Source organism: Bradyrhizobium sp. USDA 4454, assembly GCF_054822705.1.
The window spans coordinates 6,859,269-6,969,867 of sequence record NZ_JBTRCN010000001.1 but is presented as its reverse complement, the minus strand read 5'-3'; the positions used below and the strand labels follow the sequence as shown (position 1 = coordinate 6,969,867).

The following is a 110,599-nucleotide window of genomic DNA, read 5'->3' as shown; positions in this document are numbered from 1 at the left end:
GCGGCGATGCCGGCGCCGACCCCGTAATGCCGATATCCGTAGCCGTATCCGTAGGCGGCGCGCCGGGTGTGACGACGTGCCACGCCCGCGGCGCTCATCGGCGTCAACGGCCGGCCGACACGTGCCTGGGCGCTCTCGATCGACGCCGAGATGCCACTCTGCGCGGACCAGGTGACGGAGAACAGTGCCGCGCAGGCGAACGTCGAAAGTGCAATTGCAGTATTCCGGACAATTCGTTGCGTCATGCTCAACCTCCTGCGTTGGGTACTCCAGTGACTCCACCCCAATCAGTGATCCGGCAACAAGGCGCACGCGATCAGCGCGAATGAAAGAAATCCGCCGCCGATCGCCACGGCCTCAAATATGGGCTCCCGCCGCAATTCCGAGAGCAGTCGGCGCGAAGCGCTCTTCACCGGGAGTTCAATCGCGCGCTTGCACAGCAAGCGCCATGTCTCAAGCTCTGCGCATCGAACGAACGCAGCCAGCGCAGTGCGAATCTGAAGCTTCGTGCTGGTCGAAAGTACAAGAGCATGCGTGGGGGCAACCGGAATAATCCCGGAAGTCCATGCAACCGGCACCCAACGCTGGCTCCCAGCATACGCATGACGAATTACCCTCAGCGACAATATGCGCCCGCACCGGCAAAGCTGCCAGCAGATTTACACGCGTCGCATGTGGCACAGACTGCATACTGTAGAGACAGAGTTTTTCGCTGATTTGGTCTTTGTCGCGATACCGTTGATTTATGTCAAAGGTCGTGCGGTTCTCGAATGAGACGCTGTTGCCGACCACGCGCAGATCAATGCGGTCTTGCGGCCGATAGCCGCTTGACGCTGTGCTGAGCCAAGCTTCAGCGCAGATACGTGCCCTTGGGCAAAGAAACTCGACGATGTGCACAATGGCGGATGGAGCGATCCATGCCGGTGGCGCGATATGTCCTGTGTGTCGGCGGAGTGTTGCTCGCGCTGCTCTTGCTTCTGGATGCCACCCTGCCGAATTCTCCGCTGGCGCAGCGGGCCGAAGCGATCCGTCCAACCATTCGTATCCATTCGATGGAAAAGCTGCCCGATCTCGTCGTGTACGATACCAGCCAGCCGACGATCGTTCCTGAACAGGTCGCGGAGATTCCCGTTCCGGCCTCAGACGAAGCCGCCGGGCCTTCTCCGATTGTTCGCGAGCGGGAAGCGTTCGCCCAGATGCAGCCCGCCGAAATCGAGCGGCCAAAATCGTCGGTCCGCAAAACAAGAGAAGCGAAGTCGCCTCGGAAGTATGCCCATGCAAGGAGGCACGTACCGTCACCTTACGCGCATTTTGCCGAGCGACGTCCGCGATACGGATGGTTCGACAACTACATCTGGTGATCAACGTGCATATGGTTGCACGGAAAACCGCGAGCCTTGACGCAAGTCAAAGGCCAAGCCTTTCCGTCCCTCTGGAGTGGAGCTGTGGTGCCTCAAACGATTGGATGGAGGAACACAATGATCCGCTTGTTTGCTGTTTTTGTCCTCGCTTTATGTGTCGGAGCATCTGCGCAAGCCATGACACCCGCGCCGCTCGTTCAGACGGAAACCACCGTAATAAGGGTCGCCGTCGGCTGCGGTCCGGGCCGAACGCGAATCAACGGTGTATGCGTTGCGAGAACGACCATTCGTCACACCCGCCGGGCCGCTCGCAGGTGCGTGCGCTGGCAGGGCGGCGCTTGCGCCTTGTATGAATGAACGGACCTGAACTGGCGTCCAGGTCGTAACTGGACGCCAGGGCAGTAGCGCAACCAGTCGCATGAATGCTTTCGATCATCCATGACAATCAGCGGCCGACAGCCCGCCGGATCTGCCGTGTCCTATTGAGCTTCGAGTAGCAGGGCGGCCAACACCAGCATCGGCCAAAGGGCGTTTGCAGCCAGGGTGATGAGGAGCAGCACGTCACCGCCAAGCGCTTCGGCCCATCGACGCTTGAGCTTGCGGGGCAATATGCGCGATTGAGGTGCAAGCTGCTGTCGGCCAGCTGTTTCGACTTTTGCAGCGTTGATGGGAGGGGGCGCGGCTCGATGTCGCAGCAGGCTCTGTTCGTCATAGAGGACGTCAATTGGCGGGTTCGGTTTTAAGCACCCGGGTGCCATGAACGATCCCTTCCATCGAGCGCCCATCTACGTCGGAAGCCTTGAAAACGCTAGGGCGGTTTGTGCCACGGGACCCAAAGAGGGATCCAAGTCTCTGCCGCCCGCAGCCTGAAACAGCGCAAGACAGTTCGGTCGCTTGAAATATGAGCCTTACGAGCCTTGATCTCGCAGTTCGAGCGTAACGAGCCTCGCCAGCAGCGTGGCTGGGTAGAGCTGGCCGATCACGCTCTCGATATTGCACAGGCTACGCGCTATCGGATGCACGGGGATGATATCCCCGTAACCGGTCGATGTGAGCGTGACGAAACTCAGGTAATAGACCGAGCTGGCCAGCGCCGAGTCATCCTCGAAATTCATTCCCTTGAATGAGTCCGGTAACCACAAGCCGAGGAAGACGAATAGCGTTCCGAAGCCGAGCCCGATCAGCAGATAGAGGAGGATCGCACCGATGATCCGATGATAGGTGACGCGACCGCGCCGGAATACGGCGTGCGCAATCACCGCTCCGAGCGTGAGCGCAATGGCGAGCCAGCCGGCTGCCAGGATGATGATGTTGTATGGCGACGGAGGATAAAGCAGGCGCAGCAAGACGACCGCGGCATTGGCGATGACGCCGAGCAACATGAAGCCGAGCGCCGCTGGATGGTCGGAAATGACGACCATGCCCGCGACGATGCCGAACAGGGCGACGATCGTCAGTCCGTGAAACGCAAACAGACCCGATGAATGCAGTGGCGCGAGCACGAACATGTAGAGCGCGAGCAGTGCTGCGAGCATCGTGACCAGTCGGTCGCCGTATTCGCGCCGAATCTGCCGCATGCCGTAGACAGGGTTTGGCACTGTCGCTCCTTACCCTCCGGGTTCCGTTGCCGGAACTTTGACGGTAGTTGCGTTCAGGGCCGGCGCCGTTATTTGATTTGGGTCAATGATCTCAGCGAATGTCTCGATCGGTAAGTCGCCTTGACCAATCCGTCATGCTGCGGCGAGGAGCGTGCGCGAAAACGATCCTTGCGGGAGTGCGCCATCGCTCAAACAAAAACGCCGGCCCGCGGGCCGGCGTTTTTCGTAATGATCTGGCGATCGCTCAGTCGAACATCGCGTCGATATCGTCCTGCGAGGCGTGCCCGGCATCGCCGTCGAGCTTCGGGCCGTTGAGCAGGCGGGCATCGCCCTCGCGGGTGTCGACGATCGGCGGGACATGGCTCTTGATGGCGTCGACGCCGCCCCAGATGTTCATCATCTCGTTGATGTGCTGCTCGATGAACTTCATCGTCTGCATCACCTTGTTGATGCGCTGGCCGGTGAGGTCCTGGAAGTTGCAGGCCTCGAAGATCGAGACCACGCGCTCCTGGATGTCCTCGCTGAGCAGCTTCTGCTGGTCGGGCGTGACGTTCTTCGACAGCGCGGTCGCGGCCTGGTCGATCGCCTCGACCGCCTCGAGGATCTGCTGGGTCGCCTGTTCGGTGCCGCCGACCACGGCGCCGAGCTCGCCATTGACCTTGGCCATCTCCTCGCCGTTGAAGCTCTTGCCGTGCAGCACGGCGATCTCGCGCTTGGTGCGGCTGATCGCGTCATGGATCAGGTCGAGCTCGACCTTGAGCTTCTCGCATTGTTCGACCTGCGCGCGGTAGGTCTCGAGCAGCGCGTGGGTTTCGGCGACTTCGCGGGCGACGGCGGCGTCGACGCTGTCGCCGGTGCGCTGCGCCGGTGCTGCGGCCATCTGGGCGCGGATCGAGCGAAGCTCGGCCATGATCTCACGATGCATCGGACCGAGATCGCCGCCGCCGGCAACTTCCGGCTCCGGCATCACGACGTCGCCCATCGCCTGTTCGACACGAAAACGCTTGCGCTTCACTGACATGATTTTCATTCCCGCCCCTTCTACTGATGACCGTTCTAGACAGGGTGGATTTAACGTCAGGTTCACGCCGGAACAGATGCCCACGCGGCGGCCGGCGACCGCGATACCAACGATTAACCAATGCCGCCGCGGCGTTCACGCAAAATAAACGCTGTCGGGCAAAACCGCGCGTCCTTGCCGGGATGGTGAATCGAAACGGCCGATCCGTTTACCAAACCGATGCGGTTTTCATTGCTTATTGACCACGTGCAACGGGCGCAGCGCGCGCCTCGCGCAGTCAGTCACGACGAAACCAGTACAGAGTACGTCGATGTTCAGGAAAACCACGCTTGCGCTGCTCGCCGGCGCCTCTTCGCTTGTTGCAATTCCCCAATATGCCATGGCGATCGACGCCGCGGCTCGGCCCGAGCCCACCGTGATCTACGCCAACCAGGGCGCACCGACGCCGCCGATGCGCACCGCCTATGTGCAGCCGCAGCGCTCCAACATGGGTGGCGGCTTCATCGAATTCCTGTTCGGCGATGCGCCGTCGTCGCAGGGTTATTCGCCGCAGTATCAGCAGCAGCCCGGCTATTACGGCAACCGCCAGCTGCCGCCGATGGATCCGCAGCAGCAGATGATCCGTCAGCAGGAAGAGGCCGCGGGCGATCCGACCCAGCGTCCGTTCGATCCGCGTTATGAGAAGCAGCTGGTCGACTACAGCGGCAGGGAAAGCGCCGGCACCATCGTCGTCGATACGCCGAACAAGTTCCTCTATCTGGTGCAGGGCGATGGCCGCGCGCTGCGCTACGGCATCGGCGTCGGCCGGCCCGGCTTCACCTGGGCCGGCACCAAGACGATCTCGGCGAAGAAAGAATGGCCGGCCTGGACGCCGCCGCCGGAAATGCTGGCGCGCCGTCCCGATTTGCCGCGGCACATGGAAGGCGGCCCGGAGAATCCGCTCGGGGCGCGCGCGATGTATCTCGGCTCCTCGCTGTACCGCATCCACGGCTCCAACGAGCCCTGGACCATCGGCACCAACGTCTCGTCCGGCTGCATCCGGATGCGCAACGAGGACGTCATCGACCTCTATGGCCGCGTCAATGTCGGCGCCAAGGTCGTCGTGATGTGAGTGTGTCGCCTGCGTAGCCCGGATGAAGCGCAGCGAAATCCGGGGCATTGCACCGAGGCTAGACCTGCCCCGGATTGCGCTTCGCTGCATCCGGGCTACGGATTGATCAAAACATTACGGCCGCTCGATGAGAGCGGCCGTTTGTCGTTCAGGCGCCACGCATACGCTTACGCGTAGTTGCTGTCGTCACCATCTCCGCCGCCGTCGAAGCCGTCGTCATCATTGCCGAAGTCGTCGGAATCGTGGTCGTTGCTGTTGTAATTGTCATCGTTGTTGTTCGAGGCCTGGTCGAACAGGCCGGAGCGCGAGCCGCTGTCGCGGTTGGAGCCGATGTCGTTGACCCCGGCGTCACGCGCGAGGTCGCTCGACGACTGGTCGCCGCCCCAGGGACGCGAACCGCCTAGGCCGCCGGCATCGGCCAGCGATTGATGGCCGCCACCCATCATGCCGCGGATGCTGGACAGCAACAGCCCGCCGCCGACCACGCCGGCCGCGGCCGCCGCCGCCGTGCCGAGGAACGAGCCGCCACCGCTGCCGGGACCTCCGAAGGCCGAGGGCTGCGGGCCGCCGTAAGGCTGGCTATACTGGGGCGGCTGGCCATAGCCGCCGCCGGCCTGCTGCATCGCCTGGCCCGAGTTCCAGACCGGGCGGCTGCCGCCGATGTCAGGCGCGCGTACCGGCGGCACCGAACCATGCGGCTGCTGGCTCTGCCCCTGGCCGAAGATCGCATCACGCATCGAATCGAGGAAACCGCCGCCCTGCTGCTGTGCGGGCTGCTGCTGGCCGACCGCGGCCTCGAGTTCCTGGATCCGGTCATGGGCGCGCTTCAGTGCCTCGTCCTGCACCAGGGCGGTCTGCACCAGCGCGTAGACCGCATTCGGCGCACTGCGCAGGCCCTGCATGATCGCGGACATGGCCTCGCTGTCGCGCGGGGCATTCTCCAGCTTGGCGAGCCGGTCGAAGAGATCGTCGATCAATTGGCGTTCTTGCGGTGTCATGGCGTTCTCCATCGCGTCGATCGAATCGGCGCGCGGCTGATGTAGGACGAGGTTTGTGGCGCAGGGAGTGGGGGCCAGAATTAAATTTATGTATGCGACAATACGACCGGCGGATTTTGATGAACCCAAAGCGTTTTCGAGCGAAGTGGATACCCGGTTCGCACAGCAATCAAGTTTACGCAGATTGCGTAGACTTATCTGCGGTAGAAAACGCGTCAAAAACAAGGGTCAGGCGAGTGTAACTTTATTCAGGGCGAGCAAGGCGGCGAAATCGTCGCTTGCCAGATAGGCATGCTCGGTCTCGCGCTGCGTCGTCAGCGGATCGAGGCTTTTCAGTGTGTCATCGACGAAACCGGGATGGCACATCACGAGCCCGTCCTCGGGCAGGCCCTCGAGGAAGCCGCGCATCAAGCCTGCAAAATCGGTCTCACGCGCAAAGTCATAGGCGCCGGCGAAGGCCGGGTTGAAGCGCAGGCCGGATCGCTGCGCCTTGATGCGGAATTGCGTGCTGAGCACGTTCAGCACCAGCGCCTTGGGCGCCGCCAACTGGCGCGCCAGCGGACCTTCGCGGCCGCATTGCCGCACCCAGGCGTTGGGCGCGCGCTCTTTCACGGCGCGCAGGAAGCCGTCGCGCACCTGCGGGAACAGCTGCGCGTGCTGATGGCCGTCGACGAAATCGGGCGCGCGGCCGAACCAATCATGGAACGCGTCGAGCTGCGCCAGCACCTCGGCATGGACCAGTTCGGCGTCGAGCCGATGCATCAGCCCGGCGCGCAACAGCCGCGGAAAGGGCAGCAACATGTCGCCGTCGAGGGGACGGAAATGCATCGTCAGCGGCCGGAACGGCGCGGTCAGCGTCACATGCAGCCCGATCGCGCAGCGCGGGCTTTTCGCGACCGACGCCGTGAGCGCGGCCGCGGCTTCCCGGCCGATCGCCGGCGTCACCATCATCACCGACGTCGCATTGAGCCGGCCGCGCTCGATCAGGTCGCGGATTGCGCGGTTGACGCCGTCGCTCAAGCCATAATCGTCAGCACACAGCCAGATCCGGCGCGACCAAGTTTCGCTCATTCGGCGGCGGTCCGCTCGGAGGCGCTTTGCGCCGCGCCGCCGTCGGCGTGCTTCTCGGTATGCTCGGCGACGAAGTAGATCGGCCGCGCCTTCAATTCGGAGAGGATCTTGCCGATATATTCGCCGACGATCCCGATCATGATCAGCTGCACGCCGCCGATCGTCATCATGCCGATCATCAGCGACGGATAGCCGGGGACCTGCTTGCCGGTGGTCAGCACCTCCCACAGGATCGACAGACCGAACAGGAAGGCCACGCCGGCGAGCAGCGCGCCGAGCAGGCTGGCGAAGCGCAGCGGCGCCACCGAGAACGAGGTCAGGCCCTCGATCGACAGGCCGATCAATCGTCCCGCATTGAAGGTGGTGACGCCATGCGCGCGCGGCGCCGGCTCGTAGTCGACGCGGATCTGCCTGAAGCCGATCCAGCTGGCGAGGCCCTTGAAGAAGCGATTGCGCTCCGGCAATTGCCGCAAGGCGGCGGCCGCGCGCGGCGACAGCAGGCGGAAGTCGCCGGCATCCTCGGGAATCCGCTGCCGTGCGCCCCAGTTGATCAGCGCGTAGAAGCCGCGCACGGACAGCCGCCGCAGCACCGATTCATTGTCGCGATGCGCCTTCGCCGTGTAGACCACGTCGTAGCCGTCATCGATCCAGTGCGCGACCAGCTGCTCGACCAGGGTCGGCGGATGCTGGCCGTCGCCATCCATGAACAGCACCGCGCCGCGGCGGGCGTGATCGAGGCCGGCCATCAGCGCCGCCTCCTTGCCGAAATTGCGCGACAGCGACACCACCTGCAGGTCGAGCCCATCGGCGGGCAGGCCGCGGGCGATTGCGAGCGTAGCGTCGGCGCTGCCGTCGTCGACATAGACCACCTCGCAGCCGAGACCATAGCGGGCGCGCAGCGAGCGCGCGAGGTCGACCAGCCGTTGGTGCAGCGCCGCAAGCCCGGCGGCCTCGTTGTAGAGCGGCACGACGATCGACAGACCCTGCGCGGCGGCGGTCTTGGCGGTGGTGGTCAGGCTGGAAACGTCAGAGCCCAGCATCATCGGTCAGGTTCCAGAACTTGAGCGTTTTCCAGCGAGCGCACGTCCGGCCCGCATGAGGAAAGCGCGTCAAAACGAAAGATCATGAACACAATATGGTACCGACCGCCGGCTGTCGCCAACATGAACAGCCCGGTCGGCTCATTGTCGCAGGAACGCCTCAAGCTTGGCGAACAGCGGATTCTCGCGGTCGAACACGTAGTCCAGCGACACCACCGAGACGGTTTCGGCGCCGTGCTCGCGCAGGAAGCTGCCGAGCGCGTAAAGCTTGCCCGGCGGGCAGTGCAGCGTAAGCATGCCCGACGAGGTCGGGCCGCCGAACGGGGCGACCACGCCGAACCGGTTGTGGGCCTCAGAGAGCAGCGCGTCATTGCAGCCGGCGAAGCGGGTGCGGACCTCGCGGTACTTGCTGGCGCGGGCGCGCGCGGCAATGTGGTCGAGGATGACGCGCGCGGTCTCGCGGGCGCCGGTCGACCAGTCGGCGTCCTTTGAGGCCACCAGATTGGCCTGGCTGCGCAGCATCACGCCGTCGTCGAGCACCTTGAGCCCATTGGCGGCGAGCGTCGCTCCTGTGGTCGTGATGTCGACGATCAGCTCGGCGGTGCCGGCCGCGGGCGCGCCCTCGGTGGCGCCGGCGCTCTCGACAATGCGGTAGTCACCGACGCCGTGTTTGGCGAAGAAGCCGCGCGTCAGGTTGATGTATTTGGTCGCCACCCGCATGCGGTGATTGTGCTGCTCGCGGAAGCCGGAGGCGACGTCGTCGAGGTCGGCCATGGTGCGCACGTCGATCCAGGCCTGCGGCACCGCGACCACGACATTGGCATAGCCGAAGCCGAGGCCTTCGATCATCAGCACGCGCTTGTCGGCATCCGGGATGCTTTCGCGCACCAGATCCTCGCCGGTGACGCCGAGATGCACCGCGCCACGCGCCAGATTGGCCGCGATCTCGCTCGCCGACAGATAGGCGATCTCGACATTGTCGACGCCCGGGATGATGCCGCGATAGTCGCGCGCGCCGCCGGCCTTCGACAAGCTGAGCCCGGCGCGGGCGAAGAAGCTCTCGGTGTTTTCCTGCAGGCGCCCCTTGGAGGGAACCGCGACGACGAAGGGCGTGCTCATTGGGCGCCTCCGCGCAGGGCCTTGCCATGCCGGGTCATCGCCTCGATCCAGACCGAGAAGCCGACCGCGGGGATCGGGCTCGCTGAGCCGAGCTGCGTCATCAGCCCATCATAACGGCCGCCCGCGACCAGCGGCTCGCTGCCATTGCCCCTGGCGTGCAGCTCGAACTCGAAGCCGGTGTAATAGTCGAGGCCGCGGCCGAACGCGGTCGAGAACCGCGTCTTCCTGATGTCGAGGCCGCGCGCAGCCATGAAGCCGACCCGGCTCTCGAGCTGGTCGATCGCGGCGGCAAGATCGAGCCTGGCGTCGGCGGCGAGCGCGCGCAGCTGCGCCACCGCGTCGTCGGGATCGCCGGAAATGGCGAGGAAGCGCTTGACGATGGCAACCGCGTCGCGCGGCAGCGCGCCGGCCTTCAGCGTCGATTGCTCGAGGAAACGGTCGGCGATCTCGGCCACGGTGCGGCCGCCGACATTGGTGGTGCCGGCGATCGACATCAGATCGGTGACCAGTGCCAGCGCCGCCTTGCGGTCGGAGCCGGCGAGCGCGGCGAGCACACCCTCATATTCGTTGCGCCCCGGCGCGGTCTTGAGCGTCAGCTGCTCGATGTCGTCGGTCAGCGAAACCTTGCGGTTGAAATCCTTGATCAGCCGACGTCGCCACACCGGGTAGAGCTCGAGCGCGTCGATCAGCGCGTTGAACAGCGCGACGTCGCCGGTGCGGATATCGACGTCGGTCAGGCCAAACGCCGTGGTCGCCTCCAGCGCCAGCGCCAGCATCTCGGCGTCGGCCGCGGCGCGGTCCTGGCGCCCAAACGATTCGATGCCGGCCTGCATGAACTGGCTGGGCTGGCCCTCGCGATAGCGGAACACCGGACCGAGATAGCTGAAGCCGGCCGGCTGGCCGGCACGGGGGGAGGCAAGGTAATCGCGCGCCACCGGGATCGTGAGGTCCGGGCGCAGGCAGAGCTCCTCGCCGCTCGGGTCGGTGGTCAGATACAGGCTCTTGCGGATGTCCTCGCCGGAGAGGTCGAGGAACGGCTCAGCCGGTTGCAGGATCGCGGGCTCGGACCTCAGGTAACCGGCCTGCGCGAACGAAGCCAGCAGCGCATCCGCCCAGGAAGCCGTCCTAGGGGCGGATCCGGCGGCGGATCGTGGTGCGGCAGCTTCGGTCATCTCGACGTCCAAAAGGCCCGGATTCGGGTTCCGGCGCAGGTTCCAAGGTGGTTCGGGGCAGCCCTTACCATGGCCGGTTCACGGTTTCGACAGCGATCGGCCAAGTGGCTTAATGATTGCGTGCGTTAACGATTTTACGACGGCTTGGCTAGGGGCAGGAATTGCGAGTGAGGTGAGCACGTCAGTCAGGCTCCCTCCCCACTTGCGGGGGAGGGTTGGGCAGAGGGGTAAGCCCCGGCTCCAGTCGAGAGGTTCGCGAGGCTCGGGTAATCCAGCCATTGCACCGGCAACATCGCGGGTGAATCCCCCGCCAACTGTCACGCAGCGGAGCAAGCGGCAACCCCTCTCCCTAACCCTGCCCCGCAAGGGGGGAGGGAACCATTCCGCCGGTGCGTCCATCACTAGCCCCCCAATCACCCAGTGCTGCCTGCACCAACGCCAGCGCGGCGACGGCGGCGGTGTCGGCGCGCAGGATGCGCGGGCCCAGCGCAAGGCGGAGGATGCTGGGCTGGCGCAGCAGCAGCGCGCGCTCTTCCTCGGCGAAGCCGCCTTCGGGCCCGATCAGGACATCGATGCCGGCATTCGCAACCGTTGCCGCTTGCAGCGCCTGGATCGGGTTCGCGAGCTCGGCTGCCTCGTCACAGAACACCAGCAGCCGCGCCGGATCGCGTCCGGCCAGGAAGCGCTCGAAGGGGAGGGGATCGGCCACCTCGGCAAGCGAGATGATGCCGCATTGCTCGGCGGCCTCGACCACATTGGCGTGCATCCGCTCGCCATTGACCCGCGACACCTGCGTGAAGCGCGTCAGCACCGGCACCAGCCGCGCCGCGCCCATCTCGACCGCCTTCTGCACCATGTAGTCGAGCCGGGCATGCTTCAGCGGCGCGAACACGTACGTCACGTCGGGCAGGCGATCCTGCGCGCGGGTCTGCGCTGAAATCGCCAGCGTGTCGGGCCGCTTGCGTCCGGAAATCGCCGCACGCCATTCGCCGTCGCGGCCGTTGAACACCAGCACGCTGTCGCCGGCGCCAAGCCGCAGCACGTTGCCGAGATAGTTGCTCTGGTCGCGTTCGAGCGGAACGGTTCTGCCTGCACCGAGCGGGGCATCGACAAACAGGCGCGGGCTGCGAAAATCGTGTTCAGGCATGTTCTGGGTTTCCTGCGGCGCGTTCTAGCCCGGCGCGGCAGGTTAACCAAACCGGGTGACACCGTAGTCCCTCGGACTCGCCAGGAAACCGGCGGCCGACTAGTAAGGAGCTGTCGATATTATTGCTTCTGTCACCAGTACATTATTGGAAGTCCAAGGGGTCGCTTGCACGCGACCCCTTTTGCTTTCGGTCACCCGTGTACGGCCGCGGCTGTTATCAAAAATCCTGTTCAGGCATGTTTGATGGTCCGGTTTTACCGCCGTTCGCCGCCTAAAGGCTTCAAATCCGGGAACAATTTAATGTGGGCGGTGTGGCCCTACGCCGCGCTGTCGCCCAAATCCACGGGTTGTTAAGGCGTTACAGGAATCGTAAAACGCCCCCAAAATTCGTTGCTTCGTTTTGTTGCGCTGGGGTTGCCTGGACCTTTTGCCGGAGAAAAACCCTCGATGATCCGCCGCCTGATCGTGCTGACCATTGCTGCGACCGCCCTGTCGGTGGGGCACGCCGCCGCCCAGAGCGCTTTTCCGGCTCCGCTGCCCAATCAGCAGGGGCAGGCCGGCACTGCCTCGGATCCCGCGTTCCCGCCGGTCAAGGGGATGCGTCCGAGCCAGACCGGCACCGCCTCGGATTCTGCATTCCCGCCGGTCAACGGCGCGCCGACGGCCAGGGTCGGCGCGTCGCCGTTTCCGAGCGCTGGCGCGGCTCCGATCGCCGGTGGCGGTCTGTCGTCTCCGCCGCCCCCGCCGGGTGCCGGCGCGGGTGGCGAGGCTGACGCCTGCATGAAGAATTTCGTTCCGCTGCGTGAGGATGCGGAGAAGCGCGGCAAGGCGATCAAGGCGGCGAGTGATCGCCACGCCAGCCCGCAGGAGGCCTGCAAGCTGATCGGCAATTACAGCCAGGCCGAGATCAAGATGATCAAATATGTCGACACCAACGCGGCCAAGTGCGGAATTCCGCCGCAGATCGCCAACCAGCTCAAGGACGGCCACAAGAACACCGAAGCGCTGCTGAAGAAGGTCTGCAATGTCGCGGAGCAGGCGGCGGCGCAGCCGCGCGGGCCCGCGGGGCCGTCGCTGAGCGACGTGCTCGGATCGTCCGCCTCGCTGCCGGAAGCGACCCCGACCAAGAAGGGCGGCAGCACCTTCGACACGCTGAACGGCAACGTTCTCACCCGTTGATGGATCACCGATGAGCGATGTATCCGCCCGCGTTGCCGACTCCACGGGCAACTGGGTGGATACCCATGCGCCGGTCTGGTCGCGGCCCTATCTGCGGCTGGCGCGCTACGACCGGCCGATCGGCTCCTGGCTGCTGTTGATGCCATGCTGGTGGTCGGCGGCGCTCGCCGCCGGCGTCGCGCATGACGTCGGCTCGCTGCCGCTGGTCGTGCTGCTGTTCTTCGTCGGTGCCTTCGTGATGCGTGGCGCCGGCTGCACCTGGAACGACATCACCGATCGCGATCTCGACGCCAGGGTCGAGCGCACCCGGTCGCGGCCGATCCCGGCCGGGCAGGTCACCGTCGCGCAGGCGGTGATGTTCATGGTGCTGCAGGCGCTGATCGGGCTGGTCGTGCTGCTGCAGTTCAATCGCTTCGCGGTGCTCACCGGCATCGCCTCGCTCGTGATCGTCGCGATCTACCCGTTCATGAAGCGGATCACCTGGTGGCCGCAGGTCGTGCTTGGCCTCGCCTTCTCCTACGGCGCCCTGATGGGATTTGCTGTGATGCTCCAACGCATCGACGCTGCGGCGATCGCGCTCTACGCCGGATCGATCGCCTGGGTGATCGCCTACGACACTATCTACGCGCATCAGGATGCCGAGGACGACGCGCTGATCGGCGTCAAGTCCACTGCGCGGCTGTTCGGTGCCCGCACCCACCGCGCGCTGGTGGTGTTCTACGGCCTCGCCGTGCTGCTGATCGGCACGGCATTCGCGCTGGCCGGCGCGCGCTGGCCGGCCTGGATCGGCCTTGCGGCGTTTGCGCTGCATCTCGCCTGGCAGGTCCGCCGGCTCGACACCAGCGATGGCGCGCTCTGCCTGCGCATCTTCAAGTCCAACCGCGACGCCGGCTTCATCCTGTTCGCGAGCCTCGTCGTCGACGCGGTGCTGCGCGCGGGGTAGCTCTCAATCCGTCGTCATTCCGGGGCGCGCGAAGCGCGAGCCCGGAATCCATCGGGCCGCAATACTCGTGGTGAAATGGATTCCGGGCTCGCGCCAAGTGGCGCGCCCCGGAATGACGGAGAGATGTCTTGAGTGGCGAACCACCCTCACCGTCGTGAAGCTTGAAGCGCGAAACGAACTCAATCCCGCGCGATGATCTCGCGCTCGTCGCGATGCACGCTGGCTTCGTTGAGCTGGGCGCCCGCGCGGCGGCGGACCAGGAATTTCGGGCGGCGGGCGCGGATCGCGTTGCGGCGACGGCGGCGGGGGGTGGGCGTTCGCGGTGCCGGCTCGGTCAGCTGCGGCAGGCGGAAGATGTCGCTCCAGGCCTGCCAGGCGGAGGCGATCTCCTCGGCATCCGAGCTCGTGCCGAGCGGAATGGTGAGGGCGGGATCGCGGTGAACCAGCACCAGCATCTGCGCATCGTCGATGCCGCGCACCGCGACGCCGAGGAAATCGCTGACCCGAACATTGACCGCCATCCGCATGCCGCGAACGGCACGGCGCAGCACGACATGTTCGCGGTGAAGCTCGACCTGCCGCGTGCCGCCATCCGCGCGCGAATCCTGCGCGTGGAAGGAGAGCGGAAGGGAAAGAGGGTCGAGCCGCATTGCGCAGCTCGACCCGGCGGAATTGATTCCGCTTGTTGGTGTTTGACGCCTCAAAGCTCTGTCTCCCCGCCGGGATTATGTTCCCGGTCGTTGGGTGAGAGCCTAGCCGAGCGATGGCCGTTTTCGGCTTAAAAAGCCTGGTTAACCTCTCCTCACCTGGCGCCATGATTGACAAGAGGTTGGCCCGCATGATTGACGAAGCCTTGCTCCGATCACTCAAATCTTTGTTGCCCGGCGGTGCAAAGTGCTTGAAATCCCTGTGAATCCGGCACATCTGGTGTGGTCTGTCAGTTCGTTCCGGGCCCCCCTCAATCCGCAGGAATTCGTTCGTGAACTCTTCACCATCTGCATCGCGACACGGTGATACCTCCGATCTGTTCGATCAATCCGCGCTCAGCGATCTCGCGCAGCGCCTGGTCGATGCCGCCAAGCGTGCGGGCGCCGATGCGGCCGATGCCCTCGCGGTGCGCGGCGTCTCGCAAGGCGTCGAGGTGCGCGACGGCCGCGTCGAGGAGACCGAGCGCTCCGAGGGCGACGACGTCGGCCTGCGGGTGTTCGTCGGCCAGCGCCAGGCGGTGGTGTCGACCAATGAGGTCTCCGGCGAGGGGATCGCAAAACTCGCCGAGCGTGCGGTGGCGATGGCGCGCGTCGCGCCCGACGACAAGTATGTCGGCCTGGCTGATCCCGCGCTCCTCGCGCATGATTTCCCCGATCTCGATCTGCTTGACCGCAAGGTCCCGACCACGGCCGAGCTCGAGCAGCGCGCCATCGAGGCCGAGGCCGCGGCGCTCGCGGTCAAGGGCGTCAGCAAGTCCGGCGGTGCGTCGGCCTCGACCGGCATCGGCGGCATGGTGCTGGTGACCTCGACCGGCTTCCACGGCTCCTATCTGCGCTCCAGCCATGGCATCTCGACGACGGCGATTTCCGGCGAGGGCACCGGCATGGAGCGCGACTATGATTTCACCAGCGCGCCGCATGCCTCCGATCTCGATTCTCCTGCCACCGTCGGCCGCAAGGCCGGCGAGCGCGCGGTGGCGCGGTCGAATCCGCGCAAGGTCGAGACCTGCAAGGTGCCCGTGGTGTTCGATCCGCGGGTCGCCGGCTCGATCGTCGGCCATCTGGTCGGCGCGATCAACGGCGCCTCGATCGCGCGCAAGACCAGCTTCCTGAAGGACAAGCTCGGCGAGCAGCTGTTCTCGAAAGACATCCGCATCATCGACGATCCCCTGCGCGTGCGCGGCCTGCGTTCGCAGACCTTCGACGCCGAGGGCGTCAAGGTGAAGAAGATCGCGCTGATCGACGAAGGCGTGCTGACCACTTGGGTGCTGGACTCCGCGACCGCGCGCGAGCTCGGCCTGGTCACGACAGGGCATGCGCATCGCGGCGTGTCGTCCTCGCCGTCGCCCGGAACCTACAATCTGCATCTCGAACCGGGTGCGGTGACGCCGAAGGAGCTGATCTCCGACATCAAGCAGGGCTTCTATGTCACCGACCTGATCGGGTCCGGCGTCAACGGCGTGACCGGCGATTACAGCCGCGGCGCGTCCGGCTTCTGGATCGAGAATGGCGAGATCACCTATCCGGTCAGCGAAGTGACCATCGCCGGCCATCTGCTGCCGATGTTCAAGTCGCTGGTCGCCGCCAACGATCTGGAGTTCCGCTACGGCGTCAATTCGCCGACGTTGCGCATCGAGGGCCTGACGGTTGGCGGACGCTGATACGGACGACTGGACCAAGGCGCGCGATGCCGCCTTGCTCACGCGATCGGTGCAGGAGGCGGGGCGGCTCGCATTGTCGCTGTTCCGCACCGAGTTGAAGAACTGGACCAAGGGCGCGTCGTCGCCGGTTTCCGAGGCCGACATCGCGGTCAACGACCTGCTGGAGCAGCAGCTGCGTTCGGCAACACCGACCTATGGCTGGCTGTCGGAGGAGAGCGTCGACAGCGAATCCAGGCTCGGCAAGCGCTTCACCTGGATCGTCGATCCGATCGACGGCACCCGCGCCTATCTCGCCGGCCGCGAGGATTGGTGCGTCAGCGTGGCGCTGGTTGAGCATGCATCGCCGGTGCTCGCAGCGGTGTATGCGCCGGTGAACGAGGAGTTCTTCTTCGCTGCACGCGGGCAGGGCGCCACCCTGAACGATAGCGCCGTGCACGCAACCGCAGGCACCGAGTTCAATTTTCCCCGCATGGCCGGACCGAAGCCGCTGGTGCAACGGCTCAGTCCGACCTCGGACGAGATCACGCTATTTCCGCGGATCGGATCGCTGGCGCTCAGGCTTTGCCGTGTAGCACAAGGTCGACTTGACGCCGGCTTTGCGGGCGGGCAAAGCCGCGATTGGGATCTTGCCGCTGCGAATTTGATCGTGCAGGAAGCGGGTGGTAAGATGACGGAGCTCTCGGGGGACACGATTGAGTACAATCGCCGGGAGGTAACGCATGGGGTGCTGGTGGCAGCGGGACGCGAACGTCATGCACGCATTGTCGAGCATTTTCGCCGCCGTCCATTGCCGTGAGGCCCCGCCGCGTTTCCGATTATGACGACCAGACTTGTTGCGACAGAGCTGTGACGACCAGACTTTCGGCGATCAAACTTTGACCACCAGGCTTGCGACGACCAGACTTGTGACGACCAAGACTTCACTTCTTTGCCGGGCATCTCGTTAGGAAAACCACCATCATGTCAGACAATGCCCAGCCGCAGCTGCTTCACCTCGTTATCGGCGGTGAGTTGACCGATCTCGAGCACAACACCTTCAAGAATCTGGACGAGGTCGAGATCGTCGGCGTGTACCCGAACTACGCGACCGCCTACGCGGCCTGGAAGGCGAAGGCGCAGGCGACCGTCGACAACGCCCACATGCGCTATTTCGTCGTTCACCTCCACCGGTTGCTCGATCCTGAGCAGGACACAAAGCATTCCCATTGAAACGACTTCTTCGCGATCTGCTGCGCAGCGCCTTCGTGCAGCGCGCGCTGGGTGTGCTTGCGGCCGAGTACCTGCGGCTGGTGTGGTACACCAACCGCTTCAGCTACCAGCCGCATGACGTGTACGGGATCGTCGAGCCCTTGATGCCGGCGATCTTCGTGTTCTGGCACGGCCAGCACTTCATGACGCCGTTCATCAAGACCAAGGAGAGCTACCGGGCCAAGGTCCTGATCTCCCGCCACCGCGACGGCGAATTCAACGCGCTCGCGGTGGAGCGGCTCGGCATCGGGACCATCAGGGGGTCCGGCGACCATTCCGGCGCGTTCCATCGCAAGGGCGGCGTCGGCGCCTTCCTGGAGATGGTCCGGGCGCTGGAGGACGGCTGCAATGTCGCAACCACCGCCGACGTCCCGAAGCGGGCGCGGGTGGCGGGGCTCGGGGCCATCATGCTGGCGCGGGAGAGCGGCCGGCCGATCGTCCCGTTTGCGATGGTCACCAGCCGATTCATCCGGTTGAAAAACTGGGATTCCTCCACCATCAATCTGCCATTCGGACGCGGAGCAGTGGTAGGTATTGAGCCGGTCTATGTGCCGCCCGATGCCGATGCCGCGACCATGGAGAAGCTTCGGCAGCACGTGGAGGACCTGCTCAACGAAGCGACCCGGCGCGCCTATGCCGCCGTCGGGCGGCCGGAGGCAACGCTTGGCTAACTCGCTCCCGATGACGTTGCGCGTCTACCGCAAACTGTCGTCTGCGATGGTGCCGGTCGTGCCTGCCCTGATCAAGCGGCGGCTCAAACTCGGCAAGGAAGATCCCGAACGCGTCGGCGAGCGGCGCGGCATGAGCGCCGATACCAGGCCGCAGGGTCCGCTGGTGTGGATCCACGGCGCCAGCGTCGGTGAGGTGCTGGCAGCGGCCGGGCTGATCGAGCGGCTGCGCGCGCTCAATCTGCGCATCCTGCTCACCTCGGGCACGGTGACCTCGGCCGCGATCGTGGCCAAGCGCTTTCCGCCCGACGTGATCCATCAATACGTGCCGTATGACTCGCCGCGCTATGTCGCGCGCTTCCTCGATCACTGGCATCCGTCGCTGGCGCTGTTCATCGAATCCGATCTGTGGCCGAACCTGATCCTGTCGAGCGCCGCGCGGCGGCTACCGATGGTCCTGATCAACGGGCGGATGTCGCAGCGCTCGTTCCCGCGCTGGCGCCGGGTCTCCAACACCATCGGCGCGCTGCTCGGGCGGTTCGACATCTGCCTGGCGCAGTCGAACACCGACGCCGAGCGTTTTGCCGCGCTCGGCAGCCACAACGTCATGGTCACCGGCAACCTCAAGCTAGACGTCGCGGCGCCGCCGGCCGACCCGGCCAAGCTGGAGCGGCTGATGTCGGTGACGCGCGGCCGTGCGATCGTGGTCGCCGCATCGACCCATCCCGGCGAGGAAGAGATCCTGATCGAGGCGCACAAATCGCTCACCAAATTCTTCCCCGGGCTGCTCACGGTGATCGTGCCGCGGCATGCCCATCGCGGGCAGGCGGTCGCTCAACTCGTGACGGATGCCGGCCTGCGTCCCGGCCTGCGTTCGCGTGAGGATCTGCCGGTCGCGACGACGGATATCTACGTCGCCGATACGATGGGCGAGCTTGGCCTGTTCTATCGCCTGGCACCGATCGTGTTCATGGGCGGCTCGCTGGTCGCGCATGGCGGCCAGAATCCGATCGAGGCGATCAAGCTTGGCGCCGTCATCGTGCACGGCCCGCACGTGTTCAATTTCACCGACGTCTATGAGGCGCTGGATCGCGGCGGCGGCGCGCGGCGCGCCGACGATCGGGACGCGCTGGTGAAGCAGCTCGGCCAGTTCCTCGCCGATCCCGCGGCGCGCGACAGCTCGCTGGCGGCCTCCGAGCTTGTCGTCGAGCAGCTCGGTGGCGCGCTGGAGCGCACGGTGACCGCTCTCGAGCCCTATCTGTTGCAGTTGCGGCTCGAGATGGGAGCCGCCAATGCGTGAGCCGGGCTTCTGGCACCGGCCGTCGTCCTGGACATCGCAACTGTTGAGACCGCTTGCCGCGCTGTACGGCGCGGTCGCCGCGCGGCGGATGCAGCGCACCGGCGTCGATGCCGGCATTCCCGTGATCTGCGTCGGCAATTACCATGTCGGCGGCGCCGGCAAGACGCCGACGGTGCTGGCGCTGGCAAAGCTGCTGGCCGAGCTCGATGAGCGGCCGGTGGTGCTCAGCCGCGGCTATGGCGGCAGGCTGGCCGGCCCGGTCAAGGTCGATCGCGACAGCCACACGGCGGCCGATGTCGGCGACGAGCCGCTGATGATGGCGGCGAGCCTGCCGGTCGTGGTGTCGCGCGACCGCGCGGCGGGCCTGGCGCTGGCGCGGGCGCAGGACGCCACCGTGATCCTGATGGATGACGGCTTCCAGAATCCGTCTGTCATGAAGGATTGCTGCCTGATCGTGATCGATGCGACGCGCGGCATCGGCAATGGCCGCGTGATTCCGGCAGGCCCGTTGCGCGCGCCGCTGTCGCCGCAGCTCGCACGAACCGATGCGTTGATCGTGGTCGGCGAGGGGAGCGCGGCGCAGGCCATTGCGGCCGATCTCGCGTCCCGCGGCAAGCCGGTATTGTCCGCACGCCTGAAGCCGGACCCGGCTTCGCTGGCGGCGCTAAGCGCCACGCGTGCACTCGCCTTCGCCGGCATCGGCGATCCCGCGCGCTTCTTCAACACGCTGCGCTCGAGCGGCGTCGACGTCGCGCAAAACAGGGCTTTCCCCGATCACCATGCCTTCGCGAAGGACGAGATCGAGCAGCTCACGGCTGATGCGAAACGTGACGGCTTGACGCTGGTGACCACGGAAAAGGATCTGGCGCGGTTGCGCGGTCCGGACGGCATGCCGGCCTGGGCGCAGCCGGTCGTGCCGTTCGCGGTGACGCTGCAATTCGAGGATGCGGCCGCGCTGCGGCGCCTGGTGTCCGATCAGCTGTTCAAGGCGCGCGACAGGAGGCTGCGCAAATGAGCGCTTATGCCTGCGGCTTGACCATGCCCGGATGGTGGCGCTGCAGCACGGCGGTCGGGGTGGCGTAGGCCTCCTGCAGGTCGACGCTCCAGTACTTCAGCTCGTCGAGCGGGATCCGGACGTCGGTGATGGCACAACGCACAAAGGTGCCGGGCGAAATCACGCGGAAATCGCCGTCGAGATATTGCACCTGCGCTTCGCCATGGCCCGAGGGACCGAACTTGTTCAGCACGTTTGAACTCTCCGCCTTGCCCCTGATGAGGCAGCCTTAAATGATCATCAAGCCGTCTATCACAGATAGGGGGGCATGTCCGCCTATTAAACCACCGACTTGTGATGATTTGGCGGCAGAGGCGCATGGTAGCGTTGCAGCCGTGGTCCGTTGCGTTTGCAGCGCCATAACGAGCCGGCCGGATCGGATGCGCCTCACCTCAGTTTTCATGTGCCTGGCGATGCTTGCCATGCCGGCCGCGGCCGCGGCGCCGCTTCCGGCCCCGCACCAGGTCGAGATCCCCGAAGGCAATCTCACGCTGCACGCGCAGCTCTACCGGCCCGACGGCGACGGCCCGTTCCCGACCGTGATCGCGCTGCATAGCTGCGGCGGTCTCGCCGGCCAATCCGAGCAGGTCGCACCGCGCTATCGCGACTGGGCCGAGCAATTGCTCGCGTCAGGCCATGCGGTGCTGCTGCCGGACAGCTACGGCTCGCGCGAACTTGGCCCGCAGTGCCGCATCCGGGAGCATCAGGTCCAGACCCGCCGCGCGCGGGTCGCCGACATCAATGCCGCACGGCAGTGGCTGGTGCAGCAGAAATGGGTGGCGAAGGGCCGCATCAGCCTGATCGGCTGGGGCAATGGCGCGGCCGCCCTGCTGTGGGCGGTGCGGCCGCAGATGTGGTCGCGCAGTGCCGAGCCGGACTTCCGCTCGGCGGTTGCGTTCTATCCGGATTGCCGCACCTCGTTCGGCCTCGGCTGGAGCGCACGGGTGCCGACGCTGGTGTTGATTGGCGCGCGCGACGATGTCACGTCATCATCGGCCTGCCACCAGATGGTCGAGGCCGCGCATGGCCGCAGCGCGCTGGCGAAGATCGTGGTCTATCCCGATGCCTATCACGACTTCGATCGCGCCAATTTGCCGCTGCACGCGGTCGCGGCCTCCGATGTCGACGTCGCCGAGCGTGGCCATATCGGCACCGACGCGGACGCGCGCAAGGACGCGCAGAAGCAAGTCGCCGAGTGGCTGTCGCGCTAAAGCGGGATGATTTTTGGTTGAATCGGCTTGCCGCAGGTTCGGTTTACCTCTCCCAGGTCGGATTGCGAAGCAATCCGGGTGCGGGCTCTTGCTCTCTCGATAGACCGTAACCCCTCACCCGATTTGCTGCGCAAATCGACCTCTCCCACGGGAGAGGTGAACTCTAGACGCCGATTCAGCTCGACCTAATCCCATCACGCTCTAGAACAAGCTGCCTTGATCGACTGGCTTGGTGACGCGCTTCGGCGCGGCGGGCTTTGCCTCGCGCGGAGGCTTCGGCGTGCTCTCGGTCGCCGCCGGCTGATCGGCGCTGGTGGTGGCGGCGACGCGGCCGTCGGCGAACTCGATCGACAGGCTGGCGTTCGGGCCGACCGCGGCGGCGGAATGCAGCGCGTGTCCCTGCGCGTCGCGCACCAGCGCGAAGCCGCGCGCCAGCACGCCGCGATAGGACAGCGCCGACAGCAGCTGGCTGCGATGGGCGACCCGCGCCTCCAGCCGTTGCAGCGTCGTCAGCAGCGCGCGGCGGGCGCGCTCGGCGAGGCGGTGGGTGCGCTCGAGATCGCGCGCGATCGCATTGCGCTGGGCCTGCGCATTGGCGAGCCTGGAGGCCTTGAGCCGGATCTCGAGCCCATTGAAGCGCTCCCGCCTGCGATGCAGCAGCGCGCGCGCCGACAGCGCGATGCGCTCGCCCGATGCGGTGAGCCGCTGCCTTGCATGCGCGACCTGGCCGCGTAACACGCCGATGGTGAGGCGCGAACTCGAGGCGGCAAAGCGGCGGAAATGCGCGTGCGTGTTGGCCTTCAGCCCGCGCGGCAATCCTGCTGCGAGATGATCGAGCCGTTGCCGCGGGATCGCCAGCAATTCGTTCGCCGCCGGCAGCGCGCGCGCTGCGGCGCGCAGCTCGGTGCGGCGGGCCTCCTGGGCACGCTGCCAGCACACCATGGTGCGGCGGGCGAGCGCGGCAACCTCGACGAACAATTCGCTCCGCACCGGCACCGCCATCTCGGCGGCCGCGGTCGGCGTCGGGGCGCGCTTGTCGGCGACGAAGTCGATCAGCGTGATGTCGGTCTCGTGGCCCACCGCCGAGATCAGCGGGATATCGCTCTCGGCCGCGGCGCGGACCACGATCTCCTCGTTGAACGACCACAAATCCTCCAGTGAGCCGCCGCCGCGCGCGACGATCAGAAGATCCGGCCGCGGAATCCGGCCGCCCTCCGGCAGCGCATTGAAGCCGCGGATCGCGGCCGCGACCTGCTCGGCCGAGCCGTCGCCCTGCACCTTGACCGGCCAGACCAGCACCTTGCGGGGGAAGCGGTCTTCCAGCCGGTGCAGGATGTCGCGGATCACCGCGCCGGTCGGCGAGGTGACGACGCCGATCACCTCGGGCAGCCAGGGCAAGAGCTGCTTGCGGGCCTCGTCGAACAGGCCCTCGGCCGCGAGCTTCTTCTTGCGCTCCTCCATCAGCGCCATCAGCGCGCCAACGCCGGCCGGCTCCAGCGAATCGATGACGATCTGGTATTTCGAGGAGTTCGGGTAGGTGGTCAGCTTGCCGGTGGCGATGACCTCGAGACCCTCCTGCGGCTTGAATCGCATCCGGGCATGGGCAAACTTCCAGATCACCGCCTCGATCTTGGCGCTCTCGTCCTTCAGGGCGAAATAGCAATGGCCGGAGGAGTGGGGGCCGCGGAAGCCTGTGATCTCGCCGCGGACGCGGACATGGCCGAACCGATCCTCCACCGTCCGCTTCAGGGCGGAGGAGAGTTCCGAGACGGTGAATTCGGGTGCGTTGACGAGATTCGGAGCAGCGGTCATCAGACCTATAGAATCGGGGTTTTCGACCACGTGTGCAAGGTCCGGACGCCGCGTTTCCGGCGTCGAATCACATATCCACATCTGATCGAACCGCGTGTTGCCGCGGTCGGGGAGCGTGCTAAACCGGACCAAACGGCGTTACAACCCCTCTAATCGGCGACCCAGATGAACATCCTCCTGCTCGGTTCCGGCGGCCGCGAACATGCGCTGGCGTGGAAGATCGCCGCATCGCCGCTGGTTGAGAAACTGTGGTGCGCGCCGGGCAATGCCGGGATCGCGCGCGAGGCCGAATGCATCGCGCTCGATGTCGCCGACCACGCCGCCGTGATCGAGTTCTGCCGGCGCAATGCGGTCGATCTGGTGGTGGTCGGCCCCGAGACGCCGCTTGCCGCCGGGATCGTCGACGACCTCGCCGCTGGTGGCATCAAGGCGTTCGGGCCGAGCAAGCAGGCCGCGCAGCTCGAGGGCTCGAAGGGCTTCACGAAAGACCTCTGCAGCGAGTTCGACATTCCGACCGGCGCCTATCGCCGCTTCGACAATGCCAGGAACGCGACCGCCTATATCCGCGCCCAGGGGGCGCCGATCGTGGTCAAGGCCGACGGGCTCGCCGCCGGCAAGGGCGTCGTGGTGGCGCAGACGCTGGCCGAAGCGGAAGCCGCCGTTGCGATGATGTTCGAGGGCGCGTTCGGCACGGCCGGCGCCGAGGTCGTGATCGAAGAGTTCTTGTCCGGCCGCGAGATCAGCTTCTTCGCGCTGTGCGACGGCGAGACCGCGATCCCGCTCGCCACCGCGCAGGACCACAAGCGGGTGTTCGATCACGACAAGGGGCCGAACACCGGCGGCATGGGCGCCTACTCGCCGACGCCGTTCGTGACGCCTGAGGTGCACGAGCAGATCATGGCGCGCATCATCCTGCCGACGGTGGCCGGGATGAAGAGCCGCGGCACGCCGTTCAAGGGCGTGCTCTATGCCGGCGTGATGCTGACCGCGCAGGGCCCAAAGCTGTTCGAATACAATGTCCGGTTCGGCGATCCGGAATGTCAGGTGCTGATGCTGCGGATGATGTCCGACATCGTGCCGGCGCTGCTCGCCTCGATCGACGGGCAATTGAAGAATTTCGACCTGCGCTGGTACCCGGACCCGGCGCTGACCGTGGTGATGGCGGCCAAGGGCTATCCTGGCGATTACCTCAAGGGCACGCGGATCGACGGGCTCGATGACGCCGCCACGGTCGAGGGAGTCGAGATCTTCCACGCCGGCACGGTGGCGAAGGATGACGCCATCCTTGCCAACGGAGGCCGCGTGCTGAACGTCTCCGCGATGGGCAAGACGGTCACCGAGGCGCGCGACCGCGCCTATCAGGCGGTCGATCGCATCAAATGGCCCGACGGCTTCTGCCGCCGCGACATCGCCTGGCAGGCGGTGGAAGCGGAGCAGGCTTAGGTGTCATTCCGGACGACGCGCATCGCGCGTCGATCCGGAATCTCGACGTGGTCGGCACGTTCCACCTTACCTCGAGATTCCGGGTTCGGCGCGCTGCGCCGCCCCGGAATGACAGAATGAGTCAGAGCAAATCTCCGCCCGCGGCGCTTGCCGTGGTGCCGTGCTCGCGGAACGCCTTGATGACGTTCTTGCCGATCTTCCATTTGTGCACCTCGTCCGGACCGTCGACCAGCCGCTGCGAGCGCACCTGGGTGTACCATTTCGCCAGCGGCGTATCCTGGCTGAAGCCGAGCGCGCCGTGGAGCTGGATCGCGGTGTCGATCACCTTGTGCACCATGTGGGCGTGGAAGATCTTGGCGATCGAGTTCTCCTGGCGGATGTCGAGGCCTTTCTCGGCCTTGTAGGCGATGTGCAGCAGCATCAGCCGGCCGATATAGAGCTCGCTGGCGCAGTCGGCGAGCATGAACTGCACCGCCTGGCGGTCGGCCAAGAGCTGGCCGAATGTCGAGCGCTTGGTGACATGGGCTGTCGCCATGTCGAGCGCGCGCTGCGCCTTGGCGACGTTGTGCATGCCGTGGCGCAGCCGGCCGTAGGCGAGGCGGTGCTGGCCCATGTTGAAGCCGTTGCCTTCGCCGCCGAGCAGATTGTCCGCCGGCACCTTGAGATCCCTAATCTCGATCTCGGAATGGCCGCCATGGATCACGTCGTCATGCGGGCCCTCGATCGCCATGTTGGCGACGTTGCGCTTGATGCGGTAGCCGGGGTTGGGCAGCTCGACGATGAAGGTCGAATATTGCTTGTGGCGCGGCGCATTCGGATCGGTCTTCGCCATCACCAGCGCGAGGTCGGCGACGCTGGCCGACGAGGAGAACCATTTCTCGCCGTTGAGGATGTAGTTCTCGTTGCCGTCCTTCACCGCCGTGGTCTGCATCCCGGTGGCGTCGGCGCCGGCCGCCTTCTCGGTCATCGAGAAGCAGATCCGCTTGTCGCCGTTCAACAGGGGCTTGAGGAATTTTTCCTTCTGGTACTCGGTGCCGTGCGCCAGGATCGTCATCATCGAGGCGTCGTCCGGCCCCTGCGTGTTCATCGAGAGCGCGCCGAGCATGCTCTCGCCGAGCTCCATCTGCACCAGCGCGTTGGCCAGCGGGCCGAGGCCCATACCGCCATACTCCTTCGGCACGAAGGGGCACCACAGGCCCTGCGCGCGGGCCTTCTTGCGCAGCGGTCCCAGCACCTCCGCAAGCGGCTTGGTGTCGAGTTCCTTTTCCGCCGGAATGCATTCGTCGTGGACGAATTTGCGCACCTTCTCCCGGATCGCCTTGGCCTCGGCGGGAATCTCGAAATCGATCGACATGGCATTTCCTCGTTTCATGTTGTTGTTGGCAGCACCGCAGGATGGCATAAACCGGGCCAGCGGCAACGCCGAACAAAGTTTGAAGCACGGCGTACGCGACCTGGGAGGAGCCACCGATGCCTGATCTCGCTGATCTTTTTCCCGGCTACGCGTCGAAATGGATCAACACCTCGCAGGGCCGCATCTTCGCCCGCGTCGGCGGCAAGGGCCCGCCGCTGCTGTTGCTGCACGGCTTCTCCTCGACGCATGTGATGTGGCACACGGTCGCGCCGAAGCTTGATGACGAGTTCACGCTGATCATTGCCGACCTGCCGGGCTACGGCTGGTCCGACATGCCCGACAGCGACAAGGACCATACGCCCTACACCAAGCGGGCCTGGGCCAAGACCATGATCGAGGCGATGGAGCAGCTCGGCCACGTGCGTTTCGCGCTCGCCGGCCACGACCGCGGCGGCCGGGTGTCGTATCGACTGGCGCTCGATCATCCCGGCCGGTTGTCGAAGCTCGCGGTGCTTGATATCGCGCCGACCTATGATTACTGGCAAAAGCTCAATCGCCTGTCAGCGCTGAAGATCTACCACTGGGCGTTCCTGGCGCAGCCTTATCCGCTGCCGGAGACGCTGATCTCCAACAATGGCGAATTCTTCCTCAAGGAGAAGATGGCGAGCCAGACCCGGACCAAGACGCTGGAGGCGATCGATCCGCGCGCGCTCGCGCACTACCTGGCGCCGTTCCGCGATCCCGCCCGCATCCACGCGATGTGCGAGGACTACCGCGCCGGCGCCTATGCCGATTACGAGATCGACAAGGCCGATGTCGACGCCGGCAGGAAGATCACGATCCCGATGCTGGCGCTGTGGGGAGATGCCGGGGTTGCCAGCGCGGCAACCACGCCGCTCGACACCTGGAAGACTTGGGCCACCAATGTCAGCGGCGCGCCGGTGCCATCAGGGCATTTCCTGCCCGAGGAGGCGCCCGACGCGACCGCAAAGCTGCTGCGGGAGTTTTTCCTGGCGGGGTGACTCCGTTCCATCACCGTCATCCTGAGGAGCGCGTCTTTGCGCGTCTCGAAGGATGCACGGCCCGGCTCGTGGCCGTCGATCCTTCGAGACGCTGCTTCGCGGCTCCTCAGGATGACGGGACCAGCACCATGAAGTTTCGTAGCCCGGATGGAGCGAAGCGCAATCCGGGACCTCCTGCCGTGGAAAGATTCCAGGATTTCGCTTTCGCTCCGTCCGGGCTACGGTCTCGTCACCGCCGCTCTCTGAAAAATTCGCGCAGCAGGCGCGCCGCCTCGCTCTCACCCACCGCGCCGTAGATCTCCGGCACGTGGTGGCAGGTCGGCTGGGCGAAGAACCGCACGCCGGACTCGACCGCGCCGCCCTTGGAGTCGGCGGCGCCGTAATACAGCCTCCGGATGCGGGCAAAGGAGATCGCGCCGGCGCACATGGTGCAGGGCTCCAGCGTGACATAGAGGTCGCAATCGACCAGCCGTTCGGTGCCGATGGCCTCAGCCGCCTGCCGGATCGCCAGGATTTCGGCATGCGCGGTGGGGTCGCGGTCGGTCAGCGTCCGGTTGCCGGCGGTGGCGATCACCTTGTAGCCCCGCACAATGACGCATCCGATCGGAACTTCGCCCGATTTTCCGGCATTTTCGGCCGTTTTCAGCGCCAAATCCATGAAAGAAGGGGCCGACATGCCTCGTATCATCGGAAGAAACCTGCTAGTAGCGTCGCCTTCAGCAAAAGTGGATGCCGGTTTTGCGTCAAACGCTGCCACGAGGGCGCGTACGGCCCGGTGACCCTTGCAACCCCAATCGAACGTCCAGTGAGAACATTCATGCCCCGCGACAGCGACAAAAACAACGATTCCCGCGGCCGGCGTGATCGGCCGGGCGGCGGCAAGGGCCGCTCCGGCGCCGCCCGCGGACCCGACAAGAAATTCGCCAAGCGCGACTTTGGCGGCAATGACTTCGCCGGCAAGGGCGAGAGTGAGAAGCGTCCGTATCGCGGCGCTCGCGAAGACCGTCCGCCGCGCCGCGATTTCGGCGACAAGCCCCGGTTCAGCCGTGACGATCGGCCTCGCGGCGATCGGCCGTTCCGCGATCGGCCGGCGCGTGACGGCGATGGCGAGCGGCGTCCGTTCAAGCCGCGGGGCGAGCGCCGCGATTTCGAGGCGGGCGATCGTCCGCAGCGCGGCGAGCGCGGGGGCTTGCGTTCGGAGGGCCGGTCGTCCGACCGCAAGTTCGGTGACAAGCGCTCCTATGGCGATCGCGAGAAGCGTCCCTACGCGCCGCGCGGTGAGCGCGCCGAGCGCAAGTTCGACGACCGGAAGTTTTCGCGCGGCGATCGCGACAAGGGTTCGTTCCGCGACAAGGGCGAGGGCCGCCCGTTCCGCCGCCGCGAGGAGGGCGATGCACCGCGCCGCGATTTCGGCGATCGGCCGCGTTTCAAGCGCGACCGCGACTTCGAAGGCCGCGACCGCAGCGACGAGAAGCCGTGGCAAAGGCGGGATCGCAAACCGCGCGAGGATCGTGGCGGTGACGAGCGTCCGCGCTTTTCGCGGTCGCGCGACGACCGTGGCGGCGGCGAACGTCCGCGGTTCTCCAGGTCCCGCGACGATCGTGAGCAGGGTGATCGGCCGAAGTTCAGCCGGCCGCGCTGGGATCGCGATGAAGATAGCGGCGATCGCCGCGACAATCGCCGCCGCGAGCGTCCCGAAGGCCGCACTGATTGGCAGGAGCATCCGCGCAGCGAAGGCCGCTTCTCCGATCGGCCGCGCCGCGACAATGAGGACGACAGCAGGATCTTTGCCAAGCGCCCGGCCTTCGGCGGCCGCGGCGCCTACCGCGAGCGGTCCACTGACGAACGCCGCGAGCGTCCCGAGCCGAAGCCGAAGAAATCGGGCGAGCGCATCGCCAAGGTATTGGCGCGCGCCGGCCTCGCTTCGCGCCGCGATGCCGAGGAGATCGTCACGCAGGGGCGCGTCACCGTCAACGGACGCGTGATCAACTCGCCGGCGCTCGATATCACCGACAATGACGTCGTGGCGGTCGACGGCAAGCCGTTGCCGCCGCGCGAGCGGACCCGGCTGTTCCTGTATCACAAGCCGCGCGGGCTGATGACGACGCATGCCGATCCCGAGGGACGGCCGACCGTGTTCGACAATCTGCCCGAGGGCTTGCCGCGGCTGATCTCGATCGGCCGGCTCGATTTCAACACCGAAGGCCTGTTGCTGCTGACCAATGACGGCGGTCTGGCGCGGACGCTTGAGCATCCCGACACCGGATGGCTGCGGCGCTACCGCGTGCGTGCGCATGGCGAGGTGACGCAGGCCCAGCTCGACCAGCTCAAGGACGGCGTCGAGGTCGACGGCGTCAAATACGGGCCGATCGATGCCACGCTGGAGCGCGACCAGAGCTCCAACGTCTGGGTTGTGTTCGCGATCCGCGAGGGCAAGAACCGCGAGGTGCGCAATGTGATGGCGCATCTCGGGCTCGAGGTGAACCGCCTGATCCGGATCTCCTACGGCCCGTTCCAGCTCGCCGAGCTCGAGGAGGGCAAGGTCGAGGAGGTCAAGACCCGGGTGCTGCGCGAGCAGCTCGGCGAGAAGATCGCCAAGATCGCAGGCGCGGACTTCACGCGGCCGGAGCAGCGTGACGCCGCCGACGATGCGCCCGCCAAGAAGCCCAAGGCCAAGCGCGAGACCATCAACGACCGCAAGGGCCGCCGCGTGCTGGTGCAGCGCACCGGCAGCGACGAGGCGCGCGCCCGCAATGAGGACGAGGCCAACGGCTACGGCCCGCCGCGCCGTCCCAAGCGCGGCTATCACGGCAAGCGCGATCTCAAGCCGCGGGACGAGTGACGGTCGATGCGCGTCGTCGGGGGCAGGCTGAAGGGCCGCAATCTCGCATCGCCCTCGGGCCGCGAGATCAGGCCGACCGCGGACCGCCTGCGCGAGTCCGTGTTCAATATCCTCGTGCACGCCTACGACAATCCGATCGAGGACGCGCGCGTGCTCGATCTGTTTGCCGGCACCGGCGCACTCGGCATCGAGGCGGCCTCGCGCGGCGCCAGGTTCACGCTGTTCGTCGACAATGGCGCCGAAGCGCGGGCGCTGCTGCGCAACAATGTCGAGTCGCTCGGCCTCGGCGGCACCACCAAGGTCTATCGCCGCGACGCCACCGATCTCGGACCGGCGCATCCGGTCGAGCCGTTCTCGCTGGTGTTTCTCGATCCGCCCTATGGCAAGGGCCTCGCCGAGAAGGCGCTCGCCTCGCTGCGCGACGGCGGCTGGCTCGTGCCGGGCGCACTGCTCGTAGTGGAAGAAGCGAAAGCCGCTTCGTTCGCTGCGCCCGAGGGCTTCGAGGAGCTCGAGCGGCGCGCCTATGACGACACGGAGTTTGTGTTCTTGCGCAAAGCGTAACGTTGCCGCTTGTTATGCCGTCATCACCCGCGAAAGCGGGTGATCCAGTACGCCGAGGCCTCTCGACTGAGCATGATCGCCGCGGCGTACTGGATCGCCCGGTCGAGCCGGGCGATGACAGCGGAGTATGCAAACTTACCGCCGCCCGAACAGCTTCTCGATATCGCTCAGCTTCAGCTCGACATAGGTCGGGCGGCCGTGGTTGCACTGGCCGGAGTTCGGGGTGTCTTCCATCTCGCGCAGCAGCGCGTTCATCTCTTCCGGCTTGAGGCGTCTGCCGGCGCGGACCGAGCCGTGGCAGGCCATGGTGGCGGCGACATGCATCAGCCGGCGCTCCAGCGGCAACGCCTCGTCCCATTCGGCCATGTGCTCGGCGAGGTCGCGCAACAGGCCTGCCGCATTGGCCTTGCCGAGCAGCGAGGGCGTCTCGCGCACCGCGATCGCGCCGGGGCCAAAGGATTCGATCGCAAGCCCGAACGAGGCCAGCTCTTCGGCACGGTCGAGCAGCTTTTCGACGGTTGCCTCATCGAGCTCGACGATCTCGGGGATCAGCAGGATCTGCCGTTGCACGCCGTTCTTCGCCAGTGAGGCCTTCAGTCTCTCATAGACAATGCGCTCATGCGCGGCGTGCTGGTCCACCACGATGAGGCCGTCGCGGGTCTGCGAGACGATGTAGGTCTCGTGGATCTGGGTGCGCGCGGCGCCGAGCGGTCGGTCGAGCAGATCGGGCGCGGGCGCGGCCTCGAAGCGGACATCGGCGGTCGGCGCGCCGACGTCGAAGGCGGCCTGTCCAGGCTCGGCGAAGGCGGCTGCGGCCGCGCCCTCGAAGCCGCGCATCGGACCAGCCGGATAGGACGGCGAAGCGCGCCAGTCCCAATTGCCCGGACGCGGCGGAGTGAAGGCGGGGCGGAAGGCTGAGAGCGTCGCGCCGTCGGCGGTGTTGGCCGCGGTACGCCGGCCCTCGCGCGCGAGGCCCTCCTTGAGCGCGTGCACGATCAGCGCGCGCACCAGGCCGGCATTGCGGAAGCGCACCTCGGTCTTGGCCGGATGCACATTGGCGTCGACCTCTTGCGGATCGCAGGTCACGAACAGCGCCACCACGGGATGGCGGTCGCGCGGCAGATAGTCGGAATAGGCCGCGCGCACCGCGCCGAGGATCAGCTTGTCGCGCACCGGGCGGCCGTTGACGAACAGATATTGCCCGAGCGCATTGGCGCGGGTCAGCGACGGCGCGGCGGCGAAGCCCTCGACCACGACGCCCTCGCGTTCGGCGCGCACCTCGATCGCGGAGCTACGAAAGTCCGCGCCGAGGATATCGCCGAGCCGGGTCAGCCGGCCGGCCGCGCCGGGCAGGGCGGCGGCCCAAGTCAGCGGCGCGCGCTCTTCGCCGGCCAGTGTGAAAGCGATGTCGGGACGCGCCATGCCGAGGCGCCGTACCACCTCGCGGATCGCCTCCGCCTCGGTGCGGTCGGTCTTGAGGAATTTCAGCCGCGCCGGCGTGGCGTAGAACAGTTCGTTGACCTCGACGCGGGTGCCCTGGCCGAGCGCCGCCGGCATGATCTCCGACTTCTCGCCGCCCTCGACCGACAGCGACCAGGCATGCGGCTCGCTGGCATGCCGCGTGGTGATGCCGAGTTTTGCCACTGCGCCGATCGACGGCAGCGCCTCGCCGCGGAACCCGAGGGTGCGGATGCGCAGCAGGTTTTCGTCGTCGAGCTTGGAGGTGGCGTGGCGGTCGACCGCGAGCGCAAGGTCCGATCGCGTCATGCCGCCGCCATCGTCGGTGATGCCGATCCGGCGCCTTCCGCCGCCATCGGTGAAGACGTCGATCCGGCTGGCGCCGGCGTCGATCGCGTTCTCGACCAGCTCCTTGACCACGCTCGCGGGACGTTCGACCACCTCGCCGGCGGCGATGCGGTTGACGAGCTGTTCGGGAAGCTGGCGGACAGGCATGGCGTGCGTGATCGGACGGGGATTCGAGGGTCGGCGTCATTCTAGTCGGCCCGATCGCCAAATGCATGGGGCAGCCCGGTCATGGCTGCCTTTAACTGGGGATGGAGCCGGCCTATGGTCTTGAAGACGCTCACCTTCGCGTGTGTGCCGGCTATGTCCTACGTGGCGATTGTGGGGCCCCCCGCGCGGGTATATCGTTTAGAAAAATTATAATTCGATGGGGAGGATAGCCATGTGCCATTTGTTCGCGCACCAGCCGCAGCGCAATTATGAATCGCAGACCCGGTCGCTGCGGATCGGCGGCCATTGCACCTCGATCCGGCTGGAGATGTCGTTCTGGGACACGCTGGAGGAGATCGCGGCGAAAGAGCGGATGAGCGTCGCCAAGTTCGTCACCACCCTTTATGGCGAGGTCCTCGACCACCATGGCGAAGTCAACAATTTCGCATCGCTGTTGCGGTGCTGCTGCCTGATCTATCGCTCGCAGAGCACGGCTTCGGTTCCCGCATTCGAGGGCCAGCCCATCCTCGACGCCGCCGAATAGGCTTTCGGATTCATCGCGCAAAAAAATGCGGCCTTGTCCCGAGGACAAAGGCCGCTTCAGTTTGAGGGACCTAGATCTCCTTGCGCTGCATCGCGCCGGCGATGTGGTCGGCTTGCCGGATCGCCAGCGACACGATGGTCAGCGTCGGGTTGCACGCCGCGCCTGATGTGAACTGGCTGCCGTCGGAGACGAACAGGTTCTTGATGTCGTGGCTCTGGCCGAACTTGTTGACCACGCCGTCGCGCGGCTTCTCGCTCATCCGGTTGGTGCCCATGTTGTGGGTCGAGGGATAGGGCGGCGTCGGATAGGTCACGGTGGCGCCGACCGCTTCATAAACCGCGGAGCCCTGCTTGTAGGCGTGATCGCGCATCGCGATGTCGTTCGGATGATCGTCGAAATGCACGCTGGCGACCGGCATGCCGAACTTGTCCTTGATGGTCGGATCCAGCGTGACGCGGTTGGTCTCCTGCGGCATGTCCTCGCCGACCAACCACATGCCGGCCATCCGCGGATAGCCTTCCATCGCGCTGGTGAAGCTGCGGCCCCAGGCGCCGGGATTGAGGAACGCCGCCATGAAGGGCAGGCCGAGCGACAGCGTCTCCATCTCGTAGCCGCCGACGAATCCGCGCTTCGGGTTGTTGGCGGCCTCGTCGCGGATGATGCCGGCCATCGTGGTGCCGCGATACATGTGCACCGATTTCTCGAAACTGGCATACACGCTGCCGGTCATGTGCCGCATGTAGTTGCGGCCGACCTGGCCGGATGAATTGGCGAGGCCATCCGGGAACATGCTGGAGGCGCTGTTGAGCAGCAGCCGCGGGCTCTCGATCGAGTTGCCGGCGACTGCGACCACGCGCGCCTTCTGCCGCTGCATGGCGCCGGTCTCGTCGGCGTAGACCACGCCGGTGACCTTGCCGGACTGGTCGTGCTCGATCTTGATCACCATGCTGCCGGGGCGCACTTCGAGATTGCCGGTGGCTTCGCCCTTCGGAATCTCGGTGTAGAGCGTCGACCATTTGGCGCCCGACTTGCAGCCCTGGAAGCAGAAGCCGATCTGCTGGCAGGAGCCGCGGCCGTCGCGCGGCTCGCTGTTGATCGCCATCCGCCCGGTGTGCACCTCCTTGTAGCCGAGCTTCTTGGCGCCGGCTTCCAGCACCTTGAAATTGTTGTTGCCGGGCAGTCCGGGAATGCCGTTGGTGCGGGTGACGCCCATCTTGTTCTCGGCCTTGGCGTACCATGGCTCCATCTCGGCGAGCGTGATCGGCCAGTCGATCAAATTGGCGCCGGGGATGTTGCCATAGGCCGACTTGATCTTGAACTCGTGCTCGTCGAAGCGCAGCGAGGCGCCGGCCCAGTGCACGGTGGAGCCGCCGACCGCCTTGACGATCCAGGCCGGAATGTTCGGGAAGTCCTTGTGGACGCGCCAGCTTCCGGACGTCGTGCGCATGTCCGACCAGGCGAGTTGGCCGAAGCTGTCCCATTCATCGTTGATGAAATCCTGGTTCTCGATGCGTGGCCCGGCTTCCAGGATCACGACCTTGACGCCCTTCTGCGCCAGTTCGTTGCCGAGCGTTCCGCCGCCGGCACCGGAGCCGACGATCACGACAACGCCGCTGTCATTCAGATCGAATTTTGCCATTGTACCCTCCCCTCAAGCCTTCGGCAGCCAGTCGATGTCGGCGAAGCCGCGCTTGATGTAGCCGCCATGCTCGGCGGAGGAGCCCTCGTAGCCGAACCGCGGCCACACCTCCTTGTTGTTGTAGAGCGAGGCGATGAGATCGCCGCGGATCTTCTGGAAGAACGCGCTCTCCTCGATCCGTTGCAGCAGTGCGACGCGATCGTTTTCCCAGGCGACCTGCACGTAAGGCATCTTATGGCGATCGTTGGCTTCCTGATCGAGCCGCGCGACGCCGTCATTGATCAGCGATTTGACGGCCGGATCCTTCGCCGCCTTGTCATCCCACGGCTTGACCGCGGTGATGTAGTAACTGTCGCCGAGGAAATCGTGCGGATAGATATCGCGCGCCATCTTCAGCAAGGTCTTCATCGTCGCCGGCGTCAGCGTGCCGGCTTCGTCAGCCCACGCATCGGTGATGCCGAGCCCGGTCGATGTCGCGATCGCGACCGCGGGTGCGGTTGCGGCCGCGCCCTTGAGAAAGACACGCCGGTCATATTTGCTGCGTCGATCGATTTCTCTCATTGGTTTCCTCCATAGACATTTTTTGTAATTGGATTAGCCAAACCGCCCGCCGCGCTGGATCACCTCGATCTTGTAGCCGTCGGGATCGGAGACGAAGAAGAAGCGCGCCAGCGTCTTGCCGTCATGCTTGAAGTCGCGCAGCGGCCCGGGCGACAGTTTCTCCTGTTCGAAGCGCGCGTGCTCGGCATCGACGTCGTCGACGATGACGGCGAGATGGCCGTAGCCGTCGCCGAGCGTGTAGGGCTCCTTGCGATCGAAATTGACCGTGAGCTCGACCTCGAATGGCGAGGACGGATGCCGCAAATAGATCAGCGCGAAATCGCCAAAGCGCAGATTGTCCGCGATCTCGAGGCCGAACGCACGATGGTAGAAGTCGAGCGCCCTGGCCTCGTCGAACACGCGGATCATCGAATGCACGGGCTTTGCCATTCAGTTCAATTCCTTCAGATAGGCGATGATCATGGCGCGGGTTTCCGGCTTGGCCTGCCGATAGGCCATCACGGCGCCCGGGATCACATCCTGCGGATTGGTCAGCCAGGCAATCGAGCCTGGCGTCGTCCCAGACGAAATCGGCCTTGGCGAAGCCGGCGGAATATTTGAAACCGTCGGCCTGGCCGGCATGGCGGCCGACGATCTTGAAGAGCGAAGGTCCTTGCCGGACGGGGTCCATTGCGTTCGTGGTGTGGCAGGTCGCGCATTGCTGCTTGAACAGCGTCGCGCCATCGGGCGGCTTGGCGGCGGGCAGGGGCATCTGGGCGCTCGCGATTTGCACTGCAAGCATTGCGCTGCAAAATCCCGGCGCCCAAAATCCCAGCGCAAACGTCCAGCTTGCCCGCAGCTTTGTCATATACATCACCGCCTCTGTGCGGCGACTGTAGGGGGCTGAAATCCGCCGTTGGTAGTAGCGGGCTGTTTCACAGCAGAACAAAGCTGGGCGATGTTCTGGCGCGGAACCGGTGGTTGCCGCATATGCGGACGACAAATCCGCAAAATGACCGCGAAATCCCTGCACGATCACCACACGACGCAGTTTGCATTGCGTGTGCGCCGTTTGCGGAAATTCAGTCTCGCGCGATGGGGTTTAGGGTCGGCGCTGCAAACGGCGCACATCCGCGCCGCTCCGTCCATCGTCAATCAAAGTCCAGGAGAAATGGATGACGTTTGCAAAAACCAGCGTGCTCGCCCTTGCCATCTCGGCCGTGATGGTCGGCCCCGTCCTGGCACAGGGAACGGCCACCCCGAATACCCAGCTTCGCGGCGGTGCAGCGGGCAGCGGCACCATCCAGCAGGGCGGCGGCATGTCCGGCAGCGGCGATGAGGAGATGGCGGCGCAGCCGACCTCGCCGAGCCAGAAGAGCGGCACCAGCGCCAAGTCGGGCAGCAAGGGAACGGTCGGCAGCAGCAGCGGCCACGCGACGTCACCGAAGTCCGGCAGTTCCGAGACGGCGCCGGGAGCGAAGAAGTACTAGTCTGGACCGCGACCAGTGCATACCGGATGCAGCGCCGCACGCGCGCTGCATCCGAAGGTCTAGATCATGATGCGTTTCCACGGAATCGCATATGATCTTATCTCTTTGTTTGAGCATGATCTCCGCGCAAACGCCTTTGGCGTTTGTCGCGAGGAAAAACCGGTTTCCATTTTTCCGGATCATGCTCTAATCGTCGAAACGGCGGGTGCCGCGGCCGGCCTTGATGTCGCTGCGGCGCTTCTTGCCGTCGAGCCGGCGTTGCTTGGAGCCGAGCGTCGGCCTGGTCGGCCGCCGCGGTGTCGGCCGCACCATCGCCTCCTTCAGCATCTCGAGCAGCCGCTCGATCGCGTCTGCCCGATTGCGTTCCTGGGTGCGAAACCGGAACGCCTGGATCACGATCACGCCGTCCTTGGTCATACGGCTGCCGGCGAGCCGCGCCAGCCGCTGCGCCGCGTCCGGCGGCAGCGCGATCTTTGTCGTGTCGAAGCGCAGCTGTGCGGCGGTCGAGACCTTGTTGACATTCTGCCCGCCCGGGCCGGAGGCGCGGACGAACACAATCTCGATGTCGTTCTCGTCGATCGTAAGGTCGCGGGACACCCGCAGCATGACGTCACCCGGTGGAGGGAAGAATCGGCAGGCCGCAGGATAGCGGGTTTGTGCTGGGCGTGCTTGGGGTGCGTGGATGCAGGGATGGTTACGTTAGCGGTCGAAGTGTGCGGCTTACCCCTCTCCCCAACCCTCCCCCCTTGCGGGGAAGGGTTGGGGAGAGGGGTGGCCACAACGGTGGTGTGAAGAAGTGGCGCGCCGAGAGCGCGTTAGTTGGCTGCCTTCGGCGGCGCCGACACAGGTTGCGCGGCGGCTTGCGGGGCGCGGCCGACGATCACGGTGAGCAAGCCATCGCCCCAGAGCTTCCTGGAGACCCGCTTGACGTCGTCGAGCGTCACCGCATCGACGATGGCGCTGCGCTTCTCGATGTAGTCGATCGGCAACTTGTCGAGCTGGTACTGCAGCATCGCCTGCGCCAGCTTCGAGGAGGTGTCGAGCGCCAGCATCTGCGAACCCTTCAGATACGACTTCGCCTCGTCGAGCTCCTGCTGCGTCGGGCCTTGCTCCGCGATCCGGCGAACCTCCGCATCGATCGCATCGACGGTCTCGCCGGCGCGGTCGGCGCGGGTGCCGGTGTTGCCGATGAACAGCGCGGAGTGGTCCATCCAGACCAGCGTTTCATAGACCGAATAGGCCAGCCCGCGCTTCTCGCGGACTTCCTTGTAGAGCCGCGACGACAGCCCGCCGCCGCCGAGAATGTGGTTCACCACATAGGCCGCCATGAAGTCCGGGTCGTGCCTGGCGATGCCGGGGCCGCCGAAGGTGACGACGGTCTGCGGCACGTCGAGCGGGACAAAGGCGCGCTGCGGCGGCTTGGTCGCCACCACGGCGGCAACCGGCGTCAATTCGGCCTTCGCCGGCAGGCTGCCGAAGGTCTTGTCCAACAGCTTGCCGAGCGTATCGGGATCGACGTCGCCGACCACGGCGACGCGCAGCGTGTCCCTGGCGATGATGCGGCTGGTATAGTCCTTCAGGTCCGATATCCCGATGGTCGGCACGCTCTCGAGCGTGCCGGTGGCCGCCCGAGCATACGGATGATCGCCGAAGGCGAGCTCGAGGAACTTGCGGCCGGCCAGCGAGGACGGATTGGTCGATTCGCGGCGCAGGTTCGAGATCACCTGGGCGCGGATCCGCTCGACGTCCTTTGGCTCGAAGTGCGGCGAGGTCAGCGCCATCCGCAGCAGGTCGTAGGCTTCGTCCTTGTTGTCCTTGAGCATGCGCAGCGAGCCGCGGAATTGATCGCGGTTCGACTGGAAGCTGAGCTCGATGGCGCGGCGCTCGAGCCGCTCATGATAGGTCTTGGAATCGAGATCGCCGGAGCCCTCGTCGAGCAGGTCGGCGACCAGATTGCCGACGCCGGACTTGCCGGCCGGATCCTGGCTGGCGCCGCCGCTGAAGGAATACTCCATCGCGATCAGCGGCACGGTCGCGTCCTGCACGAACCACGCCTCGACGCCGCCGGGCGACACCAGCCGCTGGATCTTGGCCGCGGCCTGCGACGGTGCCGATGTCAGCGCCAGCAGCGCGGCGCTGGCGCCGCCGATCAGCGCCGCACGGCGGGTGATTGAATAGGTCACGAGCGCTTCTCCTCGCGTTTCGGCGCAGTATCCTTGATCAGATAGCCGGTCACCGACCGCTTCTTGTCGAGCCAGGTGGCGGCAGCAGCGCGCACCTGATCGGCGGTGACGGCGCGAATCCGGTCCGGCCAGTTCCTGATGTCGTCGATGCTGAGCCCGGTGGTCAGCGCGCCGCCATACCAGCGCGCCAGCGTCGCCTGGTTGTCCTGGGCATAGATCGCTTCCGCAATGAGCTGGGTCTTGACCCGTTCGAGATCCTCGGCGCGTGGGGGGTTCTGCGCCAGGTCGGCGATCACCTTGTCGACCGCGTCCTCGATCTGGGCGAACTCGACGCCGGGCTTCGGCGTCACCGAGATCGAGAATTGCGACGGATCGACCGCGGTGCCCTGGTAGCCGGCGCCGGTCGAGATCGCGAGGCCCTTGTCGATCACCAGCGCGCGATAGAGGTAGGAATTGGCGCCGCCGCCCATCAACTGTGCGAGCACATCGAGCGCCTGGCTCTCGCCCGACGCCGCCGTCGTCGCCGACGGCACCAGGTAATAGCGGCGCAGGCCCGGCTGCTCGACGCGCGGATCCGACAGCGTTACGGTGCGCGGCGCGGCCGGTGTCGGCTCCTGCGGCCGGACGCGCTTCTCGGCAATCGCTTTCTGCGCCGGGATCGGGCCGAAATTCTTCTCGACCAGCGGGCGGATATCCTTGACGTCGACGTCGCCGGCGATGACCAGGATCGCGTTGTTCGGCGCATAGAAGCGCCGGTAGAAGGCGAGCGCATCCTCGCGGTCGAGCTTCTCGATTTCCTGGTGCCAGCCGATCACCGGCCGGCCGTAGGGATGGTTGAGATAGAGCGCGGCCATGATCTGCTCGGTGAGCCGCGCATCCGGGTTGTTGGCAACCCGCATGTTGTATTCTTCGAGCACGACGTCGCGCTCGGGCAGCACATTCTCGTCCTTGAGGATCAGGCCGGTCATGCGGTCGGCCTCGAACTCCATCATGGTCGGCAGCTGCTCGCGCGGCACGCGCTGGAAGTAGCCGGTGTAGTCGACGGAGGTGAAGGCGTTCTCGTTGCCGCCGACGCGCAGCACGGTCTGCGAGAACTCGCCGGCCGGGTGCTTCGACGTGCCCTTGAACATCAGATGCTCGAGGAAATGCGCCAGCCCCGACTTGCCCGGCGTCTCGTCGGCGGAGCCGACCTTGTACCAGATCATCTGCGTCACGACAGGCGTGCGGTGATCGGGGATCACCACGACCTGCAGGCCGTTGTCGAGCGTAAAGCTGGCGGGACGTTCCGAGGTGACGGTGGTCTGGGCGCGGAGGCTGGCACCCGACAGCGGGATGGTTGAAACAAATGCGGCGGCGAACAGGGCAATCGATCGGCGAGAGCGCATCATGATCCTTGTGAAAGCCCGGTCACACGGCCGGGGCGAAAGCAAGCCATCGTACACGGTCGTGCCCGTGCCCGCTGTCACGAAGCGGAGAAAGCCGCGTCCCTTCGCATTAAGCTTTGCTCATGTCAGGCTCCGCCGAGGCGGGCCACGCCATCACTGGAGCGGCTTTCCGGTCATGACGTCGTATTGGCCTTCCTGCGACTTCGGCAGCATCGGTCCGGTGCCATAGGCGAAGCCCGACGACGGTGTCTGATAGCCGGGCGGCGGTTCGGTCAGGGATTCGCGGGTCGGCTCGCCCTTGAACGGCTTGGACTCGCTGCTGTTGCCCTTGAACATGCCGAGCAGGCCGCCGGTGTAGCCGAGCTGGTTCGGCATCAGCGACGGATTGGTGTTGGCGCCGGGCTCGAGCGGCTCCTTGCGGCCTTCGGTCGCCGTCTGCTGCTTGCGGCCGGCCTCGATCTCGGCCGGCGTCAACGCCACCGCCGACTGCCACGGCTCCTTCTTGACTTCCTTCTTGCGCGCGGCAATCGCAGCCTTGCGCGCGGCGATATCGGGGTCCTTCGGCCAGTTCGGCGCGTTGACCTGGGCGGTCGAGGCGGGCGGCGGCAAATCGAGCTTCGGGGGCACCACCAGCGGCGAGCGCTCGCGGTAGTCGATGCCCTTGCTGGCCGCGCTCTTGGCGCCGAGCCCGGTCATCAGATTGTCGACGATCCGCTCTTCGAAGGTCAGTCCGTCATCGCCGTCATCGTCATCATCGCCGGCGCGCACCGGGCCTGCCGTCATGACCAGGCCGATCCCGGCCGCAACGAACGCCAGGCGCAGGCCGCGCATCAGCGGCAGGCGGGACGTCTCGATCAGGTAACCGCGGGTTTTGGTGTTGCGCATCGCGCTCTTCCCATCTCAAAATTCGCCAAGGCGATCACTGGCTTAGCGCGCAGTTCCGCTGGGTGCAGGTCAACCGCCGATCGGCTCGTATCGGCCGGGATCAGGGCGCTTTTACGGCGGGGGTCCCCATCACGGAATCATACAATAGGGCTGTCACACCGGCAACGATCGCTACGTCGGCGAGGTTGAAGATGTACCAATTAAAGGTTTTTCCGGCGATCTCGACATGAAACAGGGCAAAATCGACCACCGCGCCATAGGCGAAGCGGTCGATGCCGTTGCCGATGGCGCCGCCGATGATCAGGCCGAGCGAAACTGTCGCAAGCCAGGTGCGCGACCGCGCCATCCAGATCGCCAGCGCGATCACGGCGGCGGCCTTGATCACCATCAGCAGGATCTGGGCGGTTGGGGTCTCGCTCTGGAACCAGCCAAAGCTGATGCCGGGATTCCAGGCCAGCACCAGGTCGAAGAACGGCGTCACCCGCACCGGGGCGTGACGCCCGATATCGAGGACATGGAGCAGCCAGAACTTGGAGGCCTGGTCGGCGATCAAGGTCATGACCGCCGCCAGCGCGCCGGCGCGAACCGGAGGGGTCATCGGAGCCCAACCAAAGGTGTCGTCCCGGCCGAGTGCGCCGTTGCGCACGGAGCCGGGACCCATACGCCGTGTCGGGTATTGTTTGAATGACTCGGGGTCATCAACCTCAGTCCATTTGAGACAGCGGTGGTTATGGGTCCCGGCCCCGTGCGCAATTGCGCACTAGGCCGGGACGACGGCTAGGCCGTAACCCCCAGCGCCTTCCATTCGCGCAGCGCTTGCGCGTCGCGCGGCGAGACGTCGGGATATTCGGGGTCCTCGCCGACCGTGGGGAGGATCTTCCACGATCGCGCGCATTTGGTGCCGACCGCCTTCTCGACCACGACCGCGACGCCGGGCACCGCATCGAGGCGGAAGGCGCCGGCCGGGGCCTCGCCCTCGCGCACCTCGTAGTTCGAGGTGATGCAGACCTCGGCGAGGTCGATGTCGAACAGCGTGGCCAGCATCGCCCGGTCGGCGACGTAGATCACCGGCGAGGCCTCGAGCGAGGAGCCGATCCGCTTGGCGGCGCGTTCGAGCTCGAGCGCGCCGGTGACGACGCGGCGGACGTTGCGGATGGTCTCCCATTTCGCGGCGAGGGCGTCGTCGCGGAATTGCTCGAGACCCTCGGGGAACAGCGTGAGATGGATCGAAGGCTCGGCGTTCGGCCGGTACATCCGCCAGGCTTCGTCTGACGTGAAGCTCAGGATCGGCGCCAGCCATTTCAGGATCGCGTCGCACAAGAGGTCGATCGTGGTCAGCGCCGCCTTGCGCGCCACCGAGGACGGCGGGTCGCAATACAGCGTGTCCTTGCGGATATCGAAGTAGAACGCCGACAGCTCGGAGTTCATGAAGGCGGCGAGGCTTGCGACCACGGTCTTGTAGTCGAACGCGGCGTAGGCCTGACGGATGGTCTCGGCATGGCCGGCCAGTTCGTGCAGCATCAGCCGCTCGAGCTCGGGCATCTCGGCAGAGCCGACCTTCTCGCTCGGCTTGAAATGATGCAGCGTGCCGAGCATCCAGCGGATCGAATTGCGCAGCTTGCGGTAGGTCTCGATGGTGTTCTTCAGGATCTCCGGACCGATGCGCTGGTCGTCGGCATAGTCGGTGGCGCAGACCCACAGGCGCAGGATATCCGCGCCGGAATCCTTGATCACCTTCTGCGGCTCGACCGTGTTGCCGAGCGATTTCGACATCTTGCGGCCGTTCTCGTCGAGCGTGAAGCCGTGGGTCAGCACGATGTCATACGGCGCGCGGCCGCGGGTGCCGGCGCTTTCCAGCAGCGACGAGTGGAACCAGCCGCGATGCTGGTCACTTCCTTCCAGATACATCACGGTGTCGTCGCCGCCATCGATCTTGCGGACGATGTTGCCGAGCGTCGGGAAGTGCTGGCGGTCCTCCAGCACGAAGGCGTGCGTGGAGCCGGAATCGAACCAGACGTCGCAGATGTCGTCGACCTTCTTCCAGTTCTCCGATGCGCGGCTGCCGAGGAAGCGCTCGCGGGCGCCATCCATGTACCAGGCGTCGGCGCCTTCCTCCATGAACGCTTCGCTGATGCGCTGGTTGACGACCTCGTCCTGCAGGATCTCGGCCGAGCCGTCGGCATTCTCGCGCACGAACACGGCGATCGGCACGCCCCAGGCGCGCTGCCGCGAGATCACCCAGTCCGGCCGGTTGGCGATCATGCCGTTGATGCGGTTCTCGCCGGCCGGCGGCACCCATTGCGTGACCGAGATCGCGTGCAGCGCGCGGGCGCGCAGCGTGTCGCCCTTCCTGGCATGGCCGTTTTCCGCGATGGGTTTATCCATCGCAATGAACCATTGCGGCGTGTTGCGGAAGATGACCGGCTTCTTGGAGCGCCAGGAATGCGGATATTGGTGCTTGAGACGGCCGCGCGCCAAGAGCTTGCCGGCCTCGACCAGCGCCTTGATCACGGCCTCGTTGGCGTCGCCCTTCTCGCCCTTGTCGTTGAGCACGCGCTTGCCCGTGAAGCCCGGCGCCTGTGCGGTGTAGGCGCCGTTCTCGTCGACCGTATAGGGGATCGCGGTCGGGATGCCGCGCGCATCGAGCTCGCGGGTGTTGGCCGTCCAGACGTCGAAGTCCTCGCGGCCGTGGCTCGGCGCGGTGTGCACGAAGCCGGTGCCGGTGTCGTCGGTGACGTGCTCGCCAGACAGCAGCGGCACGGTGAATTCGTAGCCGCCGCCAAAGCCCTTCAACGGATGGGCGCATTCCACCGCGTCCAGCGTGTCGCCCGGAATATCGCGCACCTTCTCGTAGGAGGTGACGCGCGCCTGCTTGAACACCTCCGCGGCGAGCGCATCGGCGAGGATCAGGAGATCGCCGGTCTTGGCCCAATTGTCCGCCGGCGCGTCCGTCACCTTGTAGAGGCCGTAGGCGATCTTCGGCGAGAACGAGATCGCGCGGTTGCCGGGCAGCGTCCACGGCGTGGTGGTCCAGATCACGACCGAGGCATTGGCGAGCGCGCCATGCGCCGGCGAGGTGACCGGGAATTTCACCCACACCATGTCGGAGGTGTAGTCCTCGTATTCGACCTCGGCTTCGGCGAGCGCGGTCTTCTCGACCACGCTCCACATCACCGGCTTGGAGCCGCGATACAGCGTGCCGTTGGCGGCGAACTTCATCAGTTCGCGGGCGATCTGCGCCTCGGCCGGATAGCTCATCGTCAGGTAGGGATGGGCCCAGTCGCCGATGATGCCGAGCCGCTTGAACTCCTCGCGCTGCACATTGATCCAGTGCGTCGCATAGGCGCGGCATTCCCTGCGGAACGCGACCATCGCGGCGGAATCGCGGAAGTCGGGCTTCTGCTTGCCCTTGGAGCGGTAGTTCTCCTCCTCGATCTTCCATTCGATCGGCAGGCCGTGGCAGTCCCAGCCCGGCACGTAGTTGGAATCGAAGCCGAGCATCTGCTGGCTCTTGGTCACGACGTCCTTGAGGATCTTGTTCAGCGCGTGCCCGATATGGATGTTGCCATTGGCGTAGGGCGGGCCGTCATGCAGCACGAATTTGGCGCGGCCCTCGGCTTCCCGGCGCAGCCTGTCGTAGAGGCCGATGTCGTTCCAGTATTTCAGGATTTCCGGCTCGCGCTGGGGCAGGCCGGCGCGCATCGGGAATTCCGTCTGCGGCAGGTAAAGGGTCTTGGAATAGTCGTTGGCGTCGGTCTTTTGCGGCTTGTCGGACATGAAAGCTCTGATTTGGCAGGTGCGGGCGCGGATACGCGATCAATCGCGGGTGAAAACGGCGAAAGTCCCGGTCTTGCGCCGAGCCTTCAGGCTCAGGCGGAAGCCGGGCCGCTAATCGGTATGATGCGCCGCGAAAACATGGGGTTTCCATAGCAGCCGAGCGGGGAAATCGCAAAGCCCCCGGTGGCCCGGCTGCCCTTTCCGCGGGACCGTCCAAGAGCGGGATGAAGCCAGATTGAATCGGTTTCACCGCGGGTTCGGTGCACCTCTCCCTTGGGAGAGGTCGATTTGCGCGGCAAATCGGGTGAGGGTTGACGGTCTATCGAGAGAACGAGAGCCCTCACCCGGCGCTACGCGCCGACCTCTCCCCGGCTGGGAGAGGTGAAACGAGCTTGTGGCAGGCAGATTCATCCCAAACTCATTGTGATCTATCGGCGCGCCGCCGGGCCGGATTTCCGGCGACGATCGCGCCGGGGGCGACGTCCCGGGTCACCACGCTGCCGGCCCCGACCAGGGCGCCGTCGCCGATCGTGACGCCGGGCAGGATGATGGCACCGCCGCCGATCCAGACGTCGCTGCCGATCCGGATCGGGCGGCCGAATTCGAGGCCCGCGCGCCGGGTTTCGGCATCGCGCGGGTGGTCGGCGGTATAGATCTGCACCGCGGGCCCGATCTGGGTGCGATCGCCGATCGCGACCGCGACGACGTCGAGGATCACGCAGTTGAAGTTGAGGAACACGCCGTCGCCGAGGCTGATATTCGTGCCGTAGTCGCAGAAGAACGGCGGGCGGATCACGGCGTCCCTGCCGACCGCGGCGAAGCGCTCCGAGAGCAGTGCGTGCAGCTCGGCCGCCGAACATGCGCCCGACGCATTGTAGCGGGCCATCCAGCGTTCCGCCGCGCTATGGTCGGCGGCGAGCTCCGCATCCGGGCGATACAGTTCGCCCGCCAGCATTTTCTCTTTCTCTGTCTTCAACCAATCGCTCCGAGCTGCGGGAACGCGTCCGGCGCGGCGGCCAGCAGCGCGCGCGCCTTGGCGCTGTCGTCATCCATCTGGCGTATCAACGCCTCGATGGTGTCGAATTTCAGCTCCTCGCGAATGAAACCGATGAATGCGACATCAAGGACCGTGTCGTAGAGATCGCCCTTGAAGTCGAACAGGAACACTTCGAGCAGCGGCGCGCCATTGTCGAAGGTCGGGCGGCGCCCGAAGCTTGCGACGCCGTCGAACCGCGCCTTGTCGTTACCCTGCGCCTTGCCGACCCGCACCGCATAGATGCCGTGCTTCAGGCCGCAATGCTTGTCGAGGCGGATGTTGGCTGTGGGATAGCCGAGGTCGCGGCCGCGCTTCTCGCCATGGATCACCTTGCCGGTGACGAACCACGGTCCGCCCAGCATCGTGGTGGCATCGGTGACCTGTCCTTCGGCGAGCGCCATGCGGATGGCGCTGGAGGAGACCGGGCGCTCCTCGATGTCGACATGGGCCTGCACGTCGACCTCGATGCCGAGCCGCGGCGCTTCGCTGACCAGCAGGCTCGGCGAGCCGACACGGCCCTTGCCGAAATGGAAGTCGTAGCCGACGGCAATGCCGCTGATGCCGAGCCGGCCGATCAGGTCATGGTGAATGAAATCCTGCGCCGAGGTCCCGGCGCGCGCCTTGTCGAAGGTCATGACCACGGCGCCGGCGAGCCCGGTGGCCGCGAGCAGACGCAGCTTGTTGGTCTCATCCGTGAGACGGAATTGCGGGGTGTTCGGGCTGAAGAAGCTGCGCGGATGCGGCTCGAAGGTGACCGCGAGCGCGGGCACGCCGCGCGCTCTGCCCATCGCCAGCGCCGCGCCGATCACGGCGCGGTGACCGAGATGGACGCCATCGAAATTTCCCATCGCGACCACGGCACCCTTCGGAATGGCGCTTTCGGGCGTGGTGTCGCGGATAACGGTAAAGCCGGTGCTCATGTCAGGTGTTCTTCAAGGATTCTTAAGCATGATTGGTGCGCGGCGGACCGTGACGCGGCGGCGGCGTGGAAGTCAAGGCTAACGAAAATCGCGTCAAATCCGTAACAATCCGGATTCAGCCGGTTAACGCGCTGTTTAACGCCTGCTGTTAGTCGTTGGCGGAAAGCTGCGTTCGTGCAGAAGCCAAGTTGCGTCAGTGGTTTTGGGGGAAAAGATGGCGGTTGATTTGTCCATGCCGGTTCTGGTGGTTGATGATTACAGCACCATGATCCGCATCATCCGGAATCTTCTCAAGCAGCTTGGATTCGAGAACATCGACGACGCCTCCGACGGCTCCGCGGCGCTCAACAAGATGCGCAGCAAGAAGTACGGCCTGGTGATTTCCGATTGGAACATGGAGCCGATGACCGGCTACGACCTGCTCAAGGAAGTCCGCGCCGATCCCAATCTCGCGACCACGCCCTTCATCATGATCACGGCGGAATCCAAGACCGAGAACGTGATCGCGGCCAAGAAGGCCGGCGTGAACAACTACATCGTCAAGCCGTTCAACGCCGCCACGCTGAAGACCAAGATCGAGGCGGTCTTCCCCGACATGGCGACGGCGTAGGACGCCGTTCATCGTCGCATCGACCGAAATTCGAATCATGCCGGGCGAAGCGCGGCTTCGCACTGGCTAGCTGTGTCCTCATCCTCACCTGTCATCGCCCGGTTCAACCGGGCGATCCAGTACGCCGCAGCCCGTCGGCTCAAGCACGATCGCCTCTGGAATACTGGATCACCCGCATGCGCGGGTGATGACACTCGATGGCACTCGCACGATTTCGGAATATTAGAAGAATAGCCCTGAGTTGCCCGACGTGTCAAGGCGCCCGGTGGAACTTCCCGGCCACGGGCTCCTTTGCATGGGGTTGTTCCTCGAGTTTTGGTGGCGTGCCCCTTCACCTCGCCCCGCTTGCGGGAAGAGGTCGGATTGCATCGCAGATGCAATCCGGGTGAGGGGGGCAGGTCTAACCGCGTTCGTTACTCGCGGAAGCAGCCCCTCACCCCAACCCTCTCAGAGCGAGCTTCGCTCGTCTCGACCCCGTGGAGAACGGGGAGAGGGAGCGCAGAGAGTTCGCCGTTACCACTTCAGCTCGCGCATCAGCGCGCGCGGCGGATGGCCGAACAATTCCTTGATCGAGGCGGCATCGAGCTGCTCGATGCCCTCGAACTGTTCGGAATGGATGCCGCGGGTGACGAACAGGAGATCGATGCCGAAATTGTGGGCGCCGGTGAGGTCGGTGCGCACGGAATCGCCGATCGCCAGCACGCGGCCGAGTTCGATCGGATGGCCGCGGTGCTCGGTGGCCAGCGCCATGGCGCGCTCGTAGATCGGCCGGTGCGGCTTGCCGTAGAAGATCACCTCGCCGCCGAGCTCGCGATAGAGTTCGGCGACCGCGCCGGCGCAGTAGATCAGCCGGTCGCCGCGCTCGACCACGATATCCGGATTGGCGCAGACCAGCGTCAGCTTGCGCGCCAGCGCCTTGAGCAGCGTGTCGCGATAATCCTCGGCGGATTCGGTCTCGTCGTCGAACAGGCCGGTGCAGATGATGTAGTCGGCCTGCTCCAGCGGCACCATGGTGGCGTCGAGGCCGCGATGGATCGAGCTGTCGCGCTCCGGACCGATCCAGAAGATCTTTTGGCCGGGATGGTCAGCCACGAAATGCCGCGTCAGGTCGCCTGAGGAGACGATCGCATCGTAGGTCTCGTCCGCGACGCCGAGCTTGCGCAGCTGCCGCTGCACGGAATCGGCCGGCCGCGGCGCGTTGGTGATCAGGATGACGGTGCCGCCCTGCTTGCGGAAGGTGTACAGGGCCTCGCAGGCCTCGGGAAAGGATTCGAGCCCGTTGTGCACGACGCCCCAGATGTCAGACAGCACGACGTCGACGTCGCCCGTGAGGTCGCGCAGCCGCTCCACGAAACGCAGTGAACTCATGATGCGAACTGCCGGTTAGTTCGGGCCGAGCGCGCGGCGCGCCAGCGCGGCGCTGCCGGTTGCGCGCGGCGGCGCTGCGGGATTGGAGACGGGTGCGGACGTGTTGGCGCCATTAAGGTCCTGGGGGTTGGCCTGCGGGGCCTCGGCGGTAGCAGATGCCCCTTCCGGCCGCAACGGCCGCGGCGGCGCGAACAGGAAGCCCTGGCCGAACCGGACATCGTAGTCGAGCAAGTCGACCACCGAACGCTCGCCTTCGATCCGTTCGGCGATCAGGTCGATGCCGTAGCGGCCGAGCAGGTCGGACAGGTCGGACGGATGGATATCCGACGTCGCGCTCCGGTTGGCGTCGAGCAGCAGCGCGGCCGGCACCTTGATGAAGCGAACGCCGCGGTCGGCGAGCTCGCGCGGCTCGAGGCGGAGGTCGCTGACATGGTCGATCGAGAACCGGAAGCCGCGCTGCGCCAGCGCCGCGAGGTTCTCGCTTTCGACCGGGCCGAGATGGCGGAAGGTCGCCTGCTTGAATTCGAGCACGAAGGACGGCGCCAGCGCGCGGTTGGCCTCGAGGAAATCGAGGCATTGGCTGAACTGCGCCGGGCTCGCGAGCGTCGACGCCGAGACGTTGCAGAACACGCCGACATCCTTGCTGCGGATCATCAGGCGGCGCAGCACCTGGACGCAGCGGAGCATCACCATGTGATCGATGCGGCCGATCAGGCCGGCGGCCTCGGCGGCCTCGATGAATTCGTCGGCGGCAAGCACCTGGTCGCGCTCGTCGCGCAGCCTCGTCACCGCCTCGTAATAGCGCACCTTGCGCTGCGGCAGCGTCACCATCGGCTGCAGGTAGATGTCGAGGCGGTTGGCGTCGATGGCCTGCTTGACCGCGCCGACCAGCTGGCTCTGGGTGCGCGACATCGCCGGTGCCGGCGTGGGGGGCGGCGGGGAGGCAAACACCACGGTCGGGGCCGGCGCGACCGGTTGCAGCAGATCGTCGCGCGGCGCGGCAACGGGCTGCACCGCCGGAGCCGCCGCCAGAAGGTCCTCATGGTGGGCGACCGATGCCGCGAGCTGCCGCACCAGTCCGCCGAGCTCGCTGATCTCGCCGGCCATGCCCTGCATCCGGTCGGCGCCGGTGGAGTTGGCCGAGGCGACGCGACCTTCAACCGCGGCCAGCCGGCGGCCGAATTCGGCGACCTGGCGGGCGAGGTCGGCGGTGCCGCGCGACAGGTCCGCGATCTGGCCGCCGACATCGCTGCGGTCGCGCAGCCGCATCGAGACGGCGTTGTAGAGGATCAGGCAGGTGAGGGCGGCGAGCGCCACGATCGCCGATTCCGATCCGCTGATTCCCGCCACCGAGTACAGCACGAAGCCGAGCGAGGCTGCGACCAGCACCATGCAGATGGCGATGAAGATCGTCGAAATGCGAATCATGTCGCGCGCCCGCGCCCTCTCTCCGAACGTCCCCGGAGCGCAACCTTAGCACCATTGTTGATTCGACGGGCCTGGGATCTTCGGAACCGGCTGGAACTGCACACGATTTTCGCCCGGCTCGGGTCGGGCTCCGCACGACCACCGGCGCCGGCGGTCAGAGGTCGGCGGCGGCGATCCAGAACACCTCGCCCTCGGAGTCCTCGGTGTCGAGCCAGAGCAGCGGCAAATTGGGGTAGGCGGCCTCGAGATTGTCGCGGCCGCGGCCGATCTCGCAGAGCAGCCCGCCCCGTGGACTGAGGTGTTGCTTGGCCTGATCGAGCAGGCGGCGGACGATGTCGAGCCCGTCAGCGCCGCCGTCGAACGCGATCTTCGGCTCGGCGCGGCACTCGCGCGGCAGCGCCGCCATGCCTTCGGCGTCGACATAGGGCGGGTTCGAAATGATCAGGTCGTAGCGCTTGGCGCCGAGCGGCTTGAAGAGGTCGCCGCGATAGAGCGTCAGGCGGTCGTCGAGGCCGTGGTCGGCGACGTTGCGCGCGGCGACATCAAGCGCATCCTTTGAGATATCCACGGCATCGACCGCGGCGTTGGCAAAATGCCGGGCGGCCAGGATCGCAAGGCAGCCGGAGCCGGTGCAGATGTCGACCACGCTGTCGACCTCGGCGGGGTCGCTGATCAGCGAGGTGCCGTCCGCGTCGCCGCCGAAATGCGAGTCCAGCAATTCGCCGATGAACGAGCGCGGCACGATGGTGCGCTCGTCGACATAGAACGGCAGGCCCCGCATATAGACCTTGTTGACGAGATAGGCGGCCGGCTTCCGCGTCGCGATCCGCCGCTCGATCAGGTCGAGGATCTGCCTGCCTTCGGCGACGGTGACGCGCGCGGTCGCAAAATTCTCGAACTGGTCGGGATGCAGATGCAGCGTCTCGCAGATCAGGAACGCGGCTTCGGCGACCGGATCGGTGGTGCCATGCGCGAACACGAGTTTTGCGGCGTTGAAACGGCTCACCGCGTAGCGCAGGAAATCGAACAGGGTGTGAAGCTCGCCGGCGCCGACCTTCGGCACCTTGGGCGCGGCCGGGCTGCGCCGCGCCGGCACTTTGCTGCGCTTGGCCATCAGGATTTGGTCCAGCGCGCGGCGGCCGCATCATCATGGTCGCGCGCCTCGATCCAGCTGGTGCCGCGCGCACTTTCCTCGCGCTTCCAGAACGGCGCGTTGGTCTTGAGATAGTCCATCAGGAACTCGGCGGCCTCGAACGCCGCCTGCCGGTGCGCCGAGGCGGTCACGACCAGCACGATGTTCTCGCCCGGCGCGATGCGGCCGAAGCGATGGATGATGGTGAGGCCCTGCAACGGCCAGCGCGCCAGCGCCTCGTCGGCGTGGCGCGCGATCTCGGCTTCCGCCATTTCAGGATAATGCTCGAGCGTCAGCGCCGCGATCGGCTCGCCCTGTTCGCTGCCGCGGCAGATGCCGCTGAAGCTGACCACCGCGCCGACATCGGTGCGGCCCTTACTCAAGGCAGCAATCTCCTGTGCGACGTCGAAGTCGGCTTGCTGGATACGGATGGTCGCGGCGACAGTCATGATTGGATTTAACCGCCGGTCATCGGCGGAAAGAACGCGATCTCGCGCGCGCCGGCGATCGCAGCATCCGCCTTGACATGGGCATGGTCGATCGCGGCGCGGATCACGGTGGGCTTCTCGAACGCATAGGCGTAGGCATCGTCGCGCGCGGCAAGCCAGCCGATCAGCTCGCCGACGGTGCGCACCTCGGCCGGCGGCTCGACGATCTCCTCGGCCTTGCCGATCCGTTCACGCACCCAGGCGAAATATTTCAGCTTCATCCCTCATCCTCCTTGATGAGGTGATGGATGCCGGCGCGGAAGTAATCCCAGCCGGTGTAGATCGTGAAGATCGCCGACATCCACAGCAGCACGATGCCGATCAAAGTGGTGGCCGGGAACACCTGCTCGCCCGCTTCGCCGGCGATCAAAAAGCCGATCGCCACCAGCTGGATCGTGGTCTTCCATTTCGCAAGCTTGGTGACGGGCACGCTGACGCGGAGGCCAGCGAGATATTCGCGCAGGCCCGAGACCAGGATCTCACGGCACAGGATCACGATCGCCGCCCACAGCGTCCAGCCATGGATCGAATTATCGGCGGCCAGCATCAGGAGGCTGGAGGCGACCAGGAGCTTGTCGGCGATCGGGTCGAGCATCCGGCCGAACGCGGACTGCTGGTCCCACATCCGGGCATAGTAGCCGTCGAGATAGTCGGTGATTCCCGCCGCAATGAACACGGCCAGCGCCACCCAGCGCAGCCACAGCGGGCCGTCCAGGATCGACTGCCAATAGACGCAGCCGATCACCACCGGGATGGCGGCGATCCGGGCGTAAGTCAGGATATTCGGGAGGGACAGGGTCTTGGTCTGTCCCCGGGTCGTGGCGATGTTCATCCGTTCTACCAATACCGCTGAAGCGAGAAGGTCAACCGTGCGGGCGCCAAAGCGCGGCGAGATTATGCGGAATCATCATGGCGCCTTAGCCCCTTGTTTATGCATGATCTTTTCGTAACGTTGCCGCACGCTTTGCCGCATCATGCCCTAGATGCCCTGTCGCAGGCGACGCTCTGATGACCAGCCTTTGGTTTAACCCGGCTGGGCGTGGAAAAACTCGAAAATCTTGCGGGCGCTCTCGGCGCTGACGCCGGGAACCTTGCCGAGGTCGGCGATCGAGGCCCGCTCAATTTCCTTCAGCGTTCCGAAGTGGTGCAGCAAGGCACGTTTGCGCGACGGGCCGATGCCGGGGATCTCCTGCAGGCCGGCCTCGCGGATGTCCTTCTTGCGCAGCTTGCGGTGCGAGCCGATCACGAAGCGATGGGCCTCGTCGCGCAGCCGCTGGATGAAATACAGCACCGGGTCGCGCGGCTCCAGCTTGATCGCCTCGCGGTCCGGCATGAACAGGGTTTCGCGCCCGGCATCGCGTTCCGGCCCCTTGGCCACCGCCATCAGCGAGACCTGGGTCAGCCCGAGGGTCTCGAAAATCTCCCGGACCGCGTTGAGCTGGCCGCGGCCGCCGTCGATGATCACGAGATCGGGCCATTGCGGGAACGAGTCGTCGTCAGCCTTGTCGGTCTCCTTGGTCCTGGCAGTCTCGCCCTCCGGCGGCTTGAGCAGCCGCTTGAAACGGCGTTCCAGCACCTCGCGCATCATCCCGTAATCGTCGCCGGGCGTCAGCCCTTCGGACTTGATGTTGAACTTGCGGTACTGGTTCTTCATGAAGCCGTCGGGTCCGGCCACGATCATCGCGCCGACCGCGTTGGTGCCCTGGATGTGGCTGTTGTCGTAGACCTCGATGCGCTTTGGCGTGCGCGGCAGGCCGAGCGTGGTGACCATGCCCTCCAGCAGCCGGCTCTGGGTTGCGGTATCGGCGAGCTTGCGACCGAGCGCCTCGCGCGCATTGGTCAGCGCGTGGCCAATCAGCTCCTTCTTCTCGCCGCGCTTCGGCACGGAGACCTCGACCTTGGATCCGGCCTTCACCGACAGCGCGTCGGCGAGCAGCGCGCTTTCCTCGATCTCATGCGACAGCAGGATCAGTTTCGGCGGCGGCTTGTCGTCGTAGAACTGCGCGAGGAACGAGGACAGCACCTCCTCGGGCGTAAAACTCTTCTCCGCCTTCGGGAAATAGGCGCGGTTGCCCCAGTTCTGGCCGGTGCGGAAGAAGAACACCTCGACGCAGGAATAGCCGCCTTCCTGGTGGATCGCGAACACGTCGGCCTCTTCGACCGTGCGCGGATTGATGCCCTGCTGCGACTGGATTGCCGACAGCGCCGCGAGACGGTCGCGATACAGCGCCGCGGTCTCGAACTCGAGCTCGCCGGAGGCCTTCTCCATCTCGGCCGCGAGCAACTCCTTCACCGCGTGGCTGCGGCCGGAGAGGAACTCGGTCGCTTCGCGCACCAACTCGCTATAGCCTTGGAAATCGATCTCGCGCGTGCAGGGGCCGGCGCAGCGCTTGATCTGATAGAGCAGGCAGGGCCGGGTGCGGCTTTCGAAGAAGCCGTCGGTGCAGGAGCGGATCAGGAACGCGCGTTGCAGCGCCGTGATGGTGCGGTTGACCGCGCCGGCATTGGCGAACGGGCCGAAATAGCGGCCCGGCCGCGACTGCGCGCCGCGATGCTTGAGGATTTGCGGCGCCCAATGGTCGCCCGATATCAGGATATAGGGAAACGACTTGTCGTCGCGCAGCTGCACATTGAAGCGCGGGCGGAGCTGCTTGATCAGATTGGCTTCCAGCAGCAGCGCCTCGGTCTCGGTCATGGTCGAGACGATCTCGACATGGGTGGTCGCCGCGATCATGCGCAGGATACGCGCCGGTAGCGGCGCGTTGGCGCGCGCATAGGACGACAGCCGCTTTTTGACGTTCTTCGCCTTGCCGACATAGAGCACGTCATTGGCGGCGTTGAGCATGCGGTAGACGCCGGGCGAGGTCGGCGCGAGACGGACCGCATTCTCGATCGCGGCGTGCCCGACCGACAGCGTCCCCTCGGCGACCGCCTCAACGGCGTCCTCGGACGCCTCGGGCAGGCGCGCGTCGTCCTCCTCCTCGGCGGCGGAGGTCTCGGGATCGACGTCGCTGGTGTCGAGCGTCAGGTCGTCCTGCGGCAGGTCGGACTTTGGACCGCGCCGTGGCTTGTCGGCGGCCTTGGCGGCCGGCGCCGGGCGCTCGGGAGAATCGTGAACCATGGGCCGTAAACTAAGCGCTTGGGGGGCCGCTCGCCAGCATCGGCGGCACCGGAAAACAGCCCCGATCGCAGCAGGTTACCGACCCTGCGCCGTGGCAGCAGCTGCCGGGTAACACATTGTTAAGACTGATGAGCGGGCCGGTAACCGGGCTTAACAGCCCTTTAACTTAAAACTCTCGATAAACCTTAGCGAAAACATTGGAATTCCGTAACCACGCAGGCCCTGGCCTGCGGGCTGCGGCAGTTGCGTGGTGGAGAGTACCCATGACCCGGTTTGTTGCGCGTGCGCTGGCACTGATCGTCGCAGGCTGGACGACCTCGGCGGCGGCGGCCGACGTCAATTATGGTTCGCCCTATACCGTCTATCAGCCGCTCAATGCCTATAGCTGGGCCGGCCCCTATCTCGGCGGCAACGTCGGCTATGGCTGGGGTTCGGTCGAGAACAACCCGACCAAGCCGTCCGGCTTCGTCGGCGGCGTGCAGGCCGGCTACAACTTCCAGAACGGCTCCCCATGGGTGTTCGGTCTCGAGGCCGATATCCAGGGCACCACTGCGGACGACCGATTCGCGCCGTGGAAGTTCTCCAACCCTTGGTTCGGCACGGTGCGCGGTCGCGCCGGCTACGCGGTCACCAACGTGCTGTTCTACGCGACCGGCGGTCTTGCCTTCGGCGAACTGCGCGGCGAGACCTTCGGCATCACGGAGTCGCACACCAACGCGGGCTTCACCGTCGGCGCCGGCGCCGAAATGGGCTTCGCTCCGCATTGGAGCGCCAAGATCGAGTATCTCTACGTCGATCTCGCCAACAGCAACTTCACCATCACCGGCGGTGCGTCGAACGGCTACAGCTTCAGCCTGGTTCGTGCCGGCATCAACTATCACTTCTGAGAACAAGAAGACGTCGACCATCAACTCCCGGCTGCGCCTGCGCGGCCGGGTTTTTCTTTGTGCTAACGATCTGCATGTCGCGCGCAGCAGCATGCACGCCGCCCCGTTTGCGAAGCCGATCAGTCGGCCGCACGATTGGAGCATGCGGCACGGCCAGTCGCGTCGCATCATGCACGGTGGTCACAGCGAGCGCGCGCCTCGCGCTCGGCGGTCAGCTCACACGCAACGCTTCATTCGGTGGTCATCACGAGCCGCGCACCGCGAGCGCTCATCATGAAACCACCAGGTTGACCGCCTTCGGGCCCTTGCCCTTCTTGTCCGGTTCAACCTCGAACGTAATGCGTTGTCCTTCAGTCAGGTCCTTCAATCCTGCCCGCTCGACAGCTGTAATGTGAACGAACACATCGCGGCCGCCATCATCAGGCTTGATGAAGCCGTAGCCACGCTCTCCATTGAAGAACTTGACTGTCCCAGTCATGGCCATCGGGAAAACTCCTCCCCCGTAATGCTCCACCGCTATGCGCACGTCGCGTAGCGGTTGACCGACATTCGCTTGTCGGAAGCTTGGCCACCTGAGCAGGCCGGCGTCACGCCGCCGGTCTGCCTGGATTTTATTTCGGCCTTGTCACTCCGCCGCAACCATTCGCGGAAGCGGAACGTAAAGCCAGTCGTAACAGGATGAGCATAATACGGTTCCGCGCAAATTGCCTATGCTCAAAATCGAACTTTTCAGTGGGTGCTTTTGGATCAAGCTTTAGGCGTCTCTAGTTTGAAGCGCGCTGCGCCGCCTTGACCGAGCGGTTTCTCGAGTTCGGGCAGGATGATCTTCAGCTCGCCCGCGAGCGTCCACGGCGGATTCACGATCAAAAGACCGGTGGAAACGAGGCCTGCGCCCGCTTCTTGCGGCGCCACACTGAATTCCAGACGCAAGCATTTGCCTGCGGGCCGGCTGCTCATTGCAGCAGCAGCCACGTTGCGCGCGAGCTCGTCGGTGGCCCTCCGGGTTTTTACGGGGTACCACAAAAGATATGCGCCGGTCGGCCACTTCGCGAAGGCTTCCGTGAAAGCACGGGCCAGCCGCTCGAACTCGTCCTTCGCTTCGAATGGCGGATCGATCAGCACCAGGCCACGACGCTCGTTCGGCGGCACGAATGCCGGCAACGCTGTCCAGCCGTCGAGATCGACGACGCGGGCCTGCGCATCGCGCCGCAACGCGTCGATCAGTTGCTTGCGTGCGGTCGGTTCGATCTCGCAGGCGGTGAGACGATCCTGTGGGCGCAGCAGTGCCCGCGCGATCAGCGGCGAGCCGGGATAGGCTTTCAGCTCGCCGCGCGGATTGAACGCCCTGACGATGTCGAGATAGGGCGCGATCAATGGCAGCGCCTTGTCGGAGAGTCGCGCCTGCATCAGTCGTGCGATGCCGGTGAGCCATTCGCCGCCGCGCTCGGCCTCGCTCGAGGTGAGGTCATAGAGGCCGGCGCCGGCATGGCTGTCGATGACGCGGAACGGCGCCTGCTTCTCCTGCAGATAGGTCAGCATGCGCACCAGCACGATGTGCTTGATGACGTCGGCGAAATTGCCGGCATGAAAGGCGTGACGGTAGTTCATGCTGTTATCGCGCTGCGCTCCGTAGGGATGCGCATGTTGTACTTCGCCATGCCCGGATTGTCCCGGCCTTCGCTGGAGCTTCGGCGAGGTTAACATCCGGGCCCCGGCGCAGCCTTGGCGTAGCCGGCTCCCGGTCATCGACGCCTGATCCTGCCGGTTTCGCGATGGCGAGAATGGCCGGAGCGGACGGCGCGATGCCGCGCGGCGCGCGTCGGCCCGGCCATGACGGGAAAGGTCAGCCGCCGCGCACCGGCGGCATCAGCACCTGATCGCGGCGGCAGGCGCGGCGATCGATCTCCTCGCAGGATCGGAACTGCAGATCCTTGCTGAGGCAGATCCGCACCTCGCTGAGCCGCTTGCTGTCGCAGGTCACCGAGATCGCGGAGTTGCTGAGGCCCGGGTTGGCCTTGATGAACGCCGTTTCCAACTCGTCGGGCGCAACCGTCTTCGGCTCCGACAATTGCAGGAATTCCTCGGGAATCTTCACCGCGGCGCGGGCCTTGCGGATGGCTTCGAAATAGGCGCGCTCGCCGAGGCCGGAGCAGGTGCCGTGCTTGTCCCACTCGTTGTAGATCAGCCCGGGCGCCGGCATCAGGTCGAGCATCGAGGTCATGATGTTGCGCGCGAGACGCGGCGAGGGGCGCTGGCAGTATTCCGGGAAGCCGCGCTCATATTGCGGCCACAGCCCGTGGACCACGAAGGAGTAGGGCCGGCCGCCGCATTGCGCCTGGGTCCCGCGGCCGTTGTTGCCGCGCTCGCTCGCCGCCTCGCAGTACGAAGGCGACCATGACAGCGACAGCACGTAGAAGTCGAATTCGCCGGGCGCATTCTGGCGGCGATCCTGGGCCGAGGCCCCAACCGCACCACAGAAAACTAAGACAGCGGAAATCAGAAATCGGGAAATTGTGTCCAACCGAGGCATCAAACGCTCCCCCTCACGACCGCTTGAAGCCTAGCAGGCTCGCAGAACATTTCAAGAACAAAAGCCGCCGGCTATGATGACGGCGGCTTCTGTTTCAGCAATCTGGTCGGGAAATCAGGGCCGGGCGGCCTTGCAGGACGGGTTATAGGCCCAGTTGCGGTCGAGCCCGGCGACACACCATTCGACGCCCTGGTCGATGCCGGCAAAGCCGCCGTCCTCGATGATCGAATAGTGCACCTTGCGCACCTTGCCGTCGCTCAAAAGCGCATCGCCCGAGCAATAGCGGCGCGGGATGTTGTCGGACTGCCAGGGGCGGAAGGCGGTTTCGTGGATCCGGCTGAAGCCGGTGATGACGAGCGGCGAATTCCAGAAGGTGGCTTCCTTCTCGTGGAATTGATCGCTGATGGTCGCCAGGGCCTTCTCGCACGGGGCGACATTGCCGTCATAGCGGGGGCCGGAGAGCCAGAAATTCAGCTCAAACGGATTCGCGGCCTGCGCCGTGCCCCCGAAAGCCAGCATGCCGACCACGAGTGCGGCGCCGAGGCCAAGCGTGCGGCCGAGTTTGTTGCGGGAGTTGAACAGGTTGCGCATGGGAATCCACCCGATGATCCGATGCGGCGGACGGTGCCGCGAAGCCCCGGCAAGGTCAAGTGCAGCACGGCAACACCTGTCGAGAAGTCCACCGCCGGCTGTCGGCTCGTTCTTTTCACGGTCGCCGGCGCACTCTATGTTGGGCCCAAGCGAAATGGAGTCTGCGATGCGAAGGAAATTGGCCGCGTGCCTGGTTGCCGTTAGCGGGATGCTGGCCGTTGGTCCGGCGCAAGCCGATTGGCTGCAGCCGGTGCCGCCGTTCAAGGGCAACGATACCGGCGGTATCATCGCCTATTCGCTGGCAGCCCAGACCGATGCCCGGCAGCTCGCCGTCGACCACTGCGCCTCCTACGGCAAGGTGGTCAAGTTCCTGGCGGTGCAGCGCTACCCGGGCGGCTACATCTCCTTCGCCTGTCGCTGGGTGCCGTATGGCGCCGCCGAGAGGCCGGTGCGCACGCTCTACTGAGCGCGCCCTTTAACTCTCGATCGTTCAGCCGGGAGCCACCGCATGACCCGACAGCTTGCCTTGCTTGGTTCTGCTGTATGCCTTGCCCTGTCCACCGGCGCAGCAAGTGCCGTCGACCTGCCGATCCGCAAGGCCGGGCTGTGGGAGATGAAAATGGTGCGTACCGGCGGGCCGATGCCGGAAATCACCATGCAGCACTGCACCGACGAGACCACCGACAAGGAGATGAGCGCGGCGGCCTCGCCGATGGCCAAGGAAGTCTGCTCCAAGCAGGACATCCAAAAGACCGCGACCGGCTATGTCAGCGACAGCGTGTGCAGCGTCGCCGGCATGTCGATGCAGAGCCACGCCGAGATCGTCGGCGACTTCAATTCCGCCTACACGGTGAAGAGCACCTCGCATGCCGAGGGCGGCGCGGCCGGCTCGCGCGACACCACCATGACCATCGAGGCGAAATGGCTCGGCGCCTGCAAGGCCGACCAGAAGCCCGGCGACATCATCATGCCCGGCGGCATGAAGATGAACGTCAAGGACATGGAAAAGCTGAAGGGCCTCCTGCCCAAGCAGAAGTAGCGCGCCGCGCATTCGGTTGCGCGCCTGAATGTAACGACTCCTGATGCCGAGTGGTTGTTACACTTCGCATCTCCCTCATTGCGAGCAGTCCACGACGAGAATTGCGGAGCAATCTTGTACTGTGGGCGGTGTGCGATCCATCCCATCCCTCCCCGTCATCCCGAGATGATGTGAGGCTTTTTCCTCATCCGCTGTTGTCGTCGCCGAGCTCGACCGGGCGATCCAGTACGCCGCGGCCTATCGGCTCAAGCACGGCCGTTTCTGGAATACTGGATCACCCGCATGCGCGGGTGATGACACTGAGCAAGCTGAGTAAGCCAATTCCGTCATCCTGAGGAGCGGCGTCAGCCGCGTCTCGAAGGATCGACGGCCACCGGCGGGGCCGTGCATCCTTCGAAGCTCGCCCAGCTGCGCAATTGCGCCGCAAGGCTCGCACCTCAGGGTGACGGTCTGGGAAATTGTAGCGAGCGGCCTCCCCACGCCGTCCTGGCGAAAGCCAGGACCTATAACCACCGAGTTCGATTGAGAGTGCGATAGTGGCCCCAGCGTCGCACAACAGCAAGCGATTGGGTAACGGGTCCTGGCTTTCGCCAGGACGACACTGAATACATTCGCACTCTCTCAGGATGACGGTTCACCGCCGCGCGTTCGTGCGCTCCTTTGGCGCGATGACGTCGACGGGACGCGACATCATTGAGCGATCGGCTGCGTGTTTTGTGTTCGAGCAATTCGAGCGAGGATGCGCGTCGCATTCGCTATGCTGAAAGCGCCATGCGACAACGTGTCGTTTTGAATCGTTCAAATGCCCGCATCTTGAATCACTCCAGTGTTTCGCATCGTGTGCGCTTCAAGCAATTCTATTTTGCGCGTGTGGAATTTCGCGCACCCCGCCGATAGAAGTCCCCAATCGACGTCGCGTCATGAGGACGGCGCGGCTCGATCGAGATCAGTCTCGGCGTGTGGGGAATTGTTCGGTGCGAATGACTTGGTATCGAAGCAAGCGCGGCTTGCTTGGATCAACGGCTGCGATCAATGCAGCGTTTCTTGGTTCGGTGATGCTTGGAGCAGTGGGTGCAAACATCGCCAGCGCTCAGGCGCAAACCAGTCCTCCGCCGAACAATGCGAGCGTGCTCCCGGCGGTGACGGTGGATCAGCCCGGCGCGGCAAAGAAGCGCGCGGCCGCGGCTTCAAGTCAGAACACCAGGTCTTCGCGCGCGGTTGCGGCGAGCCGACGCAGTCGGGTTGCAGCACCCGCTCAGAGCCAGGCGCCGCGATTGCAGGGCAACGCGGGCAATATCGCTACCACGACCGGTTACGTCGCAACCGGCAGCACGGCCGGCACCAAGACCAACACAGCGCTGATCGAAACGCCGCAGTCGCTTTCGGTCGTGACCCAGAACGAGCTCCGGGATCGCAACGTTCAAACCCTCAAGGACGCCGTCAACTACACGCCCGGAGTGACAACCACGGCGTTCGGCTATGATCCGAGGTTCGACAGTTTCTACATCCGCGGTTTCGATGCGACCTATACCGGGATCTATCGCGACGGCCTGCGCCAGGGCGGCGGCAACTTCGCGATTCCCAAGATCGAGCCATACGGTCTCGACAGCGTGTCGATCCTGCGTGGTCCCGCCTCGGGCCTCTACGGTCTCGGTTCTCCCGGAGGCATCGTGGATGTCACCACCAAGCGGCCGACCCTGACGCCGTTCGGCGAGGTGCAACTGCAGGCCGGCACTTACGATCGCTACCAGGGCAGCTTCGATCTCGGCGGCCCGGTGCCCGGCAGCGATCAACTGTATTACCGGCTCACCGGCCTGCTGCGCGAGGCAAAGACCTGGTATCCTGGCAATGACGATGATCGCACCTACATCGCGCCGGCGCTGACCTGGCGGCCGGACGCCGATACGTCGTTCACGATCCTCAGCGAATACCAAAGCAGCCGAACCGCCGCCAGCATCGGCAATTTCCGCACGCCCGACGGACAATTGACCAACATCTACTCGAATGATCCGGCCTTCAGCGCGATGGATCAGAAACAGTATCGCATCGGCTATGCATTCGAGCACAATGTCGACGACGTCTGGACGGTGCGGCAGAATTTCCGTTTCTATCAGGTCGACACCGACGCGAAATACACCCAGATCGATTCGATCGACTATGGCACCAGCCTCGCGTCACGCTCCGCCTGGCGGATCCTGGATAGTTTCAACACGGTGACGCTCGACGACCAGGCCGAGGCCAAGTTCATGCTCGGCGCGATCAAGAACACGGTCTTGTTCGGCGTCGACTACGGGCACTCCTACTACAACGACAAGATCGGTTACGGTGCGGCGCCGGCTCTCAACCTCCTGACCATGAACTACGGCGCGCAGGCGATCGCGACGCCGGCGTTCTCGATCTTCAACAAGCAGTCGACCGACGAGGTCGGTGTCTATGCGCAGGAGCAGGCCAGGCTCGGCGGCTTCGTCCTGACCCTCAATGGCCGCCAGAGCTGGGTGTCGCAGACGACAACCGCGGGTCTCGACGGCGTGCCGTCGACGCAGAAGGCCAATGCCTTCACGGGCCGTGCGGGCCTCAGCTACATCTTCGACAGCGGCATCGCGCCCTATGTCAGCTACGCGACGTCGTTCAGTCCACAGGTCGGCGTCGACGTATCCGGGACACCGTTCAAGCCGACCACCGGCGAGCAGAAGGAAATCGGCATCAAGTACCAGATGCCGCAGCTTCCGGTGCTGTTGACCGCCGCGGTGTTCGACATCACCCAGGACAATGTGCTGCGCACCGATCCCAACAACATGGCGTTCCAGGCCGCAATCGGGCAGGTCGAATCCAAGGGCGTCGAGCTCGAGGCAAAGCTGGCGCTCAAGCAGGGACTCGATCTCACCGCGGCCTACACCCATCTCAACGTCGTGATCACGCAGGGCAATCCGGACACGACCGGCAACGAGCTGTCCGGCATTCCGCGGAACTCCTTCGCTGCCTTCGGCAAATACACCTTCCAGTCCGGCATGCCCGTCGAGGGGCTCGGGCTTGGCCTCGGCGTCCGCTATATCGGGACCAACTTCGGCAACGACCAGAACACGTTCCAGAATGCGGCGACGACGCTGTTCGATGCGGTGATCGACTACGATCTGGGCAAGCTCGACCGCCGATTCTTCGGCGCCACCGCGCGACTGAACGCGACCAATCTGTTCGACACGCAGTACCAGACCTGCCAGTCCGGCTATTGCTATGCCGGCGAGCGGCGGCAGGTGATCGGTACCTTGTCGTACCGCTGGTAGCCGCTCTGCCCCGGCGCTGCGCAGGGTGCCTGGCCTCGTGTTCGAGACGCGCCGCAAGCGGCGCTCCTCACCATGAGGGTCTAGAATTATGCCGCAAAACAAGACCTCATCCTGAGGAGCCCGCCAAAGGCGGGCGTCTCGAAGGATGGCCGCGAGGACACCGCCCGGCCGATCTTCGCTACACCGGCACTCGTACAGATGCGCGCAGCCCGCCCATCGGGCTCTCGCTGAGCAGGATGTCGCCGCCATGCGAACGGGCGATGTCGCGGGCGATCGCGAGCCCGAGGCCGCTGCCGCCTTCGTCCTGGTTGCGCGCATCATCGAGCCGCAGGAACGGCTTGAACACCTCCTCGCGCATGTTGGCGGGGATGCCGGGCCCGTCATCATCGACCGTGACGTTGAGATAACGGTGGTCGCGGTGGCCGGTGATCGAGATCGTGTTGGCGTGGCGCGCCGCATTGGAGACGAGGTTGGCGAGGCAGCGCTTGAACGAGGCAGGCTTCACCGTGACCACCGGCAGGCCGTGGAAGGCGACCGTCGCGGTGTGGCCGTGGCGCTCGGCGTCGCTGCGCAGTTCCTCCAGCGCCAGCGCCATGTCGGTCGGCTGCGCGACCTCGCCGGAATCGCCGCGCGCGAAAGCAAGGTAGTCCTCCAGCATCATCGACATCTCGTCGACGTCCTTGCGCATCGCGTCGATCTCGGGGCCTTCGCCGATCAAAGCGAGCTCGAGCTTGAAGCGGGTCAGGATGGTGCGCAGATCGTGCGAGACGCCGGCGAGCATCGCGGTGCGCTGCTCGATCGAGCGCTCGACGCGCGCCTTCATCTCGATGAAGGCCTGCGCCGCACGCCGCACCTCGCGTGCACCGCGCGGCCGGAAATTCGGCGCCTCGCGGCCCTTGCCGAAACTTTCCGCGGCGTCGGCGAGCCGCAGGATCGGCTTGATCTGGTTGCGCAGGAACAGCACCGCGACGATCAGCAGAATCGTCGAGGTGCCGAGCATCCAGAAGATGAAGATCTCCGAATTGGAGGCATAGGCCGCGCTGCGCTGGGCGAATATCCGCATCACCGAATCGTCGAGCTGCACGCGGATCTCGACCAAATTGGACTTGCCGACGGTGTCGATCCAGAACGGGCGGCTGATCTGGCGGCCGAGCTGCACCGACAGGGTCTGGTCGAGCAGCGAGAAGAACGGCTTCGGCCCCGGCGGCGGCATGTCGCCGGCGGGAAGGAAGTCGACCACCAGCTGCAGCTTCTGGGCGATGCCGCGCAGCTGCGCGCGATCCTTGTCCTGCGGATAGAGCTTGTAGACGTCGATCAGCGCGGCGATGTCGGACACCACCGCGGCCGACAGGCGCCGCGTCACCGTGTTCCAGTGCCGCTCCATGAACACGAACGCCACCACGGTCTGCAGGATCACCATCGGCACGATCATGATCAGCAGCGCGCGGGCGTAGAGGCCGGTCGGCATCCAGCTCTTGAACGCGTTGCCCATCCAGCCGTTCGCCTTCGAGACGCGCTGCGAGGCGTTCTTGATCAGGGTCAGGCCGGAATCGAGCGTGCTCATGGCTGGATCTTACGGCGAGGCGACCAGTCGGTAGCCGATGCCGCGCACTGCCTGCAGGAACAGCGGGTTGGCGGGATCGTGCTCGATCTTGCGGCGCAGCCGGTTGATCTGCACGTCGACCGCGCGCTCGTTGACGGTACCGCCGGAGGTCAGCGCGGCGCGCGGCACGGTCTCGCCGGGGGCGCTGGCGAGGATGCGCAGCATCTCGCGCTCGCGGTCGGTGAGATGGACGATCTCCTCGCCCTGGCGCAGCTCGCTGCGCTCGATGTGGAAGATGTAGGGGCCGAATGCGATCTGCTCGACGGTGACGACCTGCGGCGGCGCGGTGCGCTTGAGGATGTTGCCGATGCGCAGCACCAGTTCGCGCGGCTCGAACGGCTTTGCCACGTAATCGTCGGCGCCGATCTGCAGGCCCTCGATGCGGGCTTCCGCCTCATGCCGGGCGGTCAGCATGATGATCGGCACCGTCGAGGAGGTGCGGATGAAGCGGGCGAGGTCGAAGCCGTTCTCGCCGGGCATCATCACGTCGAGGATCAGGAGGTCGAAATGCAGCCCGAGCAGCTTGGCGCGCGCGTCGGTGGCGCTCATTGCCGTCGTGACGCGATAGCCCTCGCCGGAGAGAAAGCGCGACAGCAGGTCGCGAATACGGCGGTCGTCGTCGACCAGAAGCAGATGCGGCGCGTCGTCGGCCGGCTCGATCGGCGCGCGCATCATGGTTGCAGCCTGCACCAGGTTCACTCCCTTGCTTTTCTGCCGCCGCCGAAGATCGCTTCGAGCACCTTGTCGGGGTCGTCGCGGTCGATCATCGCGCGGAGGAATTGGCGGACCGTCTCGACGCCGGCCGGATCGATGCCGGCGACGGCGCGGTTGATGCGGTCGGTCTGCAGCCCCGCGAGCTTGGCGACCAGCGCCTCGCCCTTCGGCGTCGCGTAGAGCAGGCGCTGCCGGCGGTCATTGTTGCCGGTCTTCTGCACGATGTAGCCCTCGTCCAAGAGCTGCTTGAGCACGCGGCCGAGCGACTGCTTGGTGATGCGCAAGACGTCGAGCAGGTCGGCGACCTTCAGGCCGGGATAGCGGGTGACGAAGTGGATGACGCGGTGGTGGGCGCGGCCGAAGCCGAATGCCTCCAGCTCCTGGTCGGCGTCGCCGACGAAATCGCGATAGGCGAAGAACAACAGCTCGATGATGTCCCAGCGCAGGTCGCGTCCGCCCGCCGCAGGAGCGTGGTCATCTCCCTGCGAATCGGGCTTGGCAGCCATGCCTGAGAAATTTATGTCAGTCATATTGACGTATCTTGGGTTCAATGTTACAAAACTGCCTGTCACGACGAAACATTAGGTCGTTTTGTCCCTGACAGCGTCTGAGTCGGCCTGAAAGAGCCTGTGAGGCGGTTTGGGCCGCAAATTGGACTACCGTGCGATTGTCGAGCGGCATTTCGGCAAACATACTGGACTTCAGCACTCCGCAAAAGCATGTCTAGCCGGCATGTTGGCGATGGAAACCGGCCCCGCGGCCGGAGGTGGTGAAGTCCGGACCAGCCGAGCCGTGAGGCTCCGGGGGAAACAGGCCGGCGGCCGAACTCGCGCCGGTTCCGACAGCGGAAAGCAAAGAAAAATGACTTTGAAATTCGACATCCAGCCTTCGCCGAATGCGACGTCCGACAAGGACCGCGCAGCGAAGCTCGTGGACCCGGGCTTCGGCCGCGTCTTCACCGATCACATGGCGATCGTGCGCTACAGCCAGGGCAAGGGCTGGCACAGCGCGCGCATCGAGGCCCGCGCGAATTTTCCGCTCGATCCGGCCGGCGCGGTGCTGCACTACGCCCAGGAGATTTTCGAAGGTCTCAAGGCCTACAAGCGCGACGATGGCGGCGTGAATCTGTTCCGCCCCGACGCCAATGCCCGACGCTTCCATGATTCGGCCGAGCGCATGGCGATGGCGCCACTGCCCGAGGATTTGTTCATCGAGGCGGTCGAGCAGCTGGTGCGGATCGATCGCGCCTGGATCCCTGGCGGCGAGGGCAGTCTCTATTTGCGGCCGTTCATGATCGCGAGCGAGATCTTCCTCGGCGTCAAGCCGTCGGCGGAATACATCTTCTCGGTGATCGCCTCGCCGGTCGGCTCCTACTTCAAAGGCGGCCCTGCGCCGGTCTCGATCTGGGTGTCGGAGAATTACACGCGCGCCGCGATCGGCGGCACCGGTGCCGTCAAGTGCGGCGGCAATTACGCCGCGAGCCTGCGCGCGCAGGCCGAGGCGATCGAGCGCGGCTGCGATCAGGTCGTGTTTCTCGATGCGGTCGAGCGCCGCTATATTGAAGAGCTCGGCGGCATGAACATCTTCTTCGCATTCGACGACGGCTCGCTCTCGACGCCGCCGCTCGGCACCATCCTGCCCGGCATCACCCGCGACTCGATCATCGCGCTCGCCAAGGATTCCGGCACAAGCGTGCGCGAGGAGCCCTACACGATCCAGCAGTGGCGTGCGGATGCTGCCAGCGGCAAGCTGAAGGAGGCGTTCGCCTGCGGCACCGCGGCCGTGATCTCGCCGATCGGCAAGGTCTGCTCGGCAAGCGGCGACTTCCAAATCAGCGGCGGTGTCGCCGGCCCGGTCGCGATGGGCCTGCGCAAGAAGCTGGTCGACATCCAGTACGGTCGCACCAACGATCCGCATAACTGGATCAGGAACGTGGCCTGAGCCGGCACGGTCATTCCGGGATGGTCCGCAGGACCAGACCTCAGGTGCGCAATTGCGCACCGGGAAATCTCGACATTCCGGGTTCGCGTCTTTCGACGCGCCCCGGAATGACAGCCCCGGACGCACCGGTTGCCGCGTTGCGCGCCGGCTGGTAAATGCCGCCAATGGCCGAGAAACCCAAAAAACCCCAGAAACTGAAGGCGCGGCTGCCGCGCGGGTTGGAAGATCGCGGCCCGGCCGCGATCAATGCCACGCGGGCGATGGTCGAGAAGATCCGCGCCGTCTACGAGCTCTACGGCTTCGAGCCGGTGGAGACGCCGGCGATGGAATTTACCGACGCGCTCGGCAAGTTCCTGCCGGACCAGGACCGGCCCAACGAGGGCGTGTTCTCGTTCCAGGACGATGACGAGCAGTGGATCTCGCTGCGCTACGACCTGACCGCGCCGCTGGCGCGCTATGTCGCGGAGAATTTCGACGCGCTGCCGAAGCCGTACCGGTCCTATCGGTTCGGCTATGTCTTCCGCAACGAGAAGCCCGGTCCCGGCCGATTCCGCCAGTTCATGCAGTTCGATGCCGATACGGTCGGCTCGGCGACGCCGGCGGCCGACGCCGAGATCTGCATGATGGCGGCCGACACGATGGAAGCGCTCGGCATTCCGCGCGGCTCCTATGTCGTGAAGGTCAACAATCGCAAGGTGCTCGACGGCGTGCTCGAGGCGATCGGTCTCGGCGGCGAGGAGAATGCAGGCCGCAGGCTCACCGTGCTGCGCGCGATCGACAAGCTCGACAAGTTTTCCGCCGACGAGGTCCGCAAGCTGCTTGGTCCCGGACGATGGGATGGCGGCGAGGAGGGCAGGGGCGACTTCACCAAGGGCGCCGAGCTGAGCCCGGCGGATGCCGATGTCGTCCTCGCTGTCACGCAGCAGCGCGACGATTGGAAAGAAGCCATCGCCGCGGCGGAGACCTATCTTGCGAAGAGCGAAGTTGGTCAGGCCGGCGTGGGCGAGCTTGAGGAGATCGCCAAGCTCGTCGCGGCGTCCGGCTATGGCGCGGATCGCATCCGGATCGATCCGACCGTCGTTCGCGGCCTCGAATATTACACCGGCCCGGTCTACGAGGTTGAGCTGTTGCTCGACACCAAGGACGAGAAGGGCCGCCCGGTGCGGTTCGGCTCGGTCGGTGGTGGCGGCCGCTATGACGGCCTGGTCTCGCGCTTCCGCGGCGAGCCGGTGCCGGCGACGGGATTCTCGATCGGCGTGTCGCGCCTGCAGGCCGCGCTGACGATGCTCGGCCAGCTTGATGCGCGGGCCGAGTTCGGCCCCGTCGTCGTCACCGTGTTCGATCGCGACCGTGTCGCCGACTACCAGAAAATGGTGGCGCAGCTGCGCCAGGCCGGCATCCGCGCCGAGCTCTATCTTGGCAATCCGAAGAACATGGGCAACCAGCTCAAATATGCCGACCGCCGCAACTCGCCCTGCGTGATCATTCAGGGCTCGGACGAGAAGGCGCGCGGCGAGGTGCAGATAAAGGATCTGATCGAGGGCGCCAAGGCGGCGGCCGCGATCGCCTCCAATCAGGAATGGCGCGAGACGCGGCCGGCGCAGTTCTCCTGCGCGGAGGTTGAGCTGGTCGCCAAGGTCCGCGAGGTGCTGGCGCGGCATGACGTGAACTGGGGATAGCTGGTTTGTCATGCGCGGGCTTGACCCGCACAGCCATCTTCAAAAAGATGGCGCGCCAGCCGGGCCGGCAGACGACCGGCTTAAGCGTCAACAACAACCAGGGAGCTATTCTGATGCCTGAGATCACCGTGAGCATGGCCGCCGGCCGCACCGACGAGCAGAAGCTCGGCATGATGCGCGACATCACCCAGGCGCTGGTGAAGAATCTGGGCGTCGATGCCGACGCGGTCGTGATCCAGATCAACGAAGCGCCGCTGCATCACAAGATGAAGGGCGGCAAGTCCTTCGTCGAGCGCGCCGCCGCGGCGAAGAAATAACTGCGATTTCTCCACCGGTCGTCCCGGCGAAGGCCGGGACCCATAACCACAGGGTTGAATTGTTGCAGCGAGCTGCGGCCCCAGCGTCGCGCAACAAGAATCTTCGGTGGTTATGAGTCCCGGCCTACGCCGGGACGAACAGTATTTCTGAGGCCTCCAATGGATGCACGCGACTTCATCAAGATCGGCATGAGCGCCGAGCGCATGCTGGTGGTGCCGCCGGAGCGCACGGTCGGGCATTTCGTTCCTGATATGCCGATGGTCTATGCGACGCCGATGATGATCCTCGACATGGAGATGGCGTCGGGCGATGCGATCCGCGCCGCGTTGCAACCTGGCTGGGTCACGGTCGGCACCGAGGTCGATATCCGCCATCTTGCGGCGGCGCTGGTCGGCGCCACCGTGCGGACCACCTCAAAGGTGATCGCGGTGGAACGCCGCGTGATCCGCTTCGAGGTCGAGGCCTTTGAGGGCACGCGCAAGCTCGGCGAAGGCCGCCACGCCCGCGGCCTGATCAATGTCGAGAATTTTAACAAGCGGCTGGCGGGGATGTCGGGGCGAGCGCAGTAGATGTGACGTCTAGAGGCGGATCGATCCGCACATTCAGACGTCATCCTGAGGAGCGCGCAGCGCGTCTCGAAGGATGGGCCACGGGCCGTGCGCCCTTCGAGGCTCGCTGCGCGAGCACCTCAGGGTGACGGTTTTGTTAGCACCTTACTTCGCCAATTCCTTCGAGCGCCGTGTCGCGGCGGCGATCGCGCGGGTCATCAGCGGCCGGAGGCCGTCATTGGCCATCAACACTTCGAGCGCCGCGGCGGTGGTGCCGCCGGGCGAAGTGACGTTCTGCCGCAATGTCGCCGAGGGCAGATCGGAGCGATGCAGCAGCTCGCCGGAGCCGGCGACGGTCGCGCGCGCCAGCGCGGTCGCGAGCTGCTCGGGCAGGCCGGCCGCGACGCCGGCGCGGGCGAGCTCCTCGGCGAGCAGGAAGACATAGGCCGGGCCGGAGCCGGAGACCGCGGTCACCGCGTCCATCAGGCCTTCATCGTCGACCCATTCGACCAGCCCGGTCGCCTTCAGCAGTGCATCGGTCATCGCGCGCTGTGCGGTGGTGACGCGCTTCGACGGCACCGCGACCGTAATGCCGCGGCCGATCGCCGCCGGCGTGTTCGGCATCGCGCGCACCACGGCGCCGCCGACAACCTCTTCCAGCGCGGCGACGGTCGTGCCGGCCATGATCGAGACCACGAGCGTGGAGGCGCCGACCAACGCTTTCAGCGCGGCGCCGGCGTCACGGAACGATTGCGGCTTCACCGCGACCACCAGCGTGTCGACTGTGCCGAGCTCCGTCGCCTGCGGATTGAGCCGCACGCCCTTCGCGGCCAGCGCGGAGATTTCAGGCGATAGATGCGGATCGATCACCGCGACCTGCTTGGGCGAAAGGCCCTGTGCGAGCCAGCCGGTCAGCATGGCGCCGCCCATCTTGCCCGCGCCCGCGAGCGCGATGGTGCCGGTGACATCTTTCAATGGGCTGTTTGTCGTGCTCACAGGTGGCTCCGCAAACTCTGTGTCGTCCCTGCGGAAGCAGGGACCCATAACCACAGGCGGTTCTAGTGGAGCGAGAGGCAGGCCACAAGCAGGTTGGGCAACCACTGCCCTCACTGGGTCCCTGCTTTCGCAGGGACGACATCGAATGTGTGGATGCGCAGGAACGAAGCCCTTACGCCTCGCCCTCGGTATCGAACATCGCCGCCGCCATCGCCTCGGTGGTCGACTTGCCGGCCCACACCACGAACTGGAACGCCGGATAGTAGCGCTCGCAGGCGTGGATCGCGTTGACCACCATCGCCTCGCACTGCGAAGTGGAGGCGGTGAGGCCGCCGGGCAGCACCAGCGCCTGGCGATGCATTACCATGCCGGTGTGGGTCCAGAGGTCGAAATGACCGACCCATAATTGCTCGTTGATCGCGGCGACCAGCCGTTGCACCTCGGCGCGGCGCGCCTGCGGCATCTTCATGTCGAAGGCGCAGGCGAGATGCAGCGCCTCGATCTCACTCATCCAGGTGAACGAGAGCTGATAGTCGATCCAGTCTCCCTTGGAGACGATCGTCACCTCGTCTTCGCCGGAACGCTCGAACGCCCAGTTGTTGTCGGTGGCGATATCCTCGACCACCGCAAGCGGGTTGTTCCGGGAATCGATAATGCTTTCGAGGAGGGACATGCCGTCTCGGACCTTGTTCTTATGATCGCTTGATACGCACACGGAAGCCGGCACTTGCGACATACTGCGTCGCGGCCGAGTACAGCTCCTTGACCGGGCTTCCGGATGCCCCTGGACCTGACGCCGATGAAGTGATGTGATTTGCGGAATCCGCGCAACCGCACGCCGAGTCCGTCCACAGCCAAAGCGCGCATCGTCCACAGCTGATCTCCGCCACATCTGTGATTTGGAGAACAAATCGGAATCTCCGCATTCGAGTAACGGTTTGTTAACCATTTGCGGGCGCTGCGCTGCACCTGTGAATCAGCCCTTCGGCCCTCTGATCAGCCCGCCCAGAGCCGCAACGCGGGCATGGGGACATGCCGTTTCCCCATGCCAAAGGACCTTGCCCCGCTGTCGCGGTTTGGTCATATTTCGTCTCAGGCACGTCCATCCCGGGCGTGCCGATGTTCTCAGGGCGGGGTGAAAATCCCCACCGGCGGTAAGGGCGATGAGCCCAAGCCCGCGAGCGCCTTGTTCCGCGAAGCCGGGAGAAGGGTCAGCAGATTCGGTGCAATTCCGAAGCCGACGGTTACAGTCCGGATGAAAGAGAACGGTTGCGGCAGCCAACGCGATTTTCGCGTGGGCTCGTGTCGTTGTCCGTATGCCCTGATTCTGGTCCTGAAAGAGGAAAGCCATGAATCAGATGTTGCAAGACACTGAAGTTCAAGACGCCGAAGTCCAAACATCCCCAGCAGAAGGTGCTCCCGATACGCCGGCAACTCCGCCGGTGCCGGAGCATCCGTACTTCGCCAAGCCGCAGCGCGTTGCCTTCGTGCAATCTTCCTGGCATCGCGACGTGGTGGAGGAGTGCCGCATCTCCTTCCTGAAGGAGATCGAGGCGCGCCACATCACCAATGTCGACGTGTTCGAGGTGCCGGGCTCGTTCGAGATCCCGCTGCACGCGCAGCTGTTGGCAAAGACCCGCCGCTACACCGCGATCGTCGCGGCCGGGCTCGTCGTCGATGGCGGCATCTACCGCCATGAATTCGTCGCCGACACCGTGATCAAGGCGCTGATGGATGTGCAATTGCGCACCGAGGTGCCGGTGTTCTCGGCTGTACTGACGCCGCAGCAATTCCACGAGACCGAGGTGCATTACGAGTTCTTCCGCAAGCACTTCGTGATCAAGGGGATCGAGGTCGCGGAAGCCTGCGCCAACACGCTGCACAGCCTGGAGCGTCTGCGCGGCCAGGTCGCGGCCGGGATCCCCGGCTAACAAACAAGAAGAGCGTCAACGGCTCAAGGTCCAGCACAAAAGCGATTCCGGCATGCGTGCCGGGATCGCTCTCGCGCACGGCATGTTCGGCTATGCTTGCAGGCATAATCAGAACGCGCGGGAGGCGCCCATGACCGAACAACATTCTTCCGACTGGCTCGGCCTGTCGGGCCGCGTTGCCGTCGTCACCGGGGGAGGCGGCGGCATCGGCCGCGCCACCGCGGTCAGCTTCGCGCGGGCCGGCGCCAAAGTCGCCGCGCTCGATCGCGACGAGCACGGACTTGCCGAGACCAAGGCAAAGTTGCGCGAGTTCGGCGACGGCCATCTCGTCGCAAGCTGCGACACCACCAGCGAGGACAATGTCGCAGACGTCGCGGACACCGTCGCGCGCACGCTTGGTTCGTGCGATATCCTGGTCAACACGGCGGCGGTGCTGCGCCCCGGTGGGCTCGACACGCTGCCGCTCGCCGAATGGAACGCGGTGCTGGCGGTCAATCTCACCGGCTATTTCATTTGCACGCAGGCGTTTGGCCGCCAGATGCGCAAGCTGGGGCGCGGCAGCCTCATCCACGTCGCCTCGATCGCCGCCAGCAATGCGCAGGGGCAAAGCGGCGCCTACAGCGTCAGCAAGGCCGCCGTCGTGATGCTCTCGCAGCAGCTCGCCGCCGAATGGGGGCCGCACGGCATCCGCAGCAATGTGGTTAGCCCCGGCCTCGTCGTCACGCCGATGAGCCAGGCGTTCTACGATACGCCGGGGGTTACCGAGCGGCGCACCGCGGTAGTGCCGATGCGCCGGATCGGCGCGCCGCAGGACATGGCGGACGCGACGCTGTTCCTGGCCAGCGACCGCTCGTCCTACGTCAATGGCGAGGAGATCATCGTCGACGGCGGCTATGCGCGGACGCTGATGAGCCACGTGCCGCGGCCGGGGTTTTGAGAAGGCCGCATCTGCAAATTCGCTGTCGTCCCGGCGAAAGCAGGGAACCATAACCACGACCGACAATTGTTGCGCGACGCTGTAGCCACAGCGCGCTTCAACAACTCGACCCTGTGGTTATGGGTCCCTGCTCCCGTGCGCAATTGCGCACTAGGCAGCGACGACAGAGAGTATGCCTTAATCAAACAGGCTGGAGACCGACTCTTCCGCTGCGGTGCGGCCGATCGCTTCGGCGATCAGGCCGGCGATCGAGATCTGGCGGATGTTCGGCGCCTTGTTGACGGCTTCCGTCGGCAGGATCGAGTCGGTGATGACCAGCTCTTTTAGCCGCGACGAGGCGATTCGCGCGGCGGCGCCGCCGGACAGCACGCCATGGGTGATGTAGGCCGAGACCTCCTTGGCGCCGTGCGCGATCAGCGCCTCGGCCGCGTTCACCAGGGTGCCGCCGGAATCGACGATGTCGTCAACCAGGATGCAGTTGTAGCCGGCGACGTCGCCGATCACGTTCATCACCTCGGACTCACCGGGGCGCTCGCGGCGCTTGTCGACGATCGCGAGCGGGGTGTTGATGCGCTTGGCAAGGCCGCGGGCGCGCGCCACGCCGCCGACGTCGGGCGACACCACCATCACCTTGGCGAGGTCGAACTTTTCCTTGATGTCGCGCACCATCAACGGCGCTGCGAACAAATTGTCGGTCGGGATGTCGAAGAAGCCCTGGATCTGGCCGGCATGCAGGTCGAGCGTCATGACGCGGTCGACGCCGGCATGCGAGATCAGGTTGGCGACGAGCTTGGCGGAGATCGGAGTGCGTGAGCCGGACCTGCGATCCTGCCGGGCATAGCCGAAATACGGCACCACCGCAGTGATGCGGCGCGCCGAGGAGCGGCGCAGCGCGTCGGTGATGATCAGCAGTTCCATCAGATTGTCGTTGGCGGGAAATGACGTCGATTGCAGGATGAACATGTCCGAGCCGCGGACGTTCTCCTGGATCTCGACGAAGATCTCCATGTCGGCGAAGCGCCGGACCACGGCCTTGGTCAGTTCGATGCCAAGGCCCTTGGCGATGTCCTGCGCCAGCGCAGGATTGGAGTTGCCGGCGACGAGCTTGATTGATCCGTTCTTTGCCGACATCGATGCTTCCCCCCGCGCCTTGCTGGATACGACGTTCAGCATCTCAAGTCCTTACAGAACCGGCGGGTTTTCGGTGCGCGAGGGAATATCAGGCAGGCGGCCGCGCTGGCAACCCATTAGCCCGCCTTGACTGCGGTTTTCCTGGGCAAAAAACGCCTTTCCCCGGCAGATACCGGGGGTTAGTTCGCGGAATAGCTGAGCGCCACGGTCTCGGCGGGCGCCGGGGCGCTGACCATCGCCGGCCCGCGCAGCTCGGGGGCCGCCGGGGCGGGCGCCGGGCCATCGGCCGGACCGCCATTGATCATGCTGGTGAGGCCACTGAGGCCGGCCTGGGCGATCCTGCGCAGCACCAGATCGTCGGCGGCGGCCCAGGCGTCGCGGCTGGCCTTGCCGGCAGGTTCTTCGCCGGAGAGCCGGAGCGCGCGTTGCTGGTTGCTATCGTAGACGTCCCACACCCACGCGATCATGGTGCGGCCCCGCACCACCTGCGCCGACAGATAGCTGCGCACGCGATAGGCCGCGGTGCCCTGGCGCGACACGATCGACAGGCTGCGCAGCTTGGATTCGCTGTCGAGCACGCCGACCATGCGGTCGAACACCTGGGGCGGCGGGCCGTCGATCGATTCGAACGCGACGGTGGCACCGCCGCTCGCCGGCGTGGCCATGGCGTAGGAGTCGGCCACGTTGCCGCCGGCCGCGCAGCCGCCAAGCGCGCTTGCGATCGCGAGCCACGTCGCTGCGATCGCGGCACGCACGACTGTCCCAGTTTGAAACTGGCGATTTGACGCTTCCCTCATTGCGTCATGCGATATCGTTAAAACGGCTTAACGTCTAGGGCAGGACGGCCACAGCCCTTAACCGATCCAAGAACCGATCCAAGGCTGCGCCACGGGGTTTCGGATTTCCTTGCTCAGTCAGAGAGATGATGCCGCATGACCTCGCAGCCGGTTCGGAATGCCGGCTCGCATGATGGCGACCAGACGCCCGGCGTCAGCCTTCCAGCGCGATGGCGTGCACGTGCCGGCCGTAATCGGCTTCCTTGCGATGCACCGAGCGACGGTAGCTGAAGCAGCGTGCATCCGAATAGGTGTCGATGCCGAGATCGTCGATCATCAGCACGCCGGCATTTTCCAGCCGCATCCGGATGAAGCCGGCAAGATCGAACATCGCGTGGCCGTCGCGTTCGCCGGGCATAAAGAACACGCCGTTCTCGGCGTCGGCCTCGATGAAGCGCTCGACGAATTCGTTGCCGACCTCGTAGGACTCCTTGCGGATCAGCGGGCCGATCGCGGCGACAATGCCGCCGCGCTCGGCGCCGAGCTTCTCCATCGCATCGATGGTCGATTCCAGCACGCCGGTCAGCGCGCCCTTCCAGCCAGCATGCGCCGCGCCGATCACCCGCGCATTGGGCTCGACGAACAGGATCGGCCCGCAGTCGGCGGTCGTGACCGAGATCGCAAGCCCCTCGGTGCGGGTGACGAGCGCGTCCGCCTTCGGACGTGGCGCGCCGTTCCACGGGCTGTCGACGACGACGACGTCGGGCGAGTGCACCTGATGCACGCTGATCAGATGATCGAGCGGCACGCCGAGCTGCGCGGCTATCCGCCGCCGGTTCTCCGCGACCTTGGCCGGATCGTCGCGCGAGCCGAGCCCGCCATTGAGGCCGGCATAGACGCCCTCGGAGACGCCACCCTCGCGGGAGAAGAAGGCATGGCGCAGGCCAGGTATGGCCGACAGCAGCGGTGATCCCAATGTCATTGTTCGGTCTCGTCAGGCTGATCGCTGAGGCCAGCGATCGAGGTGAGGCGCGGCTCGGAGATGGCCATGACCTTGAACATCGAGCCCATCCCGCCGCGCCCGGGCTCGGTCAGCCGCTTCAGGGCGCCGGCAATGTCGGCGGACATTTCGGGGCTGGCTTTCGCCATCAGTCCGGCAGCGCGGGCTTCGATGCCGAGCCGCTTGAGGAAGTCGCCCTGCGTCGCCGGACCGTGGACCTGCGCGCCGACATCCTCGGCGGCGCGTGCCAACGCCTGGAAGTCAACATGCGCGGTGACGTCGGCCCGTCCGGGATTCTTCAGCGGATCGGCGAAGCTGTGGCGCGCGATCGCCTGGAAGGTGTCGCCGGCATCGCTGCGCAGATGGCCGTAATCGATGATCAGCGCGGCGCCGTCCTGGTCGCGCACCCGGGTGGCGAGCTTCATGACCTCGTTGTCGGGCCGCCATTCGAACACCGCACCGAGCGGCGCGGCGCGGACCAGCGGCGGCAGCAGCACCTCGAAATGCGGGGTCGGCTCCGGGGCGGGGGCGAAATACAGATTGCCATTGGCGTCCATCCCGACCGTGCGCTCATGCCAGCCGGTCTCGCGGCGAACCATCTGGTGGATCGGCAGCACGTCGAAATATTCGTTGGCGAGGATCACCGCCGGTCCCTCGGGCACGTCGTCGATGCTGTCATGCCAGGTGATGTCGTGCACGCCGTTCAGCGTGGCCTGCTGCTTCTCGCGCAGCACCGGATTGACCTCGACGAGGTGGATGCTGAGCGACTGGTAGAGCGGCGGCAGCACGCGCAGCGCACGCAGCGCGTCGGACATCATGGTGCCGCGGCCGGGCCCGAGCTCGATCAGGCGGAACGTCTCCGGCGAACCGATGGCGCGCCAGATCGAGGCGCTCCACAGCCCGAGCAACTCGCCGAACATCTGGCTGACCTCGGGCGCCGTGGTGAAATCGCCCGCGCGGCCGAGCGGATCGCGCGATAGGTAATAGCCGTACTGCGGATGCATCAGGCACAATTCCATGTAGCGCCAGACCGGCATCGGCCCGGATAATTTGATCAGCTTCCTGATCTCATCCAGCAGCGGGGAGGGTTCGCTCACGGCCTTGGATTGCACTAGCGTCATGTTGCACTCGGCGCCGGTCCGTTCGCCCTGCGGCGGACGGCGGCCGTGATGATGATAGCGCCGACGATAATCATTGGCACCGACAGCAGCATCCCCATGGTTAATCCGCCCCACAGGAAACCGAGCTGCGGATCGGGCTCCCTGAAGTGCTCGCCGATGATTCGGGCGATGCCGTAGATCGCAATGAAGCTGCCGAGGATCAGGCCGGGCCGCTTCAGCGCGCCCATCCGGATCATGATCGCCAGCGCCACAAACAGCACGATGCCCTCGAGGCCGGCCTCATAGAGCTGGCTCGGATGCCGCGGCAGCGGTCCGCCATTGGGGAAGATCATCGCCCAGGGCAGGCTCACCTCGGCATGCCGGCCCCACAATTCGCTGTTGATGAAATTGGCGAGCCGGCCAAGGAACAGCCCGATCGGCGCCACCGCGGTGGTGATGTCGCCGAGCGACAGGATCGGAATGTTGTTGCGGCGGGCGAACAGCATCACCGCGGCGACGCAGCCGAGGAAGCCGCCGTGGAACGACATGCCGCCCTTCCATAGTTCAAGGATCTCGGACGGATGCGCCACAAAGAACGGCAGGTTGTAGAACAGCACATAGCCGGTGCGGCCGCCGACGATGATGCCGATCGTGACCCAGAGGATGAAATCGTCGAGCTGCGGCAGCGTGATCGGCACCTCGCCGCCCCACAGCCGCTGCTTCTTGATCAGCGAGCGGGCGTAGATCCAGCCCAGCACGATGCCGACGATATAGGCCAGCGCATACCAGCGGATCACGATCGGCCCCAGCGCGAGCGCGACGGGGTTGAACACCGGAAAGTCGATCAGCAGGAACGGCATCGTGCGGGGTGAGACTCAGTTCACGAGGTTGCGCCGGTAGAGCGCGAGCAGCCGCTCCCAATGGCGTTCGGCGGCGTCGCGGTCATAGACCGGGCGCTTGGGGAACGCAAAGCCGTGATGCGTGCCGGGATAGATCTCGACCTCGTTGTTGGATCCCTTCATGCCGGCCTTGACCTGCTCGATGACTTCCTGAGGCGCGTAGATATCGGTCTCGGCGCAGGCGAAATAGAGTTCGGCCTTGGTCTTTTGCGCGGCAAGGTGCGGGCTGTCGGGCTGGTCGGTCGCCAGATGGGTGCCGTAGATCGAGGCGGCAGCCTTGACCCGATCGCCGAAATGCGTCGCCGCGTTCACCGCATAGCGGCCGCTCATGCAGTAGCCGACGGTGCCGATGATCTTGGTGTTGGCGGCCTTCTGGGTCTCGGCATAGGCGATCAGGCCTTTGGTGTCTTCCATCACCAGCGGGATGTTGATGGAGTTCATGTATCCGAACATGCGCTTGCGCTCAGGTGCGTCGGGATCGGGCGGTATCGGACCGAGCTCCATCACGTCGGATCGGTAGTACAGATTGGGCAGCATCACATAATAGCCGGAGGTGCCGAGCCGGCGCGCCATGTCGCGCAGCTCCTCGCGGATCGCCGGTGCGTCCATGTAGAAGATCACGACCGGGAAGGGGCCGCCGCGCTCGGGATGGGTGATGAAGGTGGTGGTCTTGCCGTCCTTGGTCGGGATATCGACAGTGGCTTCGATCATGGCGTTTCTGCTCGCGTTATGTGTGCGATTTCTGTTGTGAGTTCATACGATTGCAAGGAAACCGGAGCATGACAAGGCGGGCTCACGGGAGGCCAGCCATTCGCGGCGGACTTGAACCGGATGGCTGACATCGCCATTGTCTTTATCGCGATACAGTGAACGCGGAGATTTTTGCGAGATGACCCAGACCAGCAACCGGTTTTTCGATGAGATCGGCCGTCTGATGAACGACGCCGCCGGCGCCGCCCAGGGCGTCAAGCGCGAGGTCGACACGGTCATGCGCAACCAGGCCGAACGGATCCTGCGCGACCTCGACGTGGTCAAGCGCGAGGAGTTCGACGCGGTCAAGGACATGGCCCGCCTGGCGCGCGAGGAGAACGAGGCGCTGAAGGCGAGGATCGCCGCGCTGGAAGCCAAGCTCGGCAGTTCGGCGGGGTAGCCGCTTCTGTAGCCCGGATGGAGCGCAGCGAAATCCGCGGGCGCATCCGCGGATCGACTCCCCGGATTGCGCTTCGCTGCATCCGGGCTACGTGCCCGCCGTGGGGTCAAGCAAGAAAAATCCCTTCATTTCCTTGTCATTTCGGCCCTTTGGGGCTAAAAGCCCGCCACGTCCGCGGCCCCCGCACCCCTGGAGGCTTGCTGTGGACTTGAGCATGGGCCGCGCTGCGGCCTTTAACTTTTTAAATACAAGGACTTAACGCTATGGCGACCGTCAAGGAATTGAAGGCGACCGCGCGTCCGAAGAGCGGCAAGGGGGCCGCCCGGGCAGAGCGTCGCGCCGGGAGAGTTCCCGGAGTGATCTACGGAGACAACCAGCCCCCCGTCACCATTTCGGTCGACGACCGTGAACTGCGCCAGCGCATCCTGGCCGGCCGCTTCCTGACGACGCTGTTCGATATCGATGTCGAGGGCAAGAAGCACCGCGTGATTCCGCGCGACTACCACCTCGACCCGGTGAAGGACTTCCCGCTCCATGTCGACTTCATGCGGCTCGGCGAAGGCGCCACCATCCGCGTCAGCGTGCCGCTGCACATCGTGAACGGTGAAAGCTCGCCGGGCGTCAAGCGCGGTGGCACCGTCAACATCGTCACCCACGCGCTCGATCTCGAGTGCTCGGTGGACAACATTCCGCAGTACATCGAAGCCGACGTCGGCGCGCTCGAGATCAGCTATTCGCTGCATCTCTCCGACGTCAAGCTGCCGAAGGGCGTGAAGTCGCTGACCCGCGAGGACGCGACCCTCGTCACCATCGTGCCGCCGTCCGGCTACGCCGAAGAGCAGAAGGCCGCGGCTGCGGCGGCTGCTGGTGGCGCCGCGGCTCCGGCCGCGGGTGCTGCGGCTCCGGCTGCTGCCGCTCCGGCTGCGGGTGCTGCGGCTCCGGCCGCGGGTGCCAAGGCTCCCGCCGGCGGTGGCGACAAGAAGAAGTAACCGATCAGGTCGGCGCGCGATCGTCTGACGGCGCGCCGACGCGGGATGCCGCGCCATGCGCCTTTTTGTCGGTCTCGGTAATCCCGGTGCGAAATACGCCAGCAACCGACACAATATCGGTTTCCTGGCGGTCGATGAGATTGCACGGCGTCATGGTTTCGCACCATGGCGCCGTCGCTTTCAGGGCGAGACTGCCGAAGGCGTCATCGATCGTGAGAAGGTCGTGCTGCTGAAGCCGACCACCTTCATGAACGAGTCCGGACGCGCGGTGCAGGAAGCGGCGAACTTCTTCAAGCTGGTGCCCGCCGATATCACCGTGTTCCAGGACGAGCTCGAGCTGCCGCCCGCCAAGGTGCGGGTCAAGATCGGCGGCGGGATCGCCGGCCATAACGGGCTGCGCTCGATCTCCGCGCATATCGGCAACGACTATCGGCGGGTGCGGCTCGGGATCGGTCATCCCGGCGTCAAGGAGCTCGTGCACAGCCACGTGCTGTCGGACTTCGCGAAAAGCGACCGGGCGTGGGTGGCGGCCTTGTGCCAGGCCGTCGCCGACAATGCCGGCCTGCTGGCTGCGGGACACGACGCCTCGTTCGCCAACAAGGTGCATCTGACGATGCAGGCCAAGGGATTTTTCGACACCAAGGACGAGGGGCCCTAGCGGACCCTCGTCACTCAGTTCAGCCGCGCAGCGTGTGCGCGAGAGATCGGGACGAACATGGGATTCAAATGCGGGATCGTCGGGCTGCCTAACGTCGGCAAGTCGACGCTGTTCAATGCGCTGACCGAGACGGCGGCCGCCCAGGCGGCGAACTATCCGTTCTGTACCATTGAGCCGAATGTCGGCGAGGTGGCGGTGCCCGATCAGCGGCTGGAGAAGCTGGCAGCGGTCGCGAAGTCCGGGCAGATCATCCCGACCCGGCTGACCTTCGTCGATATCGCAGGGCTCGTCCGCGGCGCGTCGCAGGGCGAAGGCCTCGGCAACCAGTTCCTCGCCAACATCCGCGAGGTCGATGCCATCGCCCATGTGGTGCGTTGCTTCGAGGATTCCGACATCACCCATGTCGAAGGCAAGATCGCGCCGCTCGCCGACATCGAGACCATCGAGACCGAGCTGATGCTGTCCGACCTCGACAGCCTTGAGAAGCGCGTCGACAATCTCGCCAAGAAGGCCAAGGGCAACGACAAGGAAGCCAAGGAGCAGCTCGAGCTGGTCAACCGCGCGCTCACATTGCTGCGCGACGGCAAGCCGGCCCGCGGCATGGAGCGCAAGCCGGAGGAGGAGCGTGCGTTCCGCATGCTCGGGCTCCTGACCTCGAAGCCCGTGCTCTATGTCTGCAACGTCGAGGAGGGCTCGGCCAAGGACGGCAACAATTTCTCCAAGGCGGTGTTCGAACGCGCCAAGGAGGAAGGCGCGGTCGCGGTCGTGATCTCGGCCAAGATCGAATCCGAGATTGCGACGCTGTCGCGTGCCGAGCGCGCCGAGTTCCTCGAGACCCTGGGCCTCGAAGAGGCCGGCCTCGATCGGCTGATCCGCGCCGGCTATCAGCTGCTCGACCTCATCACCTATTTCACCGTCGGCCCGAAGGAAGCCCGCGCCTGGACCATCGACCGCGGCACCAAGGCGCCTGCCGCCGCCGGCGTGATCCATACCGATTTCGAGAAGGGTTTTATTCGCGCGGAGACCATTGCCTACGACGATTACATCGCCGGCAACGGCGAAGCCGGCGCGCGCGACGCCGGCAAGCTGCGGCTGGAAGGCAAGGAGTATGTCGTCGCCGACGGCGACGTGATGCATTTCCGGTTTAATACCTGAGCATCGATTTCGGGCTCGCTTTCTCCCAAGTCGTCCCGGCGAAGGCCGGGACCCATAACCACAGGGCGCAGTTGTTGCGCGACGACGCTGTGGCCCCAGCTTGCTCCATCCCAACGTTCGGTGGTTATGGGTCCCGGCCTTCGCCGGGACGACACTGAATATGGGGCGTCACCGATCCGCCCGCCCGATCACGTCCATCAGTTCGGCGATCTTGCGCCGCTGGTCGGCCTTGTCGCCGGACGAGATCGCGTGCTCCACGCAGTGCGCCACGTGATCGCGCAGGACCTCCTCCTCGACGCGGCGCAACGCCGCGCGCGCGGCTGCGATCTGCGTCACCACGTCGATGCAATAGCGATCGTCCTCGACCATGGCGGCCAGCCCGCGGATCTGACCCTCGATCCGTTTGAGCCGTTTTAAGCAGGATGCCTTGACCTCGTGTCTCATAAGGCTCATATACCCCCCTAGGGTATACAAATCAAGAGGCCGGGATACCGGTCGGGAAGAGTTTCGTGGCACAGGCAAAGCACGACCATTCGCACGCCGATCATCACCATCATGGCGCGGCCGCGCAGTCCTGCTGCGGCGGCAAGCATGATCACGGCGCGACGCCGGCCGAGGCCGCCTTCGCGATCGATCCAGTCTGCGGCATGAAGGTCAACCCGGCGACCGCCAAGCACCGCTTCAGCTACAAGGGCGAGGAGTACCTGTTCTGCAGCGGCCGTTGCCGCGAGCGCTTCGAAGCCGAGCCCGAGAAGTATCTCGAGCCGCGCGAACCGAAGCCGCCGGCGCCGGCCGGCACGATCTACACCTGCCCGATGCACCCCGAGGTGCGCCAGGTTGGTCCCGGCTCTTGCCCGATCTGCGGCATGGCGCTGGAGCCCGAGCAGGTCTCGCTCGACGACGGCCCCGATCCTGAATTGATCGATATGACGCGGCGGTTCTGGATCGGTCTCGCGCTCACGCTGCCGGTGTTCGTGCTCGAGATGGGCAGCCATCTCGGGCTGCTGCATCTGGTGCCGATGGGCTGGTCGAACTGGATCTCGTTCGTGCTGGCGACACCGGTCGTGCTGTGGGCCGGCGCGCCGTTCTTCGTGCGCGGCTGGCAGTCGGTCGTGACGCGCAATCTCAACATGTTCACGCTGATCGCGATGGGCACCGGCGTCGCCTATGCCTACAGCGTGGTTGCGACCCTGGCGCCGCAGCTGTTCCCACCCGCATTCCGCGACATGCATGGCGCGGTCGCGGTGTATTTCGAGGCGGCCGCCGTGATCACGGTGCTGGTGCTGCTCGGCCAGGTGCTGGAATTGCGCGCCCGGGCGCAGACCTCGGGCGCGATCCGCGCGCTGCTTGGGCTTGCGCCCAAGACCGCGCGCCGCATCACCGATCATGGTGACGAGGATATCGAGATCGACGCGATCAAGGTCGGCGATCGCCTGCGCGTGCGCCCCGGCGAGAAGGTGCCGGTCGACGGCGTCGTGATCGAGGGCCGCGGCGTCATCGACGAATCCATGGTGACTGGTGAATCGATGCCGGTCACCAAGGCGGAAGGCGCCAGCGTGATCGGCGGTACCGTCAACCAGAGCGGCGGCCTCGTGATGCGCGCCGACAAGGTCGGCCGCGACACCATGCTGTCGCGGATCGTCGACATGGTGGCGAAGGCACAGCGTTCGCGCGCGCCGATCCAGCGGCTCGCCGATCGCGTTGCCGGCTGGTTCGTGCCGGCGGTAATCGCCGCCGCCGTGCTCGCCTTCATCGCCTGGTCGGTGTTCGGCCCCGAGCCGCGCCTGACCTTCGCGCTGGTCGCTGCCGTCACGGTGTTGATCATCGCGTGCCCCTGCGCGCTGGGGCTCGCGACGCCGATGTCGATCATGGTCGGCGTCGGCCGTGGTGCGCATTCCGGCATCCTGATCCGCGACGCGGAGGCGCTGGAGCGGATGGAGGCGATCGACACGCTGGTGATCGACAAGACCGGCACGCTCACCGAGGGCAAGCCGAAGGTCACCCGCATCATTGCCGCTGAAGGCGTCGACGAAAGCGATCTGCTGCGCCTGGCTGCCTGCGTCGAGCAGGGCAGCGAGCATCCGCTGGCGCAGGCGATCATCGCTTCAGCCAAGGCGCGCAAGCTCGCAACATCCGCCGTCAGCAATTTTGCCTCGCCCTCCGGCAAGGGCGCGACCGGCCTCGTTGAGGGCAAGCAGGTTGCGCTCGGCAATTCGGTGCTGATGGGCGAGCTGAAGATCGCCACGTCGGCGCTGGATGAGGCCGCCGAAGTTGCGCGGCGCGACGGCGCGACCGCGATCTATGTCGCGCTCGATGGCCGTATCGCCGGCGTGATCGCGATCGCCGATCCGGTCAAGCCGTCGGCTGCGAATGCACTCCAGGCACTGCGCGCCGAGGGTCTGCGCATCGTGATGCTGACCGGCGACAATGAGACCACCGCGCGCGCGGTGGCGAAGACGCTTGGCATCGACGAGGTCGAGGCCGGCGTGTTGCCGGAGCGCAAGAGCGAGGTCGTGCAGCGGCTGCGCGGCGAGAGCCGCATTGTCGCGATGGCCGGCGACGGCGTCAACGATGCGCCGGCGCTCGTAGCCGCCGATGTCGGCATCGCGATGGGCGGCGGCACCGACGTCGCGATCGAGAGCGCCGGGATCACGCTGCTCACCGGCGACCTGACGGGTCTGGTCCGGGCGCGGCGCTTGTCGGTCGCGACCATGCGCAACATCCGCCAGAACCTGGCCTTCGCCTTCGTCTACAACGCTGCCGGCGTGCCGGTCGCGGCCGGTGTGCTTTATCCGCTGTTCGGCATCCTGCTGTCGCCGATGCTCGGCGCCGCCGCGATGGCGCTGTCCTCGGTCAGCGTGATCGGCAACGCGCTGCGGCTCTCTAGAGTTAAGCTGGACTGAGCTGACGAGATCCGTAGCCCGGATGCAGCGAAGCGTAATCCGGGGGCGTCACCGCGTGGCGAGACCGCCCCGGATTGCGCTGCGCTTCATCCGGGCTACGGCAGTTATGCCGGCAGCAGCAGCTGCGCGCGGCGCTCCATCTCGGCATCGAGCCAGGTCGCGAGATCCTCGCTCACCTCGACCATCGGCAGCCGCACCTCGGGGCTGTCGATCAGCCCCTGCCGCCACAGCCAGTGCTTGGCCGGCGCGGGGCTCGGTTCGGCGAACAGCAGCCGCGTCAGGCCGACGACGCTCTGCCACGCGGCCAATGCTGCGTCGCGCTTGCCCTGCTGCAGCAGCGTGCGGATCGAGGCGAAAATGTTGGTCTCCAGATGCGCGGAGAGCAGGATCGCGCCGTCGGCACCGTCCGAGAGCGCATCGAAGGTTTGCGCATCCTCGCCGGTCAGCACGGAGAAGCCGGCCGGCCGCCGGTTGAGGAAGTCGATCGATTGCGCACGGTCGGCGCTGCAATCCTTCATGCCGACGATGTTCGGATGGTCGGCGAGCGTCAGCAGCGTCTCGTTTGTCAGGTTCACCGCCGTGCGATAGGGGATGTTGTAGAGCACGATCGGCCACGACGTGTGATCGGCGAGCGCGTTGAAGTGCTGCACGAGGCCGCGCTGCGAGGGCCTGGTGTAGTACGGGCTCGCGATCAGATAGCCGTTGATCGGCCAGTCGGCCGTGTCGTCCAGCGCGTCCTTCATCTTGGCGGTCGAGGCGCCGGAGAGCCCGAGGCAGACCGGCAGATGGCGGGAGCTGGCACTGAGCTCGTCGAGCACCACGCTGACCAGCTCCTCCAGCTCATCGGTGCTCAGCGCCATGCCTTCACCGGAGGTGGCACCGAGGATGAAGCCGTCGACGGGCCCGCTGGCGTAGTGTCGCACGAGGCGGCGCAACGACGAGGGATCGAGTTCGCCGCCGCGGAACGGCGTGATCAGGGGCAGCCAGAGGCCCTGCAATTGCTGGCGTAGTTCAGTCATGTTCCATCTCCTCAGGGGACAAGCCGGAGACGGGACCAACAAAAAACCCCGTCCAGGCGGCGGGGTTTCGGGATCGGTTTGAGTGCGAAGGTGATCTTATCGCGCGCGATCTCGTATCCCCGGGAGGGGAGCTTTTTTCGACGAGAAAGCGGCGCACGAAGTCGTGATCATGGGATAATGATGCTGCGCTGCGAGGTTGTTGTCAATGCACATGCTGACCGTGACGTGCGGCACGTTTTTGCATGACGTTGGGGTGAAAAGGCATACGGCTGAAAAAAAGCCGGGCTCGAGTGAGCCCGGCTTAAGGTATTGGCCACGTGAGGCCGACACAATCACCTTCCAAGAGGGATTACTGAACTTCCGCGCCACTGGAGGAGGGGGACATATGCGCGACGCGACCGCTCAGCGTGTCAACACTATGATCCCCATCGACGGCATGCAGCAACTATCCAGGTCGCATGTCAGTCATGCGGAGATTCAGGGCCTGTTGGGACTGCGCGGAAAGCCCATAACCCGGCCCATAAGGCCGGCTTAATCAGGACGGCCAGCGCTGTGCCTTGCTGACCACGAAGTCGCGGAACACCTGCACCCGGGCCACTGTCTTCAGCTCTTCCGGATAGACGAAGTAGGTGTCCAGCGCGATCGAGTCGGACTCGCCGAACAGCTGCACGAGGTTGTTCTGTTCGACCAGATAGTCCGGCAGCGCGGCGATGCCGAGGCCCTGCTGGCAGGCGCGCACGAGGCCGAGGATGTTGTTGACCTTGAAGTAGGGTTCGCGCGGACCGGAGCCGTTGCGGCCGGCATCGATCAGCCAGCTGCGGTTCTGCAGATGCGGCGGCACCTGCGAGTCGCCGAGCATGATGATGCGATGCGAGTCGAGATCGTCCAGCGTCCGCGGCGTGCCGAAGCGCTTGATGTATTCCGGCGAGCAATAGGCGTGGAAGCCGATCGAGAACAGCTTGCGCTGGATCAGGTCCGGCTGGGTCGGCTTGCGGGTGCGGATCGCAACGTCGGCCTCGCGCATCGACAAATCGAGATCCTCGTCGGTCACGATCAGCGAGATGCGGATGTCCGGATAGAGCGCGGTGAACTCGTCGAGCCGCGGGATCAGCCAGTTGATGCCGAGCGCCGGCGGGGTCGTGATCTTGAGGTCGCCGCTCGGCCGCTCGCGGCTGTCGGTGAGCTTGGCGCGCGCCGCCTGCAATTGCATGAACACGTCATGCGCGGTGCGGAACAGGAGGTCGCCCTGTTCGGTGAGGATCAGGCCGCGGGCATGGCGGTGAAACAGCGAGACCGAGAGCTCCTGCTCCAGCGCGCTGACCTGGCGGGAGACCGCCGATTGCGACAGGCCGAGCTGCTCGCCGGCATGCGTGAAGCTGCCGGCCTCCGCCGCTGCGTGAAAGACCTTCAGCTTGTCCCAATCCATATCCGTAAATCCGTCGCGAGATCGTGCCATGATTATTCCGCCGCTGCGCGATCGCTCGCGCGAAGAGCCAGGAAGCGTTCGGCCTCGAGCGCGGCCATGCAGCCGAGGCCGGCCGCGGTGACCGCCTGCCGGAAGGTTTCGTCCGCGACGTCGCCGGCCGCGAACAGGCCGGGCACCGAGGTCGCCGTCGAGTTCGGCGCCACCTCGACATACCCCGACGGTTTCAGCTTGATCTGGCCTTTGACGAGCTCGGTCGCCGGCGCATGGCCGATCGCGATGAACACGCCGTCGGTCTTGATATCAGTCAGTGCGCCGGTCTTGACGTTCTTCAGCCGCACATGCGTGACCTTGTTCGGGTTCTCCGATCCGCAGATCTCATCGATCGCGGAATCCCACACCACCTTGATCTTGGGATGCTTGAACAGGCGCTCCTGCAGGATGCGCTCGGCGCGGAAGTGATCGCGGCGATGCACGATGGTGACCTGCGAGGCATGGTTGGTGAGGTACAGCGCTTCCTCGACGGCGGTGTTGCCGCCGCCGACCACCACGACGTCCTTGCCGCGGTAGAAGAAGCCGTCGCAGGTCGCGCAGGCCGAGACGCCGCCGCCCTGGAACTTCTCTTCCGAGGGCAGCCCGAGCCAGCGCGCCTGGGCGCCGGTGGCGAGGATCACGGTCTCGGCGAGATAGACGTCGCCAGAATCGCAGGTCAGGCGAAACGGACGCTGGCCGAGTTCCAGCTTGTTGACGAGGTCGGTGACGATCTTGGTACCGACATGGGCCGCCTGCTTCTCCATCTGCTCCATCAGCCAGGGGCCCTGGATCACGTCGGCGAAGCCCGGATAGTTCTCGACGTCGGTGGTGATGGTGAGTTGTCCGCCCGGCTGGATGCCCTGGATCAGGATCGGTTCGAGCATCGCGCGTGCCGCGTAGATCGCTGCGGTGTAACCGGCGGGGCCGGACCCGATGATGACGACCTTGGCATGGACAGGCGCGGGCATTAGCTGATCCCTCTCTGCTGGGGATTTTGACGGGGACTTGTGTGGGAAGCACCCCGGAGCGGGTCACGGCGATGCCAAAAGTGTCAAATCCAAGTCTAGGATATCTGGCAAGCTATGCAAGATTTGCAATCCATGGCAGCGATTTTTCCCCGGAACTGAGGTCACTTTCGCGAAACCGTGCGCTGCACGCGCAATAAAATTGCGCATCGCCGGCTGGCTGGGCTATGAGAGTTGCCGGCAAATCTGCCTTGCCTTCCAAACTCCTAGGGAACCGTTGTCGCGTGTCGAAGAACCTTGACGAGATCGACCTCAAAATCCTCGCCGAGATCCAGGCCGATGGCCGAATCACCAATGTGGAACTCGCCAAACGCGTCGGCATCTCGCCGCCGCCCTGCCTGCGCAGGGTCCGGACGCTGGAAGAGGAAGGCTACATCCAGGGCTACCGCGGCCTGCTCGATCCGCGCCGCCTCGGCTACGACGTCACGGTGTTCGCCTCGGTGCACCTGTCGAGCCAGGCCGATGCCGACCTGCGCGCCTTCGAGAACTTCGTGCGTGCCGAGCCGCTGGTGCGCGAATGCTGGATGCTATCAGGCGAAGTCGATTTCATCCTGAAATGCGTGGCACCCGACATGGCGACGTTCCAGGATTTCGTCACCCACCTGACCGCCGCGCCGCATGTGCGCAACGTGAGGACGTCGCTGGTGCTGCACAATTCGAAATATGAGGCGGCGGTGCCGCTGGGCGTGAAGGTGGCGGGCTGACGGGCGCATTCATCGTCATTGCGAGGAGCTCGCGACAAGATTGCAAAGCAATCTTGCGCTGAAGCGACGAAGCGATCCATTCTCCGGCTTGCGGTGAGGTGGATTGCTTCGCGGAACCTGTCATCGGGCGCGCGTTCGCGCGACCCGTTGGCTCGCAATGACGATGTTGTTTGTTACCTCTTGCCCATTGCAGCATCGACGCTGATCGGGCCCGGGCCCGAGGTCGCGAGGTAGAGACAGGCGAAGCAGAACGCGATCGCCAGACTGCCGTTGTTGAGCAGCGGATAGAAGCCTTTGGGGAAATGGCCGATGAAGTAGGCGAAGGCCATTTCGCCTGCCAGGATGAAGGCCACGATCCGTGAGAAGAGGCCGATCATCAGCAGCCCGCCCAGGATCAGTTCGAGCGCGCCGGCCGCTCCGATCAACGAGAACAGTTCGACTTTCTCGAACATCGTTCCGGGCGGGAATTTGAGAAGCTTGGCGACGCCAAACTGAAACAGCAGCAGGCCTGTGATGAACCGAAACAGGCTAAGTGCCAGCGGCTGAAGCTTGGAGAGTGTCTGGTCCATTGTCATTTACCCCCTGTTTGACAGACTGGAACGTTGCACGATGCAGAAACACACGGTGTCCGCCACCGGAGTGTGATGTCAACACCTTGCGACCGGAATCATTCTGCGCGCGATGGCAGTTGCGAGCGAATGCGCCAGAGATACGGTGACGCGCAGCGATGCGTGTTGCAACGCAATCATCAACGTGCTCGGTCCCCGACATGATTATACTGCATAATCATGTCATGGCCTCACTGGCATGCCCCGCAGCCGCTCTCCACTCACATTGCTGTCAGACGGGGCCAAAAACGCGGGCACAAAAAAAGCCGCGTCAGGACGCGGCCTTTTTGCACCAGTCACATCAAGGTAACTACCGCCATTCGACCTTGGTGATCTCATAGGCCTTGGCGCCACCCGGCGCCATCACTTCGACGGTGGCGCCCTTCTTCTTGCCGATCAGCGCGCGCGCGAGCGGCGAGGTGATCGAGATGCGGCCCTTCTTGGCGTCGGCTTCGACCTCGCCGACGATCTGCCACACCGCCTTCTTCTCGGTGTCCTCGTCGATCAGCGTCACGGTGGCGCCGAACTTGATGGTGTCGCCGGAGAGCTTCGAGATGTCGATGATGTCGGCACGCGCAAGCTTGTCCTCGAGCTCGGCGATGCGGCCCTCGTTGTGCGATTGCTCTTCCTTGGCGGCGTGATACTCGGCGTTCTCCGAGAGATCGCCGTGCGAGCGCGCTTCCGCAATGTGTTCGATGATGCGCGGACGATCCTCCGACTGGCGTCGCTTCAACTCGTCCGTCAGCGCGGCGTATCCGCCCGCGGTCATCGGAACCTTATCCATCATCTTCGTCCTTCATCGTGCGCTCCCGGCGGCCGTGCACGAATATCCAGTTCAGCTAACGCAGGAATCAGGGCGTGAATGCGCCCGGAAGCCCAGTGATTATCGGCCCCGCTAAGGGCCGTGACAACAATCCAAGCGCGCGGTGAGTTCCAGCCATTCGGCTAATTGACCGCTTCGAGCCTTAAGCTCGGGCAGCGGTCAGCTTTAGGAAAAGTAACTCTGAAGCGTGCGGACCTCAAGGTCCCCGTCCCGGTAGGCCCGGATCCCCCGTGCGGCCGCCACCGCGCCTGAAAGAGTGGTGTAATATGGCACTTTATGCAAGAGGGCAGCCCGCCGCAGCGAACGGCTGTCGGCCAGCGCCTGCGGACCTTCGGTGGTATTGAAGACCAGCTGGACGTCGCCATTGGTGATGGCGTCGACGATGTGCGGACGGCCTTCGAGCACCTTGTTGACTTTTTCCGTCGGCACGCCGTGGTCGCTGAGATAGCGTTGCGTGCCCGAAGTCGCCATCACCTTGAAGCCGAGCGAGTGCAACAGCCGCACCGCATCCGCGATGCGCATCTTGTCGTCGCCACGAACCGAAACAAACACCGTGCCCTGCCGCGGCACGCGCGTGCCGCCGCCGAGCTGGCTCTTGGCGAAAGCGACCTCGAAGGAGCGGTCGATGCCCATCACCTCGCCGGTCGAGCGCATCTCCGGTCCGAGCACGGTGTCGACGCCGGGGAAGCGCGCGAACGGGAACACCGATTCCTTGACGCCGACATGGTCGAGCTTCTTCTTCTTCAGCTTGAAATCGGCGAGCTTCTCGCCGGCCATGATCCGCGCCGCGATCTTGGCGACGGGCGTGCCGATCACCTTGGCGACGAACGGCACGGTGCGGGATGCGCGCGGGTTGACCTCGAGCACGTAGATCTCGCCGTCCTTGATGGCGTATTGCACGTTCATCAGGCCGACCACGTCGAGCCCGAGCGCGAGTTCGCGGGTCTGCCGCTCCAGCTCCCCGATCGTGCTGGCGTCGAGCGAATGCGGCGGCAGCGAGCAGGCTGAGTCGCCGGAGTGGATGCCGGCTTCCTCGATGTGCTCCATGATGCCGACGATGAAAGTGTCCTTGCCGTCGCAGAGGCAGTCGACGTCGACCTCGGTCGCATCGGACAGATAGCGATCGAACAGCAGCGGGTTCTTGCCGAGCACGGTGTTGATCTGCCCGGTCTTGTCGTTCGGATAGCGCGCCTTGACGTCGGCGGGCACCAGCTCCGGCAGCGTTCCCAGCAGGTAGTCGTTGAGCTGGGTCTCCTCGCGAATGATCTGCATCGCGCGGCCGCCGAGCACGTAGGACGGGCGCACCACCAGCGGCAGATCGAGATCGGCGGCGACCAGGCGGGCCTGCTCGACCGAATAGGCGATGCCGTTCTTCGGCTGCTTGAGGCGCAGCTTGTCGAGTACGCGCTTGAAGCGGTCGCGGTCCTCGGCGAGGTCGATCGCGTCGGGCGAGGTGCCGAGGATCGGCACTTCGGCGGCTTCCAGCGCGCGGGCAAGCTTCAGCGGGGTCTGGCCGCCGAACTGCACGATCACGCCGTGCAGCGTGCCGTTCTTGCGCTCGGTCGCGATGATCTCGAGCACGTCTTCGGCGGTGAGCGGCTCGAAGTAGAGCCGATCGGCGGTGTCGTAGTCGGTCGACACCGTCTCCGGATTGCAGTTGACCATGATGGTCTCGTAGCCGGCGTCCTCGAGCGCGAAGCAGGCGTGGCAGCAGCAATAGTCGAACTCGATGCCCTGGCCGATGCGGTTCGGCCCGCCGCCGAGGATGATCACCTTCTTGCGATCCGACGGCGCGCTCTCGTCGGCAAGCGCGCCCGCGAACGGCCGCTCATAGGTCGAATACATGTAGGCGGTGGGCGAGGCGAACTCCGCCGCGCAGGTGTCGATGCGCTTGAACACCGGGCGCACCCCGAGCGCATGGCGCTTGGCGGTGACCTCGGCTTCGGTCTGCTCCGTCAGCACGGCGAGCCGCGCATCCGAGAAGCCCATCGCCTTCAGCATCTGCATCGAGAACGCATTGGCCGGCAGGCCGCTGCCGCGGACCTTGTCTTCCATCTCGACGATGCCGCGCAGTTCGGCGAGGAACCAGCGATCGATCTTGCAGGAGTTGAAGATCTCCTCGTTCGACCAGCCGAGCCGCATCGCCTGCGCGACCTGCAGCAGGCGGTTCGGCGTCGGCGTGCCGAGGGCGGCGCGGATCGCGTTCTTGTCGTCGCTGCGGCCGAGGCCCTCGATGTCGATCTCGTCGAGGCCGGTCAGCCCGGTCTCCAGCCCGCGCAGCGCCTTCTGCAGGCTCTCCTGGAAGGTGCGGCCGATCGCCATTACCTCGCCGACCGACTTCATCGAGGTCGTCAGCGTGGAGGAGGCGCCGGGGAATTTCTCGAACGCGAAGCGCGGAATCTTGGTGACGACGTAGTCGATGGTCGGCTCGAACGAGGCCGGCGTGGCGCCGCCGGTGATGTCGTTGGCGATCTCGTCGAGCGTGTAGCCGATCGCAAGCTTGGCTGCGACCTTGGCGATCGGGAAGCCGGTCGCCTTGGAAGCCAGCGCCGAAGAGCGCGACACGCGCGGGTTCATCTCGATCACGACCATGCGGCCGTCATCCGGATTGATGCCGAACTGCACGTTGGAGCCGCCGGTCTCGACGCCGATCTCGCGCAGCACCGCAATCGATGCGTCGCGCATGATCTGGTATTCCTTGTCGGTGAGCGTCAGCGCCGGCGCCACCGTGATCGAATCGCCGGTGTGCACGCCCATCGGATCGACGTTTTCGATCGAGCAGATGATGATGCAATTGTCCTTCTTGTCGCGCACCACCTCCATCTCGAACTCTTTCCAGCCGAGAACGGATTCCTCGATCAGCACCTCGTTGGTCGGCGAGGCATCGAGGCCGCGCTCGATGATGTCGAGATATTCTTCCTTGTTGTAGGCGATGCCGCCGCCGGTGCCGCCGAGCGTGAAGGAGGGACGGATGATCGCGGGCAGGCCGATGTCGGACAGCGCCATCAGCGCTTCCGCCAGGGCCTGCTGCTGGTAGCGCTTGCGCCGCTCGTTCTCGCCGGCTTCCCACTTGCGTTCGAAGGCTTCGAGCTCGGCGCCGGACAGCTTGGCGTGATCGGCGAGGTACTTGTCGCGGTCGGACTTCTTCAGCGCCGACGCATTGGCGAGGCGCGACCGCGGCGTCTGCAGCCCGATCTTCTCCATGGCGTCGCGGAACAGCTGGCGGTCTTCGGCTTTGTCGATCGCGTCCGCCGTGGCGCCGATCATCTCGACGTCGAACTTCTCCAGCGTGCCCTGCTTGCGCAGCGACAGCGCGCAGTTCAGCGCGGTCTGGCCGCCCATGGTCGGCAGCAGCGCGAAGCCGCCGGGCACGACATGGCGTTCCTTCTCGATGATTTTGGCGACGATCTCGGGCGTGATCGGCTCGATATAGGTCGCATCCGCCAGCTCCGGGTCGGTCATGATCGTCGCCGGGTTGGAATTGACCAGGACGATCCGATAGCCCTCCTCCTTCAGCGTCTTGCAGGCCTGCGTGCCGGAATAGTCGAATTCGCAGGCCTGGCCGATCACGATGGGACCGGCGCCGATGATCAGGATGGTGGAGATGTCGGTTCTTTTGGGCATCAGCTCTCGCGGACTGGAATTTGGGCACAAAAAAAGGGCGCGCTTCCCGCGCGTCCCTCGAGCCATGCGCTCCATTTTGTAGCGCCGGAAGCGCGATCTCTCGCGCGCGGGAGGTCTTTAGACCAGTTTCCGCACCCGCGAAACCCCCAAAAACGCCCAATCAACCGCGATTCTGGGGGAAAATCCGCATTCGGCGTTTGCCCGGTTGGGGGCGGTCGGGGGGAGGGGAATGTTCGGTAGGAGCTTGGCTTCGCCTGCGGGCCGATTGCCCAGTCCGTCTAAGCTTTCGCTCTGCTCAAGCTACGCCGGACACGCTTTGCCCCGCCGGTCCGGCGTGGCTGCGCCACGCGAAGCCCGTCAGGGCGAAGCGTGGAGGCCCGGCCTGGATTTGAACCAGGATAAACAGTGTTGCACCACTGCCGCGTCGACGCTTCCGCCACCGGGCCGAGCGGATCATTGCTGATTATTTCCGCGGCCGCCACGTTTACTTTAAGGTAACGTTAATATCCCGCGCAACCTTGGATCAGTGGTGCGCCACGAACGTCATCCGCCACGGATTGTGCCCGATGTTGCGTGGCGCACGCGTGGCGCTGAAGCCGGCGGCGCCGAGCTTTGCGATCATCTCGTCCTCGCGGTAGCGCTGCAGCCCGATCCGGGTGCGCAGCTGCCGATAGTCCGACAGTGCGGTTGAGGCGAGCCCGATCAAGGCATCGCGCAGGAAGCCGTGGGTCGCCGCGAAGCGCAGCAGTGCGATGACGTCCCTGGCCATGCCGACTTCGGGCCGCAGGATATCGCCGAGCACGAACCGGCCCGAGGGCTTCAGCAGGCGGTGGATCACGTCGAACGCGTTGTCGAGCTCCTGCGGCGTCATGTATTGCGCCACCGAGTTCATCACCACGAGGTCGATCGTATCAGCCTCCATGTGCTTCAGGTCATCGAGCGAGCGGACCCGGATTCGGGTGTCGGGTGCAAAGCGCGCGACCAGGCGGCCGCGGACGCCGGGCGCCGGCTCCGCCAGATAGAGCTGCGCGCAGGCATTGGCGACCTTCACCGCCGAGAGCGCCTCGCCGCAGGCGTAGTCGAGCACCACCGCATCGGGCGAGGTGATGTATCCGATGATGTCGTTCGCGATGACCTGGAAATGCAGGTCGCGGTGCAGTCGGCTCGCATAAATCGTGTGTGTGGAATCGTAATAATCGATCCATTCATCCATCGCGTTTGGTATCCGGCAGAACGGGTTCCTGACCTTCAGGAACGGGTGGGCTGATGATGCGTTAGCGGTCCGGCGGCCAATGTTCAATGCGCCGAAATACGGGGTTCCTAACAGGAAGGTTTACCGTGAGCAAAGCCAACTCTGACGCCAACAAGACTCACAAGATCTCGCCCGATCTCGACACGCCGAGCGACCTGCCGCGGGCTGCGGTGGACACGATCTCGGCCTCGCTCAACACGCTTCTGGCCGACGCCTTTGCGCTCTACCTGAAGACCAAGAATTTCCACTGGCACGTCAGCGGCCGGCATTTCCATGACTACCATCTGTTGCTGGATGAGCAGTCGGACGCGATCTTCGCGACCACCGACCAGCTCGCCGAACGGGTGCGTAAGCTCGGCGGCGTCACGCTGAAGTCGATCGGCGACGTCGCCAGGCACCAGACCATCAAGGACAACGACGAGGCCTATGTCCCGCCGCGCGAAATGCTGCGCGAGTTGATGGAGGACAACAAGCACATCGCAGCTGCGATGCGCAAGGCGCACAAGCTCGCCGACGATCACGAGGATTCCGGAACCGCCGGCCTGCTCGAAACCTTCATCGACGAAACCGAGCGCCGAACCTGGTTCCTGTTCGAGGCCAGCCGCCAGGAAGGCAGCAACGCGGCGTAGCCCCTGTGCCGCTCCGTCGTGTGTGTGGGCAGAGGCGCGTCAGACCGTACCCACCACCCTGCGCGTGAAAGCGGGCACGCCTCAGCCCACCCCGCGGGTCCGATGCGCGGAGCGATGGATTGCTGCGCTCTGCTCGCAATAACGGCGGATTACCGCTTCCACAGCCGCACCAGCGGGCCATCCTTGCCCATCACCGGATCCGTCGCCGGGATCGCGACCTGCGGGATCGTCGTCAGCGCCCGCGCGCGGTTCTCCGGCGTCGGCCGTTGCAGATCCATCGGCGGGCCCGGCGGATAGGCGCCGACCACGGAAAAATCGTCGCTCGCCGACAGGCATTGATGCCCGGTCCCGGCCGGCAGGATCGCGACGTCGCCGGCTGCGATATCGAGCGCTTGTCCATCCGCGCCACCGAACTGCACCCGCGCGCGACCGCGGGCGATGCCGAGCACCTCGTGCACGGTGGCGTGGTAGTGCGCGAAATCGTAGACGCCGTTGCGCCACATCGCGCCCCAGCCATTGCTGGCGAACAGCTGCTCGATCGTGGCCTCGGGATCGCGGCCGAGATCGACGACGCCCTTGTAGACCAGGAACGGCATCGGATTGTTCGGCACCATCCCGTCGTCCCTGAAGACGATGGCAAGCGGCTCGGCTGCGGCTTTGATTGTGGACATGGCGACCTCCGGCAAGTGCTCGGCAAGTGTGAGCAACACGATCCGCGGAGCAACCCGCTGTCAGCGCCAAGCGTTCCTGGCAAACTCAACTCGCTTTGGGCAGCTCGAACACCAGGCAGGTGGTGGTGGCGTGCGCGATCAGCTTGCCCTTGGCGTCGGTGATGCGCGCTTCGGCGGTTGCGACACGGCGGCCGGCATTGAGCACCTGGCCTTCGGTGCGGATCGTGCCGGTGTCCTGGCTCATGCCGCGGACGAAGGAGATCTTGAACTCCAGCGTGGTGTAGCCAAAGCCTTGCGGCAGCGTGGTCTGCACCGCGAGCCCCATCGCGGAATCCAGCAGGATCGCGGCGTAGCCGCCATGCACCGAGCCGATCGGGTTATAGTGGCGCAGGCCCGGGATGCTGTGGATCACCACATGGCCGGCCTCGGCCGTGCAGTCGAAAGGCTCGACATTCTCCATGATCGGCGGCTCCGGCAGCGTGCGGGCGAAGATGCCGCGCACGAAGTCGAGCCCGGACATCGACGCCATTACCGCCATCGAGGAGACGCCGTAGACGGGTTTCGGGGCGGCGCTATCGGTCATGTCGGGCATCCTGTTGCTTGATGATCGTCGTCATATGACTTGATATGACTGGGCAGCGTCCGCTCATGCAAGGCGTGACAGAAGATCATGCCCGAACCAGGTGGTCCGGGCATGTGGTATTCGATGAGGGCTGCGCTGACGGCCGCGGTCTACGCCGCCCGCTTCTTCTTCCGCATCAGGTCGGCGAAACGCTGGAACAGGTAGTGCGAGTCGCGCGGGCCGGGCGAGGCCTCGGGGTGGTACTGCACCGAGAACACCGGCTTGCCCTCGAGCGCGATGCCGCAATTGGAGCCGTCGAACAGTGAGATGTGGGTCTGGGTGGCGCCCATCGGCAGCGTCGCCTGGTCCACCGCGAAGCCGTGGTTCATCGAGGTGATCTCGACCTTGCCGGTGGTCTCGTCCTTGACCGGATGGTTGGCGCCGTGATGGCCCTGATGCATCTTCTTGGTCTTGGCGCCGACGGCGAGGCCGAGCATCTGATGGCCGAGGCAGATGCCGAAGGTCGGCGTGCCCGAGGCAATCACCTTCTGGATCACGGGCACGGCATATTTGCCGGTCGCGGCGGGATCGCCGGGCCCGTTCGACAGGAACACGCCGTCCGGCTTCATCGCCAGGATGTCCTCGGCCGCGGTCGTTGCCGGCACCACGGTCACCTTGGCGCCGACGCCGGCGAGCAGGCGCAGGATGTTGCGCTTGATGCCGTAGTCGATCGCGACCACGTTGAACTCCGGCGCGGTCTGCTGGCCAAAACCCTTGCCCCATGCCCAGGGCGTCTCATCCCAGGTGAAGCGCTGGCCGGAGGTGACCATCGGCACCAGATCCATGCCCTCGAGGCCGGGCCATTCGCGCGCCTCTTCCTTCAGGGCATGCAAGTCGAACTCGCCGCTCCTGGAATGCGCGATCACCGCATTGGGCATGCCCTTGGAGCGGATCAGCGCGGTCAACGCGCGGGTGTCGATGCCGGAAAGGCCGATGATGCCGCGCGCCTTCAACCATTGGTCGAGATGTTTGGTGGCGCGGTAATTCGAGGGATCGGTGATGGCGGAGCGCAGGATCACGCCGCGCGCGCCCGGCGTCGCGGCCATGTTCACTGTCTCGATGTCTTCCTCGTTGGTACCGACATTGCCGATATGCGGGAAGGTGAAGGTGATGATCTGGCCGGCATAGGACGGATCGGTGAGGATCTCCTCATAGCCGGTCATCGCGGTGTTGAAGCAGACCTCGCCAACGGCGTGGCCTTCGGCGCCGAGACCGAAGCCTTCCAGCACGGTGCCATCGGCGAGCACAAGGAGCGCGGTCGGTTTGTGGTCCGGCCAGGCGGGAGCGTTTTCTGGGGTTGTCATGAGCCCTTTAAATAGTCGCCGCACCCTGCGGCGTCAAAGCGAAAGGGCGCGGATTCACACGGCAATCCCGGCCGATTTGACAGGCTGGAAGGGCCTTTTAATCTAAAGTTCCCTGAAGCGGCCGTTTGCTTGCCGAAAATGACCCGGTCCGGAGCTCCCGCATGGATAACACGATGCCGATCCTGCTCGTCCCGGGCCTCATCTGCTCGCCGCGGATTTTCGCCCCGGTGATCCCGGCGCTGTGGCGGCTCGGGCCGGTCACGGTCGCCAACCATGTCCGGGACGACAATATGGGGGCGATCGCTCGCCGCATCCTGGCGGAGGCGCCGCCGCGCTTTGCCCTCGCCGGACACTCGATGGGCGGCTACATTGCCTTCGAGATCATGCGCCAGGCACCCGAGCGGGTCGCCAAGCTGGCGCTGATGAGCACCCAGGCGCGGGCCGACACGCCGGAGGCTACCGCCCGCCGCCGCGGCATGATCGAGCGTGCCAAAAGCGGCCAATATCGCAGCGTGGTCGACGAACTGTTTCCGGGTTTCGTGCATCCGTCGAGGCAGGCCGATGCCAGCCTGCGCCAGGTTGTTTATGATATGAGCGAGGATGTCGGCGCCGAGGCCTTCATCCGTCAGCAGAACGCGGTGCTGAGCCGGCCGGATTCGCGGCCGAGCATGGCCTGGATCAAGTGTCCGACCCTGGTGCTGACGTCGGATACCGACAACACAGTTCCGAATTCGCTGTCGGACGAGATGGCCAACGGCATTCCCGGGGCCAAGCTCGTCGTGCTTCCCAATTGCGGTCACCTGCCGCAGCTGGAGCAGCCGCAGGCCTGCGCCGACGCGCTGGTTGCGTGGTTGCGGACTTAAAGCGTTTTCGACGCAGTGGGAGCCTTTCGCGCCAGGAAAAACGCGGCAAACTGGAGTTGTTCTGCCGCTGCAAACTGCCTACATGAAGGGATTGCCGGTTCAAGGATACAAAGATGCTGCGCGACGATATCAACACTGCGGTCAAGGAAGCGATGAAGGCCAAGGACGAGCGCAAGCTCTCGACGCTGCGCATGGTCAATTCGACCATCAAGAACGCCGACATCGACGCGCGCGGGCAGGGCAAGCCGCCACTCTCCGATGCCGATCTGCTTGGCCTCTTGCAGAAGATGATCAAGCAGCGCCAGGAATCGGTCGAGCTCTACGACAAGGGCGGCCGCGCCGAGCTTGCCGACCAGGAGCGCGCGGAGATCGCGGTGATCTCCGCGTATCTGCCGAAGCAGATGTCGGATGACGACGTGAAGGCCGCGATCGCGGCCGTCATCGCCGAGACCAATGCCGCCGGGATCAAGGACATGGGCAAGGTGATCGGTGCCTTGAAGGCGAAGTACGCCGGCCAGATGGATTTCGGCAAGGCCAGCGGCCTGGTGAAGGCGGCGCTGTCGTCTTGATCTCGTAGCTCGGATTTTGCTTTAGCGTCATCCGGGCCGCGCTTGACTCGGCGAATTGCGGGTCGGCAGCAACAATTTCAGCTTGGAGACGTTTGTTGATCTGAAGGCGCCTTGCCGCTGTTCGCCGAGGCGGCGCTCTCGGGGTGACGTTCTGGCTAAATTGGAGATAGGCCATGGCCGATCAGCAAGCTCCTTCCGGTCCGGATCTGACACAAGGCGTCGTCCTTTCCGAATTTTCGGGCACGATGTTGCTCGGCCATGTCGGCGACGAGGACGTGCTGCTGGTGCGTTCGGGCGCGGATATCTTCGCCATCGACGCGCATTGCAGCCATTATCATGGGCCGCTCGCCGAAGGCCTGCTCGAGGGCGAGACCGTCCATTGCCCCTGGCATCACGCCTGCTTCGATATTCGCACCGGTGAAGCGACCGCTGCGCCCGCCTTCGCCGCGCTCGCCGTCTGGAAGGTCGAACGCGACGGCGATCGCATCATTGTCCGCGAGAAGCGCGAGCAGCCGAAACCACGCGTCAAGGGCCCGGTCGATGCGCCCGGCAGGATCGTGATCGTCGGCGGTGGCGCGGCAGGCTTTGCCGCCGCCGAGATGCTGCGACGGCAGGACTATCGGGGCAGCATCGTCATGCTGAGCGGCGAGACCGCGCCACCGGTGGATCGGCCGAACCTCTCGAAGGATTTCCTCGCCGGCAGCGCGCCGGAAGACTGGCTGCCGTTGAAGCCGGACGGCTTCTATGCCGACGCGGCGATCGATCTCAGACTCGGGGCCGAGGTTCAGTCGATCGACACCGGCCGCCGCAATGTCGTCCTCGTCGGCGGCGAAGCCGTTCCCTACGACCGACTGCTGCTGGCGACCGGTGCGGAGCCGGTATGGCTGCCCATTCCGGGCGCCAACCAAGCCCACGTTCATGTGTTGCGCACGCTCGACGATTGCCGGGCGATCATCGCCTCGGCCAACGGAGCACGCAGGGCGGTGGTGATCGGTGCAAGTTTCATCGGGCTCGAGGTTGCGGCCTCCTTGCGCGCGAGACAGATCGAGGTTCACGTGGTCGGGCTGGAGCAGCGACCGATGGAGCGCGTGCTTGGGCCCGACATGGGCGATTTCGTCCGTGCCCTGCACGAGGAGCATGGCGTCGTCTTCCACCTCGGCGACACTGTGACCACGATCGAGGGCAAGCGCGCGCATTTGAAGAGTGGGCCCGTGCTCGATGCGGACCTCGTCGTGGTCGGCGTCGGCGTGAAGCCGCGGCTGGCGCTGCCGGAAGCGGCCGGGCTCGCGATCGATCGCGGCGTGACCGTGGACGCCTATCTCGAGACCAGCGTGCCCGGCATCTACGCAGCCGGCGATATCGCGCGCTGGCCCGATCCGCACAGCGGCGAGAACATCCGGGTCGAGCACTGGGTGGTGGCTGAGCGCCAAGGCCAGACCGCCGCGCGCAATATGCTGGGGCAGCGTGAGGTCTTCGACGCAGTGCCGTTCTTCTGGAGCCAGCATTACGACGTGCCGATCAACTATGTCGGCCACGCCGAGCAGTGGGACGAGATCGCGGTGGACGGCAGCATTGCCGGCCGGGATTGCATGCTGCGCTACAAGCGCGGCGGGCGCGTGCTCGCAGCCGCGTCGATCTATCGCGACCTTGACAGCCTCAAGGCCGAGGTCGCAATGCAGCGGGCGGCAGCCTGATCGCTTTCCCTCTCAAGGATGTTCGTAGCCCGGATGCAGCGAAGCGAAATCCGGGTGAGTCTGTCCACTTGATGAGAACCCCGGATTGCGCTTCGCTCCATCCGGGCTACGCATGATGGCAGGACTAAGCCCGGCCATGACAAGGGATGGAAGCAACGCAAGCCATGCTTAAGGAAGCCGCCACCTACGACGAGCTCTATCGCAACTTCCGCTGGGATATCCCCGCGCGCTTCAACATGGCGACCGCCTGTTGCGACCGCCACGCCGACGGCACCGGCCGGCTCGCGCTGATCTATGTCGACGAGGACGGCGGCACCACGCGCACGTCGTTCGACGAGGTCGCGGACGCCTCGCGCCGCTTCGCCAATGTGCTGACCGCCGACGGCCTGGTACGCGGTGACCGCGTCGCGGTGTTCCTGTCGCAATCGCTGGAATTGCCGGTTGCGCATCTCGCGGCGTTCCGCGCGGCTCTGATCGCGGTCCCGCTGTTTGCACTGTTCGGCGAGGACGCGCTCGAATTCCGGCTGTCGAACTCGGCAGCGAAGGCCGTCATCACCGATGAAGCCGGCTGGGAAAAAATCGCAAAAATCCGCGATCGCCTGCCTGAGCTGAAGAGCGTCTACATCGTCGGCGACAAGACGCCGGCGGGCACAAAGCCGTTCTGGAGCGCGATCAGAGCGGCGTCGCCGGAATTCGCCACCGTCGACACCTCGGCCGACGATCCCGCGCTGATCATCTACACCTCGGGCACCACGGGCAATCCGAAGGGGGCGTTGCACGCGCATCGCGTCGTGCTCGGCCATCTGCCCAATGTCGAGATGTGCCACAACTTCCTGCCGCGGCCGGGCGATCTGATGTGGACGCCGGCCGATTGGGCCTGGATCGGCGGGTTGATCAACGGCCTGCTCGCGTTCTGGTATCACGGCATCCCGATGGTCGGTCACCGCGCCCGCAAGTTCGAGCCGCAGGCGGCGATGCAGATGATGGCCGAGCTTGGCATCCGCAACGTGTTCCTGCCCCCGACCGCGCTGAAGCTGATGCGGCAGGCCGACGTGAAGAACTCCGGCGTCAGGCTGCGCAGCATCTTCACCGGCGGCGAGTCGCTCGGTGGCGAATTGCTCGGCTGGGTGCGCGAAACCTTCGGCATCGACGCCCATGAGGTGTTCGGGCAGACCGAATGCAATCTGGTGATCGGCTCAAACTCCAATCTGTTTCCGATCCGCCCGGGCGCGATGGGCCGTGCCACGCCGGGCTTCGACGTCCGCATCGTCAACGACAAGGGCGAGGAACTGCCGCGGGGACAGCGCGGCATCATCGGCGTGCGGCAGCCGTGTCCCTGCACCATGATCGAATACTGGCGCAATCCGGAAGCGACGCGTAAGAAATATGCCGGCGAATTCCTGTTGACCGGCGATCTCGGCGTGCAGGATGAGGACGGCTATTTCTGGTACGTCAGCCGCGAGGACGACGTCATCACCACAGCCGGTTATCGCGTCGGTCCGTCCGAGATCGAGCACACGCTGATGAAGCATCCGGCGGTCGCGATGTCGGCCGTGGTCGGCATCCCCGATCCGATCCGCACCGAATCGATCAAGGCCTGGATCGTGCTGCGCCCGGGCTTCGCGCCGAGCGACGCGCTGGCGCGCGAGATCCAGGAGTTCGTCAAGGTCCAGCTCGCCGCGCATGAATATCCGCGCTTCGTGCAGTTCGCCGATAGCCTGCCGATGACGGCGACCGGCAAGGTGCTGCGGCGCGAGTTAAGGGCGTTGGGGTAGATTCTATCGCACACTCTCTCCATGTCGTCCCGGGCAAGCGCAGCGCGACCCGGGACCCATAACCACAGTCGTTCATTGTTGCGCGACGCTGTGGCCCCAGCTCGCTCCATCCCACGTCCTGTGGTTATGAGTCCCTGCTTTCGCAGGGACGACAGGGGAGTATGGGACGGCTGTATCGCCAATCTCACCCCGGCATGGCAATTCCCAATTCCTTCAGCGCCGCCAGCATCCGCGCTGGCGGCTGCATCGGGATCACCATGGCCTTGCCGGTCTCCAGCAGGCTCTTCAGGCTGGAGAGGATCGCGGGCCAGCCGGTGCGGCCGCCGGACAGGATGTCGTCGCTGATCGGGCGGTCATGCGACTGCAGCAAGGTCAGCTTGACGCCGTCGCCGGCTGGCTCGATCTCCCAGGTGACGAGCGTCGGCCCGAGCTTCTCGACCAGCTGCGGCCAGTTGACGTTGAAGGTGACGGTCAGCCGCTTCATGGGATCGCATTCGATCACCTCGCCGGAGATGTGCAGCGCGCCGGCGGGCGTGCGCACGATGTAGGGGCCGCCGATCCGAAGCTCGACCTCGACCGCGTTGCCGGAGAAATACTGCCGGCTGAATTCGGCATTCGTCAGCGCCTGCCAGACCTGCTCGGGTGTCGCGGCGATGTAGATCGCGTAGACGATCGCCGGCTTGAATTTATCGATGTTCATGTCCGCACGGATCCTTCGATAGATCTTCATGGTCATTCGAAACCGTCGATCCCGAGCGCGGCAGGCGGGATCGCGACCACCTTGCCGGTCTCGAGCAGGCTCTTGAGTCCGGACAGGATCGCCGGCCAGCCCTTGGAGATGCCATCGAGCAGCTTGCTGCCGACGCCGAAGCCCTCATGGGTCACGGTCAGCTTCACGATCTGGCCGAACGGCTGGAGCGTGAACACGACCTTGGTGGCCGGTTCCTTGCGCATTTCAGGGTCGGCCTCGTGCTTGAACGTGTAGGCGAGGCGCCGCGGCCGGTCGGCCTCGAGGATCTCGCCGGTGTCGGTGGTCTGGCCGCTCATCACGAGCGCGAGCGGCGAGCCGACCTTCCAGTCCGTTTTCAGCTCGGTGTCGAACCAGTATTGCCGCGTGAACTCACTTGACGTCAGCGCGTCCCACAGCTTCTCCGGCGTGGTCTCGATATAGGTGACGTAGACAAATTCGGGCTTAGGCATGGTAAGCCTCCCTCGCACCGCTCGTGAGCAGGTCGGCCGGCAGTTCGCGCCCGGTCTCGAGGAAGCTCTTCAGGCTGGCAATGACCATCGGCCAGCCGCCGGAGACGTCGCGCAGTGTCTTCGGACCGAGGTTGTCGTGCGTCATGGTCAGCTTGACCACTCCGCCGTGGGGTTCGATGTCGAACGTCACGCGCGAAACCCGCTCGCGCTCGACGCCTTCTTTCACGACGTCCCAGCTGTAGGCGAGCCTCTTGGGCGGGTCAGCGATCAGCACCTCGCCTTGCACGCTGCGGCGGCCGTCCTTGGCCAAATGATAGAGCGAGCCGACTTTCCAGTCGGAGCTGACGCGATATCCGAACCAGAAGCGCTCGGTGAACTCGCTCGATGTCAGCGCGTCCCACAGCTTCTCGGCCGTGGTCTCGATATAGGTGACGTAGACGTAGTCCGGCTTACTCATCACGCTTCTCCAACTGTCGCTTCAATTCGCTGAGCGCGGCAAGTTTCCCGCGCTCGAACTTCTTGATCCACCGCTCGCCGATCTGATGGATCGGAACCGGGTTGAGGTAATGCAGCTTCTCGCGGCCATGCTTGATCGTGGTGACGAGGTTGGCCTCCTCGAGAATCACAAGGTGCTTGGTGACGGCCTGACGCGTCATGTCGAGGCCGTCGCAGAGCTCGCCGAGCGTCTGCCCGTTCTGTTCGTGAAGCCGGTCAAGCAGCGTGCGCCGCGAGGCGTCCGCGAGAGCTTTGAAGACTTCATCCATGGGTCGGATAATAGGCAACCAAATGGTTGCATGTCAAGAGCGTGTGTTTGGACGCCCGGGCGCGCTTCCATGTCTGCCAGTCTCGTGCATAATGACGCTCAGAAACGAACGAGCCCCGATGTCCCTGCAAGCCTATTTCGCCTTCGTCGCCGCCTGCATTGCGCTGGCGCTGTTACCCGGTCCGATCGTCACGATGGTGATCGCCAACGGGCTGCGCTACGGCACCCGCGCCGCGCTGACCAATGTGCTGGGCGCGCAGGTCGGGCTCGCGATCGTGATCGGCATCGTCGCGGTCGGCCTGACCTCGCTGATGGCGACCATGGGTTACTGGTTCAACTGGGTGCGCTTTGCCGGCGCCGCCTATCTGGTCTGGCTCGGCATCAAGCTGATCCGCTCGCCGGTCGAAGGCGTCGGCACCGACGACAGGCCGCCGCCGCCGCGCGGCGGGTTCTTCCTGCAGGGCTTTCTGGTACTGCTCTCGAACCCGAAGGTGCTGGTGTTCTTCGGCGCCTTCATCCCGCAGTTCATGGACATGGACAAGCCGCATTTGCCGCAGGTGGCGCTGCTCGGCGTCACCTTCATGGCAACCGCAGTGCTGACCGATGCCGCCTACGCGCTGGCGGCCGGCCGCGCCCGAAAATTCTTCTCCAAGGAGCGGACGCGGCTGATGTCGCGCATCTCGGGCGGCTTCATGATCGGCGGCGGCATCTGGCTGGCGCTGACCCGGGCGCGATAGATCTGCCGGGCGACAGTCTCAAGATCGTCACCGACCCCAATTTCCGGCGTGCGTAAACCACGGCAGACGTTTTGCTCTAGCCCGGTGGCCGTCAGCCATGCTTTGATCGGCGATGAGAATTAACCCGTCTTTGGGGGCATTCCTTGGCCACCGATAGCGTGGATCGGCGTCTGGCAGCGGTTCTGGCGGCGGATATCGCCGGCTACAGTCGGCTGATGGGGATCGATGAGGAAGGCACCCTGGCCAGGCTGAAGTCGGTCAGGCGGACGCTGCTCGATCCGGTGCTGACGGCACATCGCGGCCGCGTCGTCAAAACCACCGGCGACGGACTACTCGTTGAATTTGCTAGCGCCGTCGATGCGGTGCGCAGTGCCGTTGAAGTTCAGCGTCGAATGGCCGATCAGAATGTTGCCGTTGCAACTGAGCAGCGGCTCCAATTCCGGATCGGAATCCACATCGGCGACATCATTTTTGACGACAACGATATCTTTGGCGATGGCGTCAACATCGCAGCGCGCCTGGAGGGGATTGCCGAACCGGGCGGGGTTTGCATTTCCGACGACGCGCAACGGCAGGTTCGCGGCAAGGTCGACGCGGCCTTCGAGGATCTGGGGCCGCAGGTTCTGAAGAACATTGCGGAGCCGGTTCGTGCCTGGAGGCTTCGCGTTGGCGACGCCGTCGCAACGGCCATGGTCGCAAGACCCGCTTCTGCCGCTCCGGCTTCTCTGCCCGCGCTTGCCGAGAAGGCCTCCATCGCGGTGCTGCCGTTCCAGAACATGAGCGGCGATCCGGAGCAGGAATATTTTGCCGACGGTGTCGTCGAGGACATCATCACGGCGCTATCGCGCTTCAGATCGCTGTTCGTGATCGCGCGCAATTCAAGCTTCACCTACAAAGGAAAGCCCGTCGACATCAAGCAGGTCGGGCGCGAACTCGGCGTGCGATACGTGCTCGAAGGTTCGGTGCGCAAGTCGAGCGGCCGCGTTCGGATCACCGCGCAACTGATCGAGGCCGGCAGCGGAGCGCATCTCTGGGCAGACAGGTTCGACGGTGAGCTGAAGGACGTGTTCGACCTGCAGGACCAGGTCACCGCAAATGTTGTCAGCGTCATCGCGCCAAAAATCCAGCAGAGCGAGATCGAACGAACCAGAAACAAGCCGACCGATCGTCTCGACAGCTACGATCTTTTCCTGAGAGGCATTGCGGCATATGCGGACCGCTCCAAGTGGGGCTCCAGCGGCGAACTCGGCGAGTGGTTCAAAAGAGCCTGCGCGCTTGATCCCAGTTATGCGGCCGCTCAGATCATGCTGGCCTATTCGTCACTGCTCAAACAGACCGCGCGTGGCACTCCCCCCGGGACGGAGGAGTTGGCAGAGGCGCTGCGGATCGCCGAACTCGCCTGCGCGCTGGCCGGTGACGATCCGTACGTGCTGGCGCGTGCGGCTCACATGTTTGCCTATCTCGGCCGTGATTACGATCGCGCCGAGACCATGATCGAAGAGGCGATCTCGCTCAATTCGAACGATGCTGCGGCGTGGGGATATCGCGGCTGGATTTCGCTCATGTGCGTCCAGCCGGCACGCGCGATCGAGAGTTTTGAGCGCAGGCTGCAGCTCAGCCCGATCGATCCCGGGCGGGCATCGATGTGGAACGGAATCAGCTTCGCCCATTTCATGCTCGGTGAGTATGAGCAGGGCCGTGCGGCCGCTGCCAAGGCGCTCGTGGTCGGGGAGGATGCGCACACGCTCAGCGCGTTGATCATGAACGAAGTCGGCTCCGGGCGTCTCGACGAGGCGCGCGCCGTCGCCGGCCGCCTGCTCAAGCTGCGGCCTGACTTCCGCGCTTCCTACGCGCGGCAGAATTTTCCGACCAGAACCGCCGAATGGGGCGACCGCATGGTCGCCGTGCTGTGCGAGGCAGGTATTCCGGCATAAGTCTTCCCGGATCGACGCGCTTCGATCGCAGACGTCGCTTCGGGAATGCGAAGGGACGGCTGATCCTACGCCGCAATCCGCTCGACGACGTCGCGCACCAGGCCGGTCAGCAGCTCAAGCTTGTATCCGGTCATCGGCAGTGGCTTTGCCCCCGATGTTGCGAGCTCGGCGGCTTGCGCAATCGTCGCCGCATTGGCTGGCTTTCCCTCCAGCGCCTCCGCAGATGCCGTGAGTCGCAGCGGCACCGGAGCGATGCCGCCGGCGCTGATGTGGACCTCTCGGAACGCGCCGCCGGAGATCACGGCCCGCACGCAGATCTCGACCAGCGGCCATTCCGCATGCGTGCGGCTGATGGCGCGCTTGTAGAGCGCGCGCTCGCCGGCCAGCGGGGCGGGCAGCTCGATCCGCTCGATTCGTTCGCCCGGTGCAAGCAGATTGTCGACCGTGCCGTTGCTGCCGTCGCCGAGCAGGTCGGAGATCGACAATCCGCTGCGCCGGTCGGTGATGATCTTCGCATCATAGGCGAGCAGCGCCATCGCCATCGTCGAGGGATGCGGCGCCACGCAAGGGCCGAGATCGAACGCGACGTGATAGAGATGGTTGCCGGATCGCGCCGGACAGTCGGAGCCGCCCTTCTTGAGGCAGGCGATCTGCGGATTGCGGAAATACCAGCAGCGTGAACGCTGCGCGAGGTTGCCGCCGAGCGTCGCCATGTGCCGGATCTGCGGCGTGGCGAGGCCCTGCGCACTCGCGGCGATGCCAGGATAGGCCTGGGCCAGCCGCGCGTCGAATGCGATCGCAGCGATCGCGGTCAACGCGCCGATGCGCGCCGCGCCGTCGGCATTCCATTTGATCCCGATCGTATCGGGACTGGCGGTGAGATCGATGACGGTGCCGCATGACAGGCCGCTGCGGCGGCGTTCCGACAGGTCGGTGCCGGCGGCACGGAATTCGGGCGCTGACATTGACGGGGCAATTGCGGTGCTCATGCGGCATCCCTCCCTTTCAGCGCGGCAACGATGCGGTCGGGCCGGATCGGAATCTCAGTGAGGCGGACGCCGATCGCGTCATGGATCGCGTTGGCGACGGCAGCCGAGGTCGGCACCGTCGAGGCTTCGCCGATGCCGACGCTGTTGCCGAGCACATGGTCGAAGCCGGCTTCGTCGAAATGCACGTCGATCTCGGGCGTGTCCGCGATGCCCGGGATGCGATAATCTTCCATGCCGGCGGTGAGGACGTCGCCGCTGTTCGGATCGAGCTCGCGCGCCTCATAGAGCGCGTAGCCGAGGCCCTGGATCACCGCGCCGCAGGCCTGGCTGCGCGCCAGCGCGGGCGAGGCGATCTTGCCGACAGCAATCCCGGTATGCACGTTGAGCACGCGGACATGGCCGAGCCAGGTGTCGACCTCGACCTCGATCACCTGCACCGA

106 protein-coding genes, 1 tRNA gene, 1 pseudogene and 1 riboswitch (2 of these 109 only partly in view) are annotated in these 110,599 nt (G+C 65.2%); of the genes and pseudogenes, 41 read left to right on the top strand and 67 right to left on the bottom strand.

What is annotated here, in order from left to right; all coding sequences use genetic code 11:
- A protein-coding gene (locus ACVIW0_RS32430; protein WP_461356055.1) for a hypothetical protein crosses the window boundary here: on the bottom strand, positions 1-245 show its beginning. It extends 256 nt beyond the left edge of the window; the window shows 245 of its 501 coding nt (coding positions 1-245); the start codon lies at positions 243-245; the stop codon falls past the left edge of the window.
- Between the two features lie 672 nt (positions 246-917).
- Between ACVIW0_RS32430 and ACVIW0_RS32425 the strand changes: the two genes are divergently transcribed.
- The gene (locus ACVIW0_RS32425; RefSeq protein WP_461356054.1) at positions 918-1,361 is read left to right on the top strand and encodes a hypothetical protein; all 444 of its coding nucleotides are present in this window, start codon (positions 918-920) and stop codon (positions 1,359-1,361) included.
- 908 nt (positions 1,362-2,269) lie between these two features.
- Here ACVIW0_RS32425 and ACVIW0_RS32420 read toward each other — a convergent pair.
- Together ACVIW0_RS32420 and ACVIW0_RS32415 are read right to left on the bottom strand one after the other, a co-directional pair.
- The gene (locus ACVIW0_RS32420) at positions 2,270-2,896 is read right to left on the bottom strand and encodes an ion channel (RefSeq protein ID WP_461356053.1); all 627 of its coding nucleotides are present in this window, start codon (positions 2,894-2,896) and stop codon (positions 2,270-2,272) included.
- Between the two features lie 307 nt (positions 2,897-3,203).
- Entirely contained in the window at positions 3,204-3,980 is a 777-nt protein-coding gene (locus ACVIW0_RS32415; RefSeq protein ID WP_461357489.1) for a protein phosphatase CheZ, read from the bottom strand.
- Positions 3,981-4,290: 310 nt separating this feature from the next.
- Here ACVIW0_RS32415 and ACVIW0_RS32410 point away from each other — a divergent pair, with 310 nt between their 5' ends.
- A complete protein-coding gene (locus tag ACVIW0_RS32410) occupies positions 4,291-5,091 on the top strand; it encodes a L,D-transpeptidase (protein WP_461356052.1) in 801 nt (266 codons plus the stop codon).
- A 167-nt stretch (positions 5,092-5,258) separates the two neighbouring features.
- Here ACVIW0_RS32410 and ACVIW0_RS32405 read toward each other — a convergent pair whose 3' ends face one another.
- The 6 genes from ACVIW0_RS32405 to ACVIW0_RS32380 all read right to left on the bottom strand — a co-directional run bounded on the left by ACVIW0_RS32405 (position 5,259) and on the right by ACVIW0_RS32380 (position 11,638).
- Entirely contained in the window at positions 5,259-6,089 is an 831-nt protein-coding gene (locus ACVIW0_RS32405; protein WP_461356051.1) for a DUF2076 domain-containing protein, read from the bottom strand.
- A 228-nt stretch (positions 6,090-6,317) separates the two neighbouring features.
- Positions 6,318-7,160 (bottom strand): ChbG/HpnK family deacetylase, encoded by an 843-nt coding sequence (locus tag ACVIW0_RS32400; RefSeq protein WP_461356050.1) that lies wholly within the window; start codon positions 7,158-7,160, stop codon positions 6,318-6,320.
- A complete protein-coding gene (locus ACVIW0_RS32395) occupies positions 7,157-8,203 on the bottom strand; it encodes a glycosyltransferase family 2 protein (RefSeq protein ID WP_461356049.1) in 1,047 nt (348 codons plus the stop codon). The genes ACVIW0_RS32400 and ACVIW0_RS32395 overlap by 4 nt, the downstream gene beginning before the upstream one ends.
- A 138-nt stretch (positions 8,204-8,341) precedes the next feature.
- On the bottom strand, positions 8,342-9,319 hold the full coding sequence (gene hisG, locus ACVIW0_RS32390; RefSeq protein ID WP_461356048.1) for an ATP phosphoribosyltransferase: 978 nt from the start codon (positions 9,317-9,319) through the stop codon (positions 8,342-8,344).
- Positions 9,316-10,491, bottom strand: coding sequence for an ATP phosphoribosyltransferase regulatory subunit (locus tag ACVIW0_RS32385; protein ID WP_461356047.1), 1,176 nt, complete (start codon positions 10,489-10,491; stop codon positions 9,316-9,318). The genes hisG and ACVIW0_RS32385 overlap by 4 nt, the downstream gene beginning before the upstream one ends.
- A gap of 349 nt (positions 10,492-10,840) precedes the next feature.
- Positions 10,841-11,638, bottom strand: coding sequence for a 16S rRNA (uracil(1498)-N(3))-methyltransferase (locus tag ACVIW0_RS32380; RefSeq protein ID WP_461356046.1), 798 nt, complete (start codon positions 11,636-11,638; stop codon positions 10,841-10,843).
- A 447-nt stretch (positions 11,639-12,085) separates the two neighbouring features.
- Between ACVIW0_RS32380 and ACVIW0_RS32375 the strand changes: the two genes are divergently transcribed.
- Entirely contained in the window at positions 12,086-12,817 is a 732-nt protein-coding gene (locus ACVIW0_RS32375; protein WP_461356045.1) for a hypothetical protein, read from the top strand.
- Between the two features lie 10 nt (positions 12,818-12,827).
- Positions 12,828-13,760: a 4-hydroxybenzoate octaprenyltransferase gene (gene ubiA, locus ACVIW0_RS32370; protein ID WP_461356044.1), complete on the top strand. Its 933-nt coding sequence runs from the start codon at positions 12,828-12,830 to the stop codon at positions 13,758-13,760.
- Between the two features lie 179 nt (positions 13,761-13,939).
- Here the strand turns inward: ubiA and ACVIW0_RS32365 are convergent, their stop codons facing one another.
- Positions 13,940-14,464 (bottom strand): DUF6101 family protein, encoded by a 525-nt coding sequence (locus ACVIW0_RS32365; protein ID WP_461356043.1) that lies wholly within the window; start codon positions 14,462-14,464, stop codon positions 13,940-13,942.
- Between the two features lie 275 nt (positions 14,465-14,739).
- On the opposite strand from ACVIW0_RS32365, the gene ACVIW0_RS32360 reads away from it, so the two are divergent.
- The 6 genes from ACVIW0_RS32360 (at position 14,740) to lpxK (ending at position 20,359) form a co-directional block, all read left to right on the top strand.
- Positions 14,740-16,128, top strand: coding sequence for a TldD/PmbA family protein (locus ACVIW0_RS32360; protein WP_461356042.1), 1,389 nt, complete (start codon positions 14,740-14,742; stop codon positions 16,126-16,128).
- Complete coding sequence (locus ACVIW0_RS32355) at positions 16,115-16,924, top strand: inositol monophosphatase family protein (RefSeq protein WP_461356041.1); 810 nt, start codon at positions 16,115-16,117, stop codon at positions 16,922-16,924. Before ACVIW0_RS32360 ends, ACVIW0_RS32355 begins: the two co-directional genes overlap by 14 nt.
- Positions 16,925-17,088: 164 nt before the next feature.
- Complete coding sequence (locus tag ACVIW0_RS32350) at positions 17,089-17,337, top strand: DUF4170 domain-containing protein (RefSeq protein WP_461356040.1); 249 nt, start codon at positions 17,089-17,091, stop codon at positions 17,335-17,337.
- A complete protein-coding gene (locus tag ACVIW0_RS32345; RefSeq protein ID WP_461356039.1) occupies positions 17,334-18,047 on the top strand; it encodes a lysophospholipid acyltransferase family protein in 714 nt (237 codons plus the stop codon). Before ACVIW0_RS32350 ends, ACVIW0_RS32345 begins: the two co-directional genes overlap by 4 nt.
- Entirely contained in the window at positions 18,040-19,344 is a 1,305-nt protein-coding gene (locus tag ACVIW0_RS32340) for a 3-deoxy-D-manno-octulosonic acid transferase (protein ID WP_461356038.1), read from the top strand. Before ACVIW0_RS32345 ends, ACVIW0_RS32340 begins: the two co-directional genes overlap by 8 nt.
- Positions 19,337-20,359, top strand: coding sequence for a tetraacyldisaccharide 4'-kinase (gene lpxK / locus ACVIW0_RS32335; RefSeq protein WP_461356037.1), 1,023 nt, complete (start codon positions 19,337-19,339; stop codon positions 20,357-20,359). The genes ACVIW0_RS32340 and lpxK overlap by 8 nt, the downstream gene beginning before the upstream one ends.
- 4 nt (positions 20,360-20,363) lie before the next feature.
- Here the strand turns inward: lpxK and ACVIW0_RS32330 are convergent, their stop codons facing one another.
- A complete protein-coding gene (locus ACVIW0_RS32330) occupies positions 20,364-20,591 on the bottom strand; it encodes a DUF2093 domain-containing protein (protein ID WP_076864917.1) in 228 nt (75 codons plus the stop codon).
- Between the two features lie 187 nt (positions 20,592-20,778).
- On the opposite strand from ACVIW0_RS32330, the gene ACVIW0_RS32325 reads away from it, so the two are divergent.
- Positions 20,779-21,609 carry a dienelactone hydrolase family protein gene (locus tag ACVIW0_RS32325; RefSeq protein ID WP_461356036.1) on the top strand — a complete coding sequence of 277 codons (831 nt, stop codon included), beginning with the start codon at positions 20,779-20,781 and terminating at the stop codon, positions 21,607-21,609.
- Between the two features lie 201 nt (positions 21,610-21,810).
- Here the strand turns inward: ACVIW0_RS32325 and xseA are convergent, their stop codons facing one another.
- Positions 21,811-23,421 (bottom strand): exodeoxyribonuclease VII large subunit, encoded by a 1,611-nt coding sequence (gene xseA / locus ACVIW0_RS32320; RefSeq protein WP_461356035.1) that lies wholly within the window; start codon positions 23,419-23,421, stop codon positions 21,811-21,813.
- A gap of 165 nt (positions 23,422-23,586) precedes the next feature.
- Between xseA and purD the strand changes: the two genes are divergently transcribed.
- Complete coding sequence (gene purD, locus ACVIW0_RS32315; protein WP_461356034.1) at positions 23,587-24,864, top strand: phosphoribosylamine--glycine ligase; 1,278 nt, start codon at positions 23,587-23,589, stop codon at positions 24,862-24,864.
- Between the two features lie 121 nt (positions 24,865-24,985).
- Here the strand turns inward: purD and ACVIW0_RS32310 are convergent, their stop codons facing one another.
- Positions 24,986-26,218, bottom strand: coding sequence for an acyl-CoA dehydrogenase family protein (locus ACVIW0_RS32310; RefSeq protein ID WP_461356033.1), 1,233 nt, complete (start codon positions 26,216-26,218; stop codon positions 24,986-24,988).
- 116 nt (positions 26,219-26,334) lie between these two features.
- Between ACVIW0_RS32310 and ACVIW0_RS32305 the strand changes: the two genes are divergently transcribed.
- On the top strand, positions 26,335-27,240 hold the full coding sequence (locus ACVIW0_RS32305; protein ID WP_461356032.1) for an alpha/beta fold hydrolase: 906 nt from the start codon (positions 26,335-26,337) through the stop codon (positions 27,238-27,240).
- A 229-nt stretch (positions 27,241-27,469) separates the two neighbouring features.
- Here the strand turns inward: ACVIW0_RS32305 and ACVIW0_RS32300 are convergent, their stop codons facing one another.
- On the bottom strand, positions 27,470-27,916 hold the full coding sequence (locus ACVIW0_RS32300; RefSeq protein WP_461356031.1) for a nucleoside deaminase: 447 nt from the start codon (positions 27,914-27,916) through the stop codon (positions 27,470-27,472).
- 141 nt (positions 27,917-28,057) lie between these two features.
- On the opposite strand from ACVIW0_RS32300, the gene ACVIW0_RS32295 reads away from it, so the two are divergent.
- Entirely contained in the window at positions 28,058-30,082 is a 2,025-nt protein-coding gene (locus ACVIW0_RS32295; RefSeq protein ID WP_461356030.1) for a pseudouridine synthase, read from the top strand.
- Between the two features lie 6 nt (positions 30,083-30,088).
- Positions 30,089-30,643 carry a 16S rRNA (guanine(966)-N(2))-methyltransferase RsmD gene (gene rsmD / locus ACVIW0_RS32290; RefSeq protein ID WP_461356029.1) on the top strand — a complete coding sequence of 185 codons (555 nt, stop codon included), beginning with the start codon at positions 30,089-30,091 and terminating at the stop codon, positions 30,641-30,643.
- A 135-nt stretch (positions 30,644-30,778) separates the two neighbouring features.
- Here rsmD and mutL read toward each other — a convergent pair whose 3' ends face one another.
- Positions 30,779-32,596: a DNA mismatch repair endonuclease MutL gene (gene mutL, locus ACVIW0_RS32285; RefSeq protein WP_461356028.1), complete on the bottom strand. Its 1,818-nt coding sequence runs from the start codon at positions 32,594-32,596 to the stop codon at positions 30,779-30,781.
- A 232-nt stretch (positions 32,597-32,828) separates the two neighbouring features.
- On the opposite strand from mutL, the gene ACVIW0_RS32280 reads away from it, so the two are divergent.
- The gene (locus ACVIW0_RS32280) at positions 32,829-33,140 is read left to right on the top strand and encodes a ribbon-helix-helix domain-containing protein (protein WP_461356027.1); all 312 of its coding nucleotides are present in this window, start codon (positions 32,829-32,831) and stop codon (positions 33,138-33,140) included.
- 70 nt (positions 33,141-33,210) lie between these two features.
- On the opposite strand, the gene ACVIW0_RS32275 is transcribed toward ACVIW0_RS32280, so the two are convergent.
- The 4 genes and pseudogenes from ACVIW0_RS32275 to ACVIW0_RS32260 all read right to left on the bottom strand — a co-directional run bounded on the left by ACVIW0_RS32275 (position 33,211) and on the right by ACVIW0_RS32260 (position 36,091).
- Positions 33,211-34,779 carry a GMC family oxidoreductase gene (locus tag ACVIW0_RS32275; protein WP_461356026.1) on the bottom strand — a complete coding sequence of 523 codons (1,569 nt, stop codon included), beginning with the start codon at positions 34,777-34,779 and terminating at the stop codon, positions 33,211-33,213.
- 12 nt (positions 34,780-34,791) lie between these two features.
- Complete coding sequence (locus ACVIW0_RS32270) at positions 34,792-35,340, bottom strand: gluconate 2-dehydrogenase subunit 3 family protein (RefSeq protein ID WP_456796717.1); 549 nt, start codon at positions 35,338-35,340, stop codon at positions 34,792-34,794.
- Positions 35,341-35,373: 33 nt separating this feature from the next.
- Positions 35,374-35,769, bottom strand: a complete 396-nt coding sequence (locus ACVIW0_RS32265; RefSeq protein WP_461356025.1) for a VOC family protein — start codon at positions 35,767-35,769, stop codon at positions 35,374-35,376.
- Positions 35,770-36,091, bottom strand: a pseudogene (locus tag ACVIW0_RS32260) (c-type cytochrome).
- Between the two features lie 403 nt (positions 36,092-36,494).
- Here ACVIW0_RS32260 and ACVIW0_RS32255 point away from each other — a divergent pair.
- Positions 36,495-36,809, top strand: a complete 315-nt coding sequence (locus tag ACVIW0_RS32255; protein WP_461356024.1) for a hypothetical protein — start codon at positions 36,495-36,497, stop codon at positions 36,807-36,809.
- Between the two features lie 186 nt (positions 36,810-36,995).
- On the opposite strand, the gene arfB is transcribed toward ACVIW0_RS32255, so the two are convergent.
- The 8 genes from arfB to ACVIW0_RS32215 all read right to left on the bottom strand — a co-directional run bounded on the left by arfB (position 36,996) and on the right by ACVIW0_RS32215 (position 46,995).
- Positions 36,996-37,415: an alternative ribosome rescue aminoacyl-tRNA hydrolase ArfB gene (gene arfB, locus ACVIW0_RS32250; protein WP_461356023.1), complete on the bottom strand. Its 420-nt coding sequence runs from the start codon at positions 37,413-37,415 to the stop codon at positions 36,996-36,998.
- 209 nt (positions 37,416-37,624) lie between these two features.
- Entirely contained in the window at positions 37,625-38,992 is a 1,368-nt protein-coding gene (locus ACVIW0_RS32245; protein ID WP_461356022.1) for a M16 family metallopeptidase, read from the bottom strand.
- Positions 38,989-40,377 carry a M16 family metallopeptidase gene (locus ACVIW0_RS32240; protein WP_461356021.1) on the bottom strand — a complete coding sequence of 463 codons (1,389 nt, stop codon included), beginning with the start codon at positions 40,375-40,377 and terminating at the stop codon, positions 38,989-38,991. Before ACVIW0_RS32240 ends, ACVIW0_RS32245 begins: the two co-directional genes overlap by 4 nt.
- Positions 40,378-40,530: 153 nt before the next feature.
- Complete coding sequence (locus ACVIW0_RS32235; RefSeq protein ID WP_461356020.1) at positions 40,531-41,262, bottom strand: hypothetical protein; 732 nt, start codon at positions 41,260-41,262, stop codon at positions 40,531-40,533.
- A gap of 100 nt (positions 41,263-41,362) precedes the next feature.
- On the bottom strand, positions 41,363-41,860 hold the full coding sequence (gene lspA / locus ACVIW0_RS32230; protein ID WP_461356019.1) for a signal peptidase II: 498 nt from the start codon (positions 41,858-41,860) through the stop codon (positions 41,363-41,365).
- Between the two features lie 179 nt (positions 41,861-42,039).
- Positions 42,040-45,039, bottom strand: coding sequence for an isoleucine--tRNA ligase (gene ileS / locus ACVIW0_RS32225; RefSeq protein ID WP_461356018.1), 3,000 nt, complete (start codon positions 45,037-45,039; stop codon positions 42,040-42,042).
- Between the two features lie 418 nt (positions 45,040-45,457).
- On the bottom strand, positions 45,458-45,994 hold the full coding sequence (locus ACVIW0_RS32220) for a sugar O-acetyltransferase (RefSeq protein ID WP_461357488.1): 537 nt from the start codon (positions 45,992-45,994) through the stop codon (positions 45,458-45,460).
- 17 nt (positions 45,995-46,011) lie between these two features.
- On the bottom strand, positions 46,012-46,995 hold the full coding sequence (locus ACVIW0_RS32215; RefSeq protein ID WP_461356017.1) for a bifunctional riboflavin kinase/FAD synthetase: 984 nt from the start codon (positions 46,993-46,995) through the stop codon (positions 46,012-46,014).
- Between the two features lie 214 nt (positions 46,996-47,209).
- Between ACVIW0_RS32215 and ACVIW0_RS32210 the strand changes: the two genes are divergently transcribed.
- On the top strand, positions 47,210-47,605 hold the full coding sequence (locus ACVIW0_RS32210; RefSeq protein ID WP_050402761.1) for a response regulator: 396 nt from the start codon (positions 47,210-47,212) through the stop codon (positions 47,603-47,605).
- Positions 47,606-48,118: 513 nt separating this feature from the next.
- On the opposite strand, the gene ACVIW0_RS32205 is transcribed toward ACVIW0_RS32210, so the two are convergent.
- From ACVIW0_RS32205 to uvrC, 7 genes are all read right to left on the bottom strand, one after another.
- The gene (locus ACVIW0_RS32205) at positions 48,119-48,973 is read right to left on the bottom strand and encodes a TIGR01459 family HAD-type hydrolase (protein WP_461356016.1); all 855 of its coding nucleotides are present in this window, start codon (positions 48,971-48,973) and stop codon (positions 48,119-48,121) included.
- A 15-nt stretch (positions 48,974-48,988) separates the two neighbouring features.
- Positions 48,989-50,401 carry an EAL domain-containing protein gene (locus ACVIW0_RS32200; protein WP_461356015.1) on the bottom strand — a complete coding sequence of 471 codons (1,413 nt, stop codon included), beginning with the start codon at positions 50,399-50,401 and terminating at the stop codon, positions 48,989-48,991.
- Positions 50,402-50,555: 154 nt separating this feature from the next.
- A complete protein-coding gene (gene prmB / locus ACVIW0_RS32195) occupies positions 50,556-51,515 on the bottom strand; it encodes a 50S ribosomal protein L3 N(5)-glutamine methyltransferase (protein WP_461356014.1) in 960 nt (319 codons plus the stop codon).
- Complete coding sequence (locus ACVIW0_RS32190; protein ID WP_461356013.1) at positions 51,515-51,982, bottom strand: molybdenum cofactor biosynthesis protein MoaE; 468 nt, start codon at positions 51,980-51,982, stop codon at positions 51,515-51,517. Before ACVIW0_RS32190 ends, prmB begins: the two co-directional genes overlap by 1 nt.
- Before the next feature lie 8 nt (positions 51,983-51,990).
- Positions 51,991-52,242 carry a molybdopterin converting factor subunit 1 gene (moaD, locus tag ACVIW0_RS32185; RefSeq protein WP_461356012.1) on the bottom strand — a complete coding sequence of 84 codons (252 nt, stop codon included), beginning with the start codon at positions 52,240-52,242 and terminating at the stop codon, positions 51,991-51,993.
- Entirely contained in the window at positions 52,239-52,853 is a 615-nt protein-coding gene (gene pgsA, locus ACVIW0_RS32180) for a CDP-diacylglycerol--glycerol-3-phosphate 3-phosphatidyltransferase (protein ID WP_194458636.1), read from the bottom strand. The genes moaD and pgsA overlap by 4 nt, the downstream gene beginning before the upstream one ends.
- Before the next feature lie 192 nt (positions 52,854-53,045).
- Positions 53,046-55,142, bottom strand: coding sequence for an excinuclease ABC subunit UvrC (gene uvrC / locus ACVIW0_RS32175; RefSeq protein WP_461356011.1), 2,097 nt, complete (start codon positions 55,140-55,142; stop codon positions 53,046-53,048).
- Positions 55,143-55,405: 263 nt separating this feature from the next.
- On the opposite strand from uvrC, the gene ACVIW0_RS32170 reads away from it, so the two are divergent.
- Positions 55,406-56,029, top strand: coding sequence for an outer membrane protein (locus ACVIW0_RS32170; protein WP_461356010.1), 624 nt, complete (start codon positions 55,406-55,408; stop codon positions 56,027-56,029).
- 271 nt (positions 56,030-56,300) lie between these two features.
- Here ACVIW0_RS32170 and ACVIW0_RS32165 read toward each other — a convergent pair whose 3' ends face one another.
- The 4 genes from ACVIW0_RS32165 to ACVIW0_RS32150 all read right to left on the bottom strand — a co-directional run bounded on the left by ACVIW0_RS32165 (position 56,301) and on the right by ACVIW0_RS32150 (position 59,150).
- The gene (locus ACVIW0_RS32165) at positions 56,301-56,513 is read right to left on the bottom strand and encodes a cold-shock protein (protein ID WP_016844477.1); all 213 of its coding nucleotides are present in this window, start codon (positions 56,511-56,513) and stop codon (positions 56,301-56,303) included.
- A gap of 263 nt (positions 56,514-56,776) precedes the next feature.
- Complete coding sequence (locus tag ACVIW0_RS32160) at positions 56,777-57,637, bottom strand: 23S rRNA (adenine(2030)-N(6))-methyltransferase RlmJ (RefSeq protein WP_461356009.1); 861 nt, start codon at positions 57,635-57,637, stop codon at positions 56,777-56,779.
- A 235-nt stretch (positions 57,638-57,872) separates the two neighbouring features.
- Complete coding sequence (locus ACVIW0_RS32155) at positions 57,873-58,559, bottom strand: ribonuclease T2 family protein (RefSeq protein WP_461356008.1); 687 nt, start codon at positions 58,557-58,559, stop codon at positions 57,873-57,875.
- 114 nt (positions 58,560-58,673) lie between these two features.
- Positions 58,674-59,150, bottom strand: coding sequence for a hypothetical protein (locus ACVIW0_RS32150; RefSeq protein ID WP_461356007.1), 477 nt, complete (start codon positions 59,148-59,150; stop codon positions 58,674-58,676).
- Positions 59,151-59,316: 166 nt separating this feature from the next.
- On the opposite strand from ACVIW0_RS32150, the gene ACVIW0_RS32145 reads away from it, so the two are divergent.
- The 3 genes from ACVIW0_RS32145 (at position 59,317) to ACVIW0_RS32135 (ending at position 63,470) form a co-directional block, all read left to right on the top strand.
- Positions 59,317-59,616, top strand: coding sequence for a hypothetical protein (locus ACVIW0_RS32145; protein WP_461346731.1), 300 nt, complete (start codon positions 59,317-59,319; stop codon positions 59,614-59,616).
- Positions 59,617-59,658: 42 nt separating this feature from the next.
- Entirely contained in the window at positions 59,659-60,189 is a 531-nt protein-coding gene (locus tag ACVIW0_RS32140) for a DUF3617 domain-containing protein (protein WP_461356006.1), read from the top strand.
- Between the two features lie 1,274 nt (positions 60,190-61,463).
- Entirely contained in the window at positions 61,464-63,470 is a 2,007-nt protein-coding gene (locus tag ACVIW0_RS32135; RefSeq protein WP_461356005.1) for a TonB-dependent siderophore receptor, read from the top strand.
- Positions 63,471-63,648: 178 nt separating this feature from the next.
- On the opposite strand, the gene ACVIW0_RS32130 is transcribed toward ACVIW0_RS32135, so the two are convergent.
- From ACVIW0_RS32130 to ACVIW0_RS32120, 3 genes are read right to left on the bottom strand one after another with little or no spacing between them, the layout of a single operon-like run.
- The gene (locus tag ACVIW0_RS32130) at positions 63,649-65,034 is read right to left on the bottom strand and encodes an ATP-binding protein (RefSeq protein WP_461356004.1); all 1,386 of its coding nucleotides are present in this window, start codon (positions 65,032-65,034) and stop codon (positions 63,649-63,651) included.
- A gap of 9 nt (positions 65,035-65,043) precedes the next feature.
- Positions 65,044-65,748 carry a response regulator transcription factor gene (locus ACVIW0_RS32125; protein ID WP_456756291.1) on the bottom strand — a complete coding sequence of 235 codons (705 nt, stop codon included), beginning with the start codon at positions 65,746-65,748 and terminating at the stop codon, positions 65,044-65,046.
- A 20-nt stretch (positions 65,749-65,768) separates the two neighbouring features.
- Positions 65,769-66,317, bottom strand: a complete 549-nt coding sequence (locus ACVIW0_RS32120; protein ID WP_035650327.1) for a MarR family winged helix-turn-helix transcriptional regulator — start codon at positions 66,315-66,317, stop codon at positions 65,769-65,771.
- A 331-nt stretch (positions 66,318-66,648) separates the two neighbouring features.
- On the opposite strand from ACVIW0_RS32120, the gene ACVIW0_RS32115 reads away from it, so the two are divergent.
- The 4 genes from ACVIW0_RS32115 to ACVIW0_RS32100 all read left to right on the top strand — a co-directional run bounded on the left by ACVIW0_RS32115 (position 66,649) and on the right by ACVIW0_RS32100 (position 70,294).
- Complete coding sequence (locus ACVIW0_RS32115) at positions 66,649-67,728, top strand: branched-chain amino acid aminotransferase (RefSeq protein ID WP_461356003.1); 1,080 nt, start codon at positions 66,649-66,651, stop codon at positions 67,726-67,728.
- 164 nt (positions 67,729-67,892) lie between these two features.
- Positions 67,893-69,407, top strand: a complete 1,515-nt coding sequence (hisS, locus tag ACVIW0_RS32110; protein ID WP_461356002.1) for a histidine--tRNA ligase — start codon at positions 67,893-67,895, stop codon at positions 69,405-69,407.
- 113 nt (positions 69,408-69,520) lie between these two features.
- Positions 69,521-69,724: a tautomerase family protein gene (locus tag ACVIW0_RS32105; RefSeq protein WP_018269806.1), complete on the top strand. Its 204-nt coding sequence runs from the start codon at positions 69,521-69,523 to the stop codon at positions 69,722-69,724.
- A gap of 159 nt (positions 69,725-69,883) precedes the next feature.
- The gene (locus ACVIW0_RS32100; RefSeq protein WP_461356001.1) at positions 69,884-70,294 is read left to right on the top strand and encodes a thioesterase family protein; all 411 of its coding nucleotides are present in this window, start codon (positions 69,884-69,886) and stop codon (positions 70,292-70,294) included.
- A gap of 144 nt (positions 70,295-70,438) precedes the next feature.
- Here ACVIW0_RS32100 and proC read toward each other — a convergent pair whose 3' ends face one another.
- Both proC and ACVIW0_RS32090 read right to left on the bottom strand, forming a co-directional pair.
- On the bottom strand, positions 70,439-71,317 hold the full coding sequence (gene proC / locus ACVIW0_RS32095; RefSeq protein WP_461357487.1) for a pyrroline-5-carboxylate reductase: 879 nt from the start codon (positions 71,315-71,317) through the stop codon (positions 70,439-70,441).
- Positions 71,318-71,441: 124 nt separating this feature from the next.
- Positions 71,442-71,942: a type III secretion system chaperone family protein gene (locus ACVIW0_RS32090; RefSeq protein WP_461356000.1), complete on the bottom strand. Its 501-nt coding sequence runs from the start codon at positions 71,940-71,942 to the stop codon at positions 71,442-71,444.
- 444 nt (positions 71,943-72,386) lie between these two features.
- Positions 72,387-72,540, top strand: a riboswitch (FMN riboswitch).
- A gap of 78 nt (positions 72,541-72,618) precedes the next feature.
- Here ACVIW0_RS32090 and ACVIW0_RS32085 point away from each other — a divergent pair.
- The gene (locus ACVIW0_RS32085; RefSeq protein ID WP_461355999.1) at positions 72,619-73,200 is read left to right on the top strand and encodes a 6,7-dimethyl-8-ribityllumazine synthase; all 582 of its coding nucleotides are present in this window, start codon (positions 72,619-72,621) and stop codon (positions 73,198-73,200) included.
- Between the two features lie 130 nt (positions 73,201-73,330).
- Positions 73,331-74,137 (top strand): SDR family NAD(P)-dependent oxidoreductase, encoded by an 807-nt coding sequence (locus ACVIW0_RS32080; RefSeq protein WP_461355998.1) that lies wholly within the window; start codon positions 73,331-73,333, stop codon positions 74,135-74,137.
- A 177-nt stretch (positions 74,138-74,314) separates the two neighbouring features.
- On the opposite strand, the gene ACVIW0_RS32075 is transcribed toward ACVIW0_RS32080, so the two are convergent.
- From ACVIW0_RS32075 to ACVIW0_RS32050, 6 genes are all read right to left on the bottom strand, one after another.
- Positions 74,315-75,268 carry a ribose-phosphate pyrophosphokinase gene (locus ACVIW0_RS32075; protein WP_028344316.1) on the bottom strand — a complete coding sequence of 318 codons (954 nt, stop codon included), beginning with the start codon at positions 75,266-75,268 and terminating at the stop codon, positions 74,315-74,317.
- A gap of 179 nt (positions 75,269-75,447) precedes the next feature.
- Positions 75,448-76,065, bottom strand: a complete 618-nt coding sequence (locus tag ACVIW0_RS32070) for a hypothetical protein (RefSeq protein WP_461355997.1) — start codon at positions 76,063-76,065, stop codon at positions 75,448-75,450.
- A 193-nt stretch (positions 76,066-76,258) separates the two neighbouring features.
- Positions 76,259-77,026 carry a peptidoglycan editing factor PgeF gene (gene pgeF / locus ACVIW0_RS32065; protein ID WP_461355996.1) on the bottom strand — a complete coding sequence of 256 codons (768 nt, stop codon included), beginning with the start codon at positions 77,024-77,026 and terminating at the stop codon, positions 76,259-76,261.
- Positions 77,023-78,165 (bottom strand): class I SAM-dependent methyltransferase, encoded by a 1,143-nt coding sequence (locus tag ACVIW0_RS32060; RefSeq protein WP_461355995.1) that lies wholly within the window; start codon positions 78,163-78,165, stop codon positions 77,023-77,025. The genes pgeF and ACVIW0_RS32060 overlap by 4 nt, the downstream gene beginning before the upstream one ends.
- Positions 78,162-79,004, bottom strand: a complete 843-nt coding sequence (gene lgt / locus ACVIW0_RS32055) for a prolipoprotein diacylglyceryl transferase (RefSeq protein WP_461355994.1) — start codon at positions 79,002-79,004, stop codon at positions 78,162-78,164. The genes ACVIW0_RS32060 and lgt overlap by 4 nt, the downstream gene beginning before the upstream one ends.
- Before the next feature lie 15 nt (positions 79,005-79,019).
- Complete coding sequence (locus tag ACVIW0_RS32050) at positions 79,020-79,754, bottom strand: dienelactone hydrolase family protein (RefSeq protein WP_461355993.1); 735 nt, start codon at positions 79,752-79,754, stop codon at positions 79,020-79,022.
- Positions 79,755-79,932: 178 nt separating this feature from the next.
- On the opposite strand from ACVIW0_RS32050, the gene ACVIW0_RS32045 reads away from it, so the two are divergent.
- From ACVIW0_RS32045 to ychF, 4 genes are all read left to right on the top strand, one after another.
- A complete protein-coding gene (locus ACVIW0_RS32045; RefSeq protein WP_461355992.1) occupies positions 79,933-80,193 on the top strand; it encodes an accessory factor UbiK family protein in 261 nt (86 codons plus the stop codon).
- A gap of 263 nt (positions 80,194-80,456) precedes the next feature.
- Positions 80,457-81,182, top strand: coding sequence for a 50S ribosomal protein L25/general stress protein Ctc (locus ACVIW0_RS32040; protein WP_456750124.1), 726 nt, complete (start codon positions 80,457-80,459; stop codon positions 81,180-81,182).
- A 55-nt stretch (positions 81,183-81,237) separates the two neighbouring features.
- Positions 81,238-81,840 carry an aminoacyl-tRNA hydrolase gene (pth, locus tag ACVIW0_RS32035; RefSeq protein WP_461355991.1) on the top strand — a complete coding sequence of 201 codons (603 nt, stop codon included), beginning with the start codon at positions 81,238-81,240 and terminating at the stop codon, positions 81,838-81,840.
- A gap of 57 nt (positions 81,841-81,897) precedes the next feature.
- Complete coding sequence (gene ychF / locus ACVIW0_RS32030; RefSeq protein ID WP_461355990.1) at positions 81,898-82,995, top strand: redox-regulated ATPase YchF; 1,098 nt, start codon at positions 81,898-81,900, stop codon at positions 82,993-82,995.
- 168 nt (positions 82,996-83,163) lie between these two features.
- Here ychF and ACVIW0_RS32025 read toward each other — a convergent pair whose 3' ends face one another.
- Positions 83,164-83,439, bottom strand: a complete 276-nt coding sequence (locus ACVIW0_RS32025; RefSeq protein WP_461357486.1) for a metal-sensitive transcriptional regulator — start codon at positions 83,437-83,439, stop codon at positions 83,164-83,166.
- Positions 83,440-83,504: 65 nt separating this feature from the next.
- On the opposite strand from ACVIW0_RS32025, the gene ACVIW0_RS32020 reads away from it, so the two are divergent.
- On the top strand, positions 83,505-85,898 hold the full coding sequence (locus tag ACVIW0_RS32020; RefSeq protein ID WP_461355989.1) for a heavy metal translocating P-type ATPase: 2,394 nt from the start codon (positions 83,505-83,507) through the stop codon (positions 85,896-85,898).
- Positions 85,899-86,002: 104 nt separating this feature from the next.
- On the opposite strand, the gene dapA is transcribed toward ACVIW0_RS32020, so the two are convergent.
- The 3 genes from dapA to trxB form a co-directional block, all read right to left on the bottom strand.
- The gene (dapA, locus tag ACVIW0_RS32015; protein ID WP_461355988.1) at positions 86,003-86,917 is read right to left on the bottom strand and encodes a 4-hydroxy-tetrahydrodipicolinate synthase; all 915 of its coding nucleotides are present in this window, start codon (positions 86,915-86,917) and stop codon (positions 86,003-86,005) included.
- Positions 86,918-87,452: 535 nt separating this feature from the next.
- Complete coding sequence (locus ACVIW0_RS32010; RefSeq protein ID WP_028344089.1) at positions 87,453-88,373, bottom strand: LysR family transcriptional regulator; 921 nt, start codon at positions 88,371-88,373, stop codon at positions 87,453-87,455.
- A 2-nt stretch (positions 88,374-88,375) separates the two neighbouring features.
- Positions 88,376-89,341, bottom strand: a complete 966-nt coding sequence (gene trxB, locus ACVIW0_RS32005; RefSeq protein WP_461355987.1) for a thioredoxin-disulfide reductase — start codon at positions 89,339-89,341, stop codon at positions 88,376-88,378.
- 281 nt (positions 89,342-89,622) lie between these two features.
- Between trxB and ACVIW0_RS32000 the strand changes: the two genes are divergently transcribed.
- Positions 89,623-90,102, top strand: a complete 480-nt coding sequence (locus tag ACVIW0_RS32000) for an Lrp/AsnC family transcriptional regulator (protein ID WP_461355986.1) — start codon at positions 89,623-89,625, stop codon at positions 90,100-90,102.
- A 173-nt stretch (positions 90,103-90,275) separates the two neighbouring features.
- Here the strand turns inward: ACVIW0_RS32000 and ACVIW0_RS31995 are convergent, their stop codons facing one another.
- From ACVIW0_RS31995 to ACVIW0_RS31975, 5 genes are all read right to left on the bottom strand, one after another.
- Positions 90,276-90,671, bottom strand: a complete 396-nt coding sequence (locus ACVIW0_RS31995; protein WP_461355985.1) for a DoxX family protein — start codon at positions 90,669-90,671, stop codon at positions 90,276-90,278.
- Positions 90,672-91,020: 349 nt separating this feature from the next.
- The gene (gene greA, locus ACVIW0_RS31990; protein WP_456756287.1) at positions 91,021-91,494 is read right to left on the bottom strand and encodes a transcription elongation factor GreA; all 474 of its coding nucleotides are present in this window, start codon (positions 91,492-91,494) and stop codon (positions 91,021-91,023) included.
- Positions 91,495-91,698: 204 nt separating this feature from the next.
- Positions 91,699-95,157 carry a carbamoyl-phosphate synthase large subunit gene (carB, locus tag ACVIW0_RS31985; RefSeq protein WP_461355984.1) on the bottom strand — a complete coding sequence of 1,153 codons (3,459 nt, stop codon included), beginning with the start codon at positions 95,155-95,157 and terminating at the stop codon, positions 91,699-91,701.
- A 370-nt stretch (positions 95,158-95,527) separates the two neighbouring features.
- Positions 95,528-95,603 (bottom strand) — tRNA-OTHER (locus ACVIW0_RS31980).
- Positions 95,604-95,680: 77 nt separating this feature from the next.
- Positions 95,681-96,370: a class I SAM-dependent methyltransferase gene (locus ACVIW0_RS31975; RefSeq protein ID WP_461355983.1), complete on the bottom strand. Its 690-nt coding sequence runs from the start codon at positions 96,368-96,370 to the stop codon at positions 95,681-95,683.
- A gap of 125 nt (positions 96,371-96,495) precedes the next feature.
- Between ACVIW0_RS31975 and ACVIW0_RS31970 the strand changes: the two genes are divergently transcribed.
- Positions 96,496-97,038, top strand: a complete 543-nt coding sequence (locus tag ACVIW0_RS31970) for a Dps family protein (RefSeq protein WP_461355982.1) — start codon at positions 96,496-96,498, stop codon at positions 97,036-97,038.
- Positions 97,039-97,187: 149 nt separating this feature from the next.
- Here the strand turns inward: ACVIW0_RS31970 and ACVIW0_RS31965 are convergent, their stop codons facing one another.
- From ACVIW0_RS31965 to carA, 3 genes are all read right to left on the bottom strand, one after another.
- The gene (locus tag ACVIW0_RS31965; RefSeq protein ID WP_461355981.1) at positions 97,188-97,709 is read right to left on the bottom strand and encodes a hypothetical protein; all 522 of its coding nucleotides are present in this window, start codon (positions 97,707-97,709) and stop codon (positions 97,188-97,190) included.
- Between the two features lie 85 nt (positions 97,710-97,794).
- The gene (locus tag ACVIW0_RS31960; RefSeq protein ID WP_461355980.1) at positions 97,795-98,292 is read right to left on the bottom strand and encodes a PaaI family thioesterase; all 498 of its coding nucleotides are present in this window, start codon (positions 98,290-98,292) and stop codon (positions 97,795-97,797) included.
- Between the two features lie 149 nt (positions 98,293-98,441).
- Entirely contained in the window at positions 98,442-99,635 is a 1,194-nt protein-coding gene (gene carA / locus ACVIW0_RS31955) for a glutamine-hydrolyzing carbamoyl-phosphate synthase small subunit (RefSeq protein WP_461355979.1), read from the bottom strand.
- Between the two features lie 161 nt (positions 99,636-99,796).
- Between carA and ACVIW0_RS31950 the strand changes: the two genes are divergently transcribed.
- The 4 genes from ACVIW0_RS31950 (at position 99,797) to ACVIW0_RS31935 (ending at position 104,536) form a co-directional block, all read left to right on the top strand.
- Positions 99,797-100,498 (top strand): alpha/beta fold hydrolase, encoded by a 702-nt coding sequence (locus ACVIW0_RS31950; protein ID WP_461355978.1) that lies wholly within the window; start codon positions 99,797-99,799, stop codon positions 100,496-100,498.
- 113 nt (positions 100,499-100,611) lie between these two features.
- Positions 100,612-101,067, top strand: coding sequence for a GatB/YqeY domain-containing protein (locus ACVIW0_RS31945; RefSeq protein WP_461355977.1), 456 nt, complete (start codon positions 100,612-100,614; stop codon positions 101,065-101,067).
- A 173-nt stretch (positions 101,068-101,240) separates the two neighbouring features.
- Complete coding sequence (locus tag ACVIW0_RS31940; protein WP_461355976.1) at positions 101,241-102,761, top strand: FAD-dependent oxidoreductase; 1,521 nt, start codon at positions 101,241-101,243, stop codon at positions 102,759-102,761.
- 164 nt (positions 102,762-102,925) lie between these two features.
- Entirely contained in the window at positions 102,926-104,536 is a 1,611-nt protein-coding gene (locus ACVIW0_RS31935) for an acyl-CoA synthetase (RefSeq protein WP_461355975.1), read from the top strand.
- A 184-nt stretch (positions 104,537-104,720) separates the two neighbouring features.
- Here the strand turns inward: ACVIW0_RS31935 and ACVIW0_RS31930 are convergent, their stop codons facing one another.
- From ACVIW0_RS31930 to ACVIW0_RS31915, 4 genes are read right to left on the bottom strand one after another with little or no spacing between them, the layout of a single operon-like run.
- On the bottom strand, positions 104,721-105,236 hold the full coding sequence (locus ACVIW0_RS31930; RefSeq protein WP_461355974.1) for an SRPBCC family protein: 516 nt from the start codon (positions 105,234-105,236) through the stop codon (positions 104,721-104,723).
- Between the two features lie 32 nt (positions 105,237-105,268).
- Positions 105,269-105,736 (bottom strand): SRPBCC family protein, encoded by a 468-nt coding sequence (locus ACVIW0_RS31925; protein WP_461355973.1) that lies wholly within the window; start codon positions 105,734-105,736, stop codon positions 105,269-105,271.
- Positions 105,729-106,193, bottom strand: coding sequence for an SRPBCC family protein (locus ACVIW0_RS31920; RefSeq protein ID WP_461355972.1), 465 nt, complete (start codon positions 106,191-106,193; stop codon positions 105,729-105,731). The genes ACVIW0_RS31925 and ACVIW0_RS31920 overlap by 8 nt, the downstream gene beginning before the upstream one ends.
- Positions 106,186-106,500: an ArsR/SmtB family transcription factor gene (locus ACVIW0_RS31915; RefSeq protein WP_074127977.1), complete on the bottom strand. Its 315-nt coding sequence runs from the start codon at positions 106,498-106,500 to the stop codon at positions 106,186-106,188. Before ACVIW0_RS31915 ends, ACVIW0_RS31920 begins: the two co-directional genes overlap by 8 nt.
- Positions 106,501-106,618: 118 nt before the next feature.
- On the opposite strand from ACVIW0_RS31915, the gene ACVIW0_RS31910 reads away from it, so the two are divergent.
- Together ACVIW0_RS31910 and ACVIW0_RS31905 are read left to right on the top strand one after the other, a co-directional pair.
- On the top strand, positions 106,619-107,236 hold the full coding sequence (locus ACVIW0_RS31910) for a LysE family translocator (RefSeq protein WP_050402699.1): 618 nt from the start codon (positions 106,619-106,621) through the stop codon (positions 107,234-107,236).
- Positions 107,237-107,379: 143 nt separating this feature from the next.
- Positions 107,380-109,170 (top strand): adenylate/guanylate cyclase domain-containing protein, encoded by a 1,791-nt coding sequence (locus tag ACVIW0_RS31905; protein WP_461355971.1) that lies wholly within the window; start codon positions 107,380-107,382, stop codon positions 109,168-109,170.
- Between the two features lie 65 nt (positions 109,171-109,235).
- Here ACVIW0_RS31905 and ACVIW0_RS31900 read toward each other — a convergent pair whose 3' ends face one another.
- Together ACVIW0_RS31900 and ACVIW0_RS31895 are read right to left on the bottom strand one after the other, a co-directional pair.
- Positions 109,236-110,159, bottom strand: coding sequence for an FAD binding domain-containing protein (locus ACVIW0_RS31900; RefSeq protein ID WP_461355970.1), 924 nt, complete (start codon positions 110,157-110,159; stop codon positions 109,236-109,238).
- A protein-coding gene (locus ACVIW0_RS31895; protein ID WP_461355969.1) for a molybdopterin-dependent oxidoreductase crosses the window boundary here: on the bottom strand, positions 110,156-110,599 show its 3' portion. 2,238 nt of this gene lie beyond the right edge of the window; 444 of the gene's 2,682 nt are visible here — the last part of the coding sequence; the start codon falls outside the window, past its right edge; its stop codon occupies positions 110,156-110,158. The genes ACVIW0_RS31900 and ACVIW0_RS31895 overlap by 4 nt, the downstream gene beginning before the upstream one ends.

Excerpts from the sequence above, each read along its gene's own strand:
- ACVIW0_RS32415 (WP_461357489.1), bottom strand. The coding sequence starts at position 3,980 with ATGTCAGTGAAGCGCAAGCGTTTTCGTGTCGAACAGGCGATGGGCGAC.
- ACVIW0_RS31935 (WP_461355975.1), top strand. The coding sequence starts at position 102,926 with ATGCTTAAGGAAGCCGCCACCTACGACGAGCTCTATCGCAACTTCCGC.
- ACVIW0_RS32300 (WP_461356031.1), bottom strand. The coding sequence starts at position 27,916 with ATGTCGGCCCCTTCTTTCATGGATTTGGCGCTGAAAACGGCCGAAAAT.
- ACVIW0_RS31975 (WP_461355983.1), bottom strand. The coding sequence starts at position 96,370 with ATGGATGAATGGATCGATTATTACGATTCCACACACACGATTTATGCG.
- ACVIW0_RS32375 (WP_461356045.1), top strand. The coding sequence starts at position 12,086 with ATGATCCGCCGCCTGATCGTGCTGACCATTGCTGCGACCGCCCTGTCG.
- trxB (WP_461355987.1), bottom strand. The coding sequence starts at position 89,341 with ATGCCCGCGCCTGTCCATGCCAAGGTCGTCATCATCGGGTCCGGCCCC.
- ACVIW0_RS31940 (WP_461355976.1), top strand. The coding sequence starts at position 101,241 with ATGGCCGATCAGCAAGCTCCTTCCGGTCCGGATCTGACACAAGGCGTC.
- ACVIW0_RS31930 (WP_461355974.1), bottom strand. The coding sequence starts at position 105,236 with ATGAACATCGATAAATTCAAGCCGGCGATCGTCTACGCGATCTACATC.
- ACVIW0_RS32145 (WP_461346731.1), top strand. The coding sequence starts at position 59,317 with ATGCGAAGGAAATTGGCCGCGTGCCTGGTTGCCGTTAGCGGGATGCTG.
- ACVIW0_RS31965 (WP_461355981.1), bottom strand. The coding sequence starts at position 97,709 with ATGTCCACAATCAAAGCCGCAGCCGAGCCGCTTGCCATCGTCTTCAGG.
- ileS (WP_461356018.1), bottom strand. The coding sequence starts at position 45,039 with ATGTCCGACAAGCCGCAAAAGACCGACGCCAACGACTATTCCAAGACC.
- ACVIW0_RS32280 (WP_461356027.1), top strand. The coding sequence starts at position 32,829 with ATGTGCCATTTGTTCGCGCACCAGCCGCAGCGCAATTATGAATCGCAG.
- ACVIW0_RS32235 (WP_461356020.1), bottom strand. The coding sequence starts at position 41,262 with ATGCGCAACACCAAAACCCGCGGTTACCTGATCGAGACGTCCCGCCTG.
- pth (WP_461355991.1), top strand. The coding sequence starts at position 81,238 with ATGCGCCTTTTTGTCGGTCTCGGTAATCCCGGTGCGAAATACGCCAGC.
- ACVIW0_RS32200 (WP_461356015.1), bottom strand. The coding sequence starts at position 50,401 with ATGATTCGCATTTCGACGATCTTCATCGCCATCTGCATGGTGCTGGTC.
- ACVIW0_RS31900 (WP_461355970.1), bottom strand. The coding sequence starts at position 110,159 with ATGAGCACCGCAATTGCCCCGTCAATGTCAGCGCCCGAATTCCGTGCC.
- ychF (WP_461355990.1), top strand. The coding sequence starts at position 81,898 with ATGGGATTCAAATGCGGGATCGTCGGGCTGCCTAACGTCGGCAAGTCG.
- ACVIW0_RS31910 (WP_050402699.1), top strand. The coding sequence starts at position 106,619 with ATGTCCCTGCAAGCCTATTTCGCCTTCGTCGCCGCCTGCATTGCGCTG.
- ACVIW0_RS32215 (WP_461356017.1), bottom strand. The coding sequence starts at position 46,995 with ATGAGCACCGGCTTTACCGTTATCCGCGACACCACGCCCGAAAGCGCC.
- dapA (WP_461355988.1), bottom strand. The coding sequence starts at position 86,917 with ATGACTGAACTACGCCAGCAATTGCAGGGCCTCTGGCTGCCCCTGATC.
- ACVIW0_RS32160 (WP_461356009.1), bottom strand. The coding sequence starts at position 57,637 with ATGAACTACCGTCACGCCTTTCATGCCGGCAATTTCGCCGACGTCATC.
- arfB (WP_461356023.1), bottom strand. The coding sequence starts at position 37,415 with ATGCTGCGGGTGTCCCGCGACCTTACGATCGACGAGAACGACATCGAG.
- ACVIW0_RS32310 (WP_461356033.1), bottom strand. The coding sequence starts at position 26,218 with ATGTCGATCGATTTCGAGATTCCCGCCGAGGCCAAGGCGATCCGGGAG.
- ACVIW0_RS32305 (WP_461356032.1), top strand. The coding sequence starts at position 26,335 with ATGCCTGATCTCGCTGATCTTTTTCCCGGCTACGCGTCGAAATGGATC.
- ACVIW0_RS32350 (WP_461356040.1), top strand. The coding sequence starts at position 17,089 with ATGTCAGACAATGCCCAGCCGCAGCTGCTTCACCTCGTTATCGGCGGT.
- hisS (WP_461356002.1), top strand. The coding sequence starts at position 67,893 with ATGGCCGAGAAACCCAAAAAACCCCAGAAACTGAAGGCGCGGCTGCCG.
- moaD (WP_461356012.1), bottom strand. The coding sequence starts at position 52,242 with ATGAAGCTGAAATATTTCGCCTGGGTGCGTGAACGGATCGGCAAGGCC.
- lgt (WP_461355994.1), bottom strand. The coding sequence starts at position 79,004 with ATGCCGTTCCTGCTGATCGACTTTCCGGTGTTCAACCCCGTCGCGCTC.
- ACVIW0_RS32060 (WP_461355995.1), bottom strand. The coding sequence starts at position 78,165 with ATGACGCTAGTGCAATCCAAGGCCGTGAGCGAACCCTCCCCGCTGCTG.
- ACVIW0_RS32115 (WP_461356003.1), top strand. The coding sequence starts at position 66,649 with ATGACTTTGAAATTCGACATCCAGCCTTCGCCGAATGCGACGTCCGAC.
- proC (WP_461357487.1), bottom strand. The coding sequence starts at position 71,317 with ATGGGTCCCTGCTTCCGCAGGGACGACACAGAGTTTGCGGAGCCACCT.
- purD (WP_461356034.1), top strand. The coding sequence starts at position 23,587 with ATGAACATCCTCCTGCTCGGTTCCGGCGGCCGCGAACATGCGCTGGCG.
- greA (WP_456756287.1), bottom strand. The coding sequence starts at position 91,494 with ATGGATAAGGTTCCGATGACCGCGGGCGGATACGCCGCGCTGACGGAC.
- lpxK (WP_461356037.1), top strand. The coding sequence starts at position 19,337 with ATGCGTGAGCCGGGCTTCTGGCACCGGCCGTCGTCCTGGACATCGCAA.
- prmB (WP_461356014.1), bottom strand. The coding sequence starts at position 51,515 with ATGGCCAAGCGCAGCAAAGTGCCGGCGCGGCGCAGCCCGGCCGCGCCC.
- ACVIW0_RS32155 (WP_461356008.1), bottom strand. The coding sequence starts at position 58,559 with ATGCCTCGGTTGGACACAATTTCCCGATTTCTGATTTCCGCTGTCTTA.
- ACVIW0_RS32190 (WP_461356013.1), bottom strand. The coding sequence starts at position 51,982 with ATGACTGTCGCCGCGACCATCCGTATCCAGCAAGCCGACTTCGACGTC.
- uvrC (WP_461356011.1), bottom strand. The coding sequence starts at position 55,142 with ATGGTTCACGATTCTCCCGAGCGCCCGGCGCCGGCCGCCAAGGCCGCC.
- ACVIW0_RS32080 (WP_461355998.1), top strand. The coding sequence starts at position 73,331 with ATGACCGAACAACATTCTTCCGACTGGCTCGGCCTGTCGGGCCGCGTT.
- ACVIW0_RS31960 (WP_461355980.1), bottom strand. The coding sequence starts at position 98,292 with ATGACCGATAGCGCCGCCCCGAAACCCGTCTACGGCGTCTCCTCGATG.
- ACVIW0_RS32420 (WP_461356053.1), bottom strand. The coding sequence starts at position 2,896 with ATGCTCGCAGCACTGCTCGCGCTCTACATGTTCGTGCTCGCGCCACTG.
- ACVIW0_RS32100 (WP_461356001.1), top strand. The coding sequence starts at position 69,884 with ATGGATGCACGCGACTTCATCAAGATCGGCATGAGCGCCGAGCGCATG.
- pgeF (WP_461355996.1), bottom strand. The coding sequence starts at position 77,026 with ATGACATTGGGATCACCGCTGCTGTCGGCCATACCTGGCCTGCGCCAT.
- ACVIW0_RS32380 (WP_461356046.1), bottom strand. The coding sequence starts at position 11,638 with ATGCCTGAACACGATTTTCGCAGCCCGCGCCTGTTTGTCGATGCCCCG.
- ACVIW0_RS32105 (WP_018269806.1), top strand. The coding sequence starts at position 69,521 with ATGCCTGAGATCACCGTGAGCATGGCCGCCGGCCGCACCGACGAGCAG.
- ACVIW0_RS32410 (WP_461356052.1), top strand. The coding sequence starts at position 4,291 with ATGTTCAGGAAAACCACGCTTGCGCTGCTCGCCGGCGCCTCTTCGCTT.
- ACVIW0_RS32400 (WP_461356050.1), bottom strand. The coding sequence starts at position 7,160 with ATGAGCGAAACTTGGTCGCGCCGGATCTGGCTGTGTGCTGACGATTAT.
- ACVIW0_RS32130 (WP_461356004.1), bottom strand. The coding sequence starts at position 65,034 with ATGAGCACGCTCGATTCCGGCCTGACCCTGATCAAGAACGCCTCGCAG.
- ACVIW0_RS32325 (WP_461356036.1), top strand. The coding sequence starts at position 20,779 with ATGCGCCTCACCTCAGTTTTCATGTGCCTGGCGATGCTTGCCATGCCG.
- hisG (WP_461356048.1), bottom strand. The coding sequence starts at position 9,319 with ATGAGCACGCCCTTCGTCGTCGCGGTTCCCTCCAAGGGGCGCCTGCAG.
- ACVIW0_RS32085 (WP_461355999.1), top strand. The coding sequence starts at position 72,619 with ATGAATCAGATGTTGCAAGACACTGAAGTTCAAGACGCCGAAGTCCAA.
- ACVIW0_RS32010 (WP_028344089.1), bottom strand. The coding sequence starts at position 88,373 with ATGGCACGATCTCGCGACGGATTTACGGATATGGATTGGGACAAGCTG.
- carB (WP_461355984.1), bottom strand. The coding sequence starts at position 95,157 with ATGCCCAAAAGAACCGACATCTCCACCATCCTGATCATCGGCGCCGGT.
- ACVIW0_RS32210 (WP_050402761.1), top strand. The coding sequence starts at position 47,210 with ATGGCGGTTGATTTGTCCATGCCGGTTCTGGTGGTTGATGATTACAGC.
- ACVIW0_RS32150 (WP_461356007.1), bottom strand. The coding sequence starts at position 59,150 with ATGCGCAACCTGTTCAACTCCCGCAACAAACTCGGCCGCACGCTTGGC.
- ACVIW0_RS32220 (WP_461357488.1), bottom strand. The coding sequence starts at position 45,994 with ATGCTGGCGGGCGAACTGTATCGCCCGGATGCGGAGCTCGCCGCCGAC.
- ACVIW0_RS32240 (WP_461356021.1), bottom strand. The coding sequence starts at position 40,377 with ATGCGCTCTCGCCGATCGATTGCCCTGTTCGCCGCCGCATTTGTTTCA.
- pgsA (WP_194458636.1), bottom strand. The coding sequence starts at position 52,853 with ATGAACATCGCCACGACCCGGGGACAGACCAAGACCCTGTCCCTCCCG.
- ACVIW0_RS32270 (WP_456796717.1), bottom strand. The coding sequence starts at position 35,340 with ATGAGAGAAATCGATCGACGCAGCAAATATGACCGGCGTGTCTTTCTC.
- ACVIW0_RS32275 (WP_461356026.1), bottom strand. The coding sequence starts at position 34,779 with ATGGCAAAATTCGATCTGAATGACAGCGGCGTTGTCGTGATCGTCGGC.
- carA (WP_461355979.1), bottom strand. The coding sequence starts at position 99,635 with ATGACAACCCCAGAAAACGCTCCCGCCTGGCCGGACCACAAACCGACC.
- ACVIW0_RS32255 (WP_461356024.1), top strand. The coding sequence starts at position 36,495 with ATGACGTTTGCAAAAACCAGCGTGCTCGCCCTTGCCATCTCGGCCGTG.
- ACVIW0_RS32295 (WP_461356030.1), top strand. The coding sequence starts at position 28,058 with ATGCCCCGCGACAGCGACAAAAACAACGATTCCCGCGGCCGGCGTGAT.
- ACVIW0_RS31950 (WP_461355978.1), top strand. The coding sequence starts at position 99,797 with ATGGATAACACGATGCCGATCCTGCTCGTCCCGGGCCTCATCTGCTCG.
- ACVIW0_RS31925 (WP_461355973.1), bottom strand. The coding sequence starts at position 105,736 with ATGCCTAAGCCCGAATTTGTCTACGTCACCTATATCGAGACCACGCCG.
- ubiA (WP_461356044.1), top strand. The coding sequence starts at position 12,828 with ATGAGCGATGTATCCGCCCGCGTTGCCGACTCCACGGGCAACTGGGTG.
- ACVIW0_RS32205 (WP_461356016.1), bottom strand. The coding sequence starts at position 48,973 with ATGAGTTCACTGCGTTTCGTGGAGCGGCTGCGCGACCTCACGGGCGAC.
- ACVIW0_RS31915 (WP_074127977.1), bottom strand. The coding sequence starts at position 106,500 with ATGGATGAAGTCTTCAAAGCTCTCGCGGACGCCTCGCGGCGCACGCTG.
- ACVIW0_RS32405 (WP_461356051.1), bottom strand. The coding sequence starts at position 6,089 with ATGACACCGCAAGAACGCCAATTGATCGACGATCTCTTCGACCGGCTC.
- ACVIW0_RS32140 (WP_461356006.1), top strand. The coding sequence starts at position 59,659 with ATGACCCGACAGCTTGCCTTGCTTGGTTCTGCTGTATGCCTTGCCCTG.
- ACVIW0_RS32385 (WP_461356047.1), bottom strand. The coding sequence starts at position 10,491 with ATGACCGAAGCTGCCGCACCACGATCCGCCGCCGGATCCGCCCCTAGG.
- mutL (WP_461356028.1), bottom strand. The coding sequence starts at position 32,596 with ATGCCTGTCCGCCAGCTTCCCGAACAGCTCGTCAACCGCATCGCCGCC.
- ACVIW0_RS32165 (WP_016844477.1), bottom strand. The coding sequence starts at position 56,513 with ATGGCCATGACTGGGACAGTCAAGTTCTTCAATGGAGAGCGTGGCTAC.
- ACVIW0_RS32120 (WP_035650327.1), bottom strand. The coding sequence starts at position 66,317 with ATGACTGACATAAATTTCTCAGGCATGGCTGCCAAGCCCGATTCGCAG.
- ACVIW0_RS32075 (WP_028344316.1), bottom strand. The coding sequence starts at position 75,268 with ATGTCGGCAAAGAACGGATCAATCAAGCTCGTCGCCGGCAACTCCAAT.
- rsmD (WP_461356029.1), top strand. The coding sequence starts at position 30,089 with ATGCGCGTCGTCGGGGGCAGGCTGAAGGGCCGCAATCTCGCATCGCCC.
- ACVIW0_RS32425 (WP_461356054.1), top strand. The coding sequence starts at position 918 with ATGCCGGTGGCGCGATATGTCCTGTGTGTCGGCGGAGTGTTGCTCGCG.
- ACVIW0_RS32045 (WP_461355992.1), top strand. The coding sequence starts at position 79,933 with ATGACCCAGACCAGCAACCGGTTTTTCGATGAGATCGGCCGTCTGATG.
- ACVIW0_RS32090 (WP_461356000.1), bottom strand. The coding sequence starts at position 71,942 with ATGTCCCTCCTCGAAAGCATTATCGATTCCCGGAACAACCCGCTTGCG.
- lspA (WP_461356019.1), bottom strand. The coding sequence starts at position 41,860 with ATGACCCCTCCGGTTCGCGCCGGCGCGCTGGCGGCGGTCATGACCTTG.
- ACVIW0_RS32070 (WP_461355997.1), bottom strand. The coding sequence starts at position 76,065 with ATGAGGGAAGCGTCAAATCGCCAGTTTCAAACTGGGACAGTCGTGCGT.
- ACVIW0_RS32040 (WP_456750124.1), top strand. The coding sequence starts at position 80,457 with ATGGCGACCGTCAAGGAATTGAAGGCGACCGCGCGTCCGAAGAGCGGC.
- ACVIW0_RS32265 (WP_461356025.1), bottom strand. The coding sequence starts at position 35,769 with ATGGCAAAGCCCGTGCATTCGATGATCCGCGTGTTCGACGAGGCCAGG.
- ACVIW0_RS32170 (WP_461356010.1), top strand. The coding sequence starts at position 55,406 with ATGACCCGGTTTGTTGCGCGTGCGCTGGCACTGATCGTCGCAGGCTGG.
- ACVIW0_RS32025 (WP_461357486.1), bottom strand. The coding sequence starts at position 83,439 with ATGAGACACGAGGTCAAGGCATCCTGCTTAAAACGGCTCAAACGGATC.
- ACVIW0_RS31945 (WP_461355977.1), top strand. The coding sequence starts at position 100,612 with ATGCTGCGCGACGATATCAACACTGCGGTCAAGGAAGCGATGAAGGCC.
- ACVIW0_RS32125 (WP_456756291.1), bottom strand. The coding sequence starts at position 65,748 with ATGATGCGCGCGCCGATCGAGCCGGCCGACGACGCGCCGCATCTGCTT.
- xseA (WP_461356035.1), bottom strand. The coding sequence starts at position 23,421 with ATGACCGCTGCTCCGAATCTCGTCAACGCACCCGAATTCACCGTCTCG.
- ACVIW0_RS31995 (WP_461355985.1), bottom strand. The coding sequence starts at position 90,671 with ATGGACCAGACACTCTCCAAGCTTCAGCCGCTGGCACTTAGCCTGTTT.
- ACVIW0_RS32395 (WP_461356049.1), bottom strand. The coding sequence starts at position 8,203 with ATGATGCTGGGCTCTGACGTTTCCAGCCTGACCACCACCGCCAAGACC.
- ACVIW0_RS32050 (WP_461355993.1), bottom strand. The coding sequence starts at position 79,754 with ATGATCGAAGCCACTGTCGATATCCCGACCAAGGACGGCAAGACCACC.
- ACVIW0_RS31920 (WP_461355972.1), bottom strand. The coding sequence starts at position 106,193 with ATGAGTAAGCCGGACTACGTCTACGTCACCTATATCGAGACCACGGCC.